Raw genomic sequence first — 112,040 nt, 5'->3', positions numbered from 1 at the left:
CGGTCGCGCATATCTGGTTCCTCAAGTCGCTGCCCAGCCGCATCGGCCTGCTGCTCGACATGCAACTCAAGCAGCTTGAGCGCGTGCTCTATTTCGAGAGCTACATCGTCACCGAGCCGGGCCTGACCCCGCTCGAGAAATATCAGCTCCTCACCGAGGACGAGCTGCTCGATGCGCAGGACGAATATGGCGAGGACGCCTTCTCCGCCGGGATCGGCGCCGAGGCCGTCAAGCACATGCTGATGGATCTCGACCTGGTGCAGGAACGCGAGGACCTGCTCAAGGAGCTGGAGGAAACCAAGTCCACCCTCAAGCCGAAGAAGATCATCAAGCGGCTGAAAGTGGTCGAAAGCTTCATCGAATCCGGCAATCGCCCGGAATGGATGATCCTGGAAGTCGTCCCGGTCATCCCGCCCGAGCTGCGCCCGCTGGTGCCGCTGGACGGCGGCCGCTTCGCCACCTCGGACTTGAACGACCTCTATCGCCGCGTCATCAACCGTAACAATCGTTTGAAGAGGTTGATCGAGCTGCGCGCGCCGGACATCATCGTCCGCAACGAAAAGCGCATGCTGCAGGAAGCGGTCGATGCGCTGTTCGACAACGGCCGCCGCGGCCGCGTCATCACCGGCGCCAACAAGCGTCCGCTCAAGTCGCTGTCCGACATGCTGAAGGGCAAGCAGGGTCGCTTCCGCCAGAACCTGCTCGGCAAGCGCGTCGACTATTCGGGCCGTTCCGTGATCGTGACCGGGCCGGAACTCAAGCTGCACCAGTGCGGCTTGCCCAAGAAGATGGCGCTCGAACTGTTCAAGCCGTTCATCTATGCCCGGCTCGACGCCAAGGGCTTGTCGATGACCTTGAAGCAGGCCAAGAAGTGGGTCGAGAAGGAGCGCAAGGAAGTCTGGGACATCCTCGACGAGGTGATCCGCGAGCATCCGGTGCTGCTGAACCGCGCGCCGACGCTGCACCGCCTCGGCATCCAGGCGTTCGAGCCGGTGCTGATCGAAGGCAAGGCGATCCAGCTTCACCCGCTGGTCTGCTCGGCCTTCAACGCCGACTTCGACGGCGACCAGATGGCCGTCCACGTGCCGCTTTCGCTGGAAGCCCAGCTCGAAGCCCGCGTGCTGATGATGTCCACCAACAACATCCTCTCGCCCGCCAACGGCAAGCCGATCATTGTGCCGTCGCAGGACATGGTGCTGGGCCTTTACTACCTGTCGATGGACCGCGAGGGCGAGCCGGGCGAGGGCATGATCCTGGCGGACATGGCCGAAGTGCATCAGGCGCTGGAAGTGGGCGCGGTGACGCTCCACTCCAAGATCGTCAGCCGCGTTCCGCAGACCGATGAAAACGGGGTTGAAGGGATGGTTCGCTATGAAACCACCCCGGGCCGCATGCTGATCGGCGAATGCCTGCCGCGCAGCCACAAGGTGCCGTTCGACGTGGTCAACCGCCTGCTCACCAAGAAGGACGTGGGCGACGTGATCGACGAGGTCTATCGCCACACCGGCCAGAAGGACACGGTGCTGTTCGCCGATGCGATCATGTCGCTTGGCTTCCGCCATGCGTTCCGCGCGGGCATTTCGTTCGGCAAGGACGACATGATTATCCCCGACAGCAAGGTGGAGCTGGTCGACCAGACCAAGGCGCTGGTGGCGGATTACGAGCAGCAGTATCAGGAAGGCCTGATCACCCAGCAGGAAAAATACAACAAGGTGATCGACGCCTGGAGCCGTTGCGGCGACCAGGTGGCCAACGCCATGATGGACGAGATCAAGGCCACGCCGAAGGACCCGGAAACCGGGCGGCTGGCGCCGATCAACTCGATCTACATGATGTCGCACTCCGGCGCGCGCGGCTCGCCGGCGCAGATGAAGCAGCTGGCCGGGATGCGCGGGCTGATGGCCAAGCCTTCGGGCGAGATCATCGAGACGCCGATCATCTCGAACTTCAAGGAGGGCCTGACCGTCCTTGAATATTTCAACTCCACCCACGGCGCCCGCAAGGGTCTGGCCGACACCGCGCTCAAGACGGCGAACTCGGGCTACCTGACTCGCCGCCTGGTCGACGTGTCGCAGGACTGCGTGATCGTCCAGGACGATTGCGGCACCGAGAACGCGCTGGAAATGCGCGCTATCGTGCAGGGCGGCTCGACCATCGCCTCGCTCGGCGAGCGTATCCTGGGCCGCACCACGGCCGAGGATCTGATCAATGCCAAGACTGGCGAAGTCATCGTCAAGTCCGGCACCCTGCTGGACGAAGCGGCGATCAAGGCGATCGAGGAAGCGGACGTGCAGTCCGCCAAGATCCGTTCGCCGCTGGTCTGCGAAGCGGAACAGGGTGTCTGCGGAACCTGCTATGGCCGCGATCTCGCTCGCGGCACCCCGGTCAACATCGGTGAAGCGGTGGGCGTCATCGCCGCGCAGTCGATCGGCGAGCCGGGCACGCAGCTGACGATGCGGACCTTCCACATCGGCGGCGCGGCGCAGCTCAACGAAACCTCGCATCTCGAAGCGACGATCGACGGCAAGGTCGAATATCGCGACATCCCGACCATCGTGGACAAGCGCGGCCGCCGGCTGTCGCTGGCCCGCAATGGCGAGATCGCGGTGATCGATGCCGAAGGGCGCGAGCGCGAGCTGCACCGGGTGCCCTACGGCACGGTGCTGATGCATGAGAGCGGCGCCCAGGTGAAGCAGGGCGAGCGCCTGGCCGAATGGGACCCGTTCTCGCTGCCGATCATCACCGAAACCTCGGGTGTGGTGAAGTATCAGGACCTCGTGGACGGCAAGACCATGACCGAGCAGGTCGACGAAGCCACCGGCATCGCTCAGCGCGTCGTCATCGAATATCGCGCCGCGGGCCGTTCCAAGAAGGAGGACATGCGTCCGCGCATCACCCTGCTCGACGAGGACAGCGGCGAAGCGGCGCGCTATATGCTCGCTCCGGGCGCGACCCTTTCGGTCGAGGACGGCCAGCAGGTCGAAGCGGGCGACATCGTTGCCCGCGCCAGCCGCGAAGCCGCCAAGACCCGCGACATCACCGGCGGTCTGCCGCGCGTCGCGGAACTGTTCGAGGCGCGCAAGCCCAAGGATAACGCGATCATCGCCAAGATCAGCGGCCGGATCGAATTCGTTCGCGACTACAAGGCGAAGCGCAAGATCGCGATCATTCCGGAGGAAGGCGAACCCGTCGAATATCTGATCCCCAAGAGCAAGGTGATCGACGTGCAGGAGGGCGACTTCGTCAAGAAGGGCGACAATTTGATCTCCGGCAGCCCGGACCCGCACGACATCCTCGAGGTGCTCGGGGTGGAGGCTCTGGCCGAATACCTCGTGGCGGAAATCCAGGAAGTCTATCGACTGCAGGGCGTGAAGATCAACGACAAGCACATCGAGGTGATCGTTCGCCAGATGCTGCAGAAGGTCGAGATCACCGATGGCGGCGACACCACGCTGCTGGCCGGCGAGCAGGTCGATTACGAGGAAATGAACGAATACAACGCCAAGCTGGCCAAGGGGCAGGCGCCTGCCCAGGGCAAGCCGGTGCTGCTCGGCATCACCAAGGCGTCGCTGCAGACCCGCAGCTTCATTTCCGCCGCGTCCTTCCAGGAAACCACCCGCGTGCTCACGCAGGCGGCGGTGGAAGGCAAGAAGGACTCGCTGATCGGCCTCAAGGAAAACGTGATCGTGGGCCGCCTCATCCCCGCCGGCACCGGCGCGGGCATGAACCGGGTCCGGGTCGCCGCTTCCAGCCGCGATGCCGCGCTGCGCGCGCAGTATCGCAAGCTGCAGGAGGCGCTGATCGCGCCCGAGAGCGCGGAAGAAGAGCACCAGGCCGAGCTGGCCCAAGGCCCGGAAGCCGCGATCGGGGATGATCCGCTGGCCAAGGTCGAGGGGGAAACCCACGGCACGGACGCCGATGCGGGCGAATATCTGGAGCAGAACGAGGGGGAATAAGCGCCTTCGTTCCGCCGATCAGGCCCGATCATGAACAGCCCCGCCGGATCGCTTCCGGCGGGGTTTTTCGTCGGTGCGGGAAAGTATCGGCGCGGCATCCGTCGGCAGGCCGGGCCGCCGTTCAGACCGGCGGGGCGAGCGGGGCGCCGGATCGGCGGGCCAGATCAACGGGACGGATCGGCGGCAGCTTGTTGGCCGCACCGGCCTGGCTTCACTTCACGACGGGCGCGGCCCCCACAGGATGATGGCTGCCCCCATGATGCACACGGCAACGCCCAGCGTGTCCCATTTGTCGGGCCTGGTCCCCTCTGCCGCCCACAGCCACAGCAGGGCTGAAAGGATGTAGATTCCGCCATAGGCCGCATAGGCGCGACCGGCCTGTTCCGTGTCCACCAGCGTCAGCAGCCAGGCGAACAGGCACAGCGAGGCCACGCCCGGGACCAGCCACCATGGGGACTTGCCCAGCCTGAGCCATGCCCAGAAGGCGAAGCAGCCGGCAATTTCCGCAAGCGCGGCCCCGAAATAGGCAAGGAGCGTCATACGCCCGTTTTGCATTGGCGGGCGAGCAAGGCAACAGGCGTCGCGAACGGGGTGCTATCCCTGTATTCGCCGTGGCCGCGCCCGGAAGCCGGCGACTGGCGTCAGTCGTTCATCCATTGCAGCAATTCGGACATCGGGCGAATGGGGCGGGAGCCGTCCCACCCGGTCGAGGCATCCGCGATATATTTGAACATGGCGCGGATTTCCGCCGTATCTTCGTGGAATTCGGTGAAGCAGCCGACGGCATCGAAGGTGTCCACATAGACGAACGGCGTGTCGCCGAACACGCCCTTCATCGCGATCTCGTAACCCGCCCCTTCATAGGCGGCGACGGCCGCGTCGAAATCCCTGGCGAGATAGCCATTGTGATGAAAACGCGGGCCGGAGCCTTTGGGCACCGTATCGGTATAGACGGTCGGATTGTCGCAATGCACCTGGATCAGCTCGATATGGACAGGCCCGGCTTGGCCGATCGCCAGATCGATGTCGATCGACGAGGGCTGGCCGCGATATTCGATATCGAGTTGAAGATTGCGGTGCAGGAAGAACGGGCCCGCTCCTTCCAGCTTCACCCAATGGTCCATCATCGCATCTATATCGTCGACGATATAGGCGTTCTGGAAGATCTTGCCGGCGCCATCGAACATCTCTCTCTCCTTTTGGATTTTATGCCTGTCTGGCTGGCCGCGTTTTTATTGTCAAAGCACAATGACAGCGCGCTGCCCGATGCCGGATCACTGCCAGAAGCGCTTTGCATCCAGCAGGGCGTCATGCGCCTCGGCGGCGTCCGACAGCAGGCGGGATTTCTTGCCCGCGCCGAGCAGGGCCTGCGCCGCCGGGTTGTCCATCAGGCCCAGCCTGCGCAAAAGCTCGGGCGTGGTGGTGAGATCGTTGAGTATGCCGAGCTTGTCCTGCAGCGTCTCCAGGGCGGAAAGAAAGCGCTTGTGCCGCCGGCGTTCGCGCTTGCCCTCGTAGAGAGAAGCGTAGAATTCGGTTGCATAGCGCAGCTTCTTGGCGGCCTTGCGGACCTCGTGCCGCGCTTCGTCGCTCAATTCCTCCAGGTCGCGGCCGCCCTTCTTCACTTTCCTGCGAAGCCGGTCGAGCGTCCTGACAGCGAATTCGCGCACCGGAAGTTCCCGCAGCTCGCGGCCCTTCGCGTTCGACAGCCATGCGCCGGTCGAGATCCATTCGACGAGGTCGATCATGACGGCGCGCGCCCGATCCGAGGCGATCGCGGCGATCGCGCCTGCATAGGCCTTGGCGCGCTCATCCATCAGGCGGGCCTTGAGCGGGCCTTCAGCGGCGCGCTCGATCAGCACGTCGAGGTCGCGCGCCTTGCCCAGCTCGGCCGCCAGCCAGCGCAGCTCTCCGTTCAATATGCCGGCGCGCTTGTCGGCGGCCATCGGCTTATGGATGGATAGGGCCGAGCGCAGGCGCCGCAATGCGACCCGCGCCTGATGCAGCGCCGCCGCATCCTGATGGTCCGCGATCAGCGGTTCGTTCAGCCTGAACTGGCGCAGGCAGGCGTGGACGATTTCCTGGAACGCGCGCCCTGTGGCCATGTCGGCATCGAGCCTGACCGGCTCGGCCTTGGTCGCGGTCAGTTCCGGCCCCAGCAGCCGATAGCCGCGTTCCGCCTTGCTCAGTATGCCGAGACGGACCGGGGCGATGGCGTTTATCCGCCGCGCCAGCGCGAAGATCGTGGCTGGATCGCTGCCTTTCTGCTCCAGCTCCACTTCACAGACCGGCGCCTCCCGCCCCCCGGCGATGACGCGCCCGCGATCCAGGGAGATTTCCACCGCTTCGCCGTTCCAGAGATGCCGTTCGTTCTCCACCGCGAACAGTGGGCCGATCCCGCCCGCCTTGTCGTTCATAAGCGCCGGGATCGGCGTGCTTTCGTCGATGACCGGATCATCGCTCTCGACCTCGCGCTCCCATTCGCTGCGGACGAACAGGCCCGCCGCCGCGCCGCCCTTCACCTTGATCGTCTGGACCCGGCTGTCGCCGTTCCGGCGGATTCGCAGCGAAAGGCCGGCTGCGGAGAGGGTATGGCCGGGCGTGTCGAAATAGATTGCATACTGGCGAATGATTTCCGGCTGGCCCGGGAACAACCCCGCGGCTTCCAACCTGTCCGCGGCGTCGGCGGCAAGCTCCAGCTTCAGCTCCACTTCCTTCGTCACCTGTGCTGCCGTGTCCTTCATCCGTCGGAAAAACCGCGATTCATTTTATAGGCGCTGCATGGCCATGCGCGCCACCATAACCTGCGTCTGTCATTTGCGCGGCTGGCGGAGCCGGAGCGGGGGTGGCCGGTCCGGTGGCCGGCATCTTCCCTGCAACGGGAATGGCTTGCCTCCATTGCCCATGGGCGTTTCCCTCTCTAGATCATGGGCATGACCGACGCGCTCTCGATCACCCTTGCCCAGCTCAACCAGACTGTTGGCGATATCGGCGGCAACGCCGCCCGTATCCTGGAAGTACGCAAACGCGCCCGCGAAAGCGATCTCGTGGTGTTTCCGGAAATGCAGCTGATCGGCTATCCGGCGGAGGATCTGATCCTCAAGCCGTCGCTGATCCAGCGCGCCCAGGCGGAGCTGGACCGGCTGGCCCAGGCCACCAACGACGGCGGCCCGGCGATCCTGGTGGGCAGCGTGTTCGTGCGGGACGGGGCATTGCACAATGGCGTCGCGCTGCTGGATGGCGGGATCGTGACGGCGGTGCGCTTCAAGCACGAGCTGCCCAATTACGGCACTTTCGACGAGAAGCGCCTGTTCTCGCCCGGCCCGCTGCCGGAGCCGGTGCTGTTTCGCGGCGCGATGCTCGGCCTGCCGGTGTGCGAGGATATCTGGCATCCCGATGTCTGCCGCCATCTCGCGGATATGGGGGCCGGGCTGCTGATCTGCGTCAACGGCAGCCCTTACGAGATCGAGAAGGACGTGCTGCGGATCGAAGGGGTGGCGAAGCGCCGCGCCGCGGATACCGGCCTGCCGCTGGCCTATCTCAACCGGGTCGGCGGGCAGGACGAGTTGGTGTTCGACGGCGGCAGCTTCGTCGTCAATGGCGACGGCAAGCTCGCGGTCCAGATGGCCGATTGGGAAGAACGGGAGGTGCGCACGCACTGGACCCGCACGGCGCGGGGCTGGAACTGCGACCGTGGGCAGATCGAGAAGCTGGCCGATCATCCCGAGGACATCTATTGCGCGATGGTCCTCGCCTTGCGCGATTACGTGGACAAGAACGGCTTCCCGGGCGTCGTGCTCGGCATGTCGGGCGGGATCGACAGCGCCATCTGCGCCGCCATCGCCGCCGATGCGCTGGGGCCGGAGCGGGTGTGGGCGGTGATGCTGCCGAGCCGCTACACCAGCCAGGAAAGCCTCGACGATGCGATGGCCTGCGCCGAGGCGCTGGGCTGCCGCTATTCGACCATCCCGATCCAGCCCGCCGTGGAAGGCTTCGATCGGATGCTTGAGGATGATTTCGCCGACACCCAGGTCGACATCACCGAGGAGAATCTCCAGTCCCGCATTCGCGGCGTCACGCTGATGGCGCTGTCCAACAAGTTCGGCCCGATGCTGATGACGACCGGCAACAAGAGCGAGATGAGCGTGGGCTACGCCACCATATACGGCGACATGGCGGGCGGCTACAATCCGCTCAAGGATGCCTACAAGATGACTGTCTTCGCGGTTTCGGAATGGCGCAACAGCCACAAGCCGAAGATCGGGCTGGGGCCGGAAGGGCCGGTGATCCCGGAAAACATCATTCGCAAGCCACCGAGCGCGGAGCTGCGGCCGGACCAGAAGGACGAGGATTCGCTGCCGCCCTATCCGGTGCTGGATGCGATCCTGCTGGGGCTGGTCGAGCATGAGAAGAGCGTGGAGCAGGTGGTGGCGGAAGGCCATGACCGCGACACCGTGGTGCGGATCGAGCGCCTGCTCCACCTCGCGGAATACAAGCGGCGCCAGGCGCCGCCCGGGGTCAAGCTGGGTGCGCGCAATTTCGGGCGCGACCGGCGCTATCCGATCACCCACAAGTTCCGGAGCGGCTGACCGGCATTTTGGTTATTGCAAATCATTTGCATTGACGGGGGATCGCTTCTGGCGTTAAACCTCTTGCGAGTCAATCGCAAGAGAGGAGTCCTGCACGTGGCAGATCACATTCGGCGTGTCTCCGCCGACCCATCGGAAAGATTTTCGGCGACGATCGCGGCCCTGGCGCGCCCGGCCGATTTGAGGGCTCTCTCCCTGCAGGGGCTGCAGCTGGTCATGGCCATGCGCATGTGCGCGCTGTTCGAGGCGGCGGGGCGCGACCCGATCCTGGAGCTGACGACCCGCTTCCGCAGTGTGACCGCCGCGCGCAGCGTGCTGGAACTGGCCGAAGCGGTGCGGCGCTGCTGGCCGGAATCCTTCATGGTTCACCGCCCCTGCTGCCTGGCACTCAGCCCGGACGAACATACCCTTGCCGCCATGATCCGCGCGGTCGGCGGGCGCAACAGCGCGGCCTTCCACGATACGCTGCAGGGGCTGGTCCGCGCCGACCGGCTGGAACATCTGCATGACGTGACCGTCCGCGCCGTCGCCGCGCTTGAGGCTGCCAACACCGATTGCTGAACCATGCTCCAATGACCATGCGATTCCGGCGTGGTTCATGGGCTTGAGACAGGTTCCGCTCCTGCCGCCAGAATGAGGCGCATTTCAAATTCACCGCACTGGCGCGCGCCAGCCCGCGCGTTATAGGGCGATCATGGATATCGTAACCCGCTTTGCCCCGTCGCCCACCGGGCGGCTCCACGTCGGCAATATCCGCACTGCCCTGCATAACTGGCTGCTGGCGAAGAAGGGGGGCGGGCGTTTCCTGCTGCGGATCGACGACACCGATGCGGAGCGCAGCCGGGAAGATTACGTAGAGGCGATTCGCGAGGACCTCGCCTGGCTCGGGCTGGAACCCGACGCGGAGGAACGCCAGTCGCGTCGGTTCGATCGCTACGAAGCCGCGTTCGAAGCCTTGAAGGGGCAGGGCCGCGCCTATCCCTGCTACGAAACCGCGCAGGAACTGGAACTCAAGCGCAAGGTGCTGCTGGGCCGGGGCCTGCCGCCGATCTACGATCGCGGCGCGCTCAAGCTGACGGATGCGGATCGCGCCGAGAAGGAGGCGCAGGGCATCGCGCCGCATTGGCGCTTCAAGCTGGATCATGGTGAGCCAATCGCGTGGCAGGACGGCATCCGGGGGGCGCAGCATTTCGACCCGGCGCAGCTTTCCGACCCGGTTGTCCGGCGCGCGGACGGGAGCTGGCTCTACATGCTGCCCAGCGCGGTGGACGACATCGCCATGGGGGTGACGGACGTGCTGCGCGGCGAGGATCACGTTTCCAATACTGCTGTGCAAATTCAAATGTTTACCGCACTTCATGCTGCACCCCCGCGCTTTGCTCACGAAGCGCTGCTGGTGGGCAGCGAAGGCAAGCTGTCCAAGCGTCTGGGCGCGCTCGGCGCGGATGCATTTCGCACTCGCGGAATCGAGCCGCAGGCACTGGTGGCGTTGCTGGCGCGGCTGGGGACTTCGCTGCCGGTCGAGCCGATCGCGGACCGCGCGCAGCTCGTCGAGAGCTTCGATCTGTCCACCTTCGGACGTGCTCCTGCACGGTTCGACGATGCCGAGCTGGAGCGGCTGAATGCGGCGATCCTGCATCAGCTTCCGTTCGGCGAGGTGCGGCATCGCCTGCCGGCCGGAATGAGCGAGCAAGGGTGGAACGCCATTCGCCCGAACCTTTCCACGCTGGCCGATGCCGCCGACTGGTGGAGGGTCGTGACCGGCCCGGTCGCGCAACCGCCGTTCGATGCCGAGACGAAGGCATTCCTCGGCCAGGCCGCCGCGCTGCTGACCTGGAGCGACGATCCCTGGCACAGCCTCACCGGCGGTTTGAAGGAAGCGACCGGGCGCAAGGGCAAGGCGCTGTTCCTGCCTTTGCGGCAGGCGCTGACCGGGCGGGATTCGGGGCCGGACATGGCACAGCTGCTACCCCTGATCGGCGAGGCCGAGGCCCGCGCCCGGCTGGAGCGCGCCGCCGCCTGAGGCCTCAGGCGCGTTTCAGCTCGTCCCCGGTCAGCGTCACCACATGCAGCAGATTGGTCGCCCCCGGCGTGCCGAAGGGCACCCCGGCCAGCGCGATCAGCTTGGAACCGGCATGGCCGAAACCGTGGCGCAGCGCCATCCGCTTGCCCTTGGCGATCATTTCCTCGAAGCTGCCGATGTCCCGGGTGGTGACCGCATGCGCGCCCCACAGCAGCGCCATGCGCCGGGCGGTGCCGGTCGATGGCGTCAGCACCAGCATCGGGGTCGCGGGCCGTTCGCGCGCCACCCGGCGGGCGCTGGCGCCCGATCCGGTGAACACGATGATGGCGGCGATCGAAACCGTCTCGGCGATGGTCATGCAGGCATGGCTGAGCGCATCGGCGGTGGTCGCATCGGGCAGGGTCGCATGGAAATGGACCCGCCCCTTGTAGCCGGGATCACGCTCCACCTCCCCGGCGATCCGGTGCATGATGGTGACCGCTTCCTCCGGCCATTTGCCGGCCGCCGTCTCCGCCGACAGCATCACCGCATCGGCCCCGTCATACACCGCATTGGCGACATCGGACACTTCCGCGCGGGTCGGTGCCGGGCTTTCGATCATGGATTCGAGCATCTGCGTGGCCACGATCACCGGCTTGCCGACCGTGCGCGCGGCGGCGACGATGCGCTTCTGCAGCGGCGGGACTTCCTCGGGGTTCAGCTCCACGCCGAGATCGCCGCGAGCGACCATCACCGCATCGGCCAGTTCCAGGATTTCCCCCAGCCGCTTCACCGCCTGCGGCTTCTCGATCTTGGCGCACAGCGCCCCGTAGCCGCCCATCAGGCGCCGCGCTTCGGCGATGTCCTCGGGCCGCTGCACGAAGGAGAGGGCAATCCAGTCCGCCCCGTTCTGGACCGCGAATGCCAGATCCTTGCGGTCCTTGTCGGTGAGGGCCGGGATGGGAATTTCGACATCGGGGATATTGACCCCCTTGCGATCCGAAATCACGCCCCCGACCTCCGCCGAGCACAGGATCTCCTGGTCGTCGGCGCGGATGATCCGGAGCCGGATCTTGCCGTCGTCGATCAGCAGCCGCTGGCCCTTTTCGAGGATGCCGAACAGTTCCGGGTGGGGCAGGCAGACGCGATTCTCGTTGCCCGGTGCCGGGTCGCGGTCGAGGATGAAATGGCCGGAATGGCGAATGATCGCCTTTCCTTCCTTGAATGTCCCGACCCGCAGCTTCGGCCCCTGCAGATCGCACAAAATCGCGATCGGGCGGGCGAATTCCTTCTCCAGGGCGCGGATCGCCTGGATCGTCTCGGCATGGGTCGCATGATCGCCATGGCTCATATTGACCCGGAAGGCGTCCGCCCCCGCCAGCAGCAGCCGGCGCAGCATCGCCGGGTCATGGCTGGCCGGCCCGACGGTTGCGAGTATCTTGACCTTGCGGTTACGTGGTTCAAGCTTGGCCAAAGCATAGCACTCCGGAAATAGTGGCAATCGCCCTATGTCAGAGGCGTGCGACGATACAAGGAATAAGCCGATGCCCGATCGAACCGACCCGCTCGACCTGCTGCCCGACAGCGTGGCCGCCGCAGCCTTCCGCCGCCTCGTGCGCCATTTGCGGCGCCGGCATGACGCCCAGAATATCGAGCTGATGGGGCTGGCGGGCTTTTGCCGGAATTGCCTGGCCGACTGGATCGACGAAGCGGGCGCCGGGCTGGGCAAGGCCGATGCGCGCGCGGCGATCCACGGCATGCCGATGGAGGAATGGAAGGCGAAATATCAGAGCGAGGCCACGCCGGAGCAGATCGCCCGGATGGAGGAGAGCATGAAGAAGAACGCGGATATGGGATAAGCGCGATCACCGCCTTCACCCTTCGCGCCGCCGCCGCTATCAGCCGGCGAGACTGATTCTCGAAACTTACCGGAGCATTCCAGATGGCCGAAGCCACCGATGACCGCCTGCGCCTGCTGATCGAGCGGGTCGAACGCCTTGAGGAAGAGAAGAAAGGCATCGCCGACGACATTCGCGATGTCTATGCGGAAGCCAAGGCCGTGGGCTATGACAGCAAGATCATGCGGCAGATCGTGCGGTTGCGGAAGATGAAGCCGGACGACCGCCGCGAGATGGAACTGGTGCTCGATACCTACAAGGCGGCCTTGGGCATCGGTTGAGCCGGGCCGCCGCGGCGCAATGCGGGAGACATAGCGAATGGCCAGCCCCTGGAAGGATCAGGAAAGCGGCGACGGGATGGTCGTCACCACCACCTCCGTCGTCGAGGGCCGCCCGGTCCGGCAGTATCTCGGCATCGTCACCGGCGAGGTGATCGTCGGCGCCAATATCTTCCGCGACCTGTTCGCTTCGATCACCGACATCGTCGGCGGCCGGTCGGGAAAATACGAGGACGTGCTGGCCCGCGCCCGCAAGGAAGCGCTGTCCGAAATGAAGCAGGAAGCGGTCAAGCTGGGCGGCAATGGCGTGATCGGGGTCGATATCGATTACGAGGTGCTCGGCTCCAACGGCTCCATGCTGATGGTCAGCGTATCGGGGACGGCCGTCCTGCTGTGATGGCGGCCGCTATCCGCGCGGCGGATTCCCGCGCGTGGATCGTCAGGCGGCGGCGGTTGCTCTGATGCCCTTGCCCGGTGTAAGGGCGCGCATCTTTCCAAACGCAGCTAGAGAAAAGCGGAGCCATGGCAGGCCATTCCAAGTTCAAGAACATCATGCATCGCAAGGGCGCGCAGGACAAGAAGCGCTCCGCGATGTTCTCCAAGCTCTCGCGCGAAATCACCGTCGCCGCCAAGATGGGCATGCCCGATCCGGACATGAACCCGCGCCTGCGCGCGGCGATCAACGCCGCCAAGGCGCAGTCCATGCCCAAGGACAATATCCAGCGGGCGATCGACAAGGCTTCGAAAGGCGACGGGGAAAATTACGAGGAAGTGCGCTACGAGGGCTATGGTCCCGGCGGCATCGCGCTGATCGTGGAAGCGCTGACCGACAATCGCAACCGCACCGCCACCAATGTCCGCACCGCCTTCTCCAAGAACGGCGGCAATCTCGGCGCCAGCGGCGCGGTCAGCCATGGCTTCGAGCGGCTGGGCCTGATCGAATATCCGGCCAGCGCCGGCGATGAGGAGAAGGTGCTCGAAGCGGCGATCGAAGCCGGGGCCGACGATGTGGAAAGCGAAGCAGGCGAGGAAGGCGGGCACTCGATCTGGACCAGCGTCGAATCGCTGCATGAAGTCGCGCGCGAGCTGGAAAAGGCATTGGGCGAGGCGGAAAGCGTGAAGCTGGCCTGGAAGCCCGGCCTCAAGGTCGAGGTGGCGGAAGGCGATGCGCAGACCCTGTTCAAGCTGATCGACGTGCTGGACGACGACGACGATGTGCAGACCGTCTGGGGCAATTACGAAGTCTCGGACGAGGTCATGGCGAAGCTGGGTTAAGCCCGGCGCATGCTGATCCTCGGCCTCGATCCTTCCCTGTCCCGCACGGGCTGGGGGGTCGTCCGGGCCGAGGGTTCCCGGCTTTCCCATATCGCCAATGGGGAAATCCCCACCGATCCGAAGGCCGCGCTTCCCCTGAGGCTGCTGGCCCTGCAGCAGGGGATCGCGCAGGTGATCGCGCTGCATCGGCCGGATCGGGCGGCGGCGGAAGAAATATTCCTCAACAAGAACCCGCAATCCACCATCAAGCTGGCGCAGGCCCGCGGCGCGGTGCTGGCCGCCTGTGGCGCCGCCGGGCTGGCGGTCGCCGAACATTCCGCGCGGCTGGTGAAGAAGGCGGTGGTCGGCACCGGCGGGGCGGAGAAGCGGCAGGTCCAGGCCATGCTCAAGGTGCTGCTGCCGGGGGCCGAGATCGCGGGATCGGATGCGGCCGATGCGCTGGCGGTGGCGATTGCCGATGCGCATCTGGGACATGCGAGCCGGACTGGCATCAGGAGACAGGCATGAACATCATTCTCTACGGCATACCCAATTGCGATACGGTCAAGAAGGCGCGGACCTGGCTTGAAGCGGCTGAAATTCCCTATGCATTTCATGACTTCAAGAAGGTCGGCGTGGGCCGCGCCAAGCTGCGGGAATGGGAAGAGGTGGTGGGCTGGGAGGTGCTGCTCAACCGCCGCGGCACCACTTTCCGCAAGCTCGATGAGGGGCAGAAGACCGGCCTCGATGCGGACAAGGCCCTTGCGCTGATGGAAGCGCAGCCTTCCATGATAAAGCGCCCGGTGCTGGAATGGGACGGCGGAACGCTGGTCGGCTTCGACCAGGACGAGTGGCGCCGCATATTGGTGGGCGAATAGCAGCTCGCGGGGGAAGGCCGGGGGCGGCTCCGTCCTTTCCTACACGCCTGAAATCTGGCTTATCCTGACGGATGAGACGCAGAGCATCCCGGCCCTATCCGTCATCCCCGTGCAAACGGGGGAGTCTATTTGCGACATTGCCTTGGATTCCCGCCTTCGCGGGAATGACGGAGAGGGGCGGGAATGACGAGGAGTGCTGTTTTCGCCTTCTGCGTCATCCCGGCTTCTCGGCTGACTGGCATAGTGGAGATGGACGGATGCCTTCCGCGAAAGGTCACACGGTTGCGCCCGGCCCTTCGCCCCGGAACGGCTGTTCATCGCGAGCCATGGTGCGAGTGCGGGCCGAAATGCAAATGCACATTTTCGGCGTTCTGCGTCAACCGGCTGGGGGGGCATCCATCATCTCATCATTCGTCATCCCCGTGTAAACGGGGATCCAGTTCAATCTGGCCCCTGGGTTCCCGCGTTCGCGGGAATGACGGAGAGGAGTGTTGTTCTTGGGCTGGCATGACGAACGGCGGCGCAAACCGCTCGCTAAACCCGTTTTTCCCCGATAGGGTCCGCCCCCGGCAGAGGAGATGCATATATGCGATGGCAGGAATTCAGCAGCAGGATACAGACTTTCCAGACCCCCAACGGCCCGATTTCCGCGGCTGTCGACGGCGAGGGGCCGCTGGTCATCCTGATGCACGGCTGGCCGGAGCTTGGCTTTTCCTACCGCCATCAGATCGCTCCGCTGGTCGCCGCCGGATACCGGGTCGCGGCGCCCGACATGCGCGGCTACGGGCGCAGCGCCAAGCCTTACGATCCCGCGCTCTATTCGACCGATGCCCATGCCGACGACATGGGCGCGCTCGCCCGCGCCCTGGGGGCGGAGCGCTGGATCTCGGTCGGGCACGACTGGGGTTCTCCCGTTGCCTGGCGCTGCGCGCTGCGCTTCCCGGATCAGGTGGCGGCGGTATTTTCCTTCAGTGTGCCGCATCGCCCCGCCGCCGAGATCAGCGCGCATGAGTGGTTCGACAGCGCCTATCCCAACCGCTTCTACTACATGCGCTACTTCGAGCCGGTCGGCCCCGCCGAAATCGAGCTGGATCGCGACCCGCGCGATTCGCTGAAGCGCATCTATTTCTCCCTCTCCGGCGATGCGCCGCTGTTCGACTGGACGAGCGAGCGGCCGATCGACGATCCCGTGCTCAAGGGCCTTGCGCAGCCGCCGTCCGGGCCGCTCAGCTTCATGACCGACGAGGATCTGGATGCCTATGCCGATGCCTTCGCCAGGGGCAGCTTCCATGGCCCGCTGAACTGGTATCGCAACTGGGACCGGAACGAGCAGCAGGCGCGCGCCTATGGCGACCAGCGGATAAAGCAGCCCGCCGGGCTGGTACTGGGCGACCGGGAAATCGTCCTCGCCATGTTCCCCGGATGCGTGGAAGCGCAGCGGGAAATGTGCCTCGACCTGCGGATGGAACGCATCATTCCCGGTGCGGGCCACTGGATTCAGCAGGAGCGCCCGGCCGAGACGACCGCCGCCTTGCTGGAATTTCTCGCCACGGTCGAGATCTGAGCGAATCCGCGGGCGGAAGGGACAGGCCGATGAAGACCGTGACCATCACTCGGGAAGTATTGCGCGAAATGGTCGCCTCGCTTCCGCCGGACAAGCCGATCACCAATCTCAACCTGCTGCGGTTCCGGGATGTGGCGGACTATGAGGAGGGCGGCGGGTTCCCGCCGTGCAGCGGGAGGGAAGCCTATTTCGAGCGTTATGCGGTTGGGGTGATGCCCATCGCGACTCGCCTCGGGGCGCGTGCGATCTGGAGCGGGGCGGCCATGGCCCATCTCGTATGCCCGGCGGACGAGCGGTGGGACGAGATCCTTATCATGGAATATCCCACGCCGGATGCCTTGCTGACATTGTTCGACGATCCGGAATATCAGCGGCACATGATCCATCGCACCGCCGCGCTGGAGGATTCGCGTCTGATCGCCATGCAGGCGAACGATCTGGGATGAGCGGGCCTGACGTTCGCGCCGCCTCGCGCGCGGGACAGAACCTCAATCCTGATCGGCAGAGCGGAGAGGGTGTCCCTGCAATCGAAAGTGTGCCCAATGTGACGATCCGTCTGAAGGATATTGCCGATCCGGCTTCGCGCAGCCGGGTCGCGCTGCCTCAACTCACCCTGCACAGCGCTTGCAATCCCTCGGTGATCTCCTGGCAGGGCAAGCTCCTGGCGGTCTACAAGGGGATCAACTTCAAGCTTCGCAAGGGCGGTTATCGAGCCTGGTATGGCGGATTTTCCGTCCCCTTTTCCGATAGCCAGAATTACCTTGCGGTCTTGTCGGAAGATCTCGAGATCGAGCGCGCGGGCTTCATCGAAGACCGGCATATCCGCGCGAATTCCTATGCATACAACGGAATCCAGGACCTGCGCCTGTTCTCATGGAACGGGAAGCCGTTCTGCGCCGGGGCGGCCATCACTCACAAGCCGGAGCCCGAATTGGGCGGCTTCCGGAAGATCAATCGAATCCTGCTGTGCGAATTGAAGGGCGGAACCCTGCACCCGGTGCTGCTGCTGCCGGGCTGGCAGGACTATGAAAAGAACTGGATGCCCTGGATCAGGAACAACGAGCTGCACCTGATCTATGCGCAGGACCCCTATAATATCCTGAAGATCGAACAGAGGACGATAACGGACCAGATTTTCCCGCAAGCAAGGCCGGAACTGGCAGGCCAGAGCGGCGGTTCCTGCGTCGTGCCCTTCGGCGACAGGTTCATTTCCGTCATCCATCGCAAATATCCCGGCGTTCTGAATGACCCGGCGGAGGGCGAGGCGCTGGTCGCCTATACCCATAGCCTGGTCATATATTCCGCGAATTGCGACGTGCTGGCGGTCAGCCCGGAATTCACCTTCGAGGGGGAGCGCGTGGAATTCTGCTGCGGGATCGCGCTTGTCGGGGAAAGCGTGGTCTTTTCCTACGGGGTCTGGGACGAGGAGGCGATCCTGCTCAAACTTCCGCTGCGCGATGTGCTGGAGCGGCTGGGCTTGGGCGCTTTCTCCGGCTAAGAGGGCGTTCCGGCGATTGGGCCGGAGACAGGGCACAGACCAGCAGATGAACCCAGCCGACGATACCGAACTTGCGCTTATCCATGAGCTGCTGATCGAGATGGGGCACGAACTGGGCGATGCGCCCTTCGGCGATCTCACCGTGGAGCGACTGGAGCTGGACAGCCTCGCCACCGTGGAATTGCTGATGCTGGTAGAGGAACGCACCGGGGTCGAGGTGCCGGTGGAGCCGGTCACGTCCGGAACCACCATGGCGCAGCTGGCCGAGCTTATCCGGGCGCAACCAGCGCCCTGAACATTTCGATCAGCTTCCCTTCGGCGATGAGGGGCTGGATCGTATTGTGAGCGGCCCCGGGCAGATGGACCAGGCCGATGGACGCCAGCCCATCGAGATGCGTCGCATGGGCCACGTCGCGGTCGTTGCGTCCGCCGTAGACCAAGGTGCGGGGGACGGCGGGGTCGGCCTGTTCCAGCAATGGCCTGCAATCGAGCAGCCATTCGGGGTTCACCCGCGCGCGCACTTCATCGCTGAACAGGCGCGGGGCGGGCAGCGGCGAATCCTTGCCCAGATCGGTCTGGTGGGAGAAGCCGAGATAGCCGTCGCAAGGCATGAGCAGCGAGGTGAGCAGCGCGGCGTAGCCCCCGCTCGAATATCCGCTGACATATATGCGCCGCTTACCGCGCTTGTCCGCGAAGCGCCGGATCGATTCCGCGATTCCGGGCATATCCGCCGCGAAGCCGGATATGCCGCCATGGTAGTTCAGGAAGCTCGCGTCCTTGAGCAGCAGGATGTCGCATGGCAGCCTGGACAGCATCGCGATCAGCGCTGCATTCGAGACATAGAAATTATTGAACATATTGGTGAAAATCACGAGAAGCGCATCGCTTTCCGCCGAATTTCTCGCATGCAGGAAGGAATTCTTGCGGTAGCAGATTTCGATGTGCTTCCTGCTCGCGTTTTCGATCCTGTAGAATTTCCTGATCTCGGAGAAGGTCTTTCCGATCAGCTCCGCATAGGCGATCACATTGCGATGCCGGGTTTCCGCTTGCAGGATCGAGATCGGCCTGCTCGCGCCGGGGTGCCCGTGGGCGACCAGTTCCTCCGCGGCGAACAGAGCCTTGCGGACCGGGAGATCGTCCCTGCCGGCCAACCGCTCGATCCGCTGCAATCCTTCGAGGGAATGCTGCAGGATATGATTAAACTCCACGGCCGCGCGCCTTGTCGAGTTCCGCGAATGCCTCGGGAAATTGCGCCATCAGCCTGTTCTTCGTTTCCCGGTTGACCGTATAGGCCCGGGTCGCCGCCGCCATCCCGGCCGCTTCGGCGATCGGCAATGCCGCCGGATCGCGCCCGCAGTGGATGGCTATGCGTTCCAGGACACCCGCTGGATCGGCGAAGAAATCTTCGCTGGCCACGGCGAGATGCGGCTTGTCGCGCAGGAAGGCCTGCCAGCGCCTTTCCTGCAGGTCGAGGAACTGGTTGACGATGCGGATCGAGCGCGGCGAAATCTCGGATATGTCCGGAATGCCGGAAATTTGGGCGTGGCCTTCATAGGGCATCTTGGTCTGGTAGAGCGTCATCAGGCTGGCCACCTGATCGCTGCGCGTCCGCCGGTGGAGATGGATGAACAGATGGCCCTCGCCCGTGCCGACGATCTGCCTGACCTGCGCGATCTGGTATCCGAAGGCGGCGCAGGCCACGATGCCGTCCCTTCCGCGCCAGCGGCAGACATGGCTCCAATAGGCTCCGAAACCCTCGGGGGTGGTGGGGTCGACATCCGGGCACCAACGCTTCGCCAGCCGTTCGAAGGCCCAGGGGTGGAGATATTCGCCCGGAAAGGCCAGGCCCAGCTCATACATGGCCCGCGACAGGCGGTGCGAGCCGGTGCGCGGCGTGGTGCAGAGGAACAGATAGCGCGGCGCGCCGGCTTCGTCCGAAAGCCGGTCATACTCTTTCCCGCTCAGTTCGAGATCGACTCGGTTGGTTGTCCCGCTCACCAGATACCTGCAATTCCCGCCATCCACGCGGCGAACCGTCCGGCTTGCCGTGATCTCCCCCTTATCGGCGGATCGGGAAACCGACAACCGCAAGGCGGAGCCGGCGGCATGGCGCGGGCCACGATCATGCGCCCGCCGGGATGGTCATCCCGCGAGCGGCCTTCCCGCTCTTGCAGGGATATCGCGGGCCGGGCAATCTCATGCCGGAGAATGACGAAGGGAGAGTGCGATGGTGGATTTCGCGGCGGCGGCCGACCGGGTGGTGGAAGCCTTCAACGAAATGGATTTCGACAGGCTGCGCAGCCTGATGGCGCCGAACCACAAGTTTCGCCATTTCAACCGGGGCTTCGCGATCGACAACCGCGACGAGTTCGTCGACCTGCTGATTCACTTCGCCAGCAACATCATGCCGGAAAGGCGGCTGGAAACGCCTGAGCGCGTCACCGTGTCGGGCAATCTCGTGATTCGCGAAGGCTGGTATTCCGGGAAGGCCGCCGGAAATTGGGAGGGATGGTCGGAGGCCGGGCAGGAAGTGCGGCACAAGACCGCCACCTTCTATCTGTTCGACGATGACGGCCTGCTGCTGGAATGGGTCGATTACGGCTGAGCCGTTTCCCGCTGGAGAGGCGTCACCTCGACCGGAATGTGGTTGAGGTTGGTGTTGCAGGACGGCACGTCAAGCAGGCTCTCGTCCGCCAGCAGGTTGTAATTGACGCCGGCCCGCGCCTTCGCCCGCTCCTGGCCCGGCACTTCGTGGTCGTCATGCCCCCAGCCATGCGGTAGGCTGACGACGCCCTCGCGTATTTCGTCGCTCAGCTCGACAGGCGCGTCGATTGCCCCCGTCCTCGAACGGATTCGCACATATTGCCCGTCCACGATCTGGCGCAGTTCCGCGTCGCGCGGATTCATCAGCAGCGTGCAGGGATTCGGCCCTTTCGACAGGGAAGGGAAATTATGCATCCAGGTGTTGAAGGAGCGCATATGGCGGCGGCCCAGCAGATGCAGGCCCCGCGGCCTGCCTTCCGCCAGCCATTGTTCCAGGCGGGGCAGGTCGCGGGTGATCGCTTCGGGCGCGAAATCTATCTTTCCGTCCGGGAAGTGAATCACTTCCGCGATGCGGGGCTGCATTGGGCCGAAATCGACGCCATGCGGCATGGCCTTCAGCTTCTCCAGCGTCAGCCCGTCGGGCCTTTCGCCGAAATGGTCGCCATAGGTGCCTGACCGCACCAGCAGCTCGAACATCCGGTCCTGCCCGCCTTGCTCGGTCAGGGCTTCGAGCGCATCCTCGAAGGAGATGTGGCCGGCGACCGGATTGCCCTGCTCGCGAAGCTGGCCGTGGAGCATCCGCAGCGCCAGCTCGTCCGCTTCCTTCGCAGTGATTCCCTTCAGCCGGGCAACCAGTTCGCACATGATGTCGCAATCGTGCAGCGCCCCCGGCGGTGCCTCGAACACGGGCGCGCTCCAGCGGATGTAATCGCGCACGGTGAAGAAGGGATAGACCACCATGAAATCCGAATGCGCCAGGCATTTGGGCGATGGCAGGATCACATCCGCATGGCGGGTGGTTTCATTGATGAAGATGTCGAAAGACAGGATGAAATCGAGCTGCTCCAGCGCCCGGGTCAGGCGTCCGCCGCCATTGGGAGTGGAAAGGGCCGGATTGCCGCATAGCGTGATCAGGCCCTGGACCTGCCCTTCGCCCGGCGTGTCCATTTCCTCCATCATCGCCGCGCAGGGCAATTGCGTGCCAAGCTCCGGCAGGCCGCTGACGCGGGTATGCCAGCGGCCATAGGGGATGGAGCCGTCGCGATAGCGCTCCGAGAACAGGATCGCCTCGAACACGCCGCGCGGGAACATCGATCCGCCCGGCCGGTCCAGATTGCCGGTGAGCGCGTTCACGGCAACGATCAACCAGTTGGTGATGGAGCCGAATTGCTGCATCGAGGAACCGATCCGGCCATAGATGCAGGCGCGGGGCGCGGCGGCAAGCTCCCGGGCCAGGCGACGGATGTCCTCCGCCGGAATATCGCAGGCGGCGCTTGCCGTCTCCGGGGTGAAGCGCATGGCGATCGCGCGCAGTTCGTCCAGATTCTTCGCATGGTCCGCGATGTGGCGCAGATCGACGAGCCCTTCCCCGAACAGGACATGGGCCACCGCGAGCAGCAGGACGGCATCGGAGCCGGGGCGGATCGACAGGTGCCAATCCGCCATTTGGGCGGTCTCGCTGCGGCGGGGGTCGATCGCCACGACCTTGCCCTGGCGTGCCTGGATGTCTCGCAGGCGGCGGGGCACGCCGGGCGCGGTCAGGAAGCTGCCGTTGGATTGCAGCGGATTCGCGCCGATCAGCACGAAATAATCGCTGTTGTCGATGTCAGGGATCGGCATGGAGGCCAGCCCGCCGAACATGGTGGCGGTGGTCATGAAATGGGCGTGGCTGTCCACGCTCGATGCGGAATAGACCTGGTTCGAACCCAGCGTGGTCAGCAGCAGCGGCGCATAGAGCGCGAGGCCCGGCACATGGGTAAGCCCGGTCCCGAAATAGGATGCGATGCTGTTCGGCCCGTATTTCCGCTGCAGTTCGGCAAGCCGCGCGGCGGTGAAATCCAGCGCCTCGGCCCAGGAAACTTCCTCGAAGCGGCCATTGCGTTTCATCAATGGCCCGGTCAGCATTTCGGGATCGTGATGAAGGTCCTTCAGGGCGTATGCCTTGGGGCAGATATAGCCCTTGCTCAGCGGGTCGGCCTTGTCCCCCCGGATCGTCACCACGCTTTCGCTCGCGCGGTCTATCGTCACTTCGGTGGCGCAGTTCTGCTCGCAGAACGGACAGATGCGATAATGGACTTCCGTATCGGCGGATAATGGCGCACTGCCCACGGGCTTTCTCCCAAGCTCCTTCCCCGCGGCGTGTCTTTTTTGTCCGGCGCTTGTCCGTGCCGGAGCCGCGGTCGAATGGCGCAGCCTAATATTGCCTTTCGGCCGGGGCAATACGCATTCCAGCGCGCTCTCAGCGCTGCGCGGTGACGATATAGTTCAGCGAGAGATCGGCGGACAGGTGAAGCCCCCTGGCGGGCGAGAAGGCGATTCCCCCGGGCTGGCCCATCCGCAGGCCGGCGGCGTCGAGCAGCTCGCCCAGTTCCTCGGGCGTGATGAAATCGTCCCAATGATGCGTGCCCCTGGGAATCGCGCCCAGCGCTTCCGCCGCGCCGATCAGCAGCAGGCGAGAGCGGGCGGTGCGATTGGGGGTGGAGAGGATCAGCAGTCCGCCGGGGGCGAGGTGCTGCGCAAGTTGCGCCACGAACGCCGGCTTGTCCGCCACATGCTCGATCACTTCCATCGCCGTCACCAGATCGAACTGGCCGAGGCCGAGCACGCCCAGCTCGCCATGGCGATAGGCGATGGCAAGGCCCGAACCGGCGGCATGGGCCTGCGCCGCCGCGATATTCTCGGCCGCGGCATCGACCCCTGTCACTTCCGCCCCCAGCCGGGCGAGCGGTTCGGCCAGCAGGCCCGCGCCGCAGCCCACGTCCAGGGCGCGCTTGCCGGCCAGCGGCCTGAGGCCCTGGGGATCGGCGCGCCAGTGCCGGTCGATCGCCTCCCGGATGAAGGCCAGGCGCACCGGATTCAGCCGGTGGAGCATGGCGGAGGAACCCTTCGGGTCCCACCAATCCCTTGCCAATGCGCCGAAATGGGCGGCCTCTTCCGGACGAATGGTTGCACTTGCCATGCATGTCCCCTAGCAGCGCGCGGAACCTGATTCCAGCAGTGGGAGCAAAAGCGCCTTGGCCCGGATCGTGATGAAGTTCGGCGGCACCTCCATGGCCGGCACGGAGCGTATTCGCCGTGTCGCCAATATCGTGCGCCGTCACCAGGAAGCGGGGCATGAGGTCGCCGTCGTGGTTTCCGCCATGGCGGGCGAGACAGACCGCCTCGTCACTTTCTGCCGCGAGGCGAATCCGCTCTATGATCCGGCGGAATATGACGTGGTAGTCGCCAGCGGAGAGCAGGTCACTTCCGGCCTGCTCGCGCTGACGCTGCAGGCCATGGGCTGCAAGGCGCGCAGCTGGCTCGGCTGGCAGCTGCCGATCCATACGGACGATGCCCATGCCAAGGCGCGGATCGAGGATATCGAGGCGGACACCCTGGCGGCGTCGATGGCGGCAGGCGAAGTCGCCGTGATTCCGGGGTTCCAGGGGCTTTCCCGGCATGGCCGGATCACCACGCTGGGCCGGGGCGGATCGGATACCTCCGCCGTCGCCGTCGCCGCCGCGGTCAAGGCCGACCGCTGCGACATCTACACCGATGTGGACGGCGTCTATACCACCGATCCCCGGATCGTGGCCAAGGCGCGCAAGCTGAAGAAGGTCACTTACGAGGAAATGCTGGAACTGGCCTCGGTCGGCTCCAAGGTGCTGCAGACCCGCTCCGTCAGCCTGGCCATGAAGGAAAATGTCCGGGTGCAGGTCCTGTCATCCTTCATCGACGACGATGCGCCATTGGGCGATGACCTGCCCGGCACGATGATCGTCAGCGAAGAGGAACTCTCCGGCGAACTGGAAGGATTGGAAATGGAACGCCAGATGATCACCGGCATCGCTGCCGACAAGAACGAAGCCAAGATCACCCTGACCCGCATCGCCGACCGGCCCGGCGCGGTCGCCGCGATCTTCGGCCCGCTGGCCGCCGCGAACATCAATGTCGACATGATTATCCAGAACGTCGCCAAGGACAAGGGCGAGACGGACGTCACCTTCACCGTTCCGGGTGCGGATCTGGTGCGCACCCAGGCCCTGCTCGAAGGCGCGCAGCAGACGATCGGCTATTATCGCATGATCGCGGACAGCAAGGTCGCCAAGATCAGCGTCGTCGGCGTGGGGATGCGCAGCCATGCGGGCGTCGCTTCCACCATGTTCAAGGGGCTGGCCGAGCGCGGGATCAATATCCAGGCCATTTCCACCAGCGAGATCAAGGTCAGCGTCCTGATCGACGAGGACGAAACCGAACTGGCCGTGCGCGTGCTGCACACGGCCTATGGGCTGGACGCGGAAGACAAGGCCGCCTGACAGGAAAAACCTCCCCGGCCATGAGGGCGCGGCCGGGGGGTTCCTATCTGCCGAAGCGCGCTTTCCCGCGCTCCGGCGCGGTAAGCGTCAGGCCACCAGGTCGAAGCGGTCCGCGTTCATCACCTTGGTCCAGGCCTTCACGAAGTCCTTCACGAACTTTTCTTCATGGCCGGTTTCGGCGTAGACTTCGGCCACCGCGCGCAATTCCGCGTTGGAGCCGAAAATCAGGTCGGCCCGGGTGGCGCGCCAGGTTTCGCCGCCGCTGGCGCGGTCGGTGGCGATATATTCCTGGTCGTCCGAGCCGTCGACCGCCTTCCACACATTGGTCATGTCGAGCAGGTTGACGAAGAAATCGTTCGTCAGCTGGCCCGGGCGTTTGGTGAAATGGCCGAGGCCGCGCTCGCCGTGATTGGCGCCGAGCACGCGAAGCCCGCCGATCAGCACGGTCATTTCGGGCACGGACAGGCCGAGCAGCGATGCCCGGTCGAGCATCATTTCCTCGGTCTTCACCGCCAGCTTCTTCTTGCCGAGATAATTGCGGAAGGCGTCGGCCTCCGGCTCCATCACCGCGAAGCTGTCGGCGTCGGTCTGCTCGGCGGTCGCATCGCCGCGGCCGCCCGTGAACGGAACCGCGACATTGAAGCCCGCATCCCGGATCGCCTTCTCCAGCCCGACCACGCCGCCCAGGACGATAGCATCGGCCATCGACATCGAGCCGCGCAGGCCGTCGAGCGTGTCGAGCACCTTGGCGAGCAGGGCGGGCTCGTTGACCTCCCAGTCCTTCTGCGGCGCGAGGCGGACGCGCGCGCCGTTGGCGCCGCCGCGATGGTCCGACTTGCGATAGGTGCTGGCCGAGGCCCAGGCGGTCTTGACGAGCTGGCTGACGGTCAGGCCGCTGGCGGCGATCCTGTCCTTCACCGCCTGGACCTCGGCGTCCGAAGGCGCCTTGCCCGCCGGAACCGGGTCCTGCCAGATCAGGTCCTCGGCGGGGACTTCGGGGCCGAGGTAGCGGGCCTTCGGCCCCATGTCGCGGTGCGTGAGCTTGAACCAGGCGCGGGCGAAGGCATCCTTGAACGCCTCGTGATCGTTGCGGAACTTCTCGCTGATGACGCGGAACTCGGGGTCCATCTTCAGCGCCATGTCGGCGGTGGTCATCATCGTCGGGACCTTGACGTCCGGGTCCCAGGCGGCGGGCGCCATGTCCTCCGGCTTCTGGTCGATCGGCTGCCACTGCTGCGCCCCGGCCGGCGAGCGCACCAGCTCATACTCGTAATCGAGCAGCAGGCGGAAAAAATTCTCCGACCATTCGATCGGGGTGTTGACCCACGAGCCTTCAAGGCCGCTGGTCACGGCATGTTCGCCGATGCCGCCGCTTTCATGCGAGCTGACCCACCCGAAGCCCTGCGCGGCGAGATCGCCGCCCGCCGGCGCATGGCCCAGCAGCGACGCGTCGCCATTGCCGTGCGCCTTGCCGAAAGTATGGCCGCCGGCGGTGAGCGCCACCGTTTCCTCATGGTTCATCGCCATCCGCTCGAACGTCGCCTTGATGTCGCGCGCCGACTGGAGCGGATCGGGATTGCCGCCTGGCCCCTCGGGATTGACGTAGATCAGGCCCATCTGGATCGCGGCGAGCGGGCCTTCCAGCTCGTGCATGCCATGTTCGGGGGCGATGCGGGTCTGGACACCCTCGTTGACCCACTTGTCCTCGCTGCCCCAGTAGATGTCGCGCTCTGGCTCGAACACGTCGGCGCGGCCGCCGCCGAAGCCGAACACCGGGCCGCCCATGCTCTCGATCGCGACATTGCCGGCAATGATGAGCAGATCGGCCCAGCTGATCCTGCTGCCGTATTTCTGCTTGATCGGCCATAGCAGGCGGCGCGCCTTGTCGAGATTGCCGTTGTCGGGCCAGCTGTCGAGCGGCGCGAAGCGCTGCTGCCCGCTGTTGGCGCCGCCCCGGCCGTCGGCGGTGCGATAGGTGCCCGCGGCATGCCACGCCATGCGGATGAAGAACGGGCCGTAATGCCCATAGTCGGCCGGCCACCACGGCTGGCTGTCGGTCATCAGCGCGGTCAGGTCGTCCTTCAGCGCCTGATAGTCGAGCGACTTGAAGGCCTGCGCATAGTCGAAATCGTCGCCCATCGGATTCGACGGGCCGTTGGGGTTGAGAACTTCGACCGCCAGCATCTCGGGCCACCAGTCGCGGTTGGTGCGGCCCAGCAGCGATCTCACCCCTCCTTCATGCATGGGGCAACCATCGAGCGGGCCTGTCGTTTTGGCGTCCATTTCCTCTTCCTCCAAATTTTTTGCGGGATGTGATGAAAAGGATACGCTCGATTCTTCATCGAGAGAAGCAATTAAGATTGGTAAGGGACAGCGAGAAAATCGATCAATGACCGATCCCATAAATGTCTTGGAAGCGTGCTATCCATCGCAGCGCGGGTTTCATTCCGGGGCGATTCCCGGCAGGCCGTTCGCGGTTTGCGATGCGCTGCATACTTGCCGCTGGGCCGATCACGCCCTAAGCGGCGCGCGATGACAAGCTATTCCAAGACTTCCGCACTGATGCGCCGGGGCGCAGAATTCCTCGGCAGCGATTATGCGATCCTGTGCGGCGCGATGAGCTGGGTTTCGGAGCGGCACCTCGTCTCCGCGATCAGCAATGCCGGCGGCTTCGGCGTGATCGCCTGCGGGGCGATGACCCCGGATCTGCTGGATGCGGAGATCGCCGGGACCAGGGCGCTGACCGGCAAGCCGTTCGGCGTGAACCTCATCACCATGCATCCGCAGCTGTTCGACCTGATCGCGGTGTGCGGCAAGCATCGCGTCGGCCATGTCGTGCTGGCGGGCGGCATTCCGCCCAAGGGCAGCGTGGAGGCGATCAAGGCCTTCGACGCTAAGGTCGTCGTGTTCGCGCCGACCCTGGCGCTGGCGAAGAAGCTGCTGCGTTCCGGCGCCGATGCGCTGGTGATCGAAGGGATGGAGGCGGGCGGCCATATCGGCCCGGTGGCGACCAGCGTGCTGGCGCAGGAATTTCTGCCCGAGCTGGCCGAAGATCACCTGGTGTTCGTGGCTGGGGGCATCGGCCGTGGCGAAGCGATGGCCGGCTATCTCGAAATGGGCGCGGCCGGGGTCCAGCTCGGCACCCGCTTCGCCTGCGCGAAGGAAAGCATCGCTCATCTCGCCTTCAAGCAGGCGTTCTTCCGGGCGAGCGCGCGCGACGCGGTGGCCAGCGTGCAGGTCGATCCGCGCCTGCCGGTGATTCCGGTGCGCGCGCTCAAGAACAAGGGCACCGAGGAATTTACCGCCAAGCAGCGCGAGGTCGCGCAATTGCTGGACGAAGGCAAGGTCGAGATGGGCGAGGCCCAGCTGCGGATCGAGCATTACTGGGCGGGCGCATTGCGCCGCGCGGTGATCGATGGCGATGTGGAGAACGGCTCGCTGATGGCCGGCCAGTCGGTCGGGATGGTCAAGGCGGAAGAGCCGGTGGCCGATATTCTGGCCGCGCTGATGGCGGAGAGCGAGGCCGCGCTGGCCCGGCGCTGATCCGGCCAGCGGCACAAGATCCTGAACCGGGCTTGCAACCCGCGCCCGCCTCTGCCGTTATATCGGAGAAGGAGGCTGCCCGATGTGCGATGAAACCGATTCTGCCCAATTCGATGCGGCGCTCGCCCGGCGCGGGCTGAACCGGCGGCAATTCGCCGCGATGGGGGCGGCCGTGCTGGTCTGGGCCTGCAGCAGCGGCAAGCCGGAGGCGGCAGGCCCGGAAGCGGGGCCTTCTCCATCCGGCCCGGCTCCGCTGGGCGAGGCGATGGTTTCCATCGGCACGCCCGATGGCGAGGCGGATGCGTTCTTCGTCCACCCGGCCAGCGGGCGGCATCCCGCGATCCTGCTGTGGCCGGATGTCGGGGGCTTGCGCGATGCCTTCAAGCTGATGGCCCGCCGCCTTGCACGGCAGGGCTATGCCGTGCTGGCGGTCAATCCCTATTACCGGGGCGCCCGCGCGCCGGTGCTGGAAAGCTTTTCCGAATGGATGACGCCGGAAGGCAAGGCGAAGATCCAGCCCTTGCGCAATGGTTTGAGCGCGGATGCCGTCACCCGCGACGCCAGGGCCTATGTCGCCTGGCTGGATGGGCGGGAAGCGGTCGATTCCACCGCGCGAATCGGCACGATGGGCTTTTGCATGGGCGGCCCTTTCGCGGTGCGCGCCGCGGCGGCCGCGCCCAGGCGCATCGGCGCGGCGGCTTCGCTGCATGGCGGCGGCCTGGCGACCGATGCCCCGGACAGCCCGCACCGGCTGCTCGCCCAGACGGAAGCGGCCTATCTGTTCGCGATCGCCCGGAACGACGACGCCAAGGAGCCGGAGACCAGGGATGTGCTGCGCAAGGCGGCGGACAAGGCGCGCCGCCCGGCGGAGATAGAGGTCTATCCCGCCGATCACGGCTGGACGGTGCCGGATTCCCCCGCTTACGACGAGCCTGCCGCCGAGCGGGCCTGGGCCAGGCTGTCGGCGCTGTTTTCGGAACGGCTCAAGACCAAGGCGGGCTGAGCCGCTCAGGCATATTCCTCGGTATCGATGCTTCTCTGCATATGCGGCGGATAGCGCGGACCGGATATGGTTTCCGGGCTGATGATCCGGCCGGCGCGGTCCAGGACGGCCGGGTCGATCGCCAGTTCCGCCGCGGCGATGTTCTCTTCCATATGGGCGATGCTGGTGGTGCCCGGTATCGCGACGATATGCTCCCCGCGGGACAGCACCCAGGCCAGCGCCAGCTGCGCCGGCGTGACCCCGGCTTCGGCCGCCAGCGCGAAGAAGCGGTCGAGGGCGGACAGGTTGCGCGGCCAGTGATCGTGCTGGAAGCGCGGCATGGTGCGGCGCAGGTCGCTCTCCGGCAGGGCGCCCGGATCGCGCAATCCGCCGCCCAGCGCGCCGCGCCCGAGCGGCGAGAACGCGACCATCGTGACCCCGAGTTCGCGGCAGGTGTCGAGCACCGCGATCTCGACCTGCCGGGTCCAGAGCGAATATTCGGTCTGCATGGCGGTGATCGGGTGGGTGGCATGGGCGCGCCGCAGGGTTTCCGCGCTCATTTCCGAAAGGCCGATGCCGCCGATCTTGCCTTCCTGCACGAGATCGGCCAGCGCGCCCACGGATTCCTCGATCGGCACGGTGAAATCGCGCCGGTGCAAATAATAGAGGTCGATGTGATCGGTCCGCAGCAGCCTGAGGCTCTCTTCCAGCGCGGCGCGGATGAATTCCGGGCGGGAATCACTATGGCGCTTCTCTCCATCCACCCTGATGCCGGTCTTGGATGCCAGATAGAACCGCTCGCGCCGCCCCCGCAGCGTTTGCCCGATCAGTTCCTCGCTCTTGCCCAGCCCGTATATCCGGGCCGTGTCGAGATGGTCGTATCCGCGATCTATCGCGCGATCGAGCAGCTTCGCGCAATCCTCGGGGGCGGGAAGCAGCCCGTAGCCCCACACGATGTTCATGCAGCCCAGCCCGATCGGATTGACCGCCCGCGTGCCTATGGTTCTGCGGGTCTGGCGTGGTGAGCCGTTCATAAGCGTCGTCCTCCTGTCGCAATTTTCCGTCGTTCCGCGGGGGCGTTAATCCCTTGCCGTATCGCCCCGCCGGGTTAACATGCCTTTCGTCCTTGGGGAGAGTTCTAATGGGCAGTTTCCTGATCGCACTGGTTTTCGTGGTAGTGGTGTTCCTGCTGATGGGCGTTCGGGTCGTCCGGCAGGGATATGTCTACACGATCGAGCGGCTTGGCAAGTTCACGCTGGCGGCTACCCCCGGGCTGCACGTCATCATACCGTTCATCGACCGGGTCGGGCACAAGGTGAACATGATGGAGCAGGTGCTCGACATTCCGGGCCAGGAGATCATCACGCGCGACAACGCCATGGTGGGCGTGGACGCGGTGGTGTTCTTCCAGGTGCTGGATGCGGGCAAGGCGGCCTATGAGGTGGCCAGCCTCTATGTCGCGATCATGCAGCTCACCACCACCAACCTGCGCACGGTGATGGGTTCCATGGATCTCGACGAGACGCTGTCGAAGCGTGACGAGATCAACGCCAAGCTGCTGTCCGTGATCGATCACGCCACCTCGCCCTGGGGCGTCAAGATCACCCGCATCGAAATCAAGGATATCCGCCCGCCCGCGGATATTTCCAACGCCATGGCGCGGCAGATGAAGGCGGAGCGCGAGAAGCGCGCCTCGATCCTCGAGGCGGAAGGCCTGCGCGCTTCCGAGATCCTGCGGGCGGAGGGCGAGAAGCAATCCCAGATCCTGCAGGCGGAAGGGCGCCGCGAAGCCGCCTTCCGCGATGCCGAGGCGCGCGAGCGCGAGGCCGAGGCCGAGGCCAAGGCGACGCAGATGGTGTCGGATGCGATCGCGGCTTCCGGCACGCAGGCGCTCAATTACTTCATCGCCCAGAAATATACCGAGGCGGTTTCGCAATTCGCCACCTCGCCCAACGCCAAGACCATCCTGTTCCCGGTCGAGGCGACCGGCCTGATCGGCAGCTTGGGCGGCATCGGCGAGCTGGTGAAGGATGCGCTGGGCGACAGCGGCAATGGGGGCGGCAACGGTGGCGGCCATGGCGGCGGAAAGGGCGCGCCGCCCGCCCGCACGGCCCCGTGGGCGCCGCAGCCCTCTGCCTCGCGGCCGCCCGTTCCCCCGGGTCCGGGACGGGAATGATGGAAAGTCTCGACAATCTCGATCCCCATTGGGTCTGGCTGGCTATCGGGCTGTTTCTCGCCGCTGCCGAGATGGCGGTTCCCGGCGTGTTCCTGATCTGGCTGGCTGGCGCGGCGCTGGTCACCGGGGTGCTGACCTGGCTGCTGCCGCTCGAGCTTGCGGTCCAGATCGTGATCTTCGCGGTCCTGGCGATCGTGGCCGTCTTTTCCGGCCGCCGCTATCTGCGCGACAATCCCATTGCCGACGCGGACCCGTTGATGAACCGGCGCGGCGCGCGCCTGGTCGGTGAAACGGCGGTTGTCACCCAGGCGATCGACGGCGGCATGGGCAGGGTCCATCATGGCGACAGTGAATGGCTGGCGCGCGGGCCGGACGCCGCGCCCGGCACGCGGGTGCGCATCACCGGGAACGATGGCGCGGTGCTGCTGGTGGAGCCTGTCGCCGGCTGACCGGACGGGCGGACAGCGCTCCGGTCAGGTCAGTCGCCTGTCAGCGCCGCGCCGCGCTGGCCTTCACGCCGAACCGGCCGTGCTTACGATAGCGCACCATCCAGCGATCCAGGAACAGGCCCAGCGGGCTGGGGCTGACGCCCAGCGCCTTGATCCCCGGCCGGTCGCCCGAAGGCACGTTGCCGGCCTTGAGCAGGCGCCACTGGTCCTGGGTCAGCGGCGCTCCGGGCAGCCAGCCGGTCAGCGTGGCGAAGGCCGAGGAAACCGCGTCGGGCAGTTCGATGAAAAGGCGGTCGCGGCCCTGGGCCTGGGCGATGGCGCGGTTGATCTGGGCCATGGTCAGCGCTTCCGGCCCCGCGATCTCGTAGGTCTTGCCGCCGTGCCGCTCCGGGTCGGCCAGCGCGTTGACCGCGGCCCGCGCGGCGTCGTCGACCCACAGCGGCTGGAGCCGCGCCTCGGGGCCGAACACCGGCATGGCCGGAAAACCAGCGATCATACGGGCAAACATATTGATGAAATCGTCATCCTCGCCGAATAGCACAGATGGCCGCAGGATCGTCGCCTTGGGGAAGGCGGCACGAACGGCGTCCTCGCCTTCGGCCTTGGTCTGCGCATAATAGACTTCGGACGCCGCATCCGCGCCCAGCGCCGAAATATGCACGAAAGCGTCCGCGCCGGCGTTGCGCGCCGCGCCTGCCGCAATCGCCGGACCTGTTTTGTGCAATGCCGCCAGATCGCCGGAGAATGCGCCGACCATGTAGATGGCTGCATCCGCGCCGTGCATGATGGCCGCGATGCTCTCCGGTTTCGTGACGTCGCACCGCGCGAACTGGATCTGGCCCAGATTCGCGAGCGGCTTCAGCTTGAACGCCGCTTCGGGGTGGCGGCTGGCCACGCGCAGGCGTGCCCCACAGGAAAGCAATTGCTGCGCGACATAGCTGCCGAAGAAGCCGCTTCCGCCGATCAGAACCACCAATTTGCCGTCGAGTTCGTGTTTGAGCGCCATGTTCCTTGCGATCCGCTACGCCTGAGATTGGGTGATGACTGCGCCATGCAGCAAGCAGGCGTGACCTGCAACCATCGAACGCATTGACAAGTGCCAATATCAGCCGCTATCGGCCCGCTCCTACCTGGCGAAACGCATTCCCGCGCTTCGCCCCGTGCCCAGATGGCGGAATTGGTAGACGCACCAGCTTCAGGTGCTGGCGCTCGCAAGGGCGTGGAGGTTCGAGTCCTCTTCTGGGCACCAAGTCTCTTGCAGATGGCAAATCTGCGGAAGGCCCCTAAATTCCGTTGCTTACGGATGCCTCAAGGTGCCAAACGCCTTGCGTCGAGGGCGGTCGTGGGAATCATGGCCAGTCACGTCCAGCAGAATAAGGGGCAGGCAGGCTCTTATATCGCCGCGCCTTCGTGGTTGCACTGGGGGCAAAATTGGCCAGAGCATACGCCAGCCTCTAGGGCCCGGACTGCAGCCACGGGAAAAGCTCCACGATCATGACTTTAAGGCATACGGCGCTTCTGCTTTCCATTCTCGGACTGGCCGTGACGCTGTTCCTGCGCCCGGCCGGTTTCTGGGGCGGCGCCGCCACCGTGGCTTTCGCGGTGCTGGTTGCGGTTGGCATCCGGGATCTTTGGCAGCCGCACCATTCCCTGCTGCGCAATTATCCTGTCATCGGCCATGTGCGCTGGCTGGTCGAGATGATCCGTCCGGAAATCCGCCAGTATCTGCTGGAGAGCGATACCGATGCGACGCCCTTTTCCAGGGCGCAGCGATCGCTGGTCTACAGGCGCGCCAAGGAAGCGCCCTCGGATCATCCTTTCGGGACGCTGATGGACGTCTATGCCGATGATTATGAGTTCATCCAGCATTCGCTGGCGCCGGTTCCGGTTCCCGACCCGGCTTCCTTCCGGGTGACTGTCGGAAATGCCCAGTGCTCGCGGCCCTATAGCGCGAGCGTATTGAACATCTCCGCCATGAGCTTCGGTGCCTTGTCGGCCAATGCGATCCGGGCGCTCAACGCCGGCGCTGCCCGAGGCGGGTTCTTCCATGACACCGGCGAAGGAAGCATCAGCCCTTACCATCGCGAACACGGCGGCGACATCACGTGGCAGATCGCGTCGGGCTATTTCGGCTGCCGCGACGAACTCGGGCGTTTCGATCCGGACCGCTTCGCCGCCCAGGCCGCTACCGACCAGGTGCGGATGATCGAACTGAAGCTGAGCCAGGGCGCCAAGCCGGGCCATGGCGGGGTCCTGCCCGGGCGCAAGGTGACGCCGGAGATTGCCGCCACGCGCGGCATCGCCACTGGCGTAGACTGTATCTCGCCGGCTTGCCATTCGGCGTTCGGCACGCCGCTGGAAATGATGGCGTTCCTTCAGCAGTTGCGCACGCTGTCCGGGGGCAAGCCGGTCGGCTTCAAACTGTGCGTCGGCCTGCCGTGGGAGTTCATGGCGATCGTGAAGGCGATGCTGGCGACGGGCGTCATGCCCGACTTTATCGTCGTTGACGGCGCCGAAGGGGGGACCGGCGCGGCGCCGGTCGAATTCAGCGACCATATCGGCGTTCCGATGCGCGAGGGATTGCTGTTCGTTCACAACACCCTGGTAGGCGCGGGCCTGCGCGATCAGATTCGGGTGGGCGTGGCGGGAAAGCTGATTAGCGCCTTCGATCTGGCGGCGGTGCTCGCAATCGGAGCCGATTGGGCAAACTCGGCGCGTGGCTTCATGTTCGCGCTCGGGTGCATCCAGTCGATGAGTTGCCACACCAATTACTGCCCGACCGGCATCGCGACGCAGGATCACCGGCGGAGCCGGGCGCTGGTGGTGCCGGAAAAGGCCGAGCGGGTTTGGCGCTATCATGCGCGCACCGTGCAGGCGCTTGCCGAGCTTCTCGCGGCTGCCGGGCTTCACCATCCCGACGAACTCAGGCCCCATCATCTGGTGCATCGGGTCAGCACTGTCGAAACCCGGCAGTTCGACAGAATGCACTATTTCGCCGAGCATAACGATCTGGTCGAGAAGCGCGCGGCATCGCGCTTTTATCGGGACAACTGGGATCGGGCGCGGCCGGATCGCTTCACGCCGGCTTGAAACGGCCATGGTTCCCGGCAGGATGATCGGAGCGGATGCGTCCGGAAGACATGCTTGTTCTCGATGTCAATAGATGCGGCCTGGACGCGAGCTGAGTGACGGTTCGACGGGCGCTGCGATTGCGGATGTTCCTCCTCGCGCCACCAGCGGCAGCCTTTGTGAAACACCGCGACCGGCCCCAAAGGGATTGTCTACTGGCGAGCGGCTGCTAGCGGGTCATGGTCGATCAATCTGCGTGGGAAGATGAATGCCGAAAATTGATGAGAAACTGGAACCCATCCTGGCTCAGGTTCAGCGCCGCAATGCGGGCGAAGCCGAATTTCACCAGGCCGTCACCGAAGTTCTGGAAAGCCTGGGCCGGGTCGTCGCCAAGCGGCCGGATTATCTCGATCACGCCCTGATCGAACGGATATGCGAGCCGGAGCGCCAGATCATCTTCCGGGTGCCCTGGGTCGACGATGGCGGTGACGTGCGGATCAACCGGGGTTTTCGGGTGCAGTTCAATTCGGCGCTCGGCCCCTACAAGGGCGGCCTGCGCTTCCATCCTTCGGTGAATATCGGGATCATCAAGTTCCTGGGCTTCGAGCAGATTTTCAAGAACGCCCTCACCGGGCTGCCGATCGGCGGCGGCAAGGGCGGATCGGACTTCGATCCCAAGGGCCGCTCGGATGGCGAGATCATGCGGTTCTGCCAGTCCTACATGACCGAGCTGCACCGCCATCTGGGCGAATACACGGACGTTCCGGCCGGCGACATCGGGGTCGGCGGGCGTGAGATCGGCTATCTTTTCGGCCAGTACAAGCGCCTCACCAACCGTTACGAGGCGGGCGTCCTTACCGGCAAGGGCCTGGTCTATGGCGGGTCGCGCGCGCGGACCGAGGCAACCGGCTATGGCGCCGTCTATTTCGTGGAGCGGATGCTCGGCACGCGCGGGACCGAGTTTGCGGGCAAGCGCGCGGTGGTGTCCGGTTCGGGCAATGTCGCCATCTATACCATCGAGAAGATTCAGGAGCTTGGCGGCAAGGTCGTCGCCTGTTCGGATTCGGGCGGCTATGTCGTGGACGAGGACGGCATCGACCTCGAACTGCTCAAGGACATCAAGGAGGTCCGGCGCGAACGGATCTCGGAATATGCGGCCCGGCAATCGCGCGCGCACTTCATCGACAGCGGCTCCATCTGGGACGTGCCTTGCGATATCGCGATGCCGTCGGCGACGCAGAACGAACTGACCGGCGGGGATGCCCGCAAGCTGATCGCCAATGGCGTTATCGCCGTGGGCGAGGGGGCCAACATGCCGTCGACTCCGGAAGCGGTCCGGCTGTTTCAGGAAGCGGGCATCCTGTTCGGCCCCGGCAAGGCCGCCAATGCCGGCGGCGTGGCGACCTCCGCGCTGGAAATGCAGCAGAACGCTTCGCGCGACAGCTGGACTTTCGAGCAGACGGAGCGGCGGCTGGCCGAGATCATGCGTGGCATCCACGATATTTGCGCCGCGACGGCGGAAGAATACGGAAAGCCCGGCGATTATGTGCTGGGCGCGAATATCGCGGGTTTCGTGCGGGTCGCGGAAGCCATGAGGGCGTTCGGCGTGATATAGCCTTTGCAGGCATCGGACGCTCGCGAGGGGGCGGGGCCATTTCCCGAGACGCTCAGGAAGCGGCCCCCTACGGGTGGTCGCTGCGAGGGCGTCTTGCTGCGAAGATGCCCTGTTCAGGTCCTGACTCTAGCGCCTGCGCCCACCCTTGAGCGCGGAATGGACGGCGGCTTCGCTCGATGGCGCCTCGACCAGCGAGGAAGACATTTCCTGCGCTTCCATATAGGCGTCCATCCATTCCGGCCCCTCGAACATCAGCGAGGCCAGTTTGCGTGCCCGCAGCGTTTGCAAGGGCTTGCGCGCGATTTCCTGCCCGAGATCGAGCGCGAGCGGGAGAACCGCGGCTGCGGGAACCACATAGTTGAAGAAGCCGGTGGCTTCCAGCTGGCCCGCGGTGAAGGCTCGCCCGGTATAGACCATCTCGCGGATCTTCGCTTCGGGCATGCGCAGGGTCGCGAGCAGGCCGGCGCTGCCCCCGATCAGGCCGTAATCCACTTCCGGGCACGCAAAGCGGGCCGTCTCGCTGACAATGCGCAGGTCGCACATTCCGGCCAGCATCACCCCGACGCCGATCGTCGCGCCCCTGATCGCCGCGATCATCGGGCGGTCGATCTTGTGGAAGCGCGGCAATTGCTCGTTGATGAAGTCGTAGCGTTCCTTGCGCCTGGCGGCGGTCATGCCCTTGAAATCATGCAGATCCGCGCCGCCGCACCAGGCCCGCGCATCGTCCGGGGCGGTGATGATGATGACCTTGATCCGTTCGTCGCTGGCGACGTGATCGGCGAAGTGCCCGATGTCCTGATAGACCGAAAGCGAGATCGCGTTGACCGGAGGGCGTGAAAAGGTGACGACGGCGACGCCATCGGCCCGCACCTCCATCGTGAAGGCGCCGATTTCGATAGTTTCAGTCATGGCAGGCTCCGGCAGATCGGTTTGAAGCCAGGGTGACGCTCCCGATCGCTCGTCCCGGGCAATATCGCCGCCGGATCGGGCAACCGGCTCCTCATGGCGGCGCGGAGCCGGGCGGAGGGCCAGTGGATCGCGGCGCAAGCCAAAAGCGGATTGCCGAGGGGGAGAGGTCGTTCGCCGATTGCGTTACCGCACTGCGCGATGTGTGGACGGCAGTGCGGCGCGGAACTGGCTGATTCACCCTTCACGAGGGTGAGATAGGTGCGGGGCCGGCAAAAGTCCATGGCGGAAGCGCTTTTCCGCGCCGCGCGGGCGAAGCCATTCCGGTGCCGGTCCGTTCTCAGCCCGCCGATGCGCCACCACGGCTCACGCCATCAACAGGTCCCGACCCTAGGCTCCGCGCCTTTTCGAATTGCGCCATGGTTGAATCGAAGGAGCTTCGCGCCGCGTCCTCCAGCGTGCGGCGGCGGTGCTCGTCCGATACGATCTCGATCCCGTATACACCCTGATAGCCGGTCAGCATGATGCTGTGCAGAAACGCGGGCACGTCCAGCTCGCCTTCGCCCGGCAGCTTGCGGTTGTTGATCGTATCCTCGAAAATGGTGCCGACCTGCTGCTTCATCGCGTCGTCCACTTCCACCGCCGTCACCAGATAGGGCGGAAGATTGGCGACATCGTCATAGGAAATCCCGCCCCGCGCCATGTGCCAGATGTCGATCAGCAGGCCGCCGTTCGGCTCGCTCGCATGATCCACCACGCGCCGTCCGGTTTCCAGATCCTGAATCGCCGCGCCCGGCACCAGTTCGATGCTGACGCGCGTGCCCGCCTTGGCCGCCTCGCGGCAGAGCTGGCCGAAATCGTCGCCCACCTTCTCCAGCGGCCAGGACGATACGGAAGCCGGGCCGGGGGCCAGGAACAATTCACCCACCGTCTTGATCTGGGCGGCGCCAAGCTCCGCCGCCGCTTCCAGCAGGAAGGCGCGGTTCGCGTCGGAAGCAGCCCTTCGCTCGCCCTCGGTGAACCAGTCCGTCAGCACTTCGAATTCGATATAGTCCAGCCCGGCATCGGCCATGATCTTGCGGATACCGCCATAGCCGATGGTCCTCACGTAATGGGCAAGATCGTTGGTCTCCAGCCCGATGCCGACGAAGCCTGCCGCGGCCGCCGCTTCCGCGCGTTCCTTCAGCCCGAACGGGGCGGGATCGGACGAGGCGAAGGGAATGATGTTGCCGGCCAGCGTGAAATATGACGCGATCAGCTTCGGTTGTGACATTGTCGTTCCTCTCCCGGCATCTGCCCTGTTCGAGCGTTATTTCAATACCTTGGGCGGGCGCCCCAGCAGCAGCCCGGCATCGGCGGTAATCAGCTGCCCGGTCAGCAGCTCGGCGGATATGGCGAGCCAGCCCACGGTTTCGGCGATCTGGGCGGGCGTCGCGACCCGTTCGAGCGCGGCGTCGCCGGCAAATTTGTTGCGCAGCTCGTTGTAGGCGTCCTCGCCCACCCCCTCCAGCAGCCATTTGCCTTCGATCATTCCGGGCAGCACCGCATTGACCCGGATATCGGGCGCGAGATTGCGGGCCAGGGCCAGCGTCAGCGTGTTGAGCGCGCCTTTCGACGCGGCATAGGCGTAGGAACTGCCGGTGCCGTTGAGGCCGCCGACGGACGACACGTTCACGATCGCGCTGCCCGCATCCATGTGCGGCGCCACGGCCCGCGTCATCTGGTAGGGGCCGACGGCGTTTACCGCGTAGATGCCGAGGAAGTCGTCGAGATCGAGCGCGTCGAGATCCGTCAAGGAGCGGAACAGCGTCGTGCCCGCGCTGTTCACCAGGACATCGATGCGGCCCCAGCGCTTCACCGCTTCCGCGGCGATCCGCCTGCAGTCGGTGTCTTCCGCCACGTCCCCCTGCACGGCCAGGGCATCTGCGCCCAAGGTCCGGCACTGCTCGACGACGGTGCGGGCGGATGCCTCGCTCGCGCGGTAATTGACGAGCACGTCGAAGGACTGCCGGGCGAACCATTCCGCGCAGGCCGCCCCCACGCCGGAGGCTGCCCCTGTTATCACTGCAACGCGACGCTCGCTCATTCATCCACCCATTTGATGATGTGATGGGCCACGGCAACGACCTCATCATCCTGATTGTTCACTGTAACCTCGGCGTGGCTCCTGCGGGATTCGGATTCGATCCCGGCCACCACATAGTCGATGCGGATCGTATCGCCGATCCGCACGGGCTTGACAAAGCGGATGCGGTCGAAGCCCAGCGCGACCGGCACGGCCCTGCAGCCATTGTCCGCCGCCTTCTGCGCCATGGCGGTGGAACAGGTGGACATATAGCCCACCAGCAGCGCGCCATGGGCGATGCGGCCGCCGAACGGGGTCTGGCGCATGGCGTGCTCGTTCACATGATTGGCGGAAAAATCCCCCACGATCCCGGCGAAGAGATAGACGTCGCTCTCGCTCACGGTCTTGCTGAACTGGGTGCGGTCGCCGATGGCGAGCCCGAGATCTGTCATGGAAAAGGCACCTCTCATCCCCGCCGCCGGCCCGCCCGCTGCCTGCAGGCAAACCGCGCCGGTGGATCAATTGGTCAAAGCATAGGGGCAGGATCGGGCGAATGCCAGCGGCCTTTGGAATGGGTCGGGCCGGTTGACGCGGAACGCCGGAAATGTGCATTTCGATTTTCCTTTCCGGTGCGCCGCAACCCCGTGAAAAAGCTGCCTTCCATGGCGCGCGAGGCGCGCTTTTCGGTGTGACCTTTCGCGGGAGGGCGCTTCCTTGCTGGCCCATTTCCATCATCCCCGTGCAAAGGGGGATTCAGCCGTCCACGCATCCCGGGTTCCCGCTTGACGGTAGCGAAACAAGCGAGTGGGAGAACAGGAAGGGCACGTGCCATCCGGCAGGGTAAGCCAGATTTTCGCGGAGTAGGAAAGAAGAGCCTACTCCTCCTTCAGGCGGTGCCGCCCTTTTATTCGTAGCTACATTTTATCCTTGCATCAGAAGCGGATCGTAGATACAGATAATTCGTGAAGATCGAATTCGACCCAGCGAAGAACGAACGGAATATCCGGGAACGCGGACTTTCCTTCGAGGATTACCAGGGCTTCGATAATATCCCTGTCGTGGTGATCGATGATCGTCGCGATTATGGCGAAACCCGTTTCCGTGCTTTCGGCCGGATCGGCGGCAAGGGTTACATGATCGTTTATACTGAAACCGATGCGGGCATCCGGCTGATCAGCTTCCGCCGGGCCCGCGAAAAGGAGATGAGGCGCTATGAATAAGCCCTTCGATGACAACCCGGAATGGACCAAGGAAGACTTTGCCAGGGCCAGGCCCGCGGATCAGGTCCACCCCAAGCATGTCCTCAATGCCCTGGTCCGCAAGCCGGGCCGCCCGGCCGGCTCCACCAAGCCGGATGCCAAGCAGCTGATTTCGCTGCGCCTGGACAAGGATATCATCGCCAAGTTCAAGGCGGGCGGCCCGGGCTGGCAAAGCCGGATGAATGAAGCCCTGCGCAAGGCGGCGGAGAAGGCTGCACGCTGAACAACCTTTTGGTGGGTTCCCAATCCGGCTTCCCCGGCCTGTCGGGCGGGGAAGCACAGTGGGGCAAGGGCGGTCAGTCCTCCCCGCCGAACCGCAGCCGGATTCCCGCGTTGAGCACGAAGCCTTCGGTCGGCGCCCAGGCGTCCACGGTCCAGCGTCCGTCGGCCGCCCGGCTGGGCCTGAGCAGCGGATCGTAACGGGTTTGCCGGATGCCGAGGATGTTCTCCGCGTTGGCGAACAGCCGGGCCTTGCCGACCGCCACTTCTCCCAGCAGTCCGATCTCGAAATAGGGCTTGCTCTGGCGGCGATAGGGATTGTCGTCGAGCGCTTGCCTGCCGGTGTAATAGACCTCCAGCCCGATCCGGCCCTTGCCGCGCTCCTCCCACATGGCGACGAGACCAGCGGTGTGCTTCGGCGTCAGCGGCTTGGTCCTGCGCCCGAAACCGTCCGGGTCCGGTTCGGACGCGTCCACATAGACATAGCTGCCGGTCACCACGAAGCTGTCCCAGCGATAGCGCAGCAGCAGCTCGGAGCCCCTGATCCGCGTCAGCCCGGCGACATTGACGAGGCGAACGCGAGCCGGGTCGTTTTCCAGCGGCTCGATCCGGGTCGTGTTGCGGACATCGGCGCCGAACAGGGTGAGGTTCGCCTCCAGCGGCCCGCGCGCATAGCCGATATCCAGCGAAGCGGTCCTTGCGCTTTCGGCGCGCAGGCGGCCCAGCGGCTCGAGCCGCGACAGGCCGGCCGCCTCGATCTCCTCGACGAAGGGCGTGGGCGCGTAGAAGCCGCGCCCGCCCGATGCCCTTACCGTCCAGGGCCCGGTCCGGTAGAGCAGCGACAGGCGCGGGCTGAACTGCGTGCCATAGCGATTGTGGAAGTCGGTCCGGGCGCTTGCCGCCAGCGTCACGCTGCCGCCCAGCTCCTGCTCCAGCTGGCCGAAGATGCCGGGAACCCGGTAGGTGTAGTCGAAGGCCGGAAAGGTCCGCGAGCGGAAGCTGTCGATCTGATAGGCGAAGCCGCCGACCCATGCGGTGCCGCCCGCCTTGCCGGACAGCGAGGCTTCGGTGAACAGGGTCCGGTGGCGATCATCCTCCACCACCTCGCCGAAGCGGTGCGTATGGTCCTGCGCCATGCCCGAGGCCCGCAGATGCGCGGCCACCGTATCGCCCACCGGGAGCTTCGCTACCAGCCCGGCGTCGTAGCGTTCGGTGTCCTGCCCCTGCGGGAACGGGCTGCCGTCGGGAGCGGTGCCGCCGGGCAGGGTGCCGCCGCGCCGCTCCTCCTTCATCGCGCCGGCGGTGAGGAACAGCGATGCCCCTTCCGCGCCTTCCCAGAACAGGCGCGGGCGCACGGTCCAGCGTTCGTAGCCCGGCATGTCGGCCCAGCCGTCGTCGTCCAGGTCCTGCCGGCTCTGGCGATGGTATCCGCCGGTGATGGACGCGCCCAGGCCTTCGCCCAGGGGCGCCGCCAGATAGGCGGTGGCATCCTGCCCGTTGCGAGTGGTGGCGTTGAGCAGCATTTCGCCTTCCGCGATGTCGGACGGGCGGCGCGACACGAGATTGATGACTCCGCCCAGCGCGGACGGGCCGTAGAGGGCCGATGCCGCGCCCTTGATCACTTCCACCTGGCCCAGGTCGGTGGGTGGTATCTGCAGCAGGCCGAGCGATGACGCCTGTCCGCCGTAGAGCGGCAACCCATCCGCCAGAAGCTGGGTGAAGCGGCCATCCATGCCCTGCACCCGCACATTGGCGGCGCCGAGCGCGGGCGACGTGACCTGCACCCGGAGGCCGCCGGTCTCGCTCAGGATCGTGGCGATGTTGCCGGGGCGCATGAGGATCTTCTCCTCGATCTCCTCGCGGTTGACCACTTCGACCCGGACCGGCTCGTCCTGCAGGCGGCGGCCCGAGCGGGTCGCCTGGACGATGATCTCTTCGGCTGCTTCGGCGTGGCTGGCGGGGGCTTGCTCCTGCGCATGGGCAGGGTCTTGGGCAAATAGCATTGCGCTCGCGCCCAGCGCGAGCCTGATTGACGGTGACATGAAGTCTGCTCCTGATTTCCGTTGCATGACGGCGCGGGCATCGGCTCGCGCTGCGGTTCGGGAATCAGGCGGCGGGCGGCTGGACGGGCGGGGCCTGCGACAGCGAGTTCAGGGCGGCGATGCGCCGGGCGAAGAGCGGCGCTGTGGCGGGGAGGGGATCGCACAGCGCGGGTGCGGCCAGGCCGTCCGGCGCGATCGGGCAGTGATGATGGCCGCCCTTGGCGTGCTCGCCGGGGGTTTCGCCGGTCCCGTCGCCATCGCCGGGCAGGAGATGCGCGTCGAGCGTCAGGGCCTGCTCCGCGCCGTGCTCATGCGCCTGTGCCGGCTCGCCCAGATGCGATCCGCACCACAGGACGCTGAAGATCAGCAGGAGATGCACCAGCGTGCGCATGGCCGCGCCCTACATCGTCCCGATGATGGAGTATAGGGTCTTGCGCGCCTTTCAGAGCGCGAAGTCGCGGACCGGGTCGGTCCCGTCGAAATCCTGCGTCGCCTGGCGGATGAAGCCATGCACTTCCATCAGCGTGGGGGTCGGCTCGTAGAGTTCGATCATATGGCCGTAGAGCGGGATCGTATCGACCATGAACACCTCGATGCCGTTGGCCAGCACCGCGCGCATCGCCTTGGGGCAGCCGATCTTCTCGAACCCGGCCACCACCGCTTCGGGATCGTCCACGTAATAGCCGACATGATGCATCCCCGACGGCGCTTTGTTCAGCGCCATCACATCCTCCAGCACGGAGCGGCCCGGCTTGTTCTGCACCATGAACTCCATCATGATGTCGCCCCAATAGCCGAAGGAGGACGACTGATCCCATTCGCACTGCACGCCGCGATGCTCATGCACGGCGAAATCTATGCTTTCCGCGACGAAATAGGGGCCGGAGCCGAACAGCCGGTGATGCTGCAACGCCGCTTCCCGGATGTCGGGCACGTAATAGGCGATCTGGCAGGGTCTGATTCCGGCAAGCATCGTTCTCTCCTTGGCGCGGCGCTTCCGGCCGCTGGCTCCTGTGCGGTCAGTGGCCCTGGGGAAGGCCGGACGACTGAACGGTGAGCACGCGCCAGGCGCCGTCCTCCTCGATCCAGGTGGAGACGATATAGGCGCTGACGGCCACATCGCTGCCTCCAAAATCCGCAGTGAAGTCGAGCCGGGAGAACACCTGGGCCATGGGGCCGATCCGGGCGAGCAGGCGCATGTCGCTCCACTGCATCTCGAGATAGCGCAGGGTCCCGCTGCCGAGCAGGTCGAGATAGCTCTGCTTGCCGTCGATCCGCCCGCTCGAATGGATGAAGGTGAAATCGTCGCGCAGGCAGGCCCGCATGGCCTCGACATCATGGGCTATCGTTGCGGAAAACCGCGCCTCTTCCAATCCAAGGTCGAACCCGGCCTGCATCTGTCTCTCCCTTCCGGTTGTCGCGCCAGCTTGGCAAGCATTGGCCGCGATGTCGAGGGACTGGTTCGCCCGCCGGAAGGCAAGGGCGGATGCGTCCCCGCCGTCACTGTGCGGCGGGGGCCTGGGCCGGGTCGCCTCCTGCCGATGCCTGTCCGCCGCCCAGCGCGATGAACAGCGTCACCAGGTTCTGATATTGCGCGCGATGGGTGGCCAGCAATTGCTGCTGCGCGCTGAACAAATTGCGCTCCGCATCCAGCACCTCGAGATAATCGGCCACCCCTTCGCGATAGCGCAGGCGCGCGATATGGGCGATCTTCTCCTGCGCCGCGACGCCTCGCGCCAGCGCAACCGCCTGATCGGCCAGCCAGCGGCGGCCGGCCAGCCCGTCCGACACTTCGCGGAAGGCGTTCTGCACCGTGCTGTCGTAATTGGCGACCGCCTCGACTTCCCGCGCCTTGGCCAGCCCGAGATCGGCTTCGCGCGCGCCCCAGTCGAACAAGGGCAGGCTGATCGCGGGGCCGAAGGTCCAGGTCCGGGAATTGCTGTCGAACAGGCTATCTAGTGCGCTGGAAACGAATCCCGCGCTGCCGGTCAGCGATATGGTGGGGAAGAATGCGGCCCGGGCCGCGCCGATGTTGGCGCGGGCGCCGCGCAGCCGTTCCTCGGCGGCGATGATGTCCGGCCGCTGCAGCAGGAGATCCGAGGGAAGGCCCGCGTCGATCCGTTCCAGCGGCCCCTGATCGGCCAGCGTGCGGCCCGGCGGGAGATCCTGCGGAAGCTGCCCGCCGACGAGGACCGCAAGCTGGTTGCGGGTGCGCGCGGCGGCGAGCCTCTGCTCGGCCAGCTGCTGCTCGGCCTGGGTCAGCAGGGTTTCCGCCTGGCGATAGGGCAAGGCGGACGTGACGCCGGCATCCAGCCGGAGCTGGGCGATGCGCAATCCTTCCCGCCTGCTTTCCGCGGTGGCCTCGGCCAGTGCGATCTGCTGCTCGCTTTCGATCAATTGATAATAGGTCGAGGCGACATCGCCGATGAGCGAGAGATAGAAGGCGCGCTGCGCCGCCACGGTGGCGAGATATTCCGCCCGCGCGGCTTCGCTCAGATTGGCGAGCCTGCCCCAGAAATCGAGTTCGAATGCGGTTATGCCGACGCCAACATTGAAGCGATTGTAGGTCGTCGCCCCGGCCGATTCCCCGGAAGAGCCGGTGCCGCCCACCGAAGTGCCGCTCTCGAGCGGCTGCCGCGTGCGGCTGCCCCCGGCATCGGCGACCACGGCGGGCAGGCGGCGGCTGTCCTGAATCCGGTATTGCGCGCGCGCCTGCTCGATCCGGGCGGTCGCCGCCGCGAGATCGCGGTTGTTGGCCAGGGCGCTTTCGATCAGCGCATCCAGCCGGGGGTCGGTGAAATAGTCCTGCCACCCGATCCGGCTGGCGATCACGCCGCCGTCCGGCCGGTATTCGGGATCGTAGGCGGGCGCGGTCGACAGGGCCGGCCGTTCATGCTTCGGCGCCATGTTGATGCAGCCGGACAAGGCAAGGGCGGAGCCCAGGGCGAGGATCAGCTTCCTGTTCATGCGTGCTGTCCGCCCTGGCTGGGCTCTTCCGGATCGTGCGTGTCCATATGCCCCGCGGCGGTCGGATTCTGACGGCTGAGATATTTGCGCACCGTCAGATAGAGTATCGGAATGACGAAGATGCCGATCGCGGTCGCGGCGATCATGCCGCCCATCACGCCCGTGCCCACCGCGATGCGGCTGGCCGCGCCGGCGCCGCTGGCGATCACCAGCGGGACCATGCCCAGGATGAAGGCCAGCGAGGTCATGATGATCGGCCGCAGGCGCAGGCGCGCCGCCGCTTTCACAGCGTCGATGATCGACATGCCGCTTTCCTCCTCCTCGATCGCGAATTCCACGATCAGGATCGCGTTCTTGGCGGCAAGGCCGATGATGGTTATCAGCCCGACATTGAAATAGACGTCGGCGGAAAGCCCCCGGACCATCGAGAACAGCACCGCGCCGAGGACGCCCATCGGCACGATGAGCAGCACCGCGAGCGGAACCGCCCAGCTTTCATACAGCGCCGCGAGCAGCAGGAACACGACGATGACCGAAAGGCCCAGCAGCGCGCCGACCTGCCCGGCCGACTGCTTTTCCTCGAAGCTGATGCCGGTCCATTCATACCCGATGCCGGATGGCAGCTGCCCGGCGAGCTGCTCCATCTCCGCCAGAGCGTCGCCCGAGGAATAGCCGGGGGCCGCTTCGCCCGAAAGGGTCATCGCCGGATAGCCGTTATAGCGGGCGAGGCTGGGCGGCGCGGCCGTCCACTTCGCGGTGGCGAAGGTGCTGAAAGGCACCAGCTCGCCCCTGCTGTTCGGCACCCGCAGCGCCATGACGTCTTCCGGATTCATGCGGAACGGCGCATCCGCCTGGACCAGCACCTGCAGCACCCGGCCCTGGCGGGTGAAGTCATTGGCGTAGGCGGAGCCGAAATTGATCGAAAGCGCGGCATTCACATCGGCGATCGAAAGCCCGAGCGCGCGCGCCTGGATGCGGTCGATGTCGACCCGCAGTTGCGGCGCGGGCTGCTGGTCTTCCGGGCGCAGATTGGTGATGATCTTGCTTTGCGAGGCCAGCTCCATCATCTGGTCACGCGCTGAGATCAGGGTTTCCCGGCCCAGCCCGGCGCGGTCTTCCAGCTTCATGGTGAACCCGCTGGCATTGCCGAGCGCGCTGATCGCGGGCGGCTGGATCACGAAGGCCAGCGCATTGTCCATGCCGCCGAACTCCTGCATGGCCCGGCCCAGCAGCTCGCCCGCGCTGCTGCCGGTGGCGGTCCTCTCGTCCCAGGGGTGGAGCGGGGTGAACATGATCGCGTTGTTCTGGCCCTGGCCGAAGAAGCTGAATCCGCGCACGACGACGGTGTGCTTCACTTCGGGCTGGCTCATCCAGAACTTCTGGATCGGGTCGATCGCTTCTTCCATCCGTTCCGCCGTCGCGCCGGGCGGGCCTTGGACAACGGTGATCAGATAGCCCTGGTCCTCGGTCGGCAGGAACGCGGTGGGCAGGCGCATGAACAGGACGATGGTCACGGCAGTCAGCGCCGCGAAAACCGCCAGCCCGCGCATCGGCTTGCTCAACAGCCGGTCGTTGGAACGGCTGTATCGGCCGGTCATGTCCGCGAACCAGATATTGAAGCGGTTGAAGAAGCGGCGCGAAAAGCTCTGTCCCTTCGCGATCCAGCCCCGGATGCCGGGCTGCGGCGCTGTTTCCGGCACGGCCTCGTCGGCTGGGTCGGGATCGTGGTCATGATCGATCGGCTTGAGGAAATGGGCGCAAAGCGCCGGGGTGAGCGTGACCGCCATCAGCGCGGAGAAGAAGATCGAAATGGCCAGCGTCACCGAGAACTGGCGATAGATTCCGCCGGTCGATCCGGGGAAGAACGCCATCGGCAGGAACACCGCGATCAGCACCAGGGTGATTCCGATGATGGCGCCCGTGATCTGGTCCATCGCCTTGCGCGTGGCGGCGACCGGACTCAGCCCCTCCTCGCGCATGATGCGCTCGACGTTCTCGATCACCACGATCGCGTCGTCCACCAGGATGCCGATCGCCAGCACCATGCCGAACAGGGTCAGCACATTGATCGAGAAGCCGAAGATCCACAGGCCGAGACAGGCCCCGGCCAAGGCAATGGGCACGACCAGCGTGGGGATCAGCGTGGCCCGCCAGTTCTGCAGGAACAGGAACATGACCAGGAAGACGAGCACCATCGCTTCCACCAGGGTCTTGACCACTTCCTCCACCGAAATCTCGACGAAGGGGGTCGTGTCGTAGGGGATCGACCACTCCACGTCGCTGGGCAGGCCGGGTGCGATCTGCGCCATCCGCTCGCGCACGGCCTCGGCCGTCGCCAGGGCGTTTGCCCCGGTCGCGAGCTGGACACCCATGCCCGCCATAGGGTCGCCGTTGCGGGTGGTCCTCACCCCGTAATTCTGGGCGCCGACCTCGATCCGGCCCACGTCGGCGAGCCTGACCGTGGCGCCGCCGGTATCTGTGCGCAGCAGGATGTTCTCGAATTCCCTGACGGTGGAAAAGCGATTCTGCGTGACGATGGTGGCGTTGATCTGCTGCCCGTTCACCGATGGCAGGGCGCCGAGGGAGCCGCCCGCAGTCTGGCTGTTCTGCTCCCTGATCGCGGTGAGCACGGCGCTGGGCGAAAGATTGTAGGATGCCAGCTTGGCAGGATCGAGCCAGATCCGCATCGCATATTCGGAGCCGAACAGGCGGATGTCGCCCACGCCCGGCACCCGGCGCAGTTCGTCCACCACCCGGATCGCGGCGATGTTGCCGAGGTCGATATTCGAGAGCGCGCCGCTCTTGGAAGTGAGGGCGACGATCATCAGGAAGTTGTTGTTCGCCTGGCGCACGGTGATGCCCTGGCGGCGGACTTCCTCGGGCAGGCGGGCCTCGACCGTGCTGAGCCGGTTCTGGACCTCGGTCTGCGCGATATCGATGTCCGTTCCGGCCTCGAAGGTCAGGTCGATCGAGGCCGTTCCGTTCGATAGGCTGTTGGAATTCATGTAGAGAAAGCCGTCCACGCCATTGAGCTGCTGCTCGATGACCTGGGTGACGTTCTGTTCCAGCGTTTGCGCGTCCGCGCCCGGATAGACCACGGATATGGTCAGCGAAGGCGGGGCGACTTCCGGATATTGCTCGATCGGCAGATTGCGCAGGGCGATGAATCCCGAAAGGAACACGCCCAGCGCGATGACCCAGGCGAAGATCGGCCGGTCGATGAAGAAACGAGGCATCCCGTCAGCGCTCCTGCGACTTTGCAGGAGCCTGCTTCTGCGCGGCATTTCCGGCGGGCTTCGTCCCGGTCGCTTTCGCCCCGGCCGCTTTCGCCTTTGCCTTCGCCGCGACCGGAACGCCGGGCCGCAGTTTCTGGAAATTGCTCAGGATCACGACGTCGCCCGGCTGCAAGCCGCTCTGGACGACCCACATGCCATCCACCAGCGCACCCGTTTCGATGGGGCGCAGCGCCGCGTTGCCCGCGCTGTCCACCACATACACGCTGCTGCCGCCTTCGTTCACCATGACCGCGCGCTGCGGGATCGCGATGCCGGAAGGCACCTTGCCCGCGTAGATCCTGGCGCGGACGAATTCGCCGGTCAGCAATTGCCGGCTCGGGTTGGGAAATTCGGCGCGCAGCGCGACCGTGCCGGTGGTTTCATCCACCGAGAAGTCGACCAGGTCGATGAATCCCGGCGTCTCGTATTCGCTGCCGTTCGCCAAGGTCAGGCGGACTTCGACCATCTGCCCGTCCTTCAGCTCGAGGCTTCCGTCGCTCATGCTCTTGCGGAGGTTCAGCAGCTCGCTGGCGGATTGGGAAAACACCACATAGACCGGGCTGATCTGCTCGACCCGCGCCATCAGGGTCGCGTCCGTCTGGCTCACCAGCGCGCCTTCAGTCACCTGGGCCGGGCCTGCCCGCCCGGAAATCGGCGCGCGCACGGTGGTGTAGCCGAGCTGCAGCGATGCCGCGTCGAGCTGGGCGCGGATCTGCGCGACATTGGCCGAAGCCTCGCGGGACGCGGCGACGGCGGCGTCGTATTCCTGCCGGCTGATCGCGTTTTCGGCGACCAGTGGACGATAGCGCTCCACCACGGCCGCGGCGTTCGCGGCGGTCGCCCGGGCGCGATCGAGGCTGGCCTTGGTCTGGGCATAGCTGGCCCGCAGTTCGGACGGGTTGATCTGGAACAGCGGCTGGCCGGCGCGCACGTCGGAGCCTTCCTTGTAGAGGCGGCGTTCGACGATGCCCGTCACGCGGGCGCGCACTTCCGCCACCCGCACCGGCGCGACTCGGCCCGGTAATTCGATGACATTGGGTACTTCCCGGGCGCTGACCGTGAGGGTTTCGACAGGAATGGCCGGCGGCGCTTCCGCTTCGCCGCCGCTGCAGGCAGCAAGAAGCAGGCTGAGAGCGGCCGCGATACTAGATCTGGTCAATTGTGCCATCCTTCCATTGTGCAGCGCGAAGGCGTAATATATATTACACAAGTCCATCGCAAGGGGGGGATCGAAGTAAAATGTGGTCTGAGCAGGATTGTGCGGACGCTCGCCTCATACGGAGGCGGACGGCATTCATCGAAGCCGCTCGCGAGGCTTTTCTCAGCGAAGGCTTCGAACGCACCACGCTGGCCCAGGTGGTGGAGCGGGCGGGCGGCTCGCTGGCGACGCTCTACAAGCTGTTCCGCAGCAAGGAAGGGCTGCTGACCGCGGTGGTCGAAGAAACAACCGTTTCGGGTGAAGAGATCGTTCGCGATGTCGGGGCGAAGGGGCTGCCCCTGCTCGACAGCCTGACCCTGATGGCGGAACGTTTCCAGCAGGCTTTCGGGGAAACCTCCTCGATGGCCCTGTTCCGCATCCTCATCGCGCGAAGCATCGACAATGACGATTTCGTGCGGGAGTTCTGCGAGGAAGGGATGGAGCGGGCGCGAGTCGAGCTTGCCGCCTTCTTCGCGGCGCGCAAGGAAGTCGCCGCCGCGGGCGCCAACAGTCCTGAGGAGCTTGCCGGCCTGTTCTTCGCGCTGATCTGCCACGAGCATCTGCTGCAGACGATCAGCGGAGTGACGCTCGACGATTCCGTCGATGTCGCCATGCGCGTGCGATTCTTTCTCAGGGGCGCCGCGCTGGCCGTTTAGGCCCTGACCCTGGGCCATCAGCGCCGCGAGGGCCTGCCGCTTTCCGCCGAGCCAATTGGACCGTTTCCGTCCTAACTCCGATGGACCTTGCGGGGCCGGACGGCGAGGTGAAGCGGACACCGATCTCCCGCCACGGGCGGAGAAGGTGGCCTTTGCCTTGGGGGAACGGATGGGGCCGGATCGCGCGCTCAACCTCATGAACGAGATGCTCTGGAACACGGCGATTGTCGCCGGGCCGGTGCTTCTTGCCACGCTTGCCGTCGGCCTGATCGTGTCGGTGTTTCAGGTCGCCACCCAGATCCAGGAAATCACGTTGAGCTACGTGCCGAAGATGCTCGCGGCCATGGTCCTGCTGATCGCGCTGGGCCCGTGGATGATCGCGCGGCTGACCGGCTTCGCCCGCTCGCTCTATCTGCTCATCCCCTCGCTGGCGGGTTGAACCGGCCCGATGGAGGAAATGACGGCGCAATTGACGGCGGTCCTGCTGGTCAGCTTGCGGATCGCACCCGTGCTTGCCTTTGGCGGGCCATTTGCCATGCTGCGGATTCCCGTGACGGTGCGGGTGCTGCTCTCGTTGGCCCTGGCGCTATGGCTGGTGGCGGGACGGCCGGATGCGACGACCGCCCGCGTCATGGCCGGATACCCCCTGCCGGGCCTAGCCGCCGGGGAACTGTTCGTGGGCCTCGCCGTCGCGCTCAGCCTGCAGCTGGCCTATGCCGCCATTCTCTGGGCCGGGCGCATCATCGACGTGCAGGCGGGGTTCGGACTGGCCATGATCGCCGACCCCACCACCCAGGCCCAGATGCCGCTGGTCGGCACCGTGTTCGCCTATGCCGCCGCCATCGTCTTCTTCGCCACCGACGGTGCGCATGATCTGCTGGCGCTATGGGCCGCGACGCTGGATTTCATGCCGCTGGGCCATGGCTTGTATACAGGCGATGCGCGCGCCTTGCTCGGATTGGTGGCGAGCCTGTTCGCCATGGGCATCGGGCTGGTCGGCCTCATCCTGCTCGTGCTGTTCCTGCTCGACCTGTCGATCGCCTTCATGTCGCGCACCCTGCCGCAGATGAATGTCCTGCTGCTCGGCTTTCAGGTCAAGTCGCTGGCGGTTCTGGTCGTTCTCCCGCTGTCGCTCTCGCTTTCGGCGGGGCTGCTGTTGCGCATGATCCGGCTCTCGCTGGAAGCGGTACCCCGCCTGCTGGGCCAGGGCGGAGCCTGAGCGATGGAAGGGCAGGACCAGGATCGCACGGAAGAAGCGACGCCGTTCAAGCTGAAACGCGCCCGGGAAAAGGGGCAGGTGGCGCGGGGCATGGACCTGGGCTTCGTCGGCAGCCTGCTGGCCTTCGCCGCCTTCATCCTGCTGGCCGGGCCGGCCTTCGTCGCCAGGCTGGCTGAATTGATGCGGCTGTCCCTCACTGTCGGGATCGATCAGGCCGGACATGCGCCTTCGGTGCTGGCGACGGTCAAGACGGTGTACTGGATGGCCTTCCAGCCCTTGCTGCTGCTGGGCGGGGTGATCGCCGTGATCCTGATCTGCCTGGAACTGATCCAGCTGCGGGGCTTCATCTTCACCGCCGCCCCGCTCAAGCCGGATTTCAGCCGGCTCAATCCCGCCAAGGGGCTGAAGCGCATCTTTTCGCTGCGGATGGTGAAGGAAACGCTCAAGAACATCGCCAAGATGGCGGTCTATTCGGTGATCGCCTGGCTCATGATTGCCAGCGCCATCCGGATCTTCGGCGATACATTGCAGGATGCCCTGTCGCTCTCGCGGGCCTTGGAAGGGGCGGCCAAGCGCCTGTTGTTCGCATTCCTGGGCGCGGCCTTCCTGTTCATGCTGCTGGATCAGGTGATGGCGCGGCGGGAATTTGGCAAGCAGATGCGGATGAGCCGCCGCGAATTGACGCGCGAGACGAAGGACAGGGAAGGCGAGCCGCGCCTCAAGCAGAAACGGCGCGAGCTTCATGGCGAGATGCGCAAGCAGGCCGAAGGGCTGGGCCAGCTTCCCGGCTCGGATTTCGTGGTCACCAATCCCGATCATTTCGCGGTCGCGCTGGCCTATCGGCCGGACCGGATGGATGCGCCGATGGTGCGGGCCAAGGGCCGGAATCATTTCGCGCAATTGCTCAAGCGCAAGGCCCGCCTGCTCGGCATTCCCTTGATTGCCGATCCGGCGCTTGCCCGCCGGCTGTTCCGGGAAACCGAAGCGGGCAAGCCGATTGCGCCTGCGCATTTTCACGCCGTGGCGCGGCATTACGGCCGGCTGCGCCGGGCGGCGGAGCAAGCGGAAGGGGGCGATGCCTTGCATGGGTGAGCTGTTCGACCGCAACAAGGATCTCGTCCTGGTGTTGGGCACCATCCTGATCCTGCTGATCCTGTTTTCCCCGATTCCCCCGGCCTTGCTGGACCTGGCGATCATCGTCAATTTCGCGCTCGGGCTGACCATCATGCTGCTGACGTTCTACGTCACCAAGCCGGTCGAATTTTCCACCTTTCCCTCGCTGCTGCTGGTCGCCACGCTGTACCGTCTCTCGCTCAATGTCGCCGCCACCCGCCTGATCCTGACCGGCGCGGATGCAGGTGATGTGATCGAATCCATCGGCACCTATGCGGTGCAGGGCAATTTCGTCATCGGGCTGGTCGTCTTCACCATCCTGATCGTGGTGCAATATGTCGTGGTTACCTCGGGCGCGCAGCGTGTTTCCGAAGTGGCGGCGCGCTTCACGCTGGATTCCATGCCGGGCCAGCAGATGAGCATTGATGCCGATCTCAATCTGGGGCTGATCGACCAGAAGCAGGCGATCGAACGGCGCGCGGAACTGGAAAAGGAAGCGTCGTTCTATGGCGCGATGGACGGGGCCAGCAAGTTCGTGAAGGGCGATGCGATTGCCGGAATCCTGATTCTCCTCATCAACATAGTGGCGGGGCTGATCGTCGGCGTCACCCAGATGGGGATGGGCTGGGGCGAGGCGCTGCAACGGTTCGCCCTGCTGACCATCGGCGATGGCATCGCGACCCAGCTTCCGGCGCTGATTATTTCCATCGCCACCGGCATCATCGTGACGCGGTCGTCGGCGGATCGCCAGCTGAGCGCGGAGATCTTCCGGCAATTGGCGTCGGAGCCGCGCATTCCCCTGATAGTGATCGCGGTGCTGTTCGCGCTCATGCTGCTGCCGGGCATGCCCAAATGGCCCATCGCCCTGCTGCTGGGGATTTCCTTCCTGGCCTGGCTGCGTGTCCGCGCGCGGCGCCGTGGCCAGGCTGCGGACGCCATCGATGGCGCGGCGGAGCAGGATGGTCCGCCCGCGCGCGCCGGGGTGCGGGCCGCGCTCCAGATCGGTCTCGGCAGCCAGTTGAGCGAGGCATGGGCAGGCAGGAAAGCGCTGCTGCTGGATCGCATCGCCACCGCGCGCGCCGCGCATGAGCAGACCTTCGGCATCGCCTTTCCCGCCGTCCGTTTCGCGGATGCGCCGGAACTGGGCAGCCTGGAATACCGCATCGAAATCCATGGGACCGCCTACGGCAGCGGGCAGGTCCATCCCGGGCGGGTGCTGGCCATTCCCCAGAATGAGGATGTGCCGAAGCTGGAGGGCATCGCCGGCCATGATCCCGCCTTCGGGATCGGCGGGATCTGGGTGGAAGCCGCCGAGGCGGAGCAGGCATCGGGCAGCGGATACAGCGTGGTCGAGCCTGAAACGGCGATGATTACGCATTTCAACGAGATCGTGCGGATGGAAGCCGCTACCTTGCTGACTCGGTCGGCGGTCGGCGAATTGCTGGATCAGGTGCGGGAACGGCAGCCGGGCCTGGTCGAGGAACTCGTGCCGAACGTCATGACCATCTCGGATGTGCAGAGGATTCTGCAGAACCTCGTCCAGGAAAGGGTGTCCATCGCCAATATCGACCTGATCGTGGAAACGCTGGTGGATATCGGGCGATCGGAACGCGACCCTGCCGAGCTTACCGAAAAGGTTCGTCAGGCGCTGAGCACGGTCATCTGCAACGGCCTGCGCGGGCGCAATCCCCATTTGTCGGTGCTCAGCCTCGATCCCAGGCTGGAAAACCAGCTTCTGACCAGCGCCGGCGCGCGGGACGCGAGCGCATTCGGCATGGAGCCGCGCCTGGCCGAGCAATTGCTCCGCAAGCTCGCGCCGCTGGCGGAAGCCATGATGCGGCAGGGAAAATCGCCCGTCCTGCTGTGCGCCGGGCCGATCCGCCGCATTCTCCTGAAGCTTACCCAGCGTTCCATTCCGCATCTGTCCGTGCTTTCGGTGGACGAGATTCCGTTGCGCATCAGCCTGCAATCCTTCGATGTGGTGAAGGCCGATGGATGAACGCCTGTTTGAAGTAGCCGATAATATGGGTTTAGGGGCCTGCGCATGTGCGGGCTGTGTCGGAAGTGAGGTCCCGGATGGCTGATGTCCCTGATCGTGAAGCGCTGGATCGCCTGCTCGGATTCCTCGACTGCGATCCGCTCAACCCTTCGCTGCTGCGCGATGCGGCGCAGGCGGCATTTGCGGCCCATGAACCCGGCCTGACGGTGGATTTGCTGTCGCGCCTCGAACAGGCCGATGCCCTTGCCGCCGCCGACCGCAACCTGCTGGCAATCGCCTTGATGCAGGGCGGCGATCCGGTGCAGGCCGCGCGCATCTTCGAGCAGCTTCTCACCGTCGCGCCGGGGGATGCCGGGCTGCGCTTCAATCTCGCCTGGGCGCGCGCGCTGGCGCAGGATCGCGCCGGGGCCGCCGGCTTGCTCGATGAGACAACCACCCGGGCCTTGCCGCAGGCGGCGATGCTGGAAGTGCAATTGCTGCATGAAGCGGGGGCGTTCGATGAAGCGCTCGCGCGGGCCAGGCAGCATCTTTCCGTTCATGCCGATTATCCGCCCTTGCTGGCCGCGATCTCTGTTCTTGCGGTGGATATGGAAGACGAGGAACTGGCGCGGCAATGCGCGGAACGGGCGGATGGCCACCCCGACGCTCTGGCGGTGCTCGGCACGCTGGCGCTGGCTGAGCAGGCGCATGAGACGGCCCGGCCCCTGTTCGAGCGTGCCCTGGCGGCGAACGCAGGCTCGCCCCGCGGCTGGATCGGGCTGGGGCTGGCCGATCTCGCCGGCGGCGATCATCATGCGGCTGCGGCGGCGCTCGACAAGGGGGCGGAACTTTTCGGCGATCATCTCGGCAGCTGGATTGCGGCGGGCTGGGCCTATCTCCTTGGCGGCAACCGCGAAAAGGCGCGCGGGCGGTTCGAGCATGCGCTTCGGCTCGACCCGAATTTCGCGGAATCCCATGGTTCGCTGGCGGTGCTGAATTTGCTTGAGGGGAACCGAGCGAGTGCGGAACGGGGGCTGGAAGTCGCTTTCGGGCTGGATCGCCAGTGTTTTTCCGCCGCCTTCGCCAAACTGCTGATCGCCGCCGGGGATGGCGACCAGCAAGCCGTGCAGCGCATCATGGACATGGCGCTCGGGCAGGTGCTGGACGAGCAGGGCAGGACGATCGGCGATGCGCTGCGGCGGATGGCCAGATAGCGTTCAGCCCGTGCCCGGCTGTTTCAGCTGCTCCACCGCCTGCCGGAGCAATTGGCTTGTCTCGCGATCCGTGGCGATGATCCTGTGGACATCGGCCACCACCTTCTGAAACCGGGCATCGCTCGCCAGCGCTTCGCCGAATTCCTCGGTCAGCAAGGCCCGGATCAGGGATTGTTCGAGGTCTTCGGGCGAAAGACCCTCGATCTGCGCCAGTGCCGCCGCGCGCTTGATCGCGGACGGCGTGCCCGCCTTCGCGGCCTGCGGCCTGCGCTGCGCCTTGCCCATGCGCTGCAATTGCTGCCGCAGCAGCATCAGCACCTGGTCGACCTGGTTGATGCGGGTCATCGGCTTCCGGCGCCCGTCTCAGTGCCTGGTCGGGCCAGGCGAGAACTGGCCGAGCATCAGGGAAGTGGCGGATAGATCGGAATCCTCCCGCTCCGCATCGCCGCCGCCCTCGTCACTTTGGCCGACCAGCTTCTCGCATTCGGCGACCAGCAGTGCGATGTCGTTGTTCAGCGGCGGATTCTCCGTATTCGCCGCCATCCCGGCTTTCATGCTGTCGATCGCTTCCGCGAACTCGTCCCGCACCAGATGGGTAAGCCCTTCCACGAACAGCCGCAGGTGATGGGTCTGCGGCAGGCGCAGCAGCGGCCCCCAGGTCGAGAGCGCCTTGTCGGCTTCCCCCGAGGTCAGCTCGAAGAACCCGAGCTGATACCGCGCGATATGGAACTCCGGCGCCAGCTCGACCGCCCGCGCGAGCGAGACATGCGCTTCGATCGGTCGTTGCCGTCCGGCCAGGATCGAGCCGCGCAGGAAATGCAGCCTCGGATCATCCGGGAAGCGGGCCAGCAGCCGCTCGGCTTGCGCCAGATCATCCGCATCATCGCCCCGGATCGATTCCAGCAGCGCTGCGATCTCGCTTTCATCGGACAGTTTCATGTCGTTTCCCCTTAATTCCCTTGTTATCGAAAGCGGGCGAGCTGGTCTCGCAATCTCGACAAGGCGGACCGGTGAATCTGCGATATCCGCCCCTTGCTCAGCCCCATCAGCTCGGCAATCTGCTGGAAACTGACACCGTTCTGGTAATGCTGTCGCACCACATCGGCCTCGCGCGCGGGCAGGGTCGCGATCTGGTCCGCGATCTTCCGCTTCATTTCGTGCCACGCCAGGCTTTCGAAGGCGGATGGTTGCGCATCCGGCAGCGAATCCGGGTCGATGGGGCCGTCCTCCTCCAGCATCAGCCCGAGGGCGAGCGTGGCCGCCAGGCGGGAAAGCGCCGCCAGGGCGTCTTCTCCCGCTTCGTCGCCACCCTCGCTCAAGGAACGCAGGCGCTCACGCTCGGTCCGTCGCCGATAGCGATACTGCGCCGAAGCCTCGCTCATCCTTGCCAGGCCATTGGCGATATGTCCGGCGATCCGCAGCCGCGCATAGGCTTCGAACGGGACGTTGCGGTGCGGATCGTAGCGGTCGATCGCCTGCAGCAGAGCTTCATAGGCAAGCTGCTCGATATCTCCACGCTCGAAATTATCGGGTTTCCTGCGCGCCCAGTGATAGGCGGCCAGCTTGCGGGCGAAGGGCCGGTAATGATCGAACAGGCGCTGCCGCGATGCTTCTCCCGCTTCGCTCAAGCGGGAGCGCCAGAGGGAGGCCTCGACCCGGTCCGGCCGGGTCAGCAGGTCGAGGCCGCGAGCCCGCCGCCCGCTCATCCGAAGCTGCCGAGCAAGCCCTCCAGAACCAGGCTCCAGCCGTCGATCAGTACGAACATCAGCACCTTGATCGGCAGGGAAATGGTGGCTGGCGGCACCATCATCATGCCCAGCGCGAGAAGTATGCTGGCCACGACCAGATCGATCAGCAGGAACGGCAGGAGGATGACGAAGCCGATGGTGAAGGAGACCCGCAGCTCGTTGAGCATGAAGGCCGGAGTCAGCTTGAACAGGTCAATGTCCTCGGTCCGCTCCGGCAGGGGTGTCCGCGCTATTTCGTAGATCATCTCGATATCGCGGTCGCGCGTATGCTTGAGCATGAAGCTCTTGAGCGGGGCCGCTCCCTTATCCATCACTTCGCCCAGCTCGGCCTTCCCGCTGAGCAGCGGCTGCAAGGCATCCTGGTTGAGCTGCGACAGGGTCGGCCCCATCACGAATGCCGTCATGAACAGGGCAAGGCTGGTCAGCACCGCATTGGGCGGGGTTTGCGGCATACCGAAGGCGTGGCGAACCATGGCGAGGACGATCACGATCCGCACGAAGCTGGTGGTGCTGATCAGGATCGCGGGGATCACCGCCAGCACCGCGAGGACGACGGCGATCTGCACTGCCTGCCCGGTGCCGCCCACCACGGCGGCGTTGGCTGCATGGGCGGCGGGCGCGGCGGCCATGGTCGCGGCAAAGGCCACAAGGCATGCCAGCCTGCGCAGCGATGGCCTCATTCGCCCTGCGCCCCGAGCTTGTCGAGCAGCACGACTTTGTGGGGTGTGATGACGAACAGATAGTCCTGCCCATGGCAGCGCAGCAGGCAGGCATCGCCGTGCTGGCTCACTCGCCGGGTTTCCACGATCTCGATGGCGCGCTGGCCGGCCGGGCGGCGCGGAAAGGAGAAGCCGCCGCCGTCATGCAGGCGATATTTGCGCATCAGCAGGATCGCGCCCGCAGCCAGCGCAATGCAGAACACGAAGGCGAGCGCAATCCGCGCCCAGGGTATGGCGGGCGCGGTGCCCTTGCCCAGCCCGGCGGCCAGCGCGGGCGCGGCGATGAGCAGGGCGGGCAGGCCCGGAATATATCGCAATGCCTGCATGGCGCGCCTATTCGCCGATTTCCGTGACGCGAATGGCGAATTTGTCATCCAGCGTGACGATCTCGCCCCGGGCGATCACTTGCCCGTTCACTCGTATATCGGCCGCCTCGCTGAGCTTGCGGTCGATTGGAAGCACGTCCCCGGCGGCAAGCGCGTTCAGACCCGCCACCGTCAGCCGGGCTTCCCCGAGCAGCACTTCGATCTCGACCTCGACATGGTCGATCAGCCGGGCCGGTCTTTCCTGCGGCGCGGAAGCCGGAAGAATATCGTCATCTACCATTGGTTCACATGCCTTTCGATCCGGAGGCCGAAGCGTTCGCCCTGCAGGGCGAGGGACGCGGCAGCCGAGCTGCAGGAAATCCCGCCCATGCTGACGTCCAAGGGTCGGTCGGTCGGCGTGCCGAGCGTGATGACATCGCCTATCCCGAGCCGTTCGAGATCCCGCAGGCCGAGCCGGGTGCGGCCGATGATGGCCGAGAGTCCGATCTCCTGCCGGGCGAGGGCCTGCGATCTTTCCCCCGGTTCCGGCCTGCTGCGGGGCGGGCCGGCATAGCGCCGGGCCAATCCTGTCACGATCGAGCGGCGCGCCGTGATCGCCAATATTTCCGGCCCGGCATCGAGGAATATCGGCAGGCAATATTCCGCTTCGCCGGCCGGCGTCGGCAGCGCGCCCTGCAGCTTCGCATCCAGCTTGTCGGAAAGATCCTTGATCGCGGCTTTCACGAGATCGCCGATCACCATCCTGTCGCCGGGGGTCCTGATGTCCCTGTCGGTGATCGCGTGCCCCAGCATGGCGCCGGCCAGCAGGTGCTGTGTTTCCGCCCGCGATGAGACGCGAAAGCCGCTGTCGTCCTGCCATTGCGTGGTCCCACCGGTATCGCTCCAAGTGTCGCGGCGCGCTTCCTTCCAGGCGGGTGCGGGCGTGAGACGGCCCGATACCAGCCATGCGCGCGACCACTCATCCAGCCAGTCGGCCATCGGCTTGACCGCGATGGGCGAGGTCAGGGCGCATTCGGGAAGCCAGCTTCGTGGCGTGCCCGTCATCCCTGCCCCCGGATGCCGAACAGTTGCTGGATCATGTCATTGCTGACGCTGATGATTTGCGAGGATGCCTGAAAGCCGCGCTGGATCAGGATCAGGTCGCCGAATTGCGCCCCCAGATCGACGTTGGACGCTTCGAGCCGCCCAGACAAGATGCTGCCCACCCTGCTGTCCTGCGCGGAGAGATACTGGACCTGGCCGAACCCGCTATGCGCGAACAGCCCGTTGCTGCGCTGCTGCAGCTTCTGCGGATCGCGGAAATCGGCCAGGGCGATGGCGCCCAGCTCGCGCGTTTCCTCATTGCTGTAGGCGATCTCGAACTGGCCCTGCTCATTGACCGTCAGGGTGGTGATGGTGCCGGTGCCATGTCCATCGACCTGCGACGCCCGCAGTGTGGACACGGTGCCGGAGGAAAAGGAGGTGATGCCCGAAAAGTCGAATGCGACGGAAAGGCCGCTGTCGCTATCCTCGAAAGTCAGCGTCGTATTGGCGATATCCGGCAGGCCGCCCACGAAGTTCAGGGTCTGAGAGCCGATCTCGTCGCCATCCCCGTCGGTCACCTGCACGGTCCACTGATTCGGCACCGTCTCCTCGCGGGTCAGTGCGATGGTCCAGAGATGCTCCCCGCCCCCTTCGTCGAAGAGCTTGAGATCGGAAATCGTGTGGGTCGTGGCGGTGGAGGAAAGGTTGTCGGAAAAGACGATCTTCGTGGTCTGCTCTGGTGGGCTGGTGCGCGCCGTGTCGATATTCAGGCCGACCGGACGGCCGCCGGAATCGAGCACCGCCAGCCTGAGGTCCGTGCCCGCGAGCACGACATGGCCATCCTCGTCGATCACGAAGCTGCCGGTGCGGGCGTAATAGGTCCGGTCGCCGTCGATCAGCGTGAGGAAGCCGCCGCCATCTATCGCGAGGTCGAGGTCGCGGCCGGTCTGGCGCAACTCCCCCTGCGAGAAATTTATCGTGACATCGTCGAAGCTGACCCCGTGGCCCTGGGCGCGGTAGCCCGCGCCATAGTTGAGCCCGCCTGCGCTGCCCCCGCCATAGATGTCGGAGAAGGAGATGTCGGCAGCCTTGAAGCCCGCGCTGTTGAGATTGCTGACATTGTTGCTGACCGTCTTCAGCCCTTGCGAATAGGCATTGAGGCCGCTCAGGCCGATATAGATGGAACCGAACATATCAGTTTGCCTCCCGGATCTGAGAAATGGAGCTGAGTGCGATATTGCTGATGGTTTGATCGCCGGCGGTGCGGATGGTCAGCCGCGGGGCGCCATCGACGAAGGCCACGGCGGTCACTTCCCCGCTCAGCGTGGCGGCCCCGGCCGGAATGTCGACGATCTTGCCGAGCAGCCCGGCCGCCTGCGAGGTGGATTGCGCCGCGACCAGGGTGCGCAGGCTTTCCGACATTTCCTGCGTCTGCTGGATCTGCGAGAACTGGGCGAGCTGCGAGACGAATTCGAAATTGTCCATCGGCTTCAGCGGGTCCTGATAGGTCAGCTGGGTCAGCACGATCTTCAGCAGGGATTCGAAGCTGAGGCCGAACGCATCGGTCGCGGCCTGCGTGCCTGACGCATTGGCGGAGCCGTTCTGCTGGACGCCGGTGAGGCCGTCGATCGGGGCGGATGCCATGCTTGTCCTATCCTCGCCCGCTCTGGCGGATCAGCAATTCATGCCGGGAATGGCCGAAGGCGGCCAGCAACTGGTGCAGTCTCGCCTCCAGCTCGGCGCGCATGTCGTCCGGCAGGCGCGGCAGGCGCAGCACCAGCCGCAATCCCCCTTCCAGCGGCACGAATTGCGCCAGGGCCGTTGCCGTGGCTGCCGGGCGCGATGGATCGGCCAGCGCGGACCGGCTGCGGACACTGGACGAGCGCTCGCCTGCCGGGCGGCTATCGGGCTGTGTTTGCGCGGACAGGCCGGGGCGGGGAGGCGCGGATGCCGCAGCGGTTGAGGTCATTGCGGCAGGCGACGCCCCTCTGGGCAGGAGTGCGGGGCCGGGCAGGTGGCTCCCTTGCGGCAATGCTGGCGCGGAGCTGCCCAGGGATGCGGATCGGCTTGCCTCGAAGGGGGCTGCGAGTGTCATGGCCGGATCGGATTGCGGCAAGGTCAGGCCGGGGGTTGAGCCTGCCGCCGGCTGTACCATGCGAGGCTCCGCCCCGGCGCCTGCCGTCTGCGGCGGGAATGCGGTGCTTACCAGCAAGGCGGATGCGCAGAAGGGATGGGCGCCTTCGCCAATGGCGGGCCAGATGGCGGCGATTTCAGGCTGGGCCGGGGCAGGGGCTGCGACCGCGTTCGGTATGATCGTGCCCGGTATGATCGTGGCAGCCAGCGCTGCCGTTTCGTGTTCCGCCGGATTGCCGGGGTTCGCGGAATAGGCGGCCATCAACGCCGCGAACGGCAGTGGGGCAGGCTCCATCCCCGCCGGGCTGCCGTGCGGCAGGTTGCGGCCGGTGCTGGCGGGTGGCCCGCCCGGCTCATGCGCGATCCTCATGCCCGGCTCCTCCCGCCCCGGTGAAGGAGCAGCTGGCCCGCTTCGGCTATGGCCTTTTCCTCCTCCTTGCGGGCAAGCTTGCGGCGCGCGGCCTTGTGGAGCGCGCCGAGCTGGTCCTGCCGATGGCGCTGGCGCTGCCAGCGCAATTCCCTTGCGGCTTCCGCTTCCCTGGCCTGTGCCGTTCGCTCGCGCCTCGTCCCGGCTTCCTGCTCCAGCAGGTTCACCATCGCGCCAGCCAGCCGGAAGCCTTCCGCGGCGAAGGAACCGGAGGAAAGCATCCGGTGATAGTCCTGCCGGGCGGCATCGAGCAGCCGCTCCGCTTCCCGCTCGGCCTCCTCGGCCTCCGCCCGCGCCGCCGTGGCATCGGCCAGCGACAGCTCGCCCTGCGCCACCCGCAAGCTTTGCAGCATAGTGAGCTGGCCCAAGCTCCTGCATCGGTTGCGGTCATTGCGCATGGCCGTCGCCTCCGCAGATCCGCGAGAGCATCGCGAAGCCTTCGTTCCGGCTGCAGGGGCGGTCCGCTTCCTGCTGCAGGAAGATGGCAAGATCCTGCTGCCAGGCGATGGCCTGATCCACTTCCGGGTTGGAGCCTTTGCGATACAGCCCGCTTTCGATCATCGGGCGGGCTTCCTCGAAGCGCGCGAGAGCCGCATGGGCCTTGCGCGCAAGTTGCGCTTCCGGCGGCGAGAAGAGATCGCCGGCCAGGCGGCTGATGCTGCGCGCGATGTCGATTGCCGGGAAATGCCCCCTCTCGGCCAGCGTCCGGGAGAGGACGATATGCCCGTCGAGCACGGACTTCATCAGCTCGACGAGGGGATCGTCCACATCGTCCGTCTCGCTCAGCACCGTCATGATCGCGGTGATCGCCCCGCCATCGCGCGCGGCGCCGCACCTCTCGACGATCCGGGGCAGGGCGGAAAAGACATTGGGGGTGAAGGCGCGCACGGCGGGCGGTTCGCCGGAAGCCAGGCCAAGCTCGCGCAGGGCCAGCGCGACCCGGGTGATCGAATCCACGATCAGCACGACATGCTCGCCCCGATCCCGCCAATATTCGGCCATGCCCAGCGCCTGATCGATCGCGCGGACGCGCAGGCTGGCGCTCTCGTCCGCCGTCGCGGCCACCAGGGTGAAACGCGCGCGCGCTGCATCCTGCAGATGCGTCCGCCAGAGCTTCTCCACCTCGCGCCCGCGTTCTCCCACCAGGCACAGGATCATCCGGTCGCAGGCGATCTGGCGCGCAAGCTGATCTATCAGGCTGGTCTTGCCGACGCCGCTGGCGGCGAAGATCCCGATCCGCTGGCCCTTGCCCAGAGGCAGGAGGCCGTCGATGGCCCGCACCCCGGTTTCGACACGCTCCCGGGCGACGGTGCGCTGCAGTGCCGGAAGCAGGGCGCCCGCCCTTGGCCCGCGATGATCCGGCAGGATCGCCGGCCCATCGTCGATCGGCCGGGCAAGCGCGTCCACCGCGCGCCCCGCGAAGCCCCCGCCCACTGCGATCCGGTCGAGGTCGCGGCAACGCGTGACCGTGGCCCCCAGCAGCAGGTCGTGGATCGGGCCGAAGGGCGCGAGGCGGAGCGCGCCGGGCTGGACCGCAACCACTTCCGCGACCAGCGGTGCCCCGCCGCCAGCCCGCTCGATCTCGCAATAATCGCCGATCATGGCGATCGGACCATCCGCCTCCAGCCAATCGGCCGAAATCCGGGTGACCGCTCCGCACCATCGCGTCAGCTCCGCCTGTTCCAGGCGCTGCACCAGGGGATGGGCCTTCATGATGGGGCGCCTTCCATGGCCAGTTGCTCCAGCAAGGCGGACAGGCGCGACCATTGCTTGCCGATCGAGACGTCGATTGCACCCATGCGCAGGTCGATCACGCATTCCCCGGCGGCCAGATCGGGATCGACCGTCACCTCCAGCCTGTCGAATCGGGATGCGCAAGCCGCCACGGCATCCCCGTCCGTAAAGTCGCAGGGCGAGACGCGCAGGCCCGCGACGAGGGCGCGGTCGATCCCGGCCAACTGGTGCCGCACCGCTTCGAACACCATTTCCGCAAATTGGCTGCTGTCCCCCAGGACCCGGGCGAGCGCGGTCTGCGCGATCTGGAGCGCAAGCCCTTCGAATCGCTCGAACCCTTCGGAAAATTCCGCCTGCGCACTTTCCAATGCGGCGGAGAGTTTCTCCAGCGCCGCTTGCGCGTTCTTTTCTGCTTCCTGCCCGCCCTGGAGCTTGCCGCGTTGGAGTGCCTCGGCCGCCTGGGCTTCGCCTTTCGCCTTGGCCTGCTTCAATTCTTCCTGAAGCGCCGCGAGTTGGGTTTCGAGCCGCTCGATCCCGGGATCGCCGGTTGCCGGAGCCGCTGCAGCCCGGGCCGCTCCCGTTTCACGATGCCCATGCGTTTCCGACTGCCTGTCGCTCTCTTCGCCAGCGCTGATAGGCGATTGGCTCGCATGGCTGCCATGCGGACGGCTCGCCCGGAAGGACTGCACATCGGCCAATGCATCCCGATCATGCGCTTTCAGGAGAGCGTTCACTTCCGGCCGCTCCCTTCGAATAGCAGCGATCTCGCAAGATCGAGCAGGGACGGGCGCCGCTCGCTGACGGTGAGTTCCTGCGCTCTGGCACGAGCGCGGCTCAACGCTTCGCGGGCTGCGGGCCGGGGAAGGAGGATATTCCGGGCCTCGGCATCTTCGGGGCTGTCGATGGCTTCGAGGGTCTGGGCGAGCCAGGGTGAATAGGCGGCTTGCGTGGCCTGATTGCCATGCTGGCCGGAAAATGCGCTCGCTGCGGATCGCTCGGCGAGAGCCTGCTGGAGGTCGATCCGCCGTTCGGCCGGCATGTGGCGCAGGATGGCGTTGCGGTCCCCCCGCGAGAGGTGGCGCCATCGCTCCAGCAGCGCATCCAACGGTTCCGCGCTAGCGCTCATCGCGGTCAAGCTCCCGGGAGTAAAGAGTGGCGGAAAGCACGTCCGCGAAGCTCTGCTGCTCTTCCCCGGTCAGGCGGCTGCGCTGACGAAACCGGGCGACAGCAATCGCCGCCAATATCGCCAGCCCGCCCAGCAGCCAGGGATAGGAAGGCCAGCTGGCCCAGTCCCCGGCGGATTGTGCTGGGGCGGGCGGAAGCGCCGCGCTGCGATCGTCGAAGGCGGATCGCGTGTCGCCATGCCGGCCCAGCCCGGAGTTCTCCGGAAGCCCGAGCGGCCCGGTTTCGAAGCGGAGAATGTCGCCGCGCGCGGGATCGAGCCCGACTGCCTGCGTGATCGCCTGGCGAAGGCGCTCTTCATTCTCCGGATTGAGGTCGCCTTCGCTGCGGAACGCGATGCGCAGCTTGAAATTGCGTGCCTCGCCTGCGGGCGGGCCGGAGCGATCCAGCGGCGTGGGCGCATCCGGTCCCACAGCATCAAGATCGAGCGCCGAGACCCGGATTTCAAATGGCGCGCCGGGCACGATCCTCTCCGCGGCGGCGGTGGCCCGTGCCCGGAAATATTCTTCGAGCGCGCCTCGCTCCCCGCTGGCCCCGCCCTGGGACGGTTGCGGCACGACCGGGCTCACCAGATCGCCCTGATCGTCCAGGATCGCGACATCGGCGCTGGAAAGGCCGGTTACGGTAGAAGCGACGAGGCGCTGGATTCCGGCGATCTGGTCCGGGTCGAGCGCGCGCTTCCCCATGGTCTGGACGGTGACGGCCGCCTTGGGGCCGTGCTGCACCGCCCGGAAAAGCGCCCGTTCCGGGAGGGAAAGATGGACTCGGGCGGAGCTGATGCCGTCCATCAGCATGATCGTGCGGGCAAGTTCGCCCTGCAATGCCCGCTGATAGTTCACCTTCTGCGCGAACTCTGTCAGCCCCATGTCGCTTTCGTTGAACAGCTCGAAGCCGACCACGCCGCCCATGGTGATGCCGGAACCGGCGACGATGACGCGCGCGTGGCTGGCTTCGTCTTCCGGGACAAGCACGCTGCGGCCCTGATCGGCGAGGCGATAGGCGATGCCTTGCTTTTCCAGCTCCCCGACGATGGCAGCGACATCCGCTTCGCGCAGATCCTCGTACAGCACCGCATAGCCCGGCCGCAGGAAGGCAAAATAGAGGACGCATAGCACGGTGAAGACCCCAGCCATCACGGTTCCGAAAAGGATGAGCTGCCTGCGCTTCATCGGGTTTGCCGGAAAGATCGTGCCTGCCGCGCCATCACAGCTGCATGTTCATCAATTCGCGGTAAGTCTCGGTCAGGCGCTGGCGGACCTGCATCGCGAATTCCACGGAGAGCCGCGCTTCCTCGAGCGCGAAAGTGACCTGATGCACCGGTATGCTGTCATCCAGCGCGAATTGCCGGACGAGCCCGTCGGCCGTGGCGATCTTGTCGTTCACGCTCTCCAGCCCGCTGCGCAGGATGGACGCGAAGCTCGCCCCTGTCTGCGCGCTGGCGGCGGGCAGCGCCTCCATCCCCAGCCGGTTGAGGAGAGGCGCCGCGCTTTCCAGCGTGACCGAACCGATCGGCGCGATTTCGATCATGACTGCCGCCCCAGCTGCAGGGCGCTGGAATAGATCTGCTGCGCGGCGGCCATCGCGACCAGATTGGCTTCATAGGCGCGGGTGGTCTTGATCATCAGGCTCATTTCCTCCGCGTGGCTGATGGCGGGATAGGTGACGAAGCCCTGCGGGTCGGCATGGGGATGCCCCGGCTCGTAAACCTGGCGAACGGCGGCATCCTGCGTCTCGACGCCGTAAACTCGGACGCCCTTGGGATGAGCGGGCGCGCTGGCCTGTTCCTGCGCAAGGATGCGGCGGAAGCTCTCGACCGGGCCGGAAACGAGGCGCAGCGGGATGTAGCTGCCGCCGTCGCCGGTGCGCGTGGTCTGCATATTGGCGAGATTGCTGGCGATGATCTCCAGCCGTCGCCATTCCACATCGAGGCCGCTGCGGCTGATTTCGAGGGCTTCCATCACTGGCCTCCCCGCACGGCCGTCCGCGCGATCTGCATCTGGCGGCCGAGCACCTCGATCAGCGCGGCATAGCGCAGGGCGGTATGAGAGGCGCTGGCCATTTCGAGATCGAGGCGGACTTCCCGATTGGATCGATCCATCGGCAGGCGCGTGAACTCGGGCTTGAAACGGCGCGCGGCTTCGGCGCCCTGCGCCGCCGTCTCGCGCAGCTGCTCTTCGAAGGACACCTTGAACGGCAGGTAGGAAGGCGAATTCGCATTGGCGATATTCTGCGAAATAGCGGATGCGCGCATGGCAAGGCCATCCAGCGCCCTGGTCAGCAGAATTGCGGAAAGCTCATCCATCCCCGGTCTCCTCATTGCACCAGAATATCGGCGTGAAGCGCGCCCGCCGCCTTGATCGCCTGCAGGATGCCGATCATGCGGCGCGTATCGACGCGGGACCGCGCAAGGCCTTGCACCAGCGTTCCCACCGTCGTGTTGGGAAAGGACATCACCGTATTGTTCGCGCCCTGCTCGACCTCCAGCTTGGTGTTGGTGACCAACAGGCTCGACACATCGCTGGCGAAGCCGCCGATGAAGCTGGGCTGCGATGCATAATTCTCGCTGGTGATCGTCACCTTGAGATCACCCTGCGAGACGACCACGCTCGAGATCCTGACATCGGCACCCGCAACCACGGTGCCGGTCCGTTCGTTGATGACGATCCGAGGTGAACGGCCCGGCTCCACCGAAAGATTCTCTATATCCGAAAGGAAAGCCGCCAGTTGCGCGGGCGGGCGGGTGAAGCGGATCGCGACTTCATCCGCGTTCTTCACTTCCGCGATGCCATGGCCCTGCGCGCGGTTGATGGCCTCCGCCACGCGCTGGGCGGTGGTGAAGCTCGGTTCCGTCAGCAGGAACGAAACCTGCCCGTCGCTCTTCAGGATCGCGGCATCGACCGCGCTTTCCACCGTCGCGCCGCCAGGCAGCACCGCGCTGGTCGGATAGTTGCGCTGCTGCCGGTTGAGATTGGCCTCGAAATCATATCCGCCCACGGTCAGCGATCCCTGCGCCAGCGCGTAGGGGCGCTGATCGGGGCCGAGCAGCGGGGTCATCAGCAGGGTTCCGCCCGCGAGGGAGCGGGCATCGCCGATCGAGGACACGATCGCGTCGATCCGGTCGCCCGGATTGGCCGATGCGGGCAAGGTGGCGGTGACGATGACCACGGCCACATTGCGGCTGTTGATCTGATCGTCGGCAACGGTGCTGCCCAGCCGGGACAGCACGTTGCGCAGCGCCTGCCGTGTCACTTCGTTGCGGCGGGTGTCGCCCGAGCCGGCCAGCCCGGTGACGATGCCGTAACCGATGAGCGCATTGTCGCGCCAGCCGTCGAACCGCCCCAGCCCCTTGAGCATCACGGATTGCGCGGCGGCGGGCGTGCCCGCCAGAAGCGCGCTGGCCATCAGCACCGCGAGGCCGCGCAGCAGGAGACGGGCGGGCGCGGGCATCAGCCGATCCCCAGGAAGCTGAGGATGCGATTGATGATGCCGGGCTTGGCGCTGCGGCTGACGAAGCCCTTGCCGTCATAATCGATCTGCGCATCGGCGATGCGGGAGGACAGGATCGCGTTGCTGGCCGAAATATCCTGCGGGCGGATTCGCCCCCGCACGCCGATCGAGGTGGTTTCCCCGTTTATCAGCATCCGCTGGCGGCCTTCGATCAGGAAATCGCCATTGGGAGCCAGCCCGACCACTTCGGCCGACATGCGCGCGACGAATTGCTCGCTGCGCACCAGCTCGCCCTTGCCGCCGTAGTTTCCGCCGAAATCGAGCGAGACCGATTCATCGACCGATCCGCCGCTCACCCCGCCGCCGAATTCCGTCTTGCGGGACGAATTCTTCTGCAGCTTGCTGGAAGCGCTGGCCGCTTCGTGGATCAGAACCGTCACCGTATCGCCGACCGCCCGGGCCCGATCGTCCGCCGCGACGGCCGGCCATCCCCCGCCGCTGTAGAGCTGATCCGCCTGTGCCTGCGCCGCCGACAGGGTTGCAAGAAGGACCGAAGCCAAGACCAGCCGCGCCTTCATTCGCTTGCCTCCTCGACGGGCGCCGCGAGATGCGAGGCGAAGATGGCGCCATCATGGGTGCGGACGAATACGGCCTGCCCCATGCGGGAGGGCTGGAGAGCGTTTACCCGGCGTTCGATGGTGACCGGCCCCTGGCGTGCGACATGGCGAAGTTCCGTTCCCGCACCGATGACCGGCCCGCCCCGGACAGCCAGCGGCCCGAGATAAGTGCCGGCGGCCAGCGGCGCGGAGAGGCGCGTCGCGTTCACGCGGCGATCGAAGAGAAGCGGCAGCCGGGCCGCATGAGCGCGGCACAGGGCTGGCGCCACGGTTTCCGGCTGGAGATAGGCGCCGGCATCGAGATCGTGCCGCAGCGTGAGGCATTGGCGGGCGCCGTGCCCGGGCTGCGACGCTTCCGAAAACTCGAAGCGTACCTTTCCGCCATGGCGAAGGCGCAATGCCTGCCCCGGCACGCGCCGCCGCAGCAGCTTGGCGCGGGTGGCGCTATCGAGTTCGAGATGGCTGCGTCCGGCCGGAATGACCGCTATCGCCAATGGGCCAAGCCTCGTCCGCTGCCCGTCATCGAGCAGGGCAAGATCCGCGACGGTGATCTCCCGCGCCAGCAGCACGACACGCTCCGCCGCTGCCGCATCGCCGGGCAATCCGGCGCATGCCAGGGCAAGCAGCATGGCGGACAGGCCCGGCCGCATCGTCACTTCTTGAGATTGTTGGTGATGGCGGCGAGCTGGTCGGCGGCCTGGATCGCTTGCGCGTTAGCGGCGAAAGCCCGCTGGATGATGAGCATTTTCACCATCTCTTCCGACAATTCGACATTGGAGCCTTCGAGGCTGCCCTGACGGAACCATCCGGTTCCGTCCTCTCCCGCCGCGCTGTCGATCAGCCGCGTATCCTCAAACGGGCGCAGCAAGCCGTTGTCCAGCCGTTCCAGCGCGTCTTCATGCTCGACGCGCACCAGCCGGATCTGGCCCACCTCCACGCTTTCGTCGCTGGAAGTGAGCGCGGACACGATGCCAGCGGGCGAAATCGAAAGCGATTGCGCATCGAGCGGTATCACGATCCCGGCGCGCAGCGGGATTCCATCCGCCGTGGCCAGCAATCCGTCCTCGTTCACCCGCAACGGTCCGCCCCGCCAGAGCAGGTCCTGCCCGGATGGCCCCATCAATTCAATCAGCCCCTGCCCTTCGATCGCCAGATCCATAGGGTTGCCGGTCGGCCTGATCTCCCCTTGCGCGAACAGCATGGCCTGGGGGACGATCCGCACTCCGCCGCCTTCCGGCAGTCCGCTGGGGGCCAATGCGCCGCCGATCCCGTCCGCCTGCGGTTGCCGCGCCAGGATTTCCGAGAAGCGCGGCTCGGAGCGCTTGAAGGCCGGGCTGTTCACATTGGCGATGTTGTTGGCGATCATCTCCAGCGCGAGCTGTTCCGCCCGGAGCGCCACCGCCCCGACTTCAAAGGCCCCGTTCATCGCCCGCTCCTGCTGAAGGTGGTAATCGCCTGGCCGATCAACTGGTCATAGGTCTGCGCCAGCCGCGCGCCGCCTTCCGACTGGCGCACGGCGGCCATCATCACGACCATCTCGTCGCTCATCACCACATTGGAGCTTTCGAGCTGGCCCTGGCGCAGAACGCTGCCATTCGCTTCGGCCAGCCCGCTCGGGCTGGCGCGGAACACCGATCCGCCGATGGCCGCGATACCGGAGCCCTGGCCTGCATCGTAAAGCCCGATGGCCGCGACCGGCACGCCTGCCTGCAGGACGGTGCCGTCGCCCAGGATCTCCACGTCCTGACCGTCGAGCACCAGATCGCCGCCACCGGCCTGCTGCAGGATGCGGCCCGCTGCGTCGATCACGGAGCCGCCATCGCCCAGCGTAAAGGCGCCGCCGCGCGAGTAGATCAGATCGTCCCCCGCGCGCAATTGAAGCAGCGCCGGACCATGGATCGCGAGATCGAGAGGCTTGCCGGTATGACGAAGACGGCCCTGGCTGAAATCGGTCAGGAAGCGGGTTTCGGCCACCTGCGGGGGAAAGGATTCCGTCGCCCGGTCAAGGGTCTGCGCGAAGGCGACCTGTTTCTTGTATCCCGCAGTCGACGCATTCGACACGTTCCGGGAAACCGCTTCCACGCGGCGTTCCGAAGACGCAAGAATGGCGGATGCGGACTCCATGAGCCCCGGCATCGAACCCCCCGATCTTTCCCGTCGCGGGGATGGTTACGATGCCCGGTCATGCGATCAATTCGCGATACATCGACAACGGATTTAACCCGTGCGGGACGTTCCGGCGGAGCTAAACTTCTGCTTGTTTCGGTGGATTGGTCTCTCGAAACCGGATGCATTCACCTGGCCCGTTCCCGCTTCGGAGCGGGGGCGCGGCCGTGCGTTCATTTCATGAGCAGGAGAATCCCCAGGGCCAGCCCGGTGGCGACCACGAACAGGGGCCACGACCAGAGTATCGTGTAATCGGCCACCGCCAGCTTGTGAATCGCAAGATACCCGCCGGTCGATCCTGCCGATCCTATGAACAGGGAAACGATCCAGGTCAGAAATGCGCCCAGGGGAAGTGCCTTGAGAAATGCCATAATCCCGCCCTTGCGAAACACTATGCCGATCATACGGCGATCGTGGTTAAGAAACCGTGAGGGCGGCTGGATTCAAGCCGCGCCGCCGGGACTGTCATCAAATAGTAACAATAGACCATAAAATGACCTCGATTCTGCAATCGCTGCTGCAGGGCGGAGCGGGAAAAGCATGGGCAATCCGGAATTAGTTGAGACTATCGACCCAAAAGAAGCTCTGACGCATGTGCGTGTGCAGGAAGTCTCCGGTCCGCTTGGCCGAGTGCGCCTGACCGTGCGGGCGGTGGGGCAAGCCGAAGGTTTCGTGTTCTGCCGGCATGGGACCGCGACACCCTTCGCGCTTCCGGCCCAGGAATGGCTGGCCCTGCCGCTGGCGAATGGAAGCAATTACGACGTCTGAGGGGATAGGCGCTTGACGATGCGCGGGCATCGCGGAGCCAGCCTATAGCAATTCACGGCTTTCCGCGATGGCGGTAATTCCGCGCTTGCCGTTCTGCCGCCCCAATTGCACCACCACGTCGATCACCGAAGCCGCATAGGCAATCGTATCGCTGCGGGTCAGCCCGATCCCGGTCTGCATCACCATCAGCGCAAGCTGTTCGAGCGCGCCGCGCAGCGAATTGGCATGGATGGTGGAGAAGGAGCCGGGATGGCCGGTGTTGATCGCCCGCAGGAAGCTGACGGATTCGGCGCCGCGCAACTCGCCCAGCACGATCCGGTCCGGCCTCAGGCGCAGGGCGGCCTGCAGCAATTCATTGGCGGTGACCTTGGCCTCGCCAAGCTCGCCCTTCACCGCCACCAGGCCGACGCCATTGTCGCCGGGCAAGCGCAGTTCGGGCGTGTCCTCCACCAGCACGACCCGTTCGTCGCGCGGGATCTCGCCCAGCATGGCATTGAGGAAAGTGGTCTTGCCGGTGGACGTGCCGCCCGACACGAGGATGGTCTTGCGCGCCGCGATCGCCGCGCGCAGCCATGCGATGGGCGAGGCTTCGCGATCCGGCATCGGCGCTTGCTCAGGCCGGGTCAGAGGGCCGCTGTCATAGGCGTCGAGCGGCAGGTCCAGCCGGCGGTGGCGGCGGATCGCCATCACCCATGGCCCGCGCGTTGCCGGCGGGCCGCAGAATTGCACGCGCGCGCCGCCCGGCAGTGTCGCGCCGAGCAACGGATGCTCGCGGTTGATCCCCTGATGGCTGACCCGGGCGACCTGCTCGGCCAGCCGTTTGATCAGCTGGTCGTCGATCTCGGGCAACGCGATTCGCTGCATCCCCGGCGTCGCGGCGTCCTCGATCCATAGCTCGCCGGGCCGGTTGACGATGATTTCGGTAACCGTGTCGCGTTCCAGCCAGCGGCGGAACGGAGCGAGATAGGCCTCGAGATAGACATTGCCGACCGGCAATGCGTCTTCTTCAGCGCATTCCTCGACCGGCATGAGCTGGTGCAGCGCTGCGCTCACTGCGTGGCCACGCGGGAGAAATCGAGATCGCGCGCGGTAAACACGCGGATCGGTTCCCCCTGGCGCACCCGCACGGTGGGGCCGATCTGGCTGTCCTGCGTCACCGCGGCGGCGGCGGCGCTCTGGCCCCCGCCCAGGATCACGGAAGACCCGCCGCTGGCGATGGTGCTCAGGCCTCCGACGACCGAAAGCAGCATGGCCGAACCGAAGCGCTTGAAGAAGTGGCTGTTGACCTTGCCGGGCAGCCCGGCGGTGCCGGAGAAATCGGTTCCGGGCGAAGCGAGGGCAACGGATACGCCATCCGGGCGGATCAGCCGCGTCCAGATCACATAGGCGCGCTTCTGCCCCCCTTGAAGGCCGCTCTGGTATTGGCCGACAAGGCGCGAACTGCGCGGCACGAGGATGCGCGTGCCGTCGAAGGAGCGCACATCGCTGCTGACGACCGCCCGGACATAGCCCGGAACATCGGTATTGATCGCGGTTTCCAGAATGGCCGGGATCAGCGTGCCCTGGGTCACGGTGGTGGCCGGGTCGACCATCGCGGTCGCCTGTGCCGGGGCGCCGCCCACACCGCCGATCCGGCTCGCGAAATCGGAAGCGGAATTGCCCGTCTTGGCGGCTTCGCCTGGTTCCGGCCCCACCAGCGGAACCGGCATGGCGCCCGCATCGAACACAACGGTGGGCGAAGCGTGCGGGTTGCTGGCCGGGGCCAGCGCGGTGGCGGGCGGGTTGGCCAGCACGGCCTGCGGCGCGGGGTCGGCTTGCGGAGCTGCCGGGGCCGCAACGCGCGGTTGCGGCTTCTGTTCGTCCGCGCCTTGCGTGGGCGCAGGGGCGGGATTGCCGGCCGGCTGCACGGTCGCCTGCTGGGCCGGGCCGGCCTCGCTGGCAACGCGGGCGGTATCCATGCTCCAGAGCGTGATCGCGCCGAGCAGGCCGACGATGCCGATTCCGGCGGCCAGACCCAGGGCATCGGACTTGCCCTTGCGCTGGGTGACGGCGGGGAAAGCGTTGCGGCTGGCAAGATCTATGATCTCGGCCGACATCCCCTCGCGCGGGTCGCGATCGTTCGCGGCTTCTCCGGCCTTCTTTTCCGGCAAACGCATGGCAAGGCGCATCAGTTGGACTCCCCGGCGCGGGCAAGCGCAGCGTCCGTCCGGGACATTGCGTTGCGTTCTGGTTGCTGGTTGATCAGGACCGCATTGTCGCGGCCGGATCGGAGGATGATCTCACGCGGCACGCCGTCGACCACCACGGTGTCGCCCCGGACCGTGTAATTGACAGGGCCTTCCACCCCTTCCTCATTGGCGATCAGTATCGCCGGGACGGGACTGCCGTTCGGCCAGGTCAGGAATGTCGCGTCGCCATCGTCGTAGATTCGCGAGGGAACCAGCTTGCGGTTGCCCTTGCTGGTCCAGGAAAAATTGAGGCTGGCCGGGTCCTTGACCGCGTAGGGATCGCTGGCGGCCGTCATCTCGAGATCGTTCGGACCTTCCGCCAGCGCCGACGCCTGCGCTTCCTTCGGGTCCTGCGGATAGGTGAAGCGCAGGACGTAAAGCGGCTTCGAGGAGGGGCTAGCCACCAGATCGAACAGATAGGTGCGGCGGTTGGTCACCACCGTCATATTGGTGGAAGCCTTCGCTTCCAGCGGCTTCACGAACAGCAGGTTGGCCCGCTTGTTGGGCGTGACCTGCCAGGAGGCGGAATCTCCGATCGCGACATTCTCGATCAGTTCGCTCTCGCCGAACACGATGGTCGCCTGGACATTGGTCCGCCCTTCGATCCGCACCACCTGAGCCGGATCGTAGACCCGCTCGACAAGGCGCTGGTCCCCAGCGAAGGCGGGCTGGGCGGCAAGGGTCAAGGCAAGCGCCAGGGGCGCGATTGCGCGGATCATCGGGATTTCTCCGTAAAGCGGGCAGGCGTGGCGCGGAAGCGGCTGCCGACCCCGCGCGCGCGTGAAGGGGAGGATGAGGATGCCGCGGAAACCGGCGCTTCGCCGATGCCGCGCGAATCGAAGCGGATTTCGCGACGGATGCCGCCAGGCCCGGCATCGTTTGCCGGGGCCGAAGCCGGCACCCCGGATATGGCGATGCTGCGAGCCGTTGCCGCGGCGGGCGAACTCGCCGCCGGGGCGGGGGCAAGCGCGGCCGGGCGGGCGGGGACGGATGCCGGGCGCGCTTCGGTGCGGCCATCGTCGCTGGCCTTTCCGGCCAGACCGAATATCCGCCATCCGGCCACCATGGTTCCGGCCGTGCGCATCACCAGCACCATCAGCGCGACATGGACGGCGCCGACCAGGAAGAAGGCCATGGCCGCGCGCGGGTTTATCTTCCCGTCGAGGTCGACGAGGCTGGCGATCACCGGCACCGCCAGTTCGAGCATCAGGCTGCCCGCCAGCACCGCGAACAGCGGGGCAAGCGCCAGCATCGCCACGGCGCGAAGCCAGCCCACGAACAGCCCGCGCGTGCCCTGGAACAAGGCCAGGATGACGAAGGCTGGGCCGACGGCGATGAGCACGGCAAGCGCGATCCGCGATGTGACCAGCACGCCCACGGTGCCGAGCAGGAACAGCATCGCCCCCAGCCACAGCAGATTGGGCGGAGAGAACGTGCCTGCACTGGCCTCGGCCTGACCCTCGGTCGCTTCCGCGATCGCGGCGAACACGATGTCGATCTTGTCGGCGAACAGCGTCGTCGCCGATCCCTGGCTTCCGGCAATGATGGACGCGATCTGGTCCGGCGCGCCGGTGGCGAGATTCCAGACGACGCTTTGATAGGCGACCCAACTCGTGGCGAAGGTGAGGACAAGGCCCAGCGTCATCATGCGCGGGGTCAGCGCGCTCACGCCGAGGCGGCTGCGGCCGGTCAGCAGCGAAATCGCGAAAAAGGCGACATAAAGCGTCAGCAGGATGGTGAGGGCGGGCACCAGCGCCCCGCCGGAGCCGAACAGCCTGCCGAAGGCGGTTTGCGTCATTTCACCGGCAACGCAATCCACCCCGCGCAGCGCGGCGGCGACGCCGTTGCCGACTTCGGCCCGGGCTATGTCGCAGGCCGCGCTCATTCGGCGGCCGCCCATGCGGGAAAGCCGGCGTCGCCATCCGCTTCGCCGCCCGGCCAGGGATGGCCGGTCAGTGTCGGATACCAGGCGGCCGGCTCATCGCCCACCGCTTCGCGCAGCAGGTCGAGGCGGCGCACCGCGCTTTCGCGGCCCGACAGGATCGTCAGCACTTCGGGCGCGCCGGACAGGTCGAGCCGCACCACCACGGATGCGTCCGGCTGGCGCACCAGGAAGCAGCGGCTGTGCGTGGGCAGGGTGCGGATCAGTTCCAGCTCATGCAGGGTGAGGCCGAACCCTTCGCAATAATCCTCCGACCGGGCGCGGGCATTGGGCATGAACACCATGGTCGCGGTCTGTTCGACCAGCGCCGTGGAAATGCGGCTGTCGAGCGCATCGCGCGCGCTCTGGGTCGCGAACCCGACCAGCGCGTTGCGCTTGCGCAAGGTTTTCAGCCAGTCCCGGATGCGGGCGGCGAAGACCTCGTCATCCAGCGCCTTCCAGCCTTCGTCGATCAGGATCATGGTGGGATGGCCGTCCAGCCGCTCGTCGATGCGATGGAACAGATACATCATCACCGGAGTGCGCAGGCGCGGCGCTTCCAGCAGTGCGGTCATGTCGAAGCCGAGCACGCGATGCGACAGATCGAGCCGGTCCACCGCATTGTCGAACAGCCAGCCATGCTCGCCGCCTTCGATCCACGGGGACAGGCGATCCGCGAGATCGCCGGGTTGCGGGCGGCGGGCGCCGGCCAGCAATTCGCGGAAATGGCGCAGGCGGCGCAGCGAACCGTCGTGGGAATAGGCCGCATCCACCGCATGGGAAATGGTGGCCAGTTCCTCAGGCCCCTCGGCCTTCAGCAGCACGCCCAGCCAGTCGCGCAGGAACGCCCGGCTGGCGGGGCTGTCGGGCAGGGCAAGCGGGTTGAAGCCGGTGGGATGCCCCGCCGCGATCCGGTCATACCGGCCGCCGATGCCGCGAATGAACAGTTCCGCGCCGCGGTCCTTGTCGAACAGGATCGTGCGGGGATTGAATTTCTGCGCCTGTGCGGCGAGGAAATTCATCACCACGGTCTTGCCCGATCCGGACGGCCCGATCACCGAGAAATTGCCGAGATCGCCGTGGTGGAAATTGAAGAAGAAGGGCGTCGCGCTGGTCGTTTCCAGCAAGGTCACGGCATCGCCCCAGTGATTGCCGCCGGCCTGCCCCAGGGCGAAGCCGTGCAGCGAGCAGAAGCTGGCCATGTTGGCGGTGGAGATCATCGCCCGGCGCACCAGATAGGCTTCATTGCCGGGGAACTGGCCCCAGAAGGCCGGTTCCAGATTGGTGTCCTCGCGCACGGCGATGGCCCCGCTGTCGGCCAGGGCGGCGGCGCAGGCGGCGCAGGCATCGTCCAGCCGGGCAAGGTCGCTTTCGCGCACTAGCACGCTCAGGTGATGGTCGCCGAAACCGACCGCGCCGGTGCCGAGCGCGTCGCGCGCGGCCAGCATCTCATGCCGTTCCGCCACCGCTTCCTCGTCTGCGGATCGCAGGCGGCGGATCGCCAGATCCATCCGTTCCCGCGCGGTCTGGCGCTCGGCGGGGGCGAAACTTTCGGTCACGATCAACTCGCACGGCAGGCGCAGTAGCGCATCGAGCAGACCGGGAGGGGTCGCGTCCGGATAGTCCTTGAGCGAGAGCATGGCGGCGAAGTCGGTGCCTTGCCCGCCGCGCAGTTCCATCGCGTCCAGCCCGAAGCTGATCCGGCGGTAGGGCAGCATGTGCCCGATGTCGGTATCTTCCATGGGGCGGCGCACGGGGCGCATCTCGCCATTGTAGAGAGCGCTCAGCAATTCGAGCACTTCGGAGCAGACCATGCCCCCCGCAGCCTCGTAATCGCCCAGCAATTGAGCGCCATAGCTGCCCAGCGAGGCGATCAGGCCGCTTGCCGCCGCGCGCAGCGCGCGCAAATCCTTGGGATCGGCCTCGATTTCCTTTCCGCCCTTGCGCTGCCAGAGTTTCGAGACGCGTTCGGCCAGGCCGGCCTTGCCCTTGGCGGGGCGGCGGACGATGGTGATGAACTGGTCGTTGATGAACAGCGAGCCGCCGGCCAGCCGCTCGCGCCAGCGCTGGTCGATATGCGCCGACAGCGGATCATCGAATTCCGCGTTCAGCTGCACATCCACGCGGCGGCGGATGACATGGTGGTAGAGCACGAAACGCGCGTCCAGCGAGCTGCGCAGCAGGATTTCGCGGGATGCGGTGTGGGCGTTCAGGGCGGAGCTGTCCTCGGTTTCGAACAGCAGGCCGGGAACCTGGATCGCCGCCATCAGCGAGCCGTCGCGCAGCATGACGCAATGCTCGTCCACCAGCCGCGCATAGGGCAGGCGATCGCCCGCGCGGGCTTCCTTGGCGTTCCATGCGGCGGCGCCGATCCATTTGCTCATGCTTGTCGCCCCTTATGCCGCATAGCTGTTGCAGCCCCACTGCTTCCAGTTCCGCACGCGCGGACAGCGGCTGACCTTGGTGATCCAGAGATCGAAGATGCGCGGCTCGCGCAGGCACGCGAAATAGCCGATGCCATGGATCAGCAGCGCCGCCGGCAGGGCCAGGAAGCTGCCCGTGATGAGGAACAGCTCCGTGGTCAGCGCCGCGTTGATGACGAAATAGCTGTATGTCACTCCGGCAAACATCTGCGGCCGGGTCAGGGCGCGATGGACCGGATAGCGGACGAGTTCCATGATTCCGCGCAGCCCCGCCTTCAGCCCACCGCCGCGGCGGACTGGATGCCCGAAACGATCGAGGCCGCGCCGAACAGGATGAAGCAGCCCACGATCACCGTTGCGCCGAAGCGCCAGTTGAGCCGCCCGGTCAGCATCAGGAAGCCGACGGCGGCCACGGCCATCACGGCGACGGCGGTGGCGACATTGCCCAGCAGGGTTCCCTGAAGCCAGGCCAGCGCGGCCACGATCGGGCCGGAGCCTTGCGGATTGGCCGCCTGCGCATGGGCGGCGGCCGGCATGGCCAGGGCGGGAACGGCAGCAAGAAGGCGAAGGGCACGCATGGTCTATCTCCGGGAATGGTCGGACAGACGGCCGAATATGGCCGTGACATAATGTTGGGTTTCGCGGATGCGCGGGATGCCGTTGGCGGCGATCACGCGGCCGGGCCCGGCATTGTAGGCGGCCAGGGCCTTCTCCACGTCGCCGTCGAATCGGTCAAGCTGCGCGCGCAGGTAACGCGCGCCCCCTTCCAGGTTGGCATAGGGGTCGGACGGATCGACGCCCAGTTCGCGGGCCGTGCCGGGCATCAGCTGGGCAAGGCCCCTTGCCCCGGCGGGCGAAACGGCGTTCGCGCGCCAGCGGCTTTCCTGCCAGACCAGCGCTTCGATGAGGGCAGGGCTGAGGTCGAAGCGGGCCGACAGTTCCCGCACTTTCTCGGCATAGGCGGGCGGGATCGCGAGGCGGGGCGTGCCGCTGTCGGCCAGGGCCGTGGGCAATTCGATTTCCGCTGCATCGGGGGCGGCCCCGGCATCGGATGGTTCGGCAAGCTGGCCGCCGCCCGCGATCCAGCGGTGGCCGCCATAGCTTACTTCAAGCACATCGGCCCGGGCGGCAGGGGCTGTTCCAAGCCCAGCCGCCACGGCGGCGATGGCACCACAGCCTACCCCGAGAATCGTCAAACGCGTCATCAGCGCCTGATGGGCACTTCTCGTGACAGGTCTGTTACAAAACGCCCGATAAAATTGCGCCTCGGACGGGCAATGCCGGGCGCGCCCGATCCAAGGCTTTATAGTATGGGGCTATTGGCGGGATCGGGCGCCGGATAAAGGGCGCCCGGAAACCCCGGCGTTCAGCGTGCCGCCAGCCGATCGCTCCGCTTCAGCTCGGCCAGCGCCATCCGCGCGGCGACGCGCGAATCCACCCAGCGCCCGTCAGCCAGCTCAAGCTCGTATTGCCGGTCGCTGAGGATCGCGGCCTTGAACATGGCTTCGGCCTGCGCGGTCCGGCCCTGGGCGGCATGGGCGGCGCCCAGATTGATGAGCCGGGCGGGATCGCGCGCATCCAGCGAGCGGTTGGCTTCGATCCGCGCTTCGGCCGCCGCGGGCATTCCCGCGGCCAGTTCCGAATAGGCCACATCGACCTCGGCCGGTTCGGCAGGCTGATGGGTCGCCGCCACGATCGGGGCCTGTGCCAGGATGGCGGAAGCCAGAACAGCAAATCCAGTCATCATCACTCTCCATAATCATTGCTTGCCCGTGGAGAATGATCGCTCTCGCGCCTCATCGCAATAAAAATGAAATATTGTCATAAAAACGAAACAAACAGCATTTCAGCCCATCGACTCGAATTTATGCCGGGCTGCGGCGAGAGACGGTGAGGAGAGGCAATAATGTCATAATCGTCATTAATATGCCTTTTATAAGCCGCTGACCAAATTGACGTATTTTGAAAAGAAACTGTCACGTCCGGAGACTAGCCGAAGCCCCGCGATAGTGTTCGCATCCGATTCTACGGTTTTTCAGGGGACCACCCATCGTGACAAAATTCCATCGCCCGCTTGTTCTGTGCTGCAGCGTGCTCGCCCTTAGTGCGTGCGGAGCAGACGAAATCGCTTCGCCCGGCTCGGGCGGTGACATCATCATCAACAATCCGACGCCGACGCCTTCGCCCGCGCCCAGCCCGACCGGCGGAGCTTCGCCGGTAACCGCGGCTGCCAGCTGCCCGACCATCTCCGATGGCCTGACCGACAGCGGCGTGCTGAACGTCCCGGGTGGCACGGTGCGGGTCTGCACCCTTCCGCGCCGTTTCACCGCCTCCACCACGCTTCCCTATATCTCCGGCGTGGCCTACCGCATGAACGGCCGCGTGGACGTGGGCACCGACGGCGGCCCGACCGCTTCGGCCAACGACACCAATGTCACGCTGACGATCGAGCCCGGCGTGGTGGTCTATGCCGGCACCGGCCTGTCCTATCTGGTCGTGAACCGCGCCAACAAGATCAATGCGGTCGGCACCGCCACCCAGCCGGTCATCTTCACCAGCGAACAGAACGTCCTCGGCAACGCCACGGACGACAGCTCGCAGCAGTGGGGCGGCGTGGTTCTGCTTGGCCGCGCGCCGATCACCGATTGCGCCGCAGGCGGCGCGACTCCGGGCACCGTGGATTGCGAGCGCGATACCGAAGGTTCGCCCGATCCGGCTCTGTACGGCGGCGCCACGCCGACCGACAGCAGCGGCAAGCTGCAATATGTCCAGATCCGCTATTCCGGCTTCGTCCTTTCGGCCAACTCGGAATTGCAGTCGCTCACCACGGGCGGCACCGGCAGCGGCACCGAACTCAGCCACATCATGAGCTTCAACAGCTCCGACGACGCGTTCGAGTTCTTCGGCGGCGTGGTCAACGCGAAATATCTTGTCGCCGTCGGCGCCGAGGACGATGTTCTCGACACCGATACCGGTGTGCAGGCCCAGTTCCAGTATGTCCTGTCCATCCAGCGCGAAGGCCAGGGCGACTCGATGATCGAGGCCGATACCAACAATTCCAGCACCGGCCACACGCCGCGTCAGGACACGGTGGTCTCCAACGCCACCTTCATCCAGCGCAGCACCGCAGGCTCCAACAATGCCGCCATGCTCATCCGCGGCGGCGCGGACTACAAGCTGCTCAACACGGTGGTTCACAGCCCCAACCGCAGCTGCTTGCGTCTGAGCCTGGCTGACACGATCCAGCAGACCGGCACCGACGAGAATGGCCCGCCGGAATTCCGCTCGGTGGTCATGCAGTGCGCCAGCCCGGCCTTCCTGGGCACGGATGGCGTAACCGAGGCTGATGTGCAGAGCATCTTCAACGCCGGCACCAACAACAATGCCAATTTCACCACAACGCTTGCTTCGGGCTTCATCAACGGCTCGAACGAGAGTGCGGTGACCCCCTTCAACGCTAGCACGATCTCGAGCTTCTTCGACAACACCAGCTATATCGGCGCTGTCCGCGACAGCTCCGACACCTGGTACACCGGCTGGACCTGCAACAGCGCCGCCGCGAACCTCGGTGCAAGCAACAAGGCCTGCACCACCTCGCCGGTCACCTGACGGGCCGCTTCGAATGACGGGGGCGGCTGCACGGGTGGCCGCCCCCTCTTTCGCATTTGAATTACCGGGGGTTACTATGATTACGCCGTCTTGGCTGAGCCGCACGCTGCTCCTTACCACCGCGCTGGTCGCGCCGGGTTTCGCCTTCGCCCAGGATTCGGGCACCGCGATGCCGCCGCAGCCAACCGAGGAAACGGCTGTTCCTGCAGACGATCCCGCGCAAGACGCCGCCGAGGAACGCGCGGCCAGAGGTCCGGACATCTCGGTGCCCGGCGAGATCCTGGTTACCGGCCGCCGCACCCAGAATGTGACGCGCAGCGCGGATCAGGTGGTCTCGGTGCTTTCGACCGAGGACATCGCGCGCACCGGCGAAGGCGACATCGCCGGCGCCCTCGGCCGCGTGACCGGCCTTTCCGTGGTTGGCAGCGGCTTCGTCTATGTCCGCGGCTTGGGCGACCGTTATTCGCTGGCGCTGCTGAACGGTCTTCCGCTTCCCAGCCCGGAACCCCTGCGCCGCGTCGTTCCGCTCGATCTTTTCCCCACCAACGTCGTGGCTTCGTCACTGGTGCAGAAGAGCTATTCGGCCAATTTCCCGGGTGAGTTCGGCGGCGGCGTGATCAATCTCACCACCATCGCGGTGCCGGATGAATCCTTCCTTTCGGTGGGCGGCGGCATCTCCGCCGACAGCGAAACCACCGGCAAGCTCGGCTATACCCATTACGGTTCCGGCTCGGACTGGACCGGCTACGGCAATGGCGTCCGCAACATTCCGGGCGCGTTGAAGGACTATTTCTCGGGCGGCCTGCGCATCGGTGACCCGAACGTCAATTCGGCCGCGATCACCGGCGCGCTGGTCAAGCCCAGCCTGGCCGTTGTCCAGCGCAACAACGATATTCCCGCCAATTTCTCCGGCTCGATCACGGGCGGGACCGCCTTCGACGCCGGGGACGCGCGGGTCGGCGTGGTCGCCACCCTGTCCTACAGCAATGAATGGGATACGCGCGACACGATCCAGCAATCCTCGCTGGTTGCCGACCTGACCGTGCTGGATGGCGATTACCGCTCCGTCAACACCGACAACAAGATCACGCTCAACGGCTTGCTCGGCATCGGCGTGGAGCTTGGCGACCACAAGCTGCGCTGGACCAACCTCTATATTCACGACACCCTCAAGCAGACCCGCTTCGCTTCGGGCCGGGATGTCGATTCGGGCTTCGACCGGATCATTCAGGATACGGCATGGTTCGAGCGGCAGCTGTTCGACAGCCAGGTGGTCGGGGAACTGCGCTTCGGCGAATTCGGGATCGACCTGCGCGGCGGCTATGCCAAGAGCAAGCGCGAGGCGCCGTTCGAAACCAACTTCAACTATGTGCGCACCAACAACCCCAATAGCCCCTATGGCGGAGTCTATCTCAACCTGCTCAACAACGGGCAGACCGGCGCGGCTTCCGTCGCCTTTTCCGATCTGGACGAGGATCTGTGGTATGGCGGCGCCGATATCAGCTATCTGGTGGCTCCGCGCCTGAGCCTGACGGCGGGTTACGCCTATACCGACACCCATCGCGAATCCTCGCGCCGCGAATTCCTGATTATCGCGCCCACCACCATGCCGACCTATGTCGGCCTGTGGCGGCCGGACCTGCTGGTGCGGCCCTTCACGGTCGAGAATTTCGGCATCGACGTGATCGAATCGACCCAGGCCACTCCGGCCTTCGAGGCCGATCTGGAAATCCACGCCGGATACATCAAGGCAAACTGGGAGCCGATCGATTCGGTCAGCCTGGATATCGGCGTTCGCTACGAGGATGCGAAGCAGACCGTCAGCCCGATCCAGGTGTTCGCCGATGCGATCACTTCGGACGCCAGCACCGCGCTCGCGAATGACTACTGGCTGCCCGCCGCGACGCTGACCTGGGAAGTCAGCCCGCAGCTGCAGTTGCGCTTCAACGCATCCAAGACGATTGCCCGCCCGCAATTCCGCGAGTTGATCTTCCAGCTCTATTTCGATCCGGAATCCAACCGCTCCTATCGCGGCAATCCGTATCTGGTGGACAGCGAACTGAAGAACGCCGAAGCCCGGATCGAATATTATCCGGGCCGCGACGAGCGCATCTCGCTGGCCGGCTTCTACAAGGATATCAAGAACCCGATCGAAACCTTCGTCTCGTTCGGCGACAATGAATCGCGCGGCGGCTTCGCCAACGCCCCGAAGGCAAGGCTCTATGGCGCCGAGCTGGAAGTGCAGAAATATATCGATCTTTCCGATCAGGGGGGATTGTTCTCGACCAGGCGTCTGGTGGCGATCGCCAACTACACCTACACCAAGTCGGAGCTGAAGATCGGGGCGGACGACCTGGTCCGCGTCTATCCTTCGGAACCGCGCCCGGCCAGCAACTTCTTCCAGGATGGCGCCCCGCTGACCGGCCAGTCCGATCACATCGCCAATCTCCAGTTCGGCCTGGAAGACACCGACTCGCTCTCGCAGCAGACGATCCTCGTCAGCTATGCCAGCAAGCGTGTCGTGGGCCGTGGCGACGGCAATCTGCCCGATGTGATCGAAAAGCCCGGCATCACGGTGGACTTCGTGGCTCGCCAGGGGATCAAGCTGTTCGGGATCGGCACCGAATGGAAGTTCGAGGCCCGCAACATCTTCAACCAGCGGCATGAAGAATATCAATCGACGGGCGAGACGCGGATCGACGTGAACAGCTACGATATCGGCCGCAAGTTCTCGCTGTCCGCGTCGGCGAAGTTCTAGATACTCTCCCTCCCGGCATCGCCCCGCGCGGTGCCGGGATGTATGGCTGACGAATGCGGCAAGACGAACGGCCCGGGCGGAAATCCGCCGGGCCGTGTTTTGTTTCATCAGGCAGTTTCAGATCGGAAGGCCGCCCGGGGCGGCGTCAGGGGGGATTACCGCCCGTGGCGGTATCAGGGCAGGTCCAGCACGTAGCCCTTGCCGTGAACGGTGCGCAGCGGATTGCCCACGCCCGCTTCCTTCAGGCTGCGCCGCAGCCGCTTCACCCACACGTCCACCGTGCGCTCGTCCGCCACCTGGTCCAGCTTGCCCAGCCCCTCAATCACTTCCCTGCGGGTGAGCAGCTGGTTCGGGCGTTCCGCGAAGAAACGCAGCAGGCGGAACTGGTTGGAGCGCAGATCGATCGATTTGCCTCTCCAGCGCGCCAGGAAGCTGGCCGTATCGAGGCTCAACTCGCCGAGCGTGACGATCGCCGCGCTGTGGCGGTTCGGCTGCCCGGCATGGAGCGCAAGGATGTGATCCAGGATCGCGGTCCGGTCCACCGGGCCGATCATGTAATTGTCGGCGCCGGCATCCAGCGCGCGGCGGCGGTCCTCGGTATCGTCGCGGTCCAGCACCATGGTGATATGCGCGCCCCTGGTGGCGGGGTTGGCCCGCAGCCGCCGGCACATCTCGAGGCCGGAAATATCGGGCATGACCCAGTCCACGAAGGCCAGCATGGTTCCGTCGATCAATTGCCGTGGGCCGTCGCTTCCCATCGAAGCGAAGGATACGCGGAGATCATCGTGCTCGAACTCGTTGAGAGAGTCTCCCAACGAGTTGGTAAGGAAGACGTTTATGGCTCGCATTCCTGATCTGTTTCCCCTGCTGGGAGAACCAGATGCAGCCGCGACATGACGGGTTTATGACTCCTAACAGACAAAAACCGCGTGCCGGCGCAAAGCGAAGGATACCCGGTGATAAACACCCGGCCCCGCCATGCGCCGGCAATGGTTTCCCGCCCGGTCGGGCGCGAGCCTGCCGGTTCAGCCTGGCCGGTTCAGGCAGCCACGAAATCGAAGATCGTTTCCTCGGTGGCCAGGAAGGCGCTCAGCTTCGGGGAATCGCAGAATTGCTCCTCATCCTCCTGGAACAGCTTGCTGGCCGCCTGGCCTTCGGGCGAGGAAAGCGCGGCTTCCATGGCCTCCTTGCTTTCCCACCAGACTTCCGTGATCCCGTCGGGAGCGGGCTTCCAGCCGCGCCCGCGGGCGAATTCCTCTATATCCGGGGACGGTATCTTGTGGCTCTGGATGTAACGCAGGAAGCCCATCGCCTTGGCATGCTTCTTCACCAGATTGCCGTGCTCCACCAGCCAGCGCTCGCGGAATTGCTCGTCGGTCATTCCCGGCTTCTTCCAGACTTCCACCACCATCTTGATCATCGTTCATTCTCCCAGTGCCATGTCTAGGTCGGCCTTGCCGCCACGATAGTCGATTTCACCTTTCGGTCAAAAAACCATTGCAGTCATGCCGTAATCGGGCCGTGGCGAGGGGGCGGGCCGTTTCCTCCGCCTCGCAGGTTCCGGTTGACGCAGGCCGGTGATTATCGCAGGTAATGCTGACCATTTGGTGTGCAATCTGCATGGGATTTATTCGCCTGTCCAGCGCGCTATACCAATGTCGGATCACAATATTCCAGGGAGCAGGATGACGCATGGCGAAGGTTGAAGAGGTTCCGGTACTGATCGCGGGCGGCGGCCCGGTGGGCATGACGCTGGCCCTGAATCTGGCCCGCTACGGCATTCGCTCGATGCTGGTGGAGCGTAATCCGGAAACCACCCGCCATCCGAAGATGGACCTCACCAACGGCCGCAGCATGGAGCTGTTCCACCGGCTCGGCATCGACGAGAAGCTGCGCGATGCGGGCGTGCCGCGCGAGAATGCCTTCGATATCCTGTGGATCACCAATATGGTCGGCCACGACCTGCATCGGTTCCATTATCCTTCCGCCGCGGAGAAGACCCGCATCATCCGCGAGGAGAATGACGGCAGCCATGGCGCGCAAGCGCCGCTGCGGGTCAGCCAGATCCAGATCGAGCCGGTGCTGAAGGCGGCCATCGACGAAAATCCGCTGGTCGATGTGCGCTTCAACCACCGCTTCGAGGGCTTCGTTGAAAACGGGGCGGACGGCGTGATCGCCCAGATCGTGCATTCGGATACGGAAGAAGTCACCGAAGTGCGCTCCCGCTTTGTCGCCGGATGCGATGGCGGCGGCAGCCGGGTTCGCCGCCGCCTCGGCATCGAGCTGGAGGGCGAGGAGAATGTCGCCGGCGCCTATATGGTCCATTTCCGGACCGACGACCGCGCGCTGCTGCAGCGCTGGGGGCCGATCTATCACCTCCAGAACGGGGGCGGCACGATCATCGCCCAGAATGATCGCGACATCTACACGCTGCAGGCTTGGCTTCTGCCGGGAATGGACCCCGACCAGATGACGCCGGAAGGCGTGCTGGAAGGCTGGGTCGGCACGCATTTCGATTACGAGATCCTGCAGGCCAATCCCTGGTTCGCGCATTTCGTGGTGGCCGAGAAATACCGCGAGAACAGCACGTTGCTGGCGGGCGACAGCGCCCACCAGTTCATCCCGACCGGCGGCTACGGGATGAACTCCGGCATTGCCGATTCCGCGGCGCTGTCCTGGGTGCTGGCCGCGCGCATCCTGGGCTGGGGCGGTGAGAGATTGCTCGACGCCTACGATCTGGAACGCAGGCCGACGGCGTGGTGGCACCTCGAGGCGTCGCGCCGTCATATGGGCGTGCGCATCCAGATCAGCCAGATCTATGCGAAAGCCGGCGATCTCCTCGGCGACGGCCCTGAGGCGGATGCCCGGCGCGCCGAAGTGGCGCGCAAGATCCGGGAACTCGGCAATGCCGAGAATGAAAGCTGGGGCGTCGAATATGGCTACCGCTACGATCAGTCTCCGGTGATCGCGCATGAGCCGAATGCGCCTGAGATCGACCCGCTTACCTATGCGCCCACCACTTGGCCGGGATCGCGCCTGCCGCATGTGTTCCTGAAGGATGGAACGGCGCTGTTCGACAAGCTGGGCCTGTTCTTCACGCTGGTGGTTGTCGATGATGCCGATACGGCGCCGCTTGAGCGCGCGGCGAGCGATCTGGGCATCCCTCTGGACGTGTTGAAGCTCCGCCAGCCCGAGTTGAGTGCCATTTACGAGCGCAATTTGCTGCTGGTGCGGCCGGACCAGCATGTCGCCTGGCGCGGGGACGAATTGCCCGCCGATCCCAAGGCTCTGCTGGAACTGGTGGTCGGCCGCTGAGGCTATGCCCCCCGGATGCGGACACTCCCGCATCCGAGGGGGCGAGCTTGATCTACGCGGTTTCCCGCGCTTCCACCCGCTTCGCAAGGATCGTGGAAAGCGCCCCGGCCAGCGCTTCGGCGGGTGATCCGACCGGCTGCGAGGACCGCCATCCGACATGCTGGTCGGGCCGGACCAGCAATGCGCCGCCCGGCTCCAGCCCGCTCACCGCATTCCACCGGCCGTCGTCATTGCGCCATTCGCCGCCATTGCCCACGCTGACCAGGCGAATATCGACCTGAGCCGCGCCGGATGCCTGGGAAACCGCGGATTCCCAGGCGTTTGCGGGTCCGTTCACGAAAACCGTGAAGTGATCCAGCCCGGCAAGGTCCAGCGTGGAAACCGTCTCGCCGTCCCGCGTCAGCCAGACATGGGCCATGCGATGCCCCGGCCGCATGGTCGGCGTATGCAGATCGCCCAGCGCGCCGCGCGGGGGCGCTTCGGTTCCGTCCGGTATGACTGCGCCATCGGCATAATAGAAGCCGATCTCGATGTCGTGGGCCTGGAATTCCGCCCGCTGGGTCTGGATCACCTCGTTCACCATCTGGCGGCGCGCCGCGCCCAGCGGCGTATCGGAAAACAGGTTCCGGAAAGCCTCGCGGTTGAATTCGACCGGCGCGCCCGGCATCTGCCCGATCGCGGAATCGATGGTCAGGTGGTTCTGGAACGTGAGCATGGCCCAGTTCACATTGTTGGCGGCGACGGGGCGCCGCTCGGCCTCATAGCTGTCCAGCAGGTCCTCGCCCGCCTTGCCGGTCAGGACGGCGGCCAGCTTCCATGCGAGATTATGGGCATCCTGAACCGCGGTATTGAGGCCGAGGCCGGTGGTGGGCGGGTGGCGATGCGCGGCGTCGCCTGCAAGGAAGATGCGGCCGCGCCGGTATTCGCGCGCCAGAACGCCCTGCACCTTCCAGTTGTTCATGCGGATGATCCGCGGCTCGAGGTGGGGCAGGCGCAGGAGTTCCCGCAGCCGGGGTACCACCGACGCCTCATCGAACTGGGCGGGATCGTCGGGCTGGAAGGCGAAGTGGAACAGCCATTCCTCGCTGTTGCGCCCGAAGTTTTCGGGGCCGAGCGCGACCATCACACCGCTGCCCCAGGAGCCGCCCTTTTCGGGATTGGTGAACCAGCGGATCATGACGGAATCATCGTCGATATATTCGCTGAGGTCCGCCGCGAACCAGCAGGTGACCATGTCGAACAGGCGATCGATCCCATCCATTTCGATGCCGAGCGTCGGGCCGACCAGGCGCCCGCCATCGGCCGCGATCATGTATTTCGCCCGCACCTGATAGGTTTCGCCCGTGCCGCGATTCTCGATGGTCGCAGTGACGCCATCGGCATCCTGCTCGAAGCTCTTGAACTCCTCATGGAAATTGATGGTGATGCCGGGATATTTTCTGGTCTGTTCCAGCAGCAGCGGCTCGACATACATCTGCGCGAAATTGGCCGCGCGGGTCGGGCTGTCCGCCTCATAGGCTTCGCGCAGCGAGCAGCCGCCGAATGCATCGATGATCCCGATCCGCTTGCGGTCCAGCTCTCCATCGCCGCCGAGGGTGGTGTACCAGCCCACCCGCGCCATGTTCTCGGCCGGGGTGCTGCGGCTGTAGATATGCTCGGCCAGGCCTTCCTCGCGCAGGATTTCCATGGTGCGCTGGTTGAGATAATGCGCTTTGGGAGCGGGCGAGGTGGCGGGATGCCGTTCCACGACCCAGCTGTCGATCCCCAACCGGCCCAGAAAGATTGCCGAAGACAGTCCGCAGCCGGCGCCGCCAACGATCAGAACCGGGGTTTCGATCAGTTTCATCGATATGAAGTCCTCTGCCTGAAGGCGCCGCTCTTGTTTTCGCGGCATGCCGGAATATGCGATTCTTTGCTTGCACTCTTTGTCATGCTGACCAATCAGTCAAATTTCAAAGGTGCCGCTTAAACGGCATTAACGGCTTTGCCCCGGCAAGGCAAAAACTACGGAGAAAAGGGATAGCTATGAAAGGTCTGCAGGGAAAATCCATCATCGTGACCGGCGGCGGCAGCGGGATCGGCGAGGCGGCCGCTCTTCTTCTCGGCGAGGCGGGTTGCAAGGTCACGATCGCCGATCTCGATGGCGGGAAGGCGAGGAATGTCGCCGACCAGATCGTCCAGCGCGGAGGCACGGCCAGCGCGGTCGAGGCCGACGTGTCGGACGAGGCTTCGGTGATCGCGATGGTCGATCACGCCATTTCGCAATTCGGCGGGCTTGACGGGGCGTGCAATGCCGCAGGCGTGCCGCAGCGCGGGAAGCTGCTGCACGAGGTCGATCTGGAGGAATGGGATCTCTGCCACGGGGTCAATCTGCGCGGACTGTTCCTGTGCAACAAATATCAGATCAAGGCGATGCTGGCGAAGGGCGGGGCAATCGTGAACATTGCCTCCACCGCGGCGATGGTCGGCTTCCCGAACGGCGCGGAATATTGCGCCAGCAAGGCAGGGGTGCTGGGGCTGACGCGCGGCAGCGCGATCGACTATGCGACCAGGGGCATCCGGATCAATTCGGTGATGCCGGGCGGCACGCTGACCCCGATGCTGAAGGGGGCAATGGCGAATGATCCCGGCCTGGAACCGGCCCTTGCCGCGGTCCACCCGATGAACCGCTTCGCGCAGCCTGCGGAAATCGCGACGGCGGCGAGGTGGCTGCTGTCGGACGAGGCGAGCTTCACGACCGGCGCGGCCTTCGCCATCGACGGCGGCCATACGGCGATCTGACAGGGCAGGCTGGGCGGGGCCTTGCGGCCTCGCCTGCCTGAAAGCCGCCGGTCAGCGATTGAAGACGGGCTGGATCAGCCGCTCCGCTATCTTCCATTCGTCGCCGCTGCGCACGAGGATATCTTCTATATCCGCCACCGAGGCGACGTCGGGCGTGAGCGTTTCGCTTTCGGTGCGATAGAGCGTGAGCAAGGCGCGCACCCTGACGCGGCCATCGTCGAGCGAATTCACCAGCACATTCGACAGGACATGGCGCGATGTGACCTGGCGCTGCGCCTCGCGCGCGGACATCGCCTGGGCGATCTGTTCCCCGGCAATCGTGCCGGGCTTCGGCGCTCCCGCTCCGAAGGTAAGGGTTCCGTCCGCTGCGAAATAGGCGGCGGCTTCGGAAGCGCGGCCGTTATCGATCAGCCAGAAAGTCCGATACAGCGGCTGGGCGGCGGCGATATGATCCGAGGGGGAAAGCGCGGTCATTGCAGATCCCTCAGCGCAGCTTGACATCTGCGAGGCCGCGCTTGCCGACGTCGGGCCGGCGCTTGAGATCTTCCTCCGGCTCGCCGGATTCGAACCGGCGGAGCAGTTCGTCCGGATCGAACTCGACCCCGATCGGATTTTCCGCGAAGGCTTCCGAATAGAAAAAGGCGGTCGCGTCCTCGATCCTGTCGTAATTGTCGATCTGCAGTTCGATCTGGTTTCCGTCCGGATCGGCATAATACATCGAAGTGGTCGGCCCGTGGTTGATCGGGAAGACCGGCTTGATGCCCTGATCGCGCAGCCGCCGGTAGGTGGCGAGCAGATCGCCCAGATCGGCATAGGTGAAGGCGGCGTGGTGGAAGCCGACCACGCCATCCTTCTGCGCCTCGAGATCGGGCATATTGAGGATGGCGACCCGGTGATGCTCGTCATCGTAGGAAAGGAAGCAGAGGATTTCGTTGCGGAAGGCAGGAGTCGCGTTCAGCACCGTCTGATACCAGTTCACCATCTCGTCGTAATTCGAGGTGCGAAGCACGATATGCGCCAGCTTGGCGGGAGACACCGCCTTGTCGCCCTGGGGGCGTTCGATCGCGTCAGCCTGGGTTTGCGCCATTTCTTCCTCTCAGCAATTCCTGTTTATCGGTCCGGGCAGGCCATAGCATGCCCGTATAGCGGCATGATAAAATATTTGAGCATTTGGTTCAACCAGCTTCCTGGCGTCGCTTCCGCAGGCGATCCGTCGCCTAGGGCGCGTCGATAAAGACCAGCTCATACAGGAAAGCGATGTTGCGCAGGATCTCCGTTTCGGAGAACACGTCGCGCCCGGTCAGCGCCTTGTATTCCGTCGATACGGTGAAGGGCGTCCCGCCCGCGCCGATAATCATGTAGTAAAGCCGCGCCGGATCGCATTGGCGCACGGCGCCTTCCTGCTGGCCAAGCCGGATCAGCCTGCTGACCTTCTCGAAATGCTTGCGCAGGTAATTGTCCACCACCCAGTCCAGCCGCGTGGTGCCCTGATTGCTCTCCATCGTGAGGATGCGATGGATCTGCGGCTGCTTGGACGACATGCGGATGAACTGTTCGATGAAGGTGCGCAGCCCGGCCGCGCCCGTGTCGGAAGCGACCTTGGCAAGATGCTCGTCCATTTCCTCGACATAGGCGTCCAGCGCCGCGCCCATGGTCGCGATCCAGAGCTGGTCCTTCGACTGGAAGTGATACAGCACCAGCGTGTGGGTCACATTGGCCCGGTCCGCCACGGCCCGGGTCGAAGTTCCCTCGAAGCCGAATGCGCCGAAACATTCGAGCGCGGCCTCAAGGATGCGCTTGCGAACATCGCGGCTGCGCTTGGTCGTCCGCCGCGTGCGGCTGACGTCCGCCCGGTGATCCTGGGTGATGGGATGCGCTTCCCTTTCGCCCAGCCGCACCGCGGTGCGGCCGCTGCGACGGCGTTCGGTATCGCGCCCCTTGCGTTGATTTGCCGGTTGCCCCGCTGTCACCATGGGACGGAAACCTGCCTCGCTGCGGTTATCTCTTTCGGTTGCATTGCTTTTCCTTCCCCCTTCACCCGGCATAGCTGCATATACCAGTGCAGTGGGATTGGTAAGCCCGCAAGGGCCGCCGATCCGTCATGCGACCTTGTTTTCAATCGCTCCGATCAGGTCGATCTCGCAACGGACCACATCTCCGGACTGGAGGAATTTCGGCGGCTGCATGGCAACGCCCACGCCCTCGGGTGTCCCCGTCGAAATGATATCGCCGGTTTCCAGGGTGAATGCGGTCGACAGATATTCGATCTGGGCCGCGATCCCGTGGATGAAATCCCGGGTATTGCTGTCCTGCCGCTTTTCTCCGTTGACGAAGCAGCGAACGCCCAGCGCTTCCGGATCGGGAATCTCGTCTGCCGTCACGACCCACGGCCCGATCGGGCCATGGGTGTCGAAGGATTTGCCCATGGTCATGGTGGAGGAATGAAATTGCCAGTCGCGGGCGGAGACGTCGTTCACGATCAGATAGCCGAAAACATGGTCGAAAGCCTTGTCGCGCGATACGGATTTCGCCGGCTTTCCGATCACCAGCCCAAGCTCCACCTCGTAATCGAGCTTTTCCGTCACGCCCGGCTCGATCGGATCGAACGGGCCTGAAACGCAGCTGGTCTGCTTGTTGAACCAGAGCTGGTTGTCCGGAACGGTGATCCCGAGCTGGCGCGCTTCGTCGGCATGCCGCTGATAATTCATGCCGATTGCCAGGAACTTGCGCGGACGAAGCGGCGCGAGCAGGCGGACGGAGGACAAGGATGCGCCTTCGCCGGCCTGCGCCAGCCGCTCCGCTATCTGCTGCAATTGGCCAGGCCCGGCTTCGATCAATTCGATCATGTCGTTGGCGGCGATGCCGAGATCGCGAAGGGCGACGATCCGCTCTCCTTCCACGACGCCCAATTGTGCTCCATTCGCGGCGTCGAAACGTGCGAGCTTCATAGTGCAATCTCCTGCTCGGGAATCCTCGGGGCCGTGCCCGGCCTCTGGTCGTTGGGTGATGAATGTGCTGATCGACACGCAATGGAGCGCGATTCAAGTGAGCGGTCAATCCCCGGGCGCTTCGCTCCCACAGGTCATATGCGTAGATCGCGGATTTTCCGCCACGATTTCGCTGCTTTTTCCTCGGCTTTGCAGGCGGGAGCAGGCCGGAGGCTTTCCTGGAAGGACAATCCGGGGAAGGCCGGGAGAGCATCGCGATCAGTTTGCTCTTGACCAAATGGTCGCAATATTATTTCCTCTACAGGGAGATTTGAAAGGGTCGAAGAACTTCGCCGGAGGCCTCGATTCGCTCGCCCCTGTTGCAGAGGCAATATGCGGTTCATCAAGCCCGTGCGAGGGTTCCAGGCTGTGCCGGGGACGGTACGCCGTTCGAATGCCAATGGATGCACGCGTATCTTTTCGGATATGAAGAAGATTGCGTCACTGAGAGGAGAGAAGGATGACGACTGAAGCAAATGCGCTGGCGGATGCGCTCGGCAAGGCAATCGGGGATCGTGACGTCGAGCAGGTCCGCGCGCTTTATGCCGAGGATATCGTGGTCTGGCATGGCAGCACCAATGTCGAGCAGTCGAAGGAAGAGAACGTCGGGCTGCTGGCGGCGGTCTTCGCCATCACTTCCGAACTCGGTTACAAGGACATTGTGCGTCACGATATCGCGGACGGCGTTGTCCAGCAGCACCGGCTGGCCGGGAAGTTCGACGATGGCAAGCCGATCCCCGACCTGCTGGCCTGCCTCGTCATCAAGACGGCCAGCGGCAAGATCACCCGGATCGACGAATATTTCGACAGCGCCGCTTTCGGCGAGATGGCCGAGCGCCTGCAGGCATTGAGCGCTGAACCGGCGGCCTGATCTCCGGGCCGCCTTGCGGCCGCGGAGCGAAAAGCGCCGGCGTGTGAAGGAGAAAGCGAATGGCCACGCAACTCAAGCAGTTTGAACTGGAGCAACGCGACCATCTGACCGAAAACGCCGGCCTTTCCACCGGCCCCGTTCCCATCGCGCCCTATTACTGCCCGGACTTTTTCGAGCGCGAGAAGAAGCAGATTTTCGAGCGTGCGTGGTTGCTGGTCTGCCGGGAAGAGGAACTGGCGGCGCCCGGCAGCTTCGTGGTGAAGGAATTGCCGCCGACCAGCGTGAATGCGCTGATTACGCGCAGCAAGAGCGGCAAGATCCAGGCATTCCACAACACCTGCTCGCATCGCGGCAGCCAGATCGTCTATGCCACCGAAGGCAGGCAGAGCCGCTTCGTCTGCCCCTATCACCGCTGGACCTACACCAATGAAGGCGACCTGATCGGGGTTACGGACGAGGCGAATTTCTTCAATCTCGACAAGAAGCAGTGCGGCCTGACCAAAATCGCGACCGAGGTCTGGGACGGCTGGGTGTTCCTCAATCTGCAAAGCGAGCCGGAAGTCTCGCTTCACGAATATCTCGGCGATTTCCGCGGCTATTTTGAAGGCTATCAATATCGCGGCGCCGAGCATCCGATCGTTTTCGAGGCCGATCTGAACGTCAATTGGAAGGTGCTTTCGGACGCATTCGCCGAAACCTATCACATCTCCTGCATCCATCCCGGAACCCTGTCCGATGCCTTCACCTCGTCCGCCAACCCCTACGGGCGGTTGCTGGATGCGAAGATCTTCAGCCCGCATCGCGCCGTGTCGATGTTCGGCAACGCCGAATATCAGATGAAGCCGGAAAATCGCGTGGAGCAATTCGCGGCGGCCCTGGGCGAGCGGGGAAGCGTGATCGCCGCGGCGACGAAGGAAGACGCGGCCGGCTATCTCAGCCATCCCGCGGTCAATCCTACCAACTCGGCCAGCTGGTCGATGGACGTGAATCATGTCTTCCCGCATGTGCAGATCGATTCCGGCCCCGGCGGGTTCTGGACTCACTGGTTCTGGCCGCTCAGCCCGAACCGCTCTCGCTATGAAGGCCGGTTCTACATGGCGAAGCCGGAAACCATGACGGAGAGGTTCCTGCAGGAACTGTATATCTCGCGCGTCGTGACCACGATCTGCGAGGATCTGACCAGCATGGAGCGGACCCAGAAGGGCCTGGAATCGGGTGGCAAGCGTTTCATGCAATTGCAGGACAGCGAAATCGCCATTCGCCACCATGTGGAACAATGCGTCCGCTGGGTCGAAGCGGAATCGGTCAGGGAGGCGTTGTCGTGACGGTTATGGAGGCAACCCGTCTTCCCCCGGGCTTCGAAGAACTGGAGCGCTTCGTGGGCCGTTGGACGGGCGCCGACACCGACGCCCGTGTCGCCGCGCGCGAGCAATCCTCGATGGAAGACATCCTGGAGTTCTACGAGGCGATGCTGGCGCGGGCCGGCGATGCGATCAGGCTGATCGACCGCTACCCGCTGCATGACCTGCCGCCGGACGTGGGGCTGCTTTGCCGGATGGTCCTGACCCTGGCGCATGTCGCTTCCGCCGTGGAAATCCTTGGCCAGCCCAGGGTGCCGATGGCCCCGTTCCCGACCGGCCTGAAGACCATCCGGGGGTCCACGCCCTACGGTTGATGCGATTGCCCCCGCCGCAAAGGGACGCATAAGGGCTGGCTTCGGCTAGCCCTTTTTCATGGGGCGCGGCAGGCGCGTCTTGTAGGTTACGGGGCGCAGCGCAAAGCTGCTGGTCACTTGCGCCACGCCGTCGATCCGGGTCAGGCGATGGCGCAGGAATTCCTCAAAGGCTTCCAGCGAAGGCACCAGCACGCGCAATTGATAATCCGCTTCGCCGGTCATCAGGTAACATTCCATCACCTCCGGAATATCCACGATCGCTTGCTCGAAGCGCGCGAGATGCGCGTCGTCCTGGCTGCTGAGACGGATGCGCACGAACGCCGTGACGGCCAGGCCCATCTTCGCGGGATCGACCAGCGCGACATATCCGGCAATGACTCCGGCCTGCTCGAGCCGCTTGGTGCGGCGCAGGCAGGGGCTGGGCGACAAGCCGATGGCGTCGGCGAGATCCTGATTGGTCTGCCGCCCGTCTTCCTGCAGCTGGTCGAGAATGGCCAGATCATGCTCATCCAGAGAATTTGGCAGAATATTGCTCATAGGCTTATCCATAAGGCTATCTCTGCCGCGGTATATGCATTTACAGCATGAATTAGCAAGGACATGCGCCGCTGCTCCGCGCTAGCCTGCAGATAGGAGGAGCGCATGAAAGACCCACGTCCATCTCGCACGGAATTGATCCGCCGCATCGAAGCCATCGACGCTCGCCTGCGCTGGCTGTCGTCATGGATCATCCATAATGCGAACCATATCAGGGAAAGCCGCGATGGGCTGAAGGTCGGCGGGCACCAGGCCAGCTGCGCTTCCATCACCACGATCATGGCCGCGCTCTATTTCCATGCGCTGAGGCCGCAGGACAAGGTGGCGGTCAAGCCCCATGCCGGCCCCGTGCTCCACGCGATCCACTATATGCTCGGCAATCAGAGCCGGGAGCAGCTCGAGCATTTCCGCGCTCTCGGCGGTGCGCAGAGTTATCCTTCGCGCACCAAGGACAAGATCCCGGTCGATTTCTCGACCGGTTCGGTCGGCCTTGGCGTGGCGATCACCGCCTTTTCCAGCCTGGTCCAGGATTACCTTGTCGCGCATGGCCAGCTCAAGGAAAGCGATGCCGGGCGGATGATCGCGCTGATGGGCGATGCGGAGCTGGACGAAGGCAATATCTACGAATGCCTGATCGAAGGGTTCAAGCACGACATCCGCAATTGCTGGTGGATCGTCGATTACAATCGCCAGTCGCTCGACAGCACGACGGCGGACCGGATGTTCCGCCGTTTCGACGACATCTTCGAGACCTGTCATTGGCGGGTGCTGACTCTCAAGCATGGCAAGCGCCAGCGCGAGGTGTTCGCCCGGCCCGGCGGGCAGGCGATCGCCGACTGGATCGACGAATGCCCCAATGCCGAATATGCGGCGCTCACCTATCAGGGCGGCGCGGCCTGGCGCGAGCGGCTGCATAGGGATCTGGCGGGGAACCGGCAGGCGCTGAAGCTGGTCGATTCCTTCGATGACGGGGAACTGAGCGGCTTGATGACCAATCTGGGCGGTCATTGCGTCGAAACCCTGCTCGATGCCTTCGCCGAGGCGGATGACGACAAGCCCACCGTGTTCATCGCCTATACGGTGAAGGGCTATGGCCTGCCGTTCGCGGGCCACAAGGATAACCATGCGGGCCTGATGAACCCCACCCAGCTTGCCGCCTTGCGGGAATCCATGGGAATCGCGGAAGGGGAGGAGTGGGAACCCTTCGCCGGGCTGGGCGACAATGCGGTGGCGGACCTGCAATCCTTCATGGAGCCGGTGAAGGACGTGCTCGCCCGCCATTCGGAGAAGGCGGCGGCGATTCCCGTCCCGTCCCGGCTTCCGGTTCCGGAAGGCAAGGAGCAGTCGACCCAGGCCGCATTCGGCCGCATCCTGCTCGACATCGCGAAATCCGGCGCGCCGCTGGGCGACCGCCTTGTGACCACTTCGCCGGACGTCACCGTTTCCACCAATCTCGGGCCGTTCGTGAACCAGCGCGGGCTGTTTCGCCGCCAGCACCTGAAGGATGTGTTCGCCGGTGCCAAGATTCCATCTCCCCAGAAGTGGGAAGGGCATGAGGCCGGGCAGCATATCGAGCTGGGCATCGCCGAGAACAATCTCTTCCTGATGCTGACCGCGCTGGGCCTGTCCGCCCCGCTGTTCGGTGAAAGGCTGCTGCCGATCGGCACAGTCTATGACCCCTTCATCGCGCGTGGCCTCGATGCGTTGAATTATGGCTGCTACCAGAACTCCCGCTTCCTGCTGGTCGCGACCCCATCCGGCCTCACGCTGGGGCCGGAAGGCGGGGCGCACCAGTCGATCAACCCGCCGCTGATCGCGCTGGGCCAGCCTGGGTTGACCCATTTCGAACCGGCTTTCGTTGACGAGCTGGCGCTGATCATGGGCTGGGCCTTCGATCACATGCAGGCGGATGACGGCGGTTCGGTCTATCTCCGGCTGACCACGCGTGCGATCGAGCAGATCGAGCGGACGGACGAGAGCTGGGCCGAGCAGGCCTTGCAAGGCGGCTACTGGCTGAAGGAACCGGCAAGCGATGCGGATGCGGCGATTGTTTTTTCCGGGGCACTGGCGCCGGAAGCATTGGCCGCATGGGACGCGCTGCAGGAAGATTTGCCGGGCCTGGGCCTGCTCAATGTGACCTCGCCGGACCTGCTGCATCGGGAATGGTCGGCTGCCAAGGCCGCGCGCTGGAAAGGTGAGGCTGCGGCACCATCGCATATCGAGCGGCTGCTGCGCCGGCTGGCGCCCCACGCGGGCCTGGTCACGATCCTCGATGGCGCCCCTGCCGCTCTGTCCTGGCTGGGCGGGGTGCGCGGCCAGAAGGTCAGCCCGCTGGGGATCGACCGGTTCGGCCAGACCGGGGATTTGCCGGATCTCTATCGTGAATACCGGCTCGATTCCGACGCGATCATGGATGCCGCTGCGGAGCTTTTCCTTCCGCAATAAGGGGCTGGGCGTGAGCGCGCTCAGCCAGCCAGCAGCAGCGGTTTCAGATCGGGCTTGGTGACCTTGCCCATGGCGTTGCGCGGCAGCGCCTGCGTGAAGCGGATGCGCTTGGGGATCTTGTAGGCGGACAGCTTCCCTTCGCACCATTCCTTGAGCGCCTCGGGGGTCAGGTCTGTGCCTTCGCGCGCCACGATGACCGCGCCCACGGCCTCGCCCCAGACATCGTCGGCCACACCGATCACGGCGATTTCCGCGATACCGGGGTGGTCCAGCAGCACGCCTTCGATCTCCAGCGCGGACAGCTTGTAGCCGCCCGACTTGATGATATCGATCGAGGTGCGGCCCATGATGCGGTAATAGCCGTTCTCGACCACCGCCATGTCACCGGTGCGGAACCAGCCGTCCACGAAGCTTTCCTGCGTGGCCTTGGGATTGTCCCAATATTCCAGGAAGACATTCGCGCCCTTGATGTGGATTTCGCCGGGCACGCCTTCTTCCGTGATGGCCGCTCCATCCTCGCCCGCCAGCATGACTTGCACGCCCGGCAACGGCTGGCCGACATATCCGGCGCGGCGTTCGCCGTGATAGGGGTTGGAAATCGCCATGCCGATCTCGGTCATGCCGTAGCGCTCCAGCAGCACTTGTCCGGTGCGCGCCTTCCATTGCTCGAACAGCGGCACGGGGCAGGCGGCGGAGCCGGAGACATTGAGCCGCATCGCCTCGAAGCCATCGCCAATGCGACGGGCTTCCGCGGGTTCCAGCCCGTCGAGATACTGCAGCATTTTCACATAGATGGTCGGCACCGCCATGAATACGCTATAGGCGCCCGCTGCCGCTTCCGCCGCGATCCTGCCCGCATCGAATTTCGGGAAAAGATCCACTTTCGCGCCGGCCCAGAGCGCGCAGCTCAACACATTGATGATCCCGTGGACGTGGTGCAGCGGCAGAAACAGCGGGATCGCGTCGTCTTCGCTCCAGGCCCAGGCATCCAGCAGGGTGGTGATCTGGGCCGCGATATTGGCGTGGGTGGTGACCACGCCCTTGGGCTTGTTGGTGGTGCCGCTGGTGAACACCATCATGGCGCGGCGTTCCGGGGCAATCGCTGGGAGCGGTGCGATCTCGTCCGCCAGCAGGCCGGAAACCTCAAGCAATTCAATGCCAAGCCGATCGCACAAATCGCGCAGCAAAGGGTGATTTTCGGCGCTTGCCACCAGCCGGGTTACCCGCGCGCAGCTGAGATAATGATCCAGCTCGGCGAGCGCAGAAGCGACGTTGAGCGGCACCGAGATGGCCCCGGCGCGCCACACACCATGCATGACGGTGACATAATCGAGGCTGGCGGGCAGGAAGAAGGCGATCCGCTCTTCCTCCAGGTCCTGCCGGGTTCCGAGCAGGCCGCTGGCGAAGCGATCGATCCGCCCGTTCAACTCGCCATAGCCGATCGCGCGGCCCTGTTCGACCAGCGCGATCCGGCTATTGCCTTCGCGCAAGTGGGGGAAGGGGGTGGGGTGCATGGCATCCTTCTTTATCGGATCGTTTGGTCTGCCTGTCCGATATAGCGCGGATGCGGCGCGGGCAATCTTCCGGCGTTATCGGCTAGAGCGAAAGCAGCGCGGGATCGCCCCCCTGCGCCATGATGTTCACCGAGACCGAGCGCTCGTTGCAATAGCGGGTCAGCGCATGCGGGCCGCCTGCCTTCGGGCCGGTGCCGGAGAGGCCGAGGCCGCCGAAGGGCTGCACCCCCACCACCGCGCCGATCATGGAGCGGTTGATGTAGATGTTCCCCGCCGGAACCAGCGCCTCGATCTCCCGCGCGAAATGATCGAGCCGGCTGTGGATGCCGAGCGTCAGCCCATAGCCCCGGTTTGCCAGCCGCCTCGCATGATCCGGCAGGTCCTGCGCGGCGTAGCGGCAGACATGGAGGATCGGGCCGAACACTTCGCGCTCGAGGAAATCGGGTTCCGCGACTTCCGCGATAATCGGCCCGAAGAAATGTCCCTGCTGCGTGGATACGGGATGCCGGGCGATGATCCGCGCTTCCCGCTCCAGCCTTGCGACATGGGCTTCGAGGGCCTCAACCGCCTCGCCATCAATGATCGGTCCGATGTCGGTTTCCGGATACGCGGAATCGCCCACGATCCGCGTCGACAGCGCCCCCGCAAGTCCGGCAATGATCTCGTCCGCGCTTTCTTCCGGCAGGAACAGCATCCGGAGGGCGGAGCAGCGCTGCCCGGCCGAACCGAAGGCCGAGAGCAGCACATCGTCGATCACCTGCTCGCGCAGGGCGGTGGTATCGACGAACATGGCGTTCAGGCCGCCCGTTTCCGCGATGAACGGGATGATCGGTCCGTCCCGCTGGGCAATGGCGCGGTTGATTGCCCAGGCCGTATCGGTGCCGCCGGTGAAGGCCACGCCATTGATGGCCGGATGAGAAACCAGCGCCGCGCCCAGTCCGTCGCCGGGCAGCAAGGCCAGCAAACCCGGTTCCAGCCCGGCTGCATGGAACAGGCGGACCGCTTCCGCCGCGATCAGCGGAGTCTGCTCGGCCGGCTTGGCGATCACCGCATTGCCCGCCGCCAGCGCCGCCGCGATCTGGCCGGTGAAGATCGAGAGCGGGAAGTTCCAGGGCGAGATGCAGGCGAAGATGCCGCGCCCGAAAACCTGCCAGCGGTTGGTTTCCCCCACCGGCCCACGCAGGCTCACCAGCTCGAACTGCCGTTCGGCCAGTTGGGCGTAATAGCGGCAGAAATCCACCGCCTCACGCACTTCCCCGGTCGCATCGGCTAGGGTCTTACCCGCTTCGACCGTCAGAAGCGCGCATAGCTTGTCCGAATTGTTCTCCAGCGCTGCGCCCATGGCGCGCAGCACTTCGGCGCGCCGCTTGCCGCCGGCCCGATCCCATCCGGGCTGTTCGCGCCGGGCCGCCGTGGCGGCAAGGGCGATGTCGGCCGGTTCCGCCGCGATCACCTGCCCGATCGCTTGCGTGGTGTTGGCGGGATTCACCATCGGAGCAGGGGCGCCGCCCGATGCCTTGCCGTCGATCAGCGGGGCGGCGCGCCAAACGTTCGTCGCAGCCTTGCGCGCCCCATCGTGGGCTTTTTCCCGCACCGCAGCCTGGCTGAGGTCGCGCCCCGCCGAATTGAGCCGGTCGGGCCGATAGAGATCGCGGGGCGGGGGAATGCGCGGATGGCGGGCAGGGGCTGCCTCGACCTGCGCAATCGGATCGGCCACGATCCGCGCGGCGGGAATATCCTCGTCCAGCAAGGCGTGGACGAACGAGCTGTTCGCCCCGTTTTCCAGCAGGCGCCGCACCAGATAGGGCAGCAATTGCTCATGGCCGCCGACCGGGGCGTAAACGCGCAGGGACGCCGCGCCATAAAGCTGCGCCGCCGCCGCATGGAGCGCTTCGCCCATCCCGTGCAATCGTTGGTATTCGACCGTGGCCCCGCCCTCCTGCACCATGTGGCGGATCGCGGCCAGCGTATGCGCGTTATGGGTCGCGAATTGCGGATAGAGCGCCGGGCCGGCGGCGATCAGCGCGCGGGCGCAGGCGAGATAGGACAGGTCGGTCGCCGGTTTGGTGGTGAACACCGGATAGTCCGGCATCCCGCCCAGTTGCGCGGCCTTGATCTCGCTGTCCCAGTAGGCGCCCTTGACCAGCCGCACCATCAGCCGGCGGCCGGTGTTCCGCGCCAGCCCGGCCAGCGCTTCGATCACCGCCAGCCCCCGCTTCTGATAGGCCTGCACCGCGAGGCCCAGCCCTTTCCACTCGCCCAGCTCCGGCTCGCGCGTCAGCCGGTCGATCAGCTTGAGCGACAGCACCAGCCGGTCGGCTTCCTCGGCATCGACGGTCAGGTTGATGTCGTGCCGGGCGGCTGCGATCGCCAGCGATTTGAGCCGGGGGTACAGCTCGTTCCACACTCGCGCTTCCTGCGCGGCTTCATAGCGTGGGCTGAGGGCGGACAGCTTGACCGAGATGCCGTGGCCCGCCTTCGGCCCGGAACCGGCCGAGGCCGCGCCCACTGCTGCTATGGCGTCCGCATAGAGCGCGGCGTAATCGGCCGCGTCGTCGGGCGTGCGCGCGCCTTCGCCCAGCATGTCGAAGGAACAGGTCAGGCCTTCGCGGCGGGCGCGATCCAGCGCGCTTTCTATCGAGCGGCCCAGCACGAACTGCTCGCCCATGATCCGCATGGCCGCCGCCACCGCTTGCCGGATCATCGGCTCGCCGATCCGTGCCGACAGGCGCTTGAGCAACCCCGGAATATCCCGCCGGGTCGCCTGATCGACATCCACCAGCTTGCCGGTGAGCATCAGGCCCCAGGTCGATGCATTGACGAACAGGCTGTCCGACTGGCCGAGATGGCTGGCCCAGTCGGCCATGCCGATCTTTTCCGCGATCAGCAGGTCGCGCGTCCTTTCGTCGGGTGTGCGCAGCAGGGCTTCGGCCAGGCACATCAGCGCCAGCCCTTCCGGCGTGGCCAGCGAAAATTCCTGCAGGAAGCTCTCGACCACCCCGCTGCGCTTCGCCGCCGCGCGGGTCCGCTCCACCAGCAGCATGGCATCGCGCTCCACCATGGCGCGAACGTCGCCTGACAAGGGAGCCTGCGCCAGCAGCCCGGCCAGCGCCGCCCCCTCTTCCTCGAACTTCCGCGCATCGAGCAGATCCCATTCATTCGGTTCGGTCATCGCGTGCTCCGGCGCAGTTTCGGCAGATCTTCCGCTGTCAGCATATCCCAGTTCGAGCCCGTTGCGCGAGCGGACGTTCACCGGAAACGGAGTATCGACTTATGGGCGCATCGCTGGAACGGGACGGTCATTTTGAAGTCTGGATGTCACGAAATGGGATCACGGCAAGCGCATGGCGTGATGCCGATTCCGGAGATGGGAAGTGCAGGACATGTTGGATAGCAGCTTCGCGGTGGAGCTGTATGGCCAGTGCCGGAACGATACGGGCGCTGATCGCCCTGTGATCGTATCGGAGCTTTCGAACCGCTATTGCCGTATTCGCGAGCAGCTGAGAGAATTGAAATGCGGAGCGAAGATCCGCCTCTGGATCGGAGCGATCGGCCCTATCGAATCCATCGTCGGCAAGGACGACCGGAATGGGCAGACGATCGACTTTCTGGCGCCGCTGGACCCGGCCATAGTGCATCATTTCGCGGCTTGAGCGGGCCGGAACGGTTTGCGGGGATGCCCCGTTCGGTCAGGCCTCGCGGAACATGGCCCAGGAAGCATTGCGGATGCGGATGATGGTGGCCAGCAGCTTCCCGTCCTCCTGCAGTTCCACGCTCCGGTTCGCGACGTCCCGCGATATCAGCGACAGCGCTTCCTTGGCGCTTCTGGCCTCCAGCTCGATTCTCTGGCTTACGCCATGGCCGTCGTCGGTCAGTATCAACCTGTAAGTGCGCATTCGGTTTGCTCCTCAACGAATACAAGATCCGCCCAGGGCATCCCCATGTGAACCCAATGCCGGAAATCCGGCATTGTCCCATCCAGCCGGGCCTTGCTGTCCGGCCCTTTCATTCTCGCCTTGCCTGTGTTGTCTCATCATCGGTTTCCGGAATTTCATGCGAGAAGTTTCACGTTCTGGCTCTGGCCGCGCGGCACGATCAGGATGTCGTCTCCTGACGCGACGATAATCAACCCTTCCACGCCGATCGCGGAAACGCGGACGCGGTCGCTGCAGATCAGGTTCTCCGAGGCGCCGATGTGCCGGAATTCTCCGCGCACGACATTGCCCGCCTCATCCGGCCGTCCGATCTCGTGCAGCGCGTCCCAACTGCCGACATCGGACCAGCCCATCGCCACCGGCACGGTCGCGACCTTTTCCGCCTTCTCCATTACCGCATAGTCGATGCTGTCGGATGGGGAGGCGGCGAAGGCCGTGGCTTCCGGATGGATATGCTGGCCGATACGGTTCGCGCCGGACATCGCCATGTTGGCGGCTTCCAGCATGGCCGGGGCATGGGTGCCCAGCGCATCCAGGAAAGCGGACGCCCGGAACAGGAAGATTCCGCCGTTCCAATAGTGATGGCCTGCATCCAGCATGGCCTGGGCGGCCGCGCGATCTGGCTTTTCGATGAAGCGGCTGACCGCATGTCCGCCCGCGGCGAGCGGTTCGGCGGCGGCGATATAGCCATAGCCGGTTTCCGGCCCGGTCGGGTCTATCCCGAAAGTCACCAGCCAGCCTTCGCCCGCCAGCTTCGCGGCCGTGGCGATGGCGCGGCCGAACGCCTCGAGATCCGCGATCGCATGGTCGCTGGGCATGACCAGCAGCAGGCTCTCCGGTTCCGGGGCCGCCAGCGCGGCGATGGCGATGGCAGGCGCGGTATTGCGCGCGCAGGGTTCGAGCAGGATCAGGGCGTCCTCCACGCCCGCTTCGGCAAGCTGCGCGTCGATCAGGCTGGCGTGGCTGGCATTGGCCACGATGATCGGCGCGGCGAAGCTGTCGCGGCCGGCCGTGCGCTGCACGGTGAGCTGGAACATCGTCCGCTCGTCGGTCAGCGGCAGGAACTGCTTGGGGCGCTGCGGGGTGGACAAGGGCCACAGCCGCGTGCCGCCGCCGCCGGAGAGGATCACAGGTGTAATCAGGCCCATTGTTGTTCGATCTCCGAGGTGACGAATGCGTGATGCGGCGTATCGCGGCACGGGAATGTGGCGAGGGACGCGATGATTTCCGGCTTTTCCGGCCTCGCCCCTGCCACGGGCAATACGGCTTTTCGCAATCGCTTCATCGCTGGACTCCTGAATGCATTCGAGACTTCCAGCAGGGCATCATAGGCTCGCGACCCCCGGTTGGGCTGGCTTTGCGCTGTGCAGATTGCCGTCGAACGCGATCCAGGAGCGGTTCCTGGCATCCAGGCATTGTGCAGGGTTTTTGCGCGGAAAATGCTCGCAGTCCCAGAAGGTGCGTTCCACGCCGGTGCGGCGGTCCCGCACATAGAGAAAGGCGATGTCGCCGCCTGGGGCGGAGCCGAGCACCTTGCAGAAGGCTTGCCCGCCGCACATGCCCAGCGCGGCCATCGCCGGCGCGCCCGCGCTTGCCGAGAGCGAGACATCGAGCCGGAAGGTGGATTTCTGGCCGGGGCTTGCGGCCAGCGGGGCCGGAGCGGAAGGCACCGCGAAGGCGGCGGCGAATGTAGCCGAGCCGGGGTTCGGCGGGGTGCCGTCCGGTGCAGCGGGTTGCTCGCCGTCTGCCAGCATCGCCTCGCCGCGGTGAAACGGCGAAAGGCCGGCGAGGGCGGGAATCGCGGGTTCCTCCCCGCTATAGGACTGGCGCATGGCCTGCGCGCCGCCCCAGCTGCCGCGCCAGCGGAAGAACAGATGCGTGTCGACCCGGGCCAGCTTGTCCAGCGCCGCGCTCCACACCGGATGCACCCAGTCGGTATGGTAATGCGTGGCCAGTCCCACTTCCCGGTCGACCGCCCCTTCGAGCATGGCCCGCGCTTCGGATCGGGCGCGGGCGAAGGCGGTGTCGGATGGTACGCGCTGCATCGCGCCGTCGCAGGTAAAGGTGAACTGGCAGCCGGTTCGCCGTTCCGAGCCCTGGAACACCACGCCGCAGACGCTGGCGGGGAAGGCGGGGTGGCGGACCCGGTTCAGCACGACCTGCGCCACCGCGCGCTGGCCGCGTGCGTCGTTGCCCGCCTCATACCACATGGCGCTGGCGAGGCAGTCGACCGCGCGCTCCCTGGTTTCCATACTGCCGCTGAAGGCGAAGGGTTTGGCGATCGCGCCCAGGCCGGGCGCGAAGGGTATGGAAGAATTTATCAGCCTTGCCTTGTCCTGGCCGATGGGCGCGAAGATCAGCGGTTCGGCCTGGGGCAGGCCGGCAAGGCCGGATGGATCGGCGCGCCAGTTTCCGCCATCCACGGCATTCGCCGTGCCATGGCCGGGCAGCGTTTGCGGCGGGTTGAGACTGGGAAGCAGGAGAAGCAGCGCCGGGGCGCCTAACAACCGCAATTTGAAGGCCGTACCGAACAAAGGTCCACCTCAATGCTGCAGTGCGCGCAGGCCGATATGGCCCGCATCCTGCCACGACTCACGATTATACTGCATTGCAGCATGAAGCCAAGGGCGTTTGCCGCAGGAATGGCGCGCTCTATCCTGCAGGCTTTGCGGGATGGAAGATTTATCGATATTTTTCATATAAATATTTGCGGCCTGCGGCGGGTTTCCCGAGATGGGACGCTTTTGTGCCGTGCAGAAGAATCCTGTTGCATTGCAAAAGAAATCACTATCTACTTCGGATGTCGCTGCTGCACTGCAGGGCGATTCTTAATCTTGAATTCGGCGCTTCCTTGCGTTTGGCCATGCCCCTGATGCTGCGTGGCCGACCCCGAAAAGGATGAACGGCTTTGAGCAACGCCCTTTCGACTGCTGAACGCCGCCAGGCTCTGGCGCATTGCCCGGAAATCGACAGCCTACGCGCGCTGGCCATGATCGGCGTGGTGGCGATGCATTGCAAGCTCCTGCCGTTCGGATGGGCTGGCGTCTGGCTGTTCTTCGTCATCTCCGGCTATGTGGTGACGCTCTCTATCGCCCGGGCGCATGATCCGAATTTTCCTGTCCGGGGTGTGGCAAACTTCGCGAAGCATCGCATAGGCAGGATTCTTCCGCCCTATTACGCCTATTTGCTGGCGGGGCTTGCGTTCAGCTTCATCGCGGCCGTGCCGCAGCCCAGGGAAGCCATCCTCTCGCTGTTCGGCTTCTATCACAATGTCGAAATGGCCACGGGCAACGGGGAGCTCAGGTTTTGGCCGGTCGGGCACCTCTGGACGATTTCGGCCGAGATGCAGTTCTATCTCCTCTACGGCCTGGTGGCGTATTTCGCGCCGCTATGGGTGACCAAGCGGGTGCTGTGGGCCTGCGTGATCCTGGCCCCGCTCGGCCGCCTGCTGGTGGGGACACTGCTGGCCGGGGGCGATCCGGAAGCGGTCGCCTACCTCATCTATTCCGCGCCGGGGCTGCATTTCGACAGTTTCGCGATCGGCTGCCTGTTCGCGCTGTCCCGGCTCACCACCCCTCTGGACCGTATGCTTTGGCCGATCGTGCGGATCGGCGGCCTTGCGATCACGCTCTATGTCGCGACCTTCGTGGCGATCAACATCTTGGTGCGGGATCGCGCCGGGCTGGAAGTGATCCGCGACGTGGTTTCCGGCATATTATACGGCGAGGGCCGTGAGGTCTTCCTCTATACGGCGCTGGCGCTGGTGTCTCTCGCCCTGCTTGCCTTGACCGTGGCGCGTCACCCATTCGTGCAGCCGATCACCGGGTTGAAAATCCTGCAATGGATCGGGCGGATTTCCTATGGCTGCTATATCTATCATTCGCTGTGCATTCGCGTGGCCGGTTTCATCATCCGGGGCGGGAAATGGCATGGCGCGGATTTCTCGATTCCCGAACGAGTTCTGCTATTCGTCCTCGCGCTTGCTCTCACACTCGCCATCGCCCAGCTTTCCTATCGATTCCTGGAAAAGCCGGCCATGGCCTTCATGAAGCGCTGGCGTTCGTCGAACGGCGAAGCCTCGGGTTTCAACGCTTCCGGAGAAGCGAAACTCGCCGGGTCCGATCGCTGATTGCGGCGGTTCACGCCGCCAGCAGCGTCCTCCATTTCCGGCGGAATGTGTCTTCGGAGAATTGGGCGATCTGCCGGTCGAACAGCGCGATGCGCTGCAGCCGTTCGGTTTCGTCCAACCCGGTCAGCAGGAGCATCGCCTCGGCGATTTCCTCGACCGAGTCGGGAGAGACGGTAATCGCGCCCGCGCCGGCCACTTCCTCCAGAACGCTCCGTTCGGACACGATGGGGATGAGCTTGCGCGCCATCGCCTCGGCAACCGGCATTCCGAAACCCTCGAGCTGGCTGACCAGCACAAACCCGGCGGCCTTGTCATAGAGCCAGCGCAGATTCTCGTCGCTGACGTAAGGCAGCACCACCACGCCGGGCGTGTTTCCCGCCAGATCGAGCACTTCTTCCGCGCCCGGCTCCCTTTCGCCGCACAGGACGTAGGAAAATCCCCGCTCCGCCAATCCGCTTCGCTCGAAGGCCCTGATCGCGCTGGCCTGGTTCTTGCGCCAGCCCAGGCTTCCGACCGTCAGGAGGAATGGCGCGCTGACGGCTTCGCATGGCTTGCCCTGTGCCGACAGGGAGCCGGTCCTGATCGGCGGATAGATGACGTCGGACTGCCGTGGAGCGCCGTAAAGCTCCTCGAAGGCGCGTTCGCTGGCCTTGCTGACGAACACCAGGCCGGGTCGGGCTTCCCTGATCAGCCGGTATGCCAGATCGTATTGTTCGCTCACCCCTTGCGCGAACAGCCTGGGATGCGTGATCGGCCCCAGATCGTGGCAGAGCACCAGGTCTTCCGATGATAATTTGCGATGCAGGACGGTCAGCGGATCGAGATGCAGGCATCGCGTGCCGGGCGCCGTCCCGGGCGGCAGGCCGAGCGCGGTCCGCGCGCGATGCTCGAGCCATTCCAGCTTCCCCAGAATCCGCGCGGGCAGGGCCGCCGGCGTGTCGTGCCGGGAAAATCTCCAGTAATAGATCTTGTTGAGGACATCGAGATTCTCGTCGAGAATGTCTCGGCCGATGAAATATTTTCCCGTGCGGTTGAACAGTGCCAGGGAGAAATCGACATCCCATTTGGATGGATCGGGTTTCCTGCCGGCAGGCTCGGCCAGGCGGGTGTCCTGCTGCGCGAAAGAATGGGCGGCGTTTCGGGGGGTCAACGCGATCGGTCCCTTTTCGGAATACGAATCTATACTGCACCGCAATAATGTCGTATTGCAGTGCAACATGCCAAGGAATTTATCAGCGGTAGCAGGTGGGATGATGGCAATGGAGCCTGCTGTCGCTCCGACGTCGATCTACGGTTCCCTGGCCGGGACGAAATCTTTGCTGGCCGCTTTACCGCCGCCACGCGGCCTGCCCTTTCCTGTCAGGGATGGCGCCTGCCCCGGCAAACTCCCCGTCGCGCCGCTTGGCTCCCATTTCTCACGCCTCGTCCTCGCCGGCTTGCTGGGGCGGACGGAGGCCCATAGGCTTGCCTGCCCCGACCCCCGTGGCGAGCCTGCGACACCCGCTCCCGAAATGTCCCCGCATTGTAAAGTTTTCTCCCTTGAATGCTCTGTGAGTCTCGGAGTCTCGTAATGGTCAAGAAGGTGCGGAGCGTTGGCGAGGGATTTCACGAGCGGGACACGAGGCTGAATTATTTCGTGAAATATGCGGATCGCCAGAATTTCGGCGACTATCTTCCGGAATTGTTCGCGAAATATCTCTTGTCC

The 112,040-nt window shown here is 65.2% G+C and carries 113 protein-coding genes and 1 tRNA gene (2 of these 114 cut by a window edge); 43 read left to right on the top strand and 71 right to left on the bottom strand.

All coding sequences use genetic code 11. The annotated features are described in order from the left end of the window. Window positions 1-3,956, top strand: the 3' portion of a protein-coding gene (gene rpoC / locus U8326_RS11930; protein WP_324740542.1) for a DNA-directed RNA polymerase subunit beta'. Its footprint begins 328 nt before the window's first position; the window shows 3,956 of its 4,284 coding nt (coding positions 329-4,284); the start codon falls outside the window, past its left edge; it ends in the stop codon at window positions 3,954-3,956. 216 nt (window positions 3,957-4,172) lie between these two features. Here rpoC and U8326_RS11925 read toward each other — a convergent pair whose 3' ends face one another. From U8326_RS11925 to U8326_RS11915, 3 genes are all read right to left on the bottom strand, one after another. Continuing rightward, complete coding sequence (locus tag U8326_RS11925; protein WP_324740541.1) at window positions 4,173-4,496, bottom strand: YnfA family protein; 324 nt, start codon at window positions 4,494-4,496, stop codon at window positions 4,173-4,175. A 101-nt stretch (window positions 4,497-4,597) separates the two neighbouring features. Further along, the gene (locus U8326_RS11920; protein ID WP_324740540.1) at window positions 4,598-5,143 is read right to left on the bottom strand and encodes a VOC family protein; all 546 of its coding nucleotides are present in this window, start codon (window positions 5,141-5,143) and stop codon (window positions 4,598-4,600) included. Window positions 5,144-5,230: 87 nt separating this feature from the next. Continuing rightward, on the bottom strand, window positions 5,231-6,697 hold the full coding sequence (locus U8326_RS11915) for a CHAD domain-containing protein (protein ID WP_324740539.1): 1,467 nt from the start codon (window positions 6,695-6,697) through the stop codon (window positions 5,231-5,233). Window positions 6,698-6,886: 189 nt separating this feature from the next. Between U8326_RS11915 and U8326_RS11910 the strand changes: the two genes are divergently transcribed. From U8326_RS11910 to gltX, 3 genes are all read left to right on the top strand, one after another. Further along, entirely contained in the window at window positions 6,887-8,542 is a 1,656-nt protein-coding gene (locus tag U8326_RS11910) for an NAD+ synthase (protein ID WP_324740538.1), read from the top strand. 96 nt (window positions 8,543-8,638) lie between these two features. Then, window positions 8,639-9,103, top strand: a complete 465-nt coding sequence (locus U8326_RS11905) for a hypothetical protein (protein ID WP_324740537.1) — start codon at window positions 8,639-8,641, stop codon at window positions 9,101-9,103. Window positions 9,104-9,236: 133 nt separating this feature from the next. Continuing rightward, a complete protein-coding gene (gene gltX / locus U8326_RS11900; RefSeq protein WP_324740536.1) occupies window positions 9,237-10,565 on the top strand; it encodes a glutamate--tRNA ligase in 1,329 nt (442 codons plus the stop codon). Window positions 10,566-10,569: 4 nt separating this feature from the next. Here the strand turns inward: gltX and pyk are convergent, their stop codons facing one another. Continuing rightward, window positions 10,570-12,018: a pyruvate kinase gene (gene pyk / locus U8326_RS11895; RefSeq protein ID WP_324740535.1), complete on the bottom strand. Its 1,449-nt coding sequence runs from the start codon at window positions 12,016-12,018 to the stop codon at window positions 10,570-10,572. A 70-nt stretch (window positions 12,019-12,088) separates the two neighbouring features. On the opposite strand from pyk, the gene U8326_RS11890 reads away from it, so the two are divergent. From U8326_RS11890 to U8326_RS11845, 10 genes are all read left to right on the top strand, one after another. Then, the gene (locus U8326_RS11890; RefSeq protein ID WP_324740534.1) at window positions 12,089-12,403 is read left to right on the top strand and encodes a DUF1244 domain-containing protein; all 315 of its coding nucleotides are present in this window, start codon (window positions 12,089-12,091) and stop codon (window positions 12,401-12,403) included. 83 nt (window positions 12,404-12,486) lie between these two features. Beyond that, window positions 12,487-12,723 carry a DUF2312 domain-containing protein gene (locus U8326_RS11885; protein WP_324740533.1) on the top strand — a complete coding sequence of 79 codons (237 nt, stop codon included), beginning with the start codon at window positions 12,487-12,489 and terminating at the stop codon, window positions 12,721-12,723. 76 nt (window positions 12,724-12,799) lie between these two features. Beyond that, window positions 12,800-13,117 (top strand): heavy metal-binding domain-containing protein, encoded by a 318-nt coding sequence (locus tag U8326_RS11880; protein WP_324743593.1) that lies wholly within the window; start codon window positions 12,800-12,802, stop codon window positions 13,115-13,117. Between the two features lie 125 nt (window positions 13,118-13,242). Then, entirely contained in the window at window positions 13,243-13,995 is a 753-nt protein-coding gene (locus U8326_RS11875) for a YebC/PmpR family DNA-binding transcriptional regulator (RefSeq protein ID WP_324740531.1), read from the top strand. A gap of 9 nt (window positions 13,996-14,004) precedes the next feature. After that, window positions 14,005-14,502 carry a crossover junction endodeoxyribonuclease RuvC gene (gene ruvC, locus U8326_RS11870; protein WP_324740530.1) on the top strand — a complete coding sequence of 166 codons (498 nt, stop codon included), beginning with the start codon at window positions 14,005-14,007 and terminating at the stop codon, window positions 14,500-14,502. Then, window positions 14,499-14,852: an ArsC family reductase gene (locus U8326_RS11865; RefSeq protein WP_324740528.1), complete on the top strand. Its 354-nt coding sequence runs from the start codon at window positions 14,499-14,501 to the stop codon at window positions 14,850-14,852. Before ruvC ends, U8326_RS11865 begins: the two co-directional genes overlap by 4 nt. A 586-nt stretch (window positions 14,853-15,438) precedes the next feature. Next, window positions 15,439-16,416: an alpha/beta hydrolase gene (locus U8326_RS11860; RefSeq protein ID WP_324740526.1), complete on the top strand. Its 978-nt coding sequence runs from the start codon at window positions 15,439-15,441 to the stop codon at window positions 16,414-16,416. Between the two features lie 29 nt (window positions 16,417-16,445). Next, the gene (locus U8326_RS11855; RefSeq protein WP_324740525.1) at window positions 16,446-16,862 is read left to right on the top strand and encodes a DUF1330 domain-containing protein; all 417 of its coding nucleotides are present in this window, start codon (window positions 16,446-16,448) and stop codon (window positions 16,860-16,862) included. After that, window positions 16,859-17,914 (top strand): hypothetical protein, encoded by a 1,056-nt coding sequence (locus tag U8326_RS11850; RefSeq protein WP_324740524.1) that lies wholly within the window; start codon window positions 16,859-16,861, stop codon window positions 17,912-17,914. The genes U8326_RS11855 and U8326_RS11850 overlap by 4 nt, the downstream gene beginning before the upstream one ends. Window positions 17,915-17,960: 46 nt before the next feature. Beyond that, entirely contained in the window at window positions 17,961-18,209 is a 249-nt protein-coding gene (locus tag U8326_RS11845; protein ID WP_324740522.1) for an acyl carrier protein, read from the top strand. On the opposite strand, the gene U8326_RS11840 is transcribed toward U8326_RS11845, so the two are convergent. Together U8326_RS11840 and U8326_RS11835 are read right to left on the bottom strand one after the other, a co-directional pair. After that, a complete protein-coding gene (locus tag U8326_RS11840; protein ID WP_324740521.1) occupies window positions 18,184-19,122 on the bottom strand; it encodes a hypothetical protein in 939 nt (312 codons plus the stop codon). The genes U8326_RS11845 and U8326_RS11840 overlap by 26 nt on opposite strands. Continuing rightward, window positions 19,112-19,912, bottom strand: coding sequence for a hypothetical protein (locus tag U8326_RS11835; RefSeq protein WP_324740519.1), 801 nt, complete (start codon window positions 19,910-19,912; stop codon window positions 19,112-19,114). The genes U8326_RS11840 and U8326_RS11835 overlap by 11 nt, the downstream gene beginning before the upstream one ends. 229 nt (window positions 19,913-20,141) lie before the next feature. Between U8326_RS11835 and U8326_RS11830 the strand changes: the two genes are divergently transcribed. Continuing rightward, window positions 20,142-20,519: a nuclear transport factor 2 family protein gene (locus U8326_RS11830; RefSeq protein WP_324740518.1), complete on the top strand. Its 378-nt coding sequence runs from the start codon at window positions 20,142-20,144 to the stop codon at window positions 20,517-20,519. Here U8326_RS11830 and U8326_RS11825 read toward each other — a convergent pair. Beyond that, the gene (locus U8326_RS11825) at window positions 20,510-22,786 is read right to left on the bottom strand and encodes a molybdopterin-dependent oxidoreductase (RefSeq protein ID WP_324740517.1); all 2,277 of its coding nucleotides are present in this window, start codon (window positions 22,784-22,786) and stop codon (window positions 20,510-20,512) included. The genes U8326_RS11830 and U8326_RS11825 overlap by 10 nt on opposite strands. A gap of 130 nt (window positions 22,787-22,916) precedes the next feature. Beyond that, entirely contained in the window at window positions 22,917-23,636 is a 720-nt protein-coding gene (gene ubiG, locus U8326_RS11820; protein WP_324740515.1) for a bifunctional 2-polyprenyl-6-hydroxyphenol methylase/3-demethylubiquinol 3-O-methyltransferase UbiG, read from the bottom strand. Between the two features lie 55 nt (window positions 23,637-23,691). On the opposite strand from ubiG, the gene U8326_RS11815 reads away from it, so the two are divergent. Next, a complete protein-coding gene (locus tag U8326_RS11815) occupies window positions 23,692-24,972 on the top strand; it encodes an aspartate kinase (RefSeq protein ID WP_416385477.1) in 1,281 nt (426 codons plus the stop codon). Window positions 24,973-25,059: 87 nt separating this feature from the next. Here the strand turns inward: U8326_RS11815 and katG are convergent, their stop codons facing one another. Beyond that, a complete protein-coding gene (gene katG / locus U8326_RS11810; RefSeq protein ID WP_324740513.1) occupies window positions 25,060-27,255 on the bottom strand; it encodes a catalase/peroxidase HPI in 2,196 nt (731 codons plus the stop codon). Window positions 27,256-27,504: 249 nt separating this feature from the next. On the opposite strand from katG, the gene U8326_RS11805 reads away from it, so the two are divergent. Both U8326_RS11805 and U8326_RS11800 read left to right on the top strand, forming a co-directional pair. Further along, window positions 27,505-28,515, top strand: a complete 1,011-nt coding sequence (locus U8326_RS11805) for a nitronate monooxygenase (protein WP_324740512.1) — start codon at window positions 27,505-27,507, stop codon at window positions 28,513-28,515. Between the two features lie 82 nt (window positions 28,516-28,597). Further along, window positions 28,598-29,518, top strand: a complete 921-nt coding sequence (locus U8326_RS11800; RefSeq protein WP_324740511.1) for a dienelactone hydrolase family protein — start codon at window positions 28,598-28,600, stop codon at window positions 29,516-29,518. Between the two features lie 5 nt (window positions 29,519-29,523). Here U8326_RS11800 and U8326_RS11795 read toward each other — a convergent pair whose 3' ends face one another. Continuing rightward, window positions 29,524-30,531, bottom strand: a complete 1,008-nt coding sequence (locus tag U8326_RS11795) for an aldo/keto reductase (protein WP_324740510.1) — start codon at window positions 30,529-30,531, stop codon at window positions 29,524-29,526. A 107-nt stretch (window positions 30,532-30,638) separates the two neighbouring features. On the opposite strand from U8326_RS11795, the gene U8326_RS11790 reads away from it, so the two are divergent. Together U8326_RS11790 and U8326_RS11785 are read left to right on the top strand one after the other, a co-directional pair. Then, on the top strand, window positions 30,639-31,673 hold the full coding sequence (locus U8326_RS11790) for an SPFH domain-containing protein (protein WP_324740509.1): 1,035 nt from the start codon (window positions 30,639-30,641) through the stop codon (window positions 31,671-31,673). Beyond that, the gene (locus U8326_RS11785; RefSeq protein WP_324740508.1) at window positions 31,670-32,122 is read left to right on the top strand and encodes an NfeD family protein; all 453 of its coding nucleotides are present in this window, start codon (window positions 31,670-31,672) and stop codon (window positions 32,120-32,122) included. Before U8326_RS11790 ends, U8326_RS11785 begins: the two co-directional genes overlap by 4 nt. A 40-nt stretch (window positions 32,123-32,162) precedes the next feature. Here U8326_RS11785 and U8326_RS11780 read toward each other — a convergent pair whose 3' ends face one another. Next, window positions 32,163-33,128 (bottom strand): complex I NDUFA9 subunit family protein, encoded by a 966-nt coding sequence (locus tag U8326_RS11780; protein WP_324740507.1) that lies wholly within the window; start codon window positions 33,126-33,128, stop codon window positions 32,163-32,165. A gap of 156 nt (window positions 33,129-33,284) precedes the next feature. On the opposite strand from U8326_RS11780, the gene U8326_RS11775 reads away from it, so the two are divergent. The 3 genes from U8326_RS11775 to gdhA all read left to right on the top strand — a co-directional run bounded on the left by U8326_RS11775 (window position 33,285) and on the right by gdhA (window position 36,806). Further along, a tRNA-Leu gene (locus U8326_RS11775) sits at window positions 33,285-33,371 on the top strand. Window positions 33,372-33,616: 245 nt separating this feature from the next. Further along, window positions 33,617-35,212 carry an FMN-binding glutamate synthase family protein gene (locus U8326_RS11770; RefSeq protein ID WP_324740506.1) on the top strand — a complete coding sequence of 532 codons (1,596 nt, stop codon included), beginning with the start codon at window positions 33,617-33,619 and terminating at the stop codon, window positions 35,210-35,212. Window positions 35,213-35,459: 247 nt separating this feature from the next. Continuing rightward, complete coding sequence (gene gdhA, locus U8326_RS11765; RefSeq protein WP_324740505.1) at window positions 35,460-36,806, top strand: NADP-specific glutamate dehydrogenase; 1,347 nt, start codon at window positions 35,460-35,462, stop codon at window positions 36,804-36,806. Between the two features lie 126 nt (window positions 36,807-36,932). Here the strand turns inward: gdhA and U8326_RS11760 are convergent, their stop codons facing one another. The 4 genes from U8326_RS11760 to U8326_RS11745 all read right to left on the bottom strand — a co-directional run bounded on the left by U8326_RS11760 (window position 36,933) and on the right by U8326_RS11745 (window position 40,229). Next, entirely contained in the window at window positions 36,933-37,715 is a 783-nt protein-coding gene (locus U8326_RS11760; RefSeq protein WP_324740504.1) for an enoyl-CoA hydratase/isomerase family protein, read from the bottom strand. A gap of 337 nt (window positions 37,716-38,052) precedes the next feature. Continuing rightward, window positions 38,053-38,985, bottom strand: coding sequence for a sugar phosphate isomerase/epimerase (locus U8326_RS11755; protein ID WP_324740502.1), 933 nt, complete (start codon window positions 38,983-38,985; stop codon window positions 38,053-38,055). A 36-nt stretch (window positions 38,986-39,021) separates the two neighbouring features. After that, a complete protein-coding gene (locus U8326_RS11750; RefSeq protein ID WP_324740501.1) occupies window positions 39,022-39,798 on the bottom strand; it encodes an SDR family NAD(P)-dependent oxidoreductase in 777 nt (258 codons plus the stop codon). Next, complete coding sequence (locus tag U8326_RS11745; RefSeq protein WP_324740500.1) at window positions 39,795-40,229, bottom strand: MaoC/PaaZ C-terminal domain-containing protein; 435 nt, start codon at window positions 40,227-40,229, stop codon at window positions 39,795-39,797. The genes U8326_RS11750 and U8326_RS11745 overlap by 4 nt, the downstream gene beginning before the upstream one ends. 510 nt (window positions 40,230-40,739) lie before the next feature. On the opposite strand from U8326_RS11745, the gene U8326_RS11740 reads away from it, so the two are divergent. Together U8326_RS11740 and U8326_RS11735 are read left to right on the top strand one after the other, a co-directional pair. After that, the gene (locus tag U8326_RS11740; RefSeq protein ID WP_324740499.1) at window positions 40,740-40,997 is read left to right on the top strand and encodes a BrnT family toxin; all 258 of its coding nucleotides are present in this window, start codon (window positions 40,740-40,742) and stop codon (window positions 40,995-40,997) included. Continuing rightward, on the top strand, window positions 40,990-41,259 hold the full coding sequence (locus U8326_RS11735; protein ID WP_324740498.1) for a BrnA antitoxin family protein: 270 nt from the start codon (window positions 40,990-40,992) through the stop codon (window positions 41,257-41,259). The genes U8326_RS11740 and U8326_RS11735 overlap by 8 nt, the downstream gene beginning before the upstream one ends. Window positions 41,260-41,332: 73 nt before the next feature. Here U8326_RS11735 and U8326_RS11730 read toward each other — a convergent pair whose 3' ends face one another. From U8326_RS11730 to U8326_RS11700, 7 genes are all read right to left on the bottom strand, one after another. Further along, a complete protein-coding gene (locus tag U8326_RS11730; protein ID WP_324740497.1) occupies window positions 41,333-43,297 on the bottom strand; it encodes a TonB-dependent receptor plug domain-containing protein in 1,965 nt (654 codons plus the stop codon). 64 nt (window positions 43,298-43,361) lie between these two features. Continuing rightward, window positions 43,362-43,688: a hypothetical protein gene (locus U8326_RS11725; protein WP_324740496.1), complete on the bottom strand. Its 327-nt coding sequence runs from the start codon at window positions 43,686-43,688 to the stop codon at window positions 43,362-43,364. Between the two features lie 51 nt (window positions 43,689-43,739). After that, on the bottom strand, window positions 43,740-44,270 hold the full coding sequence (locus U8326_RS11720) for a VOC family protein (RefSeq protein ID WP_324740494.1): 531 nt from the start codon (window positions 44,268-44,270) through the stop codon (window positions 43,740-43,742). Between the two features lie 46 nt (window positions 44,271-44,316). Then, on the bottom strand, window positions 44,317-44,694 hold the full coding sequence (locus U8326_RS11715) for a nuclear transport factor 2 family protein (RefSeq protein ID WP_324740492.1): 378 nt from the start codon (window positions 44,692-44,694) through the stop codon (window positions 44,317-44,319). Between the two features lie 103 nt (window positions 44,695-44,797). After that, window positions 44,798-46,264: an efflux transporter outer membrane subunit gene (locus U8326_RS11710; RefSeq protein WP_324740491.1), complete on the bottom strand. Its 1,467-nt coding sequence runs from the start codon at window positions 46,262-46,264 to the stop codon at window positions 44,798-44,800. Then, window positions 46,261-49,500 carry an efflux RND transporter permease subunit gene (locus tag U8326_RS11705; protein WP_324740490.1) on the bottom strand — a complete coding sequence of 1,080 codons (3,240 nt, stop codon included), beginning with the start codon at window positions 49,498-49,500 and terminating at the stop codon, window positions 46,261-46,263. The genes U8326_RS11710 and U8326_RS11705 overlap by 4 nt, the downstream gene beginning before the upstream one ends. Window positions 49,501-49,504: 4 nt before the next feature. Further along, a complete protein-coding gene (locus U8326_RS11700; protein WP_324740489.1) occupies window positions 49,505-50,707 on the bottom strand; it encodes an efflux RND transporter periplasmic adaptor subunit in 1,203 nt (400 codons plus the stop codon). A 71-nt stretch (window positions 50,708-50,778) separates the two neighbouring features. On the opposite strand from U8326_RS11700, the gene U8326_RS11695 reads away from it, so the two are divergent. The 6 genes from U8326_RS11695 to U8326_RS11670 all read left to right on the top strand — a co-directional run bounded on the left by U8326_RS11695 (window position 50,779) and on the right by U8326_RS11670 (window position 56,917). After that, the gene (locus tag U8326_RS11695; protein WP_324740487.1) at window positions 50,779-51,393 is read left to right on the top strand and encodes a TetR/AcrR family transcriptional regulator; all 615 of its coding nucleotides are present in this window, start codon (window positions 50,779-50,781) and stop codon (window positions 51,391-51,393) included. A gap of 145 nt (window positions 51,394-51,538) precedes the next feature. Then, entirely contained in the window at window positions 51,539-51,832 is a 294-nt protein-coding gene (gene fliQ / locus U8326_RS11690) for a flagellar biosynthesis protein FliQ (RefSeq protein ID WP_324740486.1), read from the top strand. Between the two features lie 18 nt (window positions 51,833-51,850). Further along, window positions 51,851-52,612 carry a flagellar biosynthetic protein FliR gene (locus U8326_RS11685; RefSeq protein ID WP_324740484.1) on the top strand — a complete coding sequence of 254 codons (762 nt, stop codon included), beginning with the start codon at window positions 51,851-51,853 and terminating at the stop codon, window positions 52,610-52,612. A gap of 3 nt (window positions 52,613-52,615) precedes the next feature. Continuing rightward, window positions 52,616-53,704, top strand: coding sequence for an EscU/YscU/HrcU family type III secretion system export apparatus switch protein (locus tag U8326_RS11680; protein ID WP_324740482.1), 1,089 nt, complete (start codon window positions 52,616-52,618; stop codon window positions 53,702-53,704). Continuing rightward, window positions 53,697-55,724, top strand: a complete 2,028-nt coding sequence (locus U8326_RS11675) for a flagellar biosynthesis protein FlhA (RefSeq protein WP_324740481.1) — start codon at window positions 53,697-53,699, stop codon at window positions 55,722-55,724. The genes U8326_RS11680 and U8326_RS11675 overlap by 8 nt, the downstream gene beginning before the upstream one ends. 77 nt (window positions 55,725-55,801) lie before the next feature. After that, window positions 55,802-56,917 (top strand): hypothetical protein, encoded by a 1,116-nt coding sequence (locus U8326_RS11670; RefSeq protein WP_324740480.1) that lies wholly within the window; start codon window positions 55,802-55,804, stop codon window positions 56,915-56,917. A 3-nt stretch (window positions 56,918-56,920) separates the two neighbouring features. Here the strand turns inward: U8326_RS11670 and U8326_RS11665 are convergent, their stop codons facing one another. The 24 genes from U8326_RS11665 to U8326_RS11550 all read right to left on the bottom strand — a co-directional run bounded on the left by U8326_RS11665 (window position 56,921) and on the right by U8326_RS11550 (window position 72,810). Then, window positions 56,921-57,262, bottom strand: coding sequence for a hypothetical protein (locus U8326_RS11665; RefSeq protein ID WP_324740478.1), 342 nt, complete (start codon window positions 57,260-57,262; stop codon window positions 56,921-56,923). An 18-nt stretch (window positions 57,263-57,280) separates the two neighbouring features. Continuing rightward, window positions 57,281-57,856: a hypothetical protein gene (locus U8326_RS11660; protein WP_324740476.1), complete on the bottom strand. Its 576-nt coding sequence runs from the start codon at window positions 57,854-57,856 to the stop codon at window positions 57,281-57,283. A 23-nt stretch (window positions 57,857-57,879) separates the two neighbouring features. Beyond that, on the bottom strand, window positions 57,880-58,623 hold the full coding sequence (locus U8326_RS11655) for a sigma-70 family RNA polymerase sigma factor (protein WP_324740475.1): 744 nt from the start codon (window positions 58,621-58,623) through the stop codon (window positions 57,880-57,882). Beyond that, complete coding sequence (gene fliP, locus U8326_RS11650) at window positions 58,620-59,345, bottom strand: flagellar type III secretion system pore protein FliP (RefSeq protein WP_324740473.1); 726 nt, start codon at window positions 59,343-59,345, stop codon at window positions 58,620-58,622. Before fliP ends, U8326_RS11655 begins: the two co-directional genes overlap by 4 nt. Further along, window positions 59,342-59,710, bottom strand: coding sequence for a flagellar biosynthetic protein FliO (locus U8326_RS11645; protein ID WP_324740472.1), 369 nt, complete (start codon window positions 59,708-59,710; stop codon window positions 59,342-59,344). The genes fliP and U8326_RS11645 overlap by 4 nt, the downstream gene beginning before the upstream one ends. A gap of 7 nt (window positions 59,711-59,717) precedes the next feature. Beyond that, complete coding sequence (locus tag U8326_RS11640) at window positions 59,718-59,990, bottom strand: FliM/FliN family flagellar motor switch protein (protein WP_324740471.1); 273 nt, start codon at window positions 59,988-59,990, stop codon at window positions 59,718-59,720. Continuing rightward, window positions 59,984-60,754 (bottom strand): FliM/FliN family flagellar motor C-terminal domain-containing protein, encoded by a 771-nt coding sequence (locus tag U8326_RS11635; RefSeq protein ID WP_324740470.1) that lies wholly within the window; start codon window positions 60,752-60,754, stop codon window positions 59,984-59,986. The genes U8326_RS11640 and U8326_RS11635 overlap by 7 nt, the downstream gene beginning before the upstream one ends. Then, window positions 60,751-61,926 carry a flagellar hook-basal body complex protein gene (locus U8326_RS11630; protein ID WP_324740469.1) on the bottom strand — a complete coding sequence of 392 codons (1,176 nt, stop codon included), beginning with the start codon at window positions 61,924-61,926 and terminating at the stop codon, window positions 60,751-60,753. The genes U8326_RS11635 and U8326_RS11630 overlap by 4 nt, the downstream gene beginning before the upstream one ends. Before the next feature lies 1 nt (window position 61,927). After that, window positions 61,928-62,377 carry a flagellar hook assembly protein FlgD gene (locus U8326_RS11625; protein ID WP_324740467.1) on the bottom strand — a complete coding sequence of 150 codons (450 nt, stop codon included), beginning with the start codon at window positions 62,375-62,377 and terminating at the stop codon, window positions 61,928-61,930. A gap of 7 nt (window positions 62,378-62,384) precedes the next feature. After that, window positions 62,385-63,236 carry a hypothetical protein gene (locus tag U8326_RS11620; RefSeq protein WP_324740466.1) on the bottom strand — a complete coding sequence of 284 codons (852 nt, stop codon included), beginning with the start codon at window positions 63,234-63,236 and terminating at the stop codon, window positions 62,385-62,387. Beyond that, window positions 63,233-63,646, bottom strand: coding sequence for a hypothetical protein (locus U8326_RS11615; protein WP_324740465.1), 414 nt, complete (start codon window positions 63,644-63,646; stop codon window positions 63,233-63,235). Before U8326_RS11615 ends, U8326_RS11620 begins: the two co-directional genes overlap by 4 nt. A 34-nt stretch (window positions 63,647-63,680) precedes the next feature. Further along, window positions 63,681-65,006: a FliI/YscN family ATPase gene (locus U8326_RS11610; protein ID WP_324740464.1), complete on the bottom strand. Its 1,326-nt coding sequence runs from the start codon at window positions 65,004-65,006 to the stop codon at window positions 63,681-63,683. Further along, window positions 65,003-65,761, bottom strand: coding sequence for a FliH/SctL family protein (locus U8326_RS11605; RefSeq protein WP_324740463.1), 759 nt, complete (start codon window positions 65,759-65,761; stop codon window positions 65,003-65,005). The genes U8326_RS11610 and U8326_RS11605 overlap by 4 nt, the downstream gene beginning before the upstream one ends. Then, window positions 65,758-66,153 carry a hypothetical protein gene (locus tag U8326_RS11600; protein ID WP_324740461.1) on the bottom strand — a complete coding sequence of 132 codons (396 nt, stop codon included), beginning with the start codon at window positions 66,151-66,153 and terminating at the stop codon, window positions 65,758-65,760. The genes U8326_RS11605 and U8326_RS11600 overlap by 4 nt, the downstream gene beginning before the upstream one ends. Continuing rightward, window positions 66,143-67,378, bottom strand: a complete 1,236-nt coding sequence (fliF, locus tag U8326_RS11595) for a flagellar basal-body MS-ring/collar protein FliF (RefSeq protein WP_324740459.1) — start codon at window positions 67,376-67,378, stop codon at window positions 66,143-66,145. The genes U8326_RS11600 and fliF overlap by 11 nt, the downstream gene beginning before the upstream one ends. Before the next feature lie 34 nt (window positions 67,379-67,412). Next, window positions 67,413-67,736, bottom strand: coding sequence for a flagellar hook-basal body complex protein FliE (gene fliE / locus U8326_RS11590; RefSeq protein WP_324740458.1), 324 nt, complete (start codon window positions 67,734-67,736; stop codon window positions 67,413-67,415). Further along, window positions 67,733-68,167, bottom strand: coding sequence for a flagellar basal body rod protein FlgC (gene flgC, locus U8326_RS11585; protein ID WP_324740457.1), 435 nt, complete (start codon window positions 68,165-68,167; stop codon window positions 67,733-67,735). Before flgC ends, fliE begins: the two co-directional genes overlap by 4 nt. After that, entirely contained in the window at window positions 68,167-68,511 is a 345-nt protein-coding gene (locus U8326_RS11580) for a hypothetical protein (protein WP_324740456.1), read from the bottom strand. The genes flgC and U8326_RS11580 overlap by 1 nt, the downstream gene beginning before the upstream one ends. 11 nt (window positions 68,512-68,522) lie before the next feature. Then, window positions 68,523-69,656, bottom strand: coding sequence for a flagellar basal body P-ring protein FlgI (gene flgI / locus U8326_RS11575; RefSeq protein ID WP_324740454.1), 1,134 nt, complete (start codon window positions 69,654-69,656; stop codon window positions 68,523-68,525). After that, complete coding sequence (locus U8326_RS11570; RefSeq protein ID WP_324740452.1) at window positions 69,656-70,234, bottom strand: flagellar basal body L-ring protein FlgH; 579 nt, start codon at window positions 70,232-70,234, stop codon at window positions 69,656-69,658. The genes flgI and U8326_RS11570 overlap by 1 nt, the downstream gene beginning before the upstream one ends. After that, window positions 70,231-70,929 (bottom strand): hypothetical protein, encoded by a 699-nt coding sequence (locus tag U8326_RS11565; protein ID WP_324740451.1) that lies wholly within the window; start codon window positions 70,927-70,929, stop codon window positions 70,231-70,233. The genes U8326_RS11570 and U8326_RS11565 overlap by 4 nt, the downstream gene beginning before the upstream one ends. Then, entirely contained in the window at window positions 70,926-71,699 is a 774-nt protein-coding gene (locus U8326_RS11560; RefSeq protein ID WP_324740450.1) for a flagellar hook basal-body protein, read from the bottom strand. Before U8326_RS11560 ends, U8326_RS11565 begins: the two co-directional genes overlap by 4 nt. Further along, window positions 71,696-72,397, bottom strand: a complete 702-nt coding sequence (locus tag U8326_RS11555; protein WP_324743591.1) for a flagellar hook basal-body protein — start codon at window positions 72,395-72,397, stop codon at window positions 71,696-71,698. Before U8326_RS11555 ends, U8326_RS11560 begins: the two co-directional genes overlap by 4 nt. A gap of 215 nt (window positions 72,398-72,612) precedes the next feature. Beyond that, a complete protein-coding gene (locus U8326_RS11550) occupies window positions 72,613-72,810 on the bottom strand; it encodes a hypothetical protein (RefSeq protein ID WP_324740448.1) in 198 nt (65 codons plus the stop codon). 223 nt (window positions 72,811-73,033) lie between these two features. Here U8326_RS11550 and U8326_RS11545 point away from each other — a divergent pair, with 223 nt between their 5' ends. Beyond that, window positions 73,034-73,207 (top strand): hypothetical protein, encoded by a 174-nt coding sequence (locus U8326_RS11545; RefSeq protein WP_324740446.1) that lies wholly within the window; start codon window positions 73,034-73,036, stop codon window positions 73,205-73,207. Between the two features lie 42 nt (window positions 73,208-73,249). Here the strand turns inward: U8326_RS11545 and virB11 are convergent, their stop codons facing one another. From virB11 to U8326_RS11500, 9 genes are all read right to left on the bottom strand, one after another. Beyond that, window positions 73,250-74,236, bottom strand: coding sequence for a P-type DNA transfer ATPase VirB11 (virB11, locus tag U8326_RS11540; protein WP_324743590.1), 987 nt, complete (start codon window positions 74,234-74,236; stop codon window positions 73,250-73,252). A 20-nt stretch (window positions 74,237-74,256) separates the two neighbouring features. Next, on the bottom strand, window positions 74,257-75,363 hold the full coding sequence (locus U8326_RS11535) for a TrbI/VirB10 family protein (RefSeq protein ID WP_324740444.1): 1,107 nt from the start codon (window positions 75,361-75,363) through the stop codon (window positions 74,257-74,259). A gap of 11 nt (window positions 75,364-75,374) precedes the next feature. Next, window positions 75,375-76,154 carry a TrbG/VirB9 family P-type conjugative transfer protein gene (locus tag U8326_RS11530; RefSeq protein ID WP_324740443.1) on the bottom strand — a complete coding sequence of 260 codons (780 nt, stop codon included), beginning with the start codon at window positions 76,152-76,154 and terminating at the stop codon, window positions 75,375-75,377. After that, on the bottom strand, window positions 76,151-77,320 hold the full coding sequence (locus tag U8326_RS11525; protein WP_324740442.1) for a type IV secretion system protein: 1,170 nt from the start codon (window positions 77,318-77,320) through the stop codon (window positions 76,151-76,153). Before U8326_RS11525 ends, U8326_RS11530 begins: the two co-directional genes overlap by 4 nt. Continuing rightward, entirely contained in the window at window positions 77,317-79,740 is a 2,424-nt protein-coding gene (locus U8326_RS11520) for a VirB4 family type IV secretion/conjugal transfer ATPase (RefSeq protein WP_324740441.1), read from the bottom strand. The genes U8326_RS11525 and U8326_RS11520 overlap by 4 nt, the downstream gene beginning before the upstream one ends. Window positions 79,741-79,752: 12 nt before the next feature. Beyond that, the gene (locus U8326_RS11515) at window positions 79,753-80,034 is read right to left on the bottom strand and encodes a VirB3 family type IV secretion system protein (protein WP_324740440.1); all 282 of its coding nucleotides are present in this window, start codon (window positions 80,032-80,034) and stop codon (window positions 79,753-79,755) included. Window positions 80,035-80,054: 20 nt separating this feature from the next. Continuing rightward, the gene (locus U8326_RS11510; protein ID WP_324740439.1) at window positions 80,055-80,357 is read right to left on the bottom strand and encodes a TrbC/VirB2 family protein; all 303 of its coding nucleotides are present in this window, start codon (window positions 80,355-80,357) and stop codon (window positions 80,055-80,057) included. A 3-nt stretch (window positions 80,358-80,360) separates the two neighbouring features. Further along, entirely contained in the window at window positions 80,361-80,984 is a 624-nt protein-coding gene (locus tag U8326_RS11505; protein ID WP_324740438.1) for a lytic transglycosylase domain-containing protein, read from the bottom strand. 161 nt (window positions 80,985-81,145) lie between these two features. After that, window positions 81,146-81,526: a hypothetical protein gene (locus U8326_RS11500; RefSeq protein ID WP_324740437.1), complete on the bottom strand. Its 381-nt coding sequence runs from the start codon at window positions 81,524-81,526 to the stop codon at window positions 81,146-81,148. Between the two features lie 305 nt (window positions 81,527-81,831). Here U8326_RS11500 and U8326_RS11495 point away from each other — a divergent pair, with 305 nt between their 5' ends. Together U8326_RS11495 and U8326_RS11490 are read left to right on the top strand one after the other, a co-directional pair. After that, the gene (locus tag U8326_RS11495) at window positions 81,832-83,388 is read left to right on the top strand and encodes a hypothetical protein (RefSeq protein ID WP_324740436.1); all 1,557 of its coding nucleotides are present in this window, start codon (window positions 81,832-81,834) and stop codon (window positions 83,386-83,388) included. Window positions 83,389-83,464: 76 nt separating this feature from the next. Then, entirely contained in the window at window positions 83,465-86,146 is a 2,682-nt protein-coding gene (locus tag U8326_RS11490) for a TonB-dependent receptor domain-containing protein (RefSeq protein ID WP_324740435.1), read from the top strand. A 173-nt stretch (window positions 86,147-86,319) separates the two neighbouring features. On the opposite strand, the gene U8326_RS11485 is transcribed toward U8326_RS11490, so the two are convergent. Further along, a complete protein-coding gene (locus U8326_RS11485; RefSeq protein ID WP_324740433.1) occupies window positions 86,320-86,994 on the bottom strand; it encodes a response regulator transcription factor in 675 nt (224 codons plus the stop codon). Between the two features lie 191 nt (window positions 86,995-87,185). Continuing rightward, window positions 87,186-87,566 carry an EthD domain-containing protein gene (locus U8326_RS11480; protein WP_324740432.1) on the bottom strand — a complete coding sequence of 127 codons (381 nt, stop codon included), beginning with the start codon at window positions 87,564-87,566 and terminating at the stop codon, window positions 87,186-87,188. A gap of 272 nt (window positions 87,567-87,838) precedes the next feature. On the opposite strand from U8326_RS11480, the gene U8326_RS11475 reads away from it, so the two are divergent. Next, window positions 87,839-89,461, top strand: a complete 1,623-nt coding sequence (locus tag U8326_RS11475; protein WP_324740430.1) for an FAD-dependent monooxygenase — start codon at window positions 87,839-87,841, stop codon at window positions 89,459-89,461. A gap of 52 nt (window positions 89,462-89,513) precedes the next feature. Here U8326_RS11475 and U8326_RS11470 read toward each other — a convergent pair whose 3' ends face one another. After that, window positions 89,514-91,307, bottom strand: coding sequence for an FAD-dependent monooxygenase (locus U8326_RS11470; RefSeq protein ID WP_324740429.1), 1,794 nt, complete (start codon window positions 91,305-91,307; stop codon window positions 89,514-89,516). Between the two features lie 179 nt (window positions 91,308-91,486). Here U8326_RS11470 and U8326_RS11465 point away from each other — a divergent pair, with 179 nt between their 5' ends. Then, window positions 91,487-92,242, top strand: a complete 756-nt coding sequence (locus U8326_RS11465) for an SDR family NAD(P)-dependent oxidoreductase (RefSeq protein WP_324740427.1) — start codon at window positions 91,487-91,489, stop codon at window positions 92,240-92,242. Window positions 92,243-92,293: 51 nt separating this feature from the next. On the opposite strand, the gene U8326_RS11460 is transcribed toward U8326_RS11465, so the two are convergent. From U8326_RS11460 to U8326_RS11445, 4 genes are all read right to left on the bottom strand, one after another. Further along, window positions 92,294-92,716: a nuclear transport factor 2 family protein gene (locus tag U8326_RS11460; protein ID WP_324740426.1), complete on the bottom strand. Its 423-nt coding sequence runs from the start codon at window positions 92,714-92,716 to the stop codon at window positions 92,294-92,296. A 10-nt stretch (window positions 92,717-92,726) separates the two neighbouring features. Then, entirely contained in the window at window positions 92,727-93,329 is a 603-nt protein-coding gene (locus U8326_RS11455) for a VOC family protein (RefSeq protein WP_324740424.1), read from the bottom strand. 130 nt (window positions 93,330-93,459) lie between these two features. Continuing rightward, entirely contained in the window at window positions 93,460-94,215 is a 756-nt protein-coding gene (locus tag U8326_RS11450; protein ID WP_324740422.1) for a TetR/AcrR family transcriptional regulator, read from the bottom strand. Between the two features lie 126 nt (window positions 94,216-94,341). Then, complete coding sequence (locus U8326_RS11445; RefSeq protein WP_324740421.1) at window positions 94,342-95,190, bottom strand: fumarylacetoacetate hydrolase family protein; 849 nt, start codon at window positions 95,188-95,190, stop codon at window positions 94,342-94,344. 499 nt (window positions 95,191-95,689) lie between these two features. Here U8326_RS11445 and U8326_RS11440 point away from each other — a divergent pair, with 499 nt between their 5' ends. From U8326_RS11440 to U8326_RS11430, 3 genes are read left to right on the top strand one after another with little or no spacing between them, the layout of a single operon-like run. Next, complete coding sequence (locus U8326_RS11440) at window positions 95,690-96,100, top strand: nuclear transport factor 2 family protein (RefSeq protein WP_324740420.1); 411 nt, start codon at window positions 95,690-95,692, stop codon at window positions 96,098-96,100. A gap of 59 nt (window positions 96,101-96,159) precedes the next feature. Then, on the top strand, window positions 96,160-97,425 hold the full coding sequence (locus tag U8326_RS11435) for an aromatic ring-hydroxylating dioxygenase subunit alpha (RefSeq protein ID WP_324740419.1): 1,266 nt from the start codon (window positions 96,160-96,162) through the stop codon (window positions 97,423-97,425). Beyond that, a complete protein-coding gene (locus U8326_RS11430; RefSeq protein ID WP_324740417.1) occupies window positions 97,422-97,775 on the top strand; it encodes a hypothetical protein in 354 nt (117 codons plus the stop codon). Before U8326_RS11435 ends, U8326_RS11430 begins: the two co-directional genes overlap by 4 nt. 45 nt (window positions 97,776-97,820) lie before the next feature. Here U8326_RS11430 and U8326_RS11425 read toward each other — a convergent pair whose 3' ends face one another. Continuing rightward, window positions 97,821-98,312: an Lrp/AsnC family transcriptional regulator gene (locus tag U8326_RS11425; RefSeq protein ID WP_324740416.1), complete on the bottom strand. Its 492-nt coding sequence runs from the start codon at window positions 98,310-98,312 to the stop codon at window positions 97,821-97,823. A gap of 105 nt (window positions 98,313-98,417) precedes the next feature. Here U8326_RS11425 and U8326_RS11420 point away from each other — a divergent pair, with 105 nt between their 5' ends. Continuing rightward, on the top strand, window positions 98,418-100,757 hold the full coding sequence (locus U8326_RS11420) for a transketolase (RefSeq protein ID WP_324740415.1): 2,340 nt from the start codon (window positions 98,418-98,420) through the stop codon (window positions 100,755-100,757). Window positions 100,758-100,777: 20 nt separating this feature from the next. On the opposite strand, the gene U8326_RS11415 is transcribed toward U8326_RS11420, so the two are convergent. Both U8326_RS11415 and putA read right to left on the bottom strand, forming a co-directional pair. Beyond that, window positions 100,778-102,271 carry an acyl-CoA synthetase gene (locus U8326_RS11415; RefSeq protein ID WP_324740414.1) on the bottom strand — a complete coding sequence of 498 codons (1,494 nt, stop codon included), beginning with the start codon at window positions 102,269-102,271 and terminating at the stop codon, window positions 100,778-100,780. Between the two features lie 82 nt (window positions 102,272-102,353). Then, window positions 102,354-105,443, bottom strand: a complete 3,090-nt coding sequence (putA, locus tag U8326_RS11410; RefSeq protein ID WP_324740413.1) for a bifunctional proline dehydrogenase/L-glutamate gamma-semialdehyde dehydrogenase PutA — start codon at window positions 105,441-105,443, stop codon at window positions 102,354-102,356. Window positions 105,444-105,645: 202 nt separating this feature from the next. Here putA and U8326_RS11405 point away from each other — a divergent pair, with 202 nt between their 5' ends. Further along, a complete protein-coding gene (locus tag U8326_RS11405; protein ID WP_324740412.1) occupies window positions 105,646-105,924 on the top strand; it encodes a hypothetical protein in 279 nt (92 codons plus the stop codon). Between the two features lie 36 nt (window positions 105,925-105,960). On the opposite strand, the gene U8326_RS11400 is transcribed toward U8326_RS11405, so the two are convergent. The 5 genes from U8326_RS11400 to U8326_RS11380 form a co-directional block, all read right to left on the bottom strand. Further along, the gene (locus U8326_RS11400; protein WP_324740411.1) at window positions 105,961-106,167 is read right to left on the bottom strand and encodes a hypothetical protein; all 207 of its coding nucleotides are present in this window, start codon (window positions 106,165-106,167) and stop codon (window positions 105,961-105,963) included. A 155-nt stretch (window positions 106,168-106,322) separates the two neighbouring features. Then, a complete protein-coding gene (locus U8326_RS11395; RefSeq protein ID WP_324740409.1) occupies window positions 106,323-107,354 on the bottom strand; it encodes a mannose-1-phosphate guanylyltransferase/mannose-6-phosphate isomerase in 1,032 nt (343 codons plus the stop codon). Next, complete coding sequence (locus U8326_RS11390; RefSeq protein WP_324740408.1) at window positions 107,345-107,491, bottom strand: hypothetical protein; 147 nt, start codon at window positions 107,489-107,491, stop codon at window positions 107,345-107,347. The genes U8326_RS11395 and U8326_RS11390 overlap by 10 nt, the downstream gene beginning before the upstream one ends. A 40-nt stretch (window positions 107,492-107,531) precedes the next feature. Beyond that, on the bottom strand, window positions 107,532-108,719 hold the full coding sequence (locus U8326_RS11385; RefSeq protein ID WP_324740407.1) for a cell wall hydrolase: 1,188 nt from the start codon (window positions 108,717-108,719) through the stop codon (window positions 107,532-107,534). A 30-nt stretch (window positions 108,720-108,749) separates the two neighbouring features. Then, complete coding sequence (locus tag U8326_RS11380; RefSeq protein ID WP_324740406.1) at window positions 108,750-108,905, bottom strand: hypothetical protein; 156 nt, start codon at window positions 108,903-108,905, stop codon at window positions 108,750-108,752. Window positions 108,906-109,114: 209 nt separating this feature from the next. Between U8326_RS11380 and U8326_RS11375 the strand changes: the two genes are divergently transcribed. After that, on the top strand, window positions 109,115-110,335 hold the full coding sequence (locus U8326_RS11375) for an acyltransferase (protein ID WP_324740405.1): 1,221 nt from the start codon (window positions 109,115-109,117) through the stop codon (window positions 110,333-110,335). 10 nt (window positions 110,336-110,345) lie between these two features. On the opposite strand, the gene U8326_RS11370 is transcribed toward U8326_RS11375, so the two are convergent. Further along, on the bottom strand, window positions 110,346-111,485 hold the full coding sequence (locus tag U8326_RS11370; RefSeq protein ID WP_324740403.1) for a glycosyltransferase family 1 protein: 1,140 nt from the start codon (window positions 111,483-111,485) through the stop codon (window positions 110,346-110,348). A 420-nt stretch (window positions 111,486-111,905) separates the two neighbouring features. Between U8326_RS11370 and U8326_RS11365 the strand changes: the two genes are divergently transcribed. Continuing rightward, window positions 111,906-112,040: the beginning of a polysaccharide pyruvyl transferase family protein gene (locus tag U8326_RS11365; protein WP_324740402.1), read on the top strand. It continues 948 nt past the right edge of the window; the window shows 135 of its 1,083 coding nt (coding positions 1-135); its start codon is at window positions 111,906-111,908; its stop codon lies off the right edge, out of view.

It is taken from the genome of Tsuneonella sp. CC-YZS046, assembly GCF_035581365.1.
GTDB lineage: Bacteria > Pseudomonadota > Alphaproteobacteria > Sphingomonadales > Sphingomonadaceae > JAWKXU01.
This window is presented reverse-complemented; position numbering and strand designations above follow the sequence as displayed.

Coding starts and splice junctions, on each gene's coding strand:
- U8326_RS11925 (WP_324740541.1), bottom strand. CDS start 4,496: ATGACGCTCCTTGCCTATTTCGGGGCCGCGCTTGCGGAAATTGCCGGC.
- U8326_RS11920 (WP_324740540.1), bottom strand. CDS start 5,143: ATGTTCGATGGCGCCGGCAAGATCTTCCAGAACGCCTATATCGTCGAC.
- U8326_RS11915 (WP_324740539.1), bottom strand. CDS start 6,697: ATGAAGGACACGGCAGCACAGGTGACGAAGGAAGTGGAGCTGAAGCTG.
- U8326_RS11910 (WP_324740538.1), top strand. CDS start 6,887: ATGACCGACGCGCTCTCGATCACCCTTGCCCAGCTCAACCAGACTGTT.
- gltX (WP_324740536.1), top strand. CDS start 9,237: ATGGATATCGTAACCCGCTTTGCCCCGTCGCCCACCGGGCGGCTCCAC.
- U8326_RS11890 (WP_324740534.1), top strand. CDS start 12,089: ATGCCCGATCGAACCGACCCGCTCGACCTGCTGCCCGACAGCGTGGCC.
- U8326_RS11885 (WP_324740533.1), top strand. CDS start 12,487: ATGGCCGAAGCCACCGATGACCGCCTGCGCCTGCTGATCGAGCGGGTC.
- U8326_RS11880 (WP_324743593.1), top strand. CDS start 12,800: ATGGTCGTCACCACCACCTCCGTCGTCGAGGGCCGCCCGGTCCGGCAG.
- U8326_RS11875 (WP_324740531.1), top strand. CDS start 13,243: ATGGCAGGCCATTCCAAGTTCAAGAACATCATGCATCGCAAGGGCGCG.
- ruvC (WP_324740530.1), top strand. CDS start 14,005: ATGCTGATCCTCGGCCTCGATCCTTCCCTGTCCCGCACGGGCTGGGGG.
- U8326_RS11865 (WP_324740528.1), top strand. CDS start 14,499: ATGAACATCATTCTCTACGGCATACCCAATTGCGATACGGTCAAGAAG.
- U8326_RS11860 (WP_324740526.1), top strand. CDS start 15,439: ATGCGATGGCAGGAATTCAGCAGCAGGATACAGACTTTCCAGACCCCC.
- U8326_RS11855 (WP_324740525.1), top strand. CDS start 16,446: ATGAAGACCGTGACCATCACTCGGGAAGTATTGCGCGAAATGGTCGCC.
- U8326_RS11850 (WP_324740524.1), top strand. CDS start 16,859: ATGAGCGGGCCTGACGTTCGCGCCGCCTCGCGCGCGGGACAGAACCTC.
- U8326_RS11845 (WP_324740522.1), top strand. CDS start 17,961: ATGAACCCAGCCGACGATACCGAACTTGCGCTTATCCATGAGCTGCTG.
- U8326_RS11830 (WP_324740518.1), top strand. CDS start 20,142: ATGGTGGATTTCGCGGCGGCGGCCGACCGGGTGGTGGAAGCCTTCAAC.
- ubiG (WP_324740515.1), bottom strand. CDS start 23,636: ATGGCAAGTGCAACCATTCGTCCGGAAGAGGCCGCCCATTTCGGCGCA.
- katG (WP_324740513.1), bottom strand. CDS start 27,255: ATGGACGCCAAAACGACAGGCCCGCTCGATGGTTGCCCCATGCATGAA.
- U8326_RS11805 (WP_324740512.1), top strand. CDS start 27,505: ATGACAAGCTATTCCAAGACTTCCGCACTGATGCGCCGGGGCGCAGAA.
- U8326_RS11800 (WP_324740511.1), top strand. CDS start 28,598: ATGTGCGATGAAACCGATTCTGCCCAATTCGATGCGGCGCTCGCCCGG.
- U8326_RS11795 (WP_324740510.1), bottom strand. CDS start 30,531: ATGAACGGCTCACCACGCCAGACCCGCAGAACCATAGGCACGCGGGCG.
- U8326_RS11790 (WP_324740509.1), top strand. CDS start 30,639: ATGGGCAGTTTCCTGATCGCACTGGTTTTCGTGGTAGTGGTGTTCCTG.
- U8326_RS11785 (WP_324740508.1), top strand. CDS start 31,670: ATGATGGAAAGTCTCGACAATCTCGATCCCCATTGGGTCTGGCTGGCT.
- U8326_RS11780 (WP_324740507.1), bottom strand. CDS start 33,128: ATGGCGCTCAAACACGAACTCGACGGCAAATTGGTGGTTCTGATCGGC.
- U8326_RS11770 (WP_324740506.1), top strand. CDS start 33,617: ATGACTTTAAGGCATACGGCGCTTCTGCTTTCCATTCTCGGACTGGCC.
- gdhA (WP_324740505.1), top strand. CDS start 35,460: ATGCCGAAAATTGATGAGAAACTGGAACCCATCCTGGCTCAGGTTCAG.
- U8326_RS11760 (WP_324740504.1), bottom strand. CDS start 37,715: ATGACTGAAACTATCGAAATCGGCGCCTTCACGATGGAGGTGCGGGCC.
- U8326_RS11755 (WP_324740502.1), bottom strand. CDS start 38,985: ATGTCACAACCGAAGCTGATCGCGTCATATTTCACGCTGGCCGGCAAC.
- U8326_RS11750 (WP_324740501.1), bottom strand. CDS start 39,798: ATGAGCGAGCGTCGCGTTGCAGTGATAACAGGGGCAGCCTCCGGCGTG.
- U8326_RS11745 (WP_324740500.1), bottom strand. CDS start 40,229: ATGACAGATCTCGGGCTCGCCATCGGCGACCGCACCCAGTTCAGCAAG.
- U8326_RS11735 (WP_324740498.1), top strand. CDS start 40,990: ATGAATAAGCCCTTCGATGACAACCCGGAATGGACCAAGGAAGACTTT.
- U8326_RS11730 (WP_324740497.1), bottom strand. CDS start 43,297: ATGTCACCGTCAATCAGGCTCGCGCTGGGCGCGAGCGCAATGCTATTT.
- U8326_RS11725 (WP_324740496.1), bottom strand. CDS start 43,688: ATGCGCACGCTGGTGCATCTCCTGCTGATCTTCAGCGTCCTGTGGTGC.
- U8326_RS11720 (WP_324740494.1), bottom strand. CDS start 44,270: ATGCTTGCCGGAATCAGACCCTGCCAGATCGCCTATTACGTGCCCGAC.
- U8326_RS11715 (WP_324740492.1), bottom strand. CDS start 44,694: ATGCAGGCCGGGTTCGACCTTGGATTGGAAGAGGCGCGGTTTTCCGCA.
- U8326_RS11710 (WP_324740491.1), bottom strand. CDS start 46,264: ATGAACAGGAAGCTGATCCTCGCCCTGGGCTCCGCCCTTGCCTTGTCC.
- U8326_RS11705 (WP_324740490.1), bottom strand. CDS start 49,500: ATGCCTCGTTTCTTCATCGACCGGCCGATCTTCGCCTGGGTCATCGCG.
- U8326_RS11700 (WP_324740489.1), bottom strand. CDS start 50,707: ATGGCACAATTGACCAGATCTAGTATCGCGGCCGCTCTCAGCCTGCTT.
- U8326_RS11695 (WP_324740487.1), top strand. CDS start 50,779: ATGTGGTCTGAGCAGGATTGTGCGGACGCTCGCCTCATACGGAGGCGG.
- U8326_RS11685 (WP_324740484.1), top strand. CDS start 51,851: ATGACGGCGCAATTGACGGCGGTCCTGCTGGTCAGCTTGCGGATCGCA.
- U8326_RS11680 (WP_324740482.1), top strand. CDS start 52,616: ATGGAAGGGCAGGACCAGGATCGCACGGAAGAAGCGACGCCGTTCAAG.
- U8326_RS11675 (WP_324740481.1), top strand. CDS start 53,697: ATGGGTGAGCTGTTCGACCGCAACAAGGATCTCGTCCTGGTGTTGGGC.
- U8326_RS11670 (WP_324740480.1), top strand. CDS start 55,802: ATGGCTGATGTCCCTGATCGTGAAGCGCTGGATCGCCTGCTCGGATTC.
- U8326_RS11665 (WP_324740478.1), bottom strand. CDS start 57,262: ATGACCCGCATCAACCAGGTCGACCAGGTGCTGATGCTGCTGCGGCAG.
- U8326_RS11660 (WP_324740476.1), bottom strand. CDS start 57,856: ATGAAACTGTCCGATGAAAGCGAGATCGCAGCGCTGCTGGAATCGATC.
- U8326_RS11655 (WP_324740475.1), bottom strand. CDS start 58,623: ATGAGCGGGCGGCGGGCTCGCGGCCTCGACCTGCTGACCCGGCCGGAC.
- fliP (WP_324740473.1), bottom strand. CDS start 59,345: ATGAGGCCATCGCTGCGCAGGCTGGCATGCCTTGTGGCCTTTGCCGCG.
- U8326_RS11645 (WP_324740472.1), bottom strand. CDS start 59,710: ATGCAGGCATTGCGATATATTCCGGGCCTGCCCGCCCTGCTCATCGCC.
- U8326_RS11640 (WP_324740471.1), bottom strand. CDS start 59,990: ATGGTAGATGACGATATTCTTCCGGCTTCCGCGCCGCAGGAAAGACCG.
- U8326_RS11635 (WP_324740470.1), bottom strand. CDS start 60,754: ATGACGGGCACGCCACGAAGCTGGCTTCCCGAATGCGCCCTGACCTCG.
- U8326_RS11630 (WP_324740469.1), bottom strand. CDS start 61,926: ATGTTCGGTTCCATCTATATCGGCCTGAGCGGCCTCAATGCCTATTCG.
- U8326_RS11625 (WP_324740467.1), bottom strand. CDS start 62,377: ATGGCATCCGCCCCGATCGACGGCCTCACCGGCGTCCAGCAGAACGGC.
- U8326_RS11620 (WP_324740466.1), bottom strand. CDS start 63,236: ATGAGGATCGCGCATGAGCCGGGCGGGCCACCCGCCAGCACCGGCCGC.
- U8326_RS11615 (WP_324740465.1), bottom strand. CDS start 63,646: ATGCTGCAAAGCTTGCGGGTGGCGCAGGGCGAGCTGTCGCTGGCCGAT.
- U8326_RS11610 (WP_324740464.1), bottom strand. CDS start 65,006: ATGAAGGCCCATCCCCTGGTGCAGCGCCTGGAACAGGCGGAGCTGACG.
- U8326_RS11600 (WP_324740461.1), bottom strand. CDS start 66,153: ATGAGCGCTAGCGCGGAACCGTTGGATGCGCTGCTGGAGCGATGGCGC.
- fliF (WP_324740459.1), bottom strand. CDS start 67,378: ATGAAGCGCAGGCAGCTCATCCTTTTCGGAACCGTGATGGCTGGGGTC.
- fliE (WP_324740458.1), bottom strand. CDS start 67,736: ATGATCGAAATCGCGCCGATCGGTTCGGTCACGCTGGAAAGCGCGGCG.
- flgC (WP_324740457.1), bottom strand. CDS start 68,167: ATGGAAGCCCTCGAAATCAGCCGCAGCGGCCTCGATGTGGAATGGCGA.
- U8326_RS11580 (WP_324740456.1), bottom strand. CDS start 68,511: ATGGATGAGCTTTCCGCAATTCTGCTGACCAGGGCGCTGGATGGCCTT.
- flgI (WP_324740454.1), bottom strand. CDS start 69,656: ATGCCCGCGCCCGCCCGTCTCCTGCTGCGCGGCCTCGCGGTGCTGATG.
- U8326_RS11570 (WP_324740452.1), bottom strand. CDS start 70,234: ATGAAGGCGCGGCTGGTCTTGGCTTCGGTCCTTCTTGCAACCCTGTCG.
- U8326_RS11560 (WP_324740450.1), bottom strand. CDS start 71,699: ATGAACGGGGCCTTTGAAGTCGGGGCGGTGGCGCTCCGGGCGGAACAG.
- U8326_RS11555 (WP_324743591.1), bottom strand. CDS start 72,397: ATGGAGTCCGCATCCGCCATTCTTGCGTCTTCGGAACGCCGCGTGGAA.
- U8326_RS11550 (WP_324740448.1), bottom strand. CDS start 72,810: ATGGCATTTCTCAAGGCACTTCCCCTGGGCGCATTTCTGACCTGGATC.
- virB11 (WP_324743590.1), bottom strand. CDS start 74,236: ATGCCGGTCGAGGAATGCGCTGAAGAAGACGCATTGCCGGTCGGCAAT.
- U8326_RS11535 (WP_324740444.1), bottom strand. CDS start 75,363: ATGCGTTTGCCGGAAAAGAAGGCCGGAGAAGCCGCGAACGATCGCGAC.
- U8326_RS11530 (WP_324740443.1), bottom strand. CDS start 76,154: ATGATCCGCGCAATCGCGCCCCTGGCGCTTGCCTTGACCCTTGCCGCC.
- U8326_RS11525 (WP_324740442.1), bottom strand. CDS start 77,320: ATGAGCGCGGCCTGCGACATAGCCCGGGCCGAAGTCGGCAACGGCGTC.
- U8326_RS11520 (WP_324740441.1), bottom strand. CDS start 79,740: ATGAGCAAATGGATCGGCGCCGCCGCATGGAACGCCAAGGAAGCCCGC.
- U8326_RS11515 (WP_324740440.1), bottom strand. CDS start 80,034: ATGGAACTCGTCCGCTATCCGGTCCATCGCGCCCTGACCCGGCCGCAG.
- U8326_RS11510 (WP_324740439.1), bottom strand. CDS start 80,357: ATGCGTGCCCTTCGCCTTCTTGCTGCCGTTCCCGCCCTGGCCATGCCG.
- U8326_RS11505 (WP_324740438.1), bottom strand. CDS start 80,984: ATGACGCGTTTGACGATTCTCGGGGTAGGCTGTGGTGCCATCGCCGCC.
- U8326_RS11500 (WP_324740437.1), bottom strand. CDS start 81,526: ATGATGACTGGATTTGCTGTTCTGGCTTCCGCCATCCTGGCACAGGCC.
- U8326_RS11490 (WP_324740435.1), top strand. CDS start 83,465: ATGATTACGCCGTCTTGGCTGAGCCGCACGCTGCTCCTTACCACCGCG.
- U8326_RS11485 (WP_324740433.1), bottom strand. CDS start 86,994: ATGCGAGCCATAAACGTCTTCCTTACCAACTCGTTGGGAGACTCTCTC.
- U8326_RS11480 (WP_324740432.1), bottom strand. CDS start 87,566: ATGATCAAGATGGTGGTGGAAGTCTGGAAGAAGCCGGGAATGACCGAC.
- U8326_RS11475 (WP_324740430.1), top strand. CDS start 87,839: ATGGCGAAGGTTGAAGAGGTTCCGGTACTGATCGCGGGCGGCGGCCCG.
- U8326_RS11470 (WP_324740429.1), bottom strand. CDS start 91,307: ATGAAACTGATCGAAACCCCGGTTCTGATCGTTGGCGGCGCCGGCTGC.
- U8326_RS11465 (WP_324740427.1), top strand. CDS start 91,487: ATGAAAGGTCTGCAGGGAAAATCCATCATCGTGACCGGCGGCGGCAGC.
- U8326_RS11460 (WP_324740426.1), bottom strand. CDS start 92,716: ATGACCGCGCTTTCCCCCTCGGATCATATCGCCGCCGCCCAGCCGCTG.
- U8326_RS11455 (WP_324740424.1), bottom strand. CDS start 93,329: ATGGCGCAAACCCAGGCTGACGCGATCGAACGCCCCCAGGGCGACAAG.
- U8326_RS11450 (WP_324740422.1), bottom strand. CDS start 94,215: ATGGTGACAGCGGGGCAACCGGCAAATCAACGCAAGGGGCGCGATACC.
- U8326_RS11445 (WP_324740421.1), bottom strand. CDS start 95,190: ATGAAGCTCGCACGTTTCGACGCCGCGAATGGAGCACAATTGGGCGTC.
- U8326_RS11440 (WP_324740420.1), top strand. CDS start 95,690: ATGACGACTGAAGCAAATGCGCTGGCGGATGCGCTCGGCAAGGCAATC.
- U8326_RS11435 (WP_324740419.1), top strand. CDS start 96,160: ATGGCCACGCAACTCAAGCAGTTTGAACTGGAGCAACGCGACCATCTG.
- U8326_RS11425 (WP_324740416.1), bottom strand. CDS start 98,312: ATGAGCAATATTCTGCCAAATTCTCTGGATGAGCATGATCTGGCCATT.
- U8326_RS11420 (WP_324740415.1), top strand. CDS start 98,418: ATGAAAGACCCACGTCCATCTCGCACGGAATTGATCCGCCGCATCGAA.
- U8326_RS11415 (WP_324740414.1), bottom strand. CDS start 102,271: ATGCACCCCACCCCCTTCCCCCACTTGCGCGAAGGCAATAGCCGGATC.
- putA (WP_324740413.1), bottom strand. CDS start 105,443: ATGACCGAACCGAATGAATGGGATCTGCTCGATGCGCGGAAGTTCGAG.
- U8326_RS11400 (WP_324740411.1), bottom strand. CDS start 106,167: ATGCGCACTTACAGGTTGATACTGACCGACGACGGCCATGGCGTAAGC.
- U8326_RS11395 (WP_324740409.1), bottom strand. CDS start 107,354: ATGGGCCTGATTACACCTGTGATCCTCTCCGGCGGCGGCGGCACGCGG.
- U8326_RS11390 (WP_324740408.1), bottom strand. CDS start 107,491: ATGAAGCGATTGCGAAAAGCCGTATTGCCCGTGGCAGGGGCGAGGCCG.
- U8326_RS11380 (WP_324740406.1), bottom strand. CDS start 108,905: ATGAAAAATATCGATAAATCTTCCATCCCGCAAAGCCTGCAGGATAGA.